At 70.0% G+C, this 114,527-nt stretch carries 98 protein-coding genes and 1 pseudogene (2 of these 99 cut by a window edge); 47 read left to right on the plus strand and 52 right to left on the minus strand.

Features of this window, described 5'->3' with window-relative positions; all coding sequences use genetic code 11:
- Positions 1–49, plus strand: partial view of a helix-turn-helix domain-containing protein gene (locus BM430_RS04230; RefSeq protein ID WP_093565723.1) — the end only. It extends 251 nt beyond the left edge of the window; 49 of the gene's 300 nt are visible here — the last part of the coding sequence; the start codon falls outside the window, past its left edge; it ends in the stop codon at positions 47–49.
- Between the two features lie 307 nt (positions 50–356).
- On the opposite strand, the gene BM430_RS04235 is transcribed toward BM430_RS04230, so the two are convergent.
- The 13 genes from BM430_RS04235 to BM430_RS04295 all read right to left on the minus strand — a co-directional run bounded on the left by BM430_RS04235 (position 357) and on the right by BM430_RS04295 (position 17,282).
- Positions 357–2,039 (minus strand): dipeptide ABC transporter ATP-binding protein, encoded by a 1,683-nt coding sequence (locus BM430_RS04235; RefSeq protein WP_093565725.1) that lies wholly within the window; start codon positions 2,037–2,039, stop codon positions 357–359.
- Entirely contained in the window at positions 2,012–2,851 is an 840-nt protein-coding gene (locus tag BM430_RS04240; RefSeq protein WP_093565727.1) for an ABC transporter permease, read from the minus strand. Before BM430_RS04240 ends, BM430_RS04235 begins: the two co-directional genes overlap by 28 nt.
- On the minus strand, positions 2,848–3,855 hold the full coding sequence (locus BM430_RS04245) for an ABC transporter permease (RefSeq protein ID WP_093565729.1): 1,008 nt from the start codon (positions 3,853–3,855) through the stop codon (positions 2,848–2,850). Before BM430_RS04245 ends, BM430_RS04240 begins: the two co-directional genes overlap by 4 nt.
- A 291-nt stretch (positions 3,856–4,146) precedes the next feature.
- Positions 4,147–5,772 (minus strand): ABC transporter substrate-binding protein, encoded by a 1,626-nt coding sequence (locus BM430_RS04250; RefSeq protein ID WP_093565731.1) that lies wholly within the window; start codon positions 5,770–5,772, stop codon positions 4,147–4,149.
- A gap of 295 nt (positions 5,773–6,067) precedes the next feature.
- Entirely contained in the window at positions 6,068–7,237 is a 1,170-nt protein-coding gene (locus BM430_RS04255) for an acyl-CoA dehydrogenase family protein (protein ID WP_093565733.1), read from the minus strand.
- Complete coding sequence (locus BM430_RS04260) at positions 7,230–8,354, minus strand: LLM class flavin-dependent oxidoreductase (RefSeq protein WP_093565735.1); 1,125 nt, start codon at positions 8,352–8,354, stop codon at positions 7,230–7,232. Before BM430_RS04260 ends, BM430_RS04255 begins: the two co-directional genes overlap by 8 nt.
- A gap of 161 nt (positions 8,355–8,515) precedes the next feature.
- Positions 8,516–10,231, minus strand: coding sequence for a thiamine pyrophosphate-requiring protein (locus tag BM430_RS04265; RefSeq protein WP_093565737.1), 1,716 nt, complete (start codon positions 10,229–10,231; stop codon positions 8,516–8,518).
- Positions 10,232–10,487: 256 nt separating this feature from the next.
- Positions 10,488–11,042 (minus strand): MarR family winged helix-turn-helix transcriptional regulator, encoded by a 555-nt coding sequence (locus BM430_RS04270; RefSeq protein ID WP_093565740.1) that lies wholly within the window; start codon positions 11,040–11,042, stop codon positions 10,488–10,490.
- Between the two features lie 19 nt (positions 11,043–11,061).
- A complete protein-coding gene (locus BM430_RS04275; RefSeq protein WP_093565742.1) occupies positions 11,062–12,447 on the minus strand; it encodes an MFS transporter in 1,386 nt (461 codons plus the stop codon).
- 475 nt (positions 12,448–12,922) lie between these two features.
- Positions 12,923–14,143 carry an IS4 family transposase gene (locus BM430_RS04280; protein WP_244539311.1) on the minus strand — a complete coding sequence of 407 codons (1,221 nt, stop codon included), beginning with the start codon at positions 14,141–14,143 and terminating at the stop codon, positions 12,923–12,925.
- A 306-nt stretch (positions 14,144–14,449) separates the two neighbouring features.
- Complete coding sequence (locus tag BM430_RS04285; protein WP_093565744.1) at positions 14,450–15,664, minus strand: ABC transporter substrate-binding protein; 1,215 nt, start codon at positions 15,662–15,664, stop codon at positions 14,450–14,452.
- 39 nt (positions 15,665–15,703) lie between these two features.
- On the minus strand, positions 15,704–16,027 hold the full coding sequence (locus BM430_RS04290; RefSeq protein ID WP_093565746.1) for a 2Fe-2S iron-sulfur cluster-binding protein: 324 nt from the start codon (positions 16,025–16,027) through the stop codon (positions 15,704–15,706).
- A 13-nt stretch (positions 16,028–16,040) separates the two neighbouring features.
- Entirely contained in the window at positions 16,041–17,282 is a 1,242-nt protein-coding gene (locus BM430_RS04295; RefSeq protein WP_093565748.1) for a cytochrome P450, read from the minus strand.
- 135 nt (positions 17,283–17,417) lie between these two features.
- Between BM430_RS04295 and BM430_RS04300 the strand changes: the two genes are divergently transcribed.
- Positions 17,418–17,945: a MarR family winged helix-turn-helix transcriptional regulator gene (locus BM430_RS04300; RefSeq protein ID WP_093565749.1), complete on the plus strand. Its 528-nt coding sequence runs from the start codon at positions 17,418–17,420 to the stop codon at positions 17,943–17,945.
- A 27-nt stretch (positions 17,946–17,972) separates the two neighbouring features.
- Here BM430_RS04300 and BM430_RS04305 read toward each other — a convergent pair whose 3' ends face one another.
- Complete coding sequence (locus BM430_RS04305; RefSeq protein ID WP_093565997.1) at positions 17,973–19,214, minus strand: NAD(P)/FAD-dependent oxidoreductase; 1,242 nt, start codon at positions 19,212–19,214, stop codon at positions 17,973–17,975.
- Positions 19,215–19,459: 245 nt separating this feature from the next.
- Here BM430_RS04305 and BM430_RS04310 point away from each other — a divergent pair, with 245 nt between their 5' ends.
- The 7 genes from BM430_RS04310 (at position 19,460) to BM430_RS04340 (ending at position 27,138) form a co-directional block, all read left to right on the plus strand.
- On the plus strand, positions 19,460–20,644 hold the full coding sequence (locus tag BM430_RS04310) for a transporter substrate-binding domain-containing protein (protein WP_093565751.1): 1,185 nt from the start codon (positions 19,460–19,462) through the stop codon (positions 20,642–20,644).
- The gene (locus tag BM430_RS04315; RefSeq protein WP_093565753.1) at positions 20,641–21,267 is read left to right on the plus strand and encodes an ANTAR domain-containing response regulator; all 627 of its coding nucleotides are present in this window, start codon (positions 20,641–20,643) and stop codon (positions 21,265–21,267) included. Before BM430_RS04310 ends, BM430_RS04315 begins: the two co-directional genes overlap by 4 nt.
- Before the next feature lie 173 nt (positions 21,268–21,440).
- Complete coding sequence (locus tag BM430_RS04320; RefSeq protein WP_093565755.1) at positions 21,441–22,286, plus strand: nitrilase family protein; 846 nt, start codon at positions 21,441–21,443, stop codon at positions 22,284–22,286.
- A 71-nt stretch (positions 22,287–22,357) separates the two neighbouring features.
- Positions 22,358–23,473, plus strand: coding sequence for a substrate-binding protein (locus tag BM430_RS04325; RefSeq protein ID WP_244539327.1), 1,116 nt, complete (start codon positions 22,358–22,360; stop codon positions 23,471–23,473).
- A gap of 294 nt (positions 23,474–23,767) precedes the next feature.
- Complete coding sequence (locus BM430_RS04330; RefSeq protein ID WP_093565761.1) at positions 23,768–24,601, plus strand: branched-chain amino acid ABC transporter permease; 834 nt, start codon at positions 23,768–23,770, stop codon at positions 24,599–24,601.
- A gap of 70 nt (positions 24,602–24,671) precedes the next feature.
- Positions 24,672–26,393, plus strand: a complete 1,722-nt coding sequence (locus tag BM430_RS04335; RefSeq protein WP_280142262.1) for a branched-chain amino acid ABC transporter ATP-binding protein/permease — start codon at positions 24,672–24,674, stop codon at positions 26,391–26,393.
- Positions 26,386–27,138: an ABC transporter ATP-binding protein gene (locus BM430_RS04340; RefSeq protein WP_244539312.1), complete on the plus strand. Its 753-nt coding sequence runs from the start codon at positions 26,386–26,388 to the stop codon at positions 27,136–27,138. The genes BM430_RS04335 and BM430_RS04340 overlap by 8 nt, the downstream gene beginning before the upstream one ends.
- A 237-nt stretch (positions 27,139–27,375) precedes the next feature.
- Here the strand turns inward: BM430_RS04340 and BM430_RS04345 are convergent, their stop codons facing one another.
- The 10 genes from BM430_RS04345 to BM430_RS04390 form a co-directional block, all read right to left on the minus strand.
- Positions 27,376–28,164 carry a crotonase/enoyl-CoA hydratase family protein gene (locus BM430_RS04345; protein ID WP_093565767.1) on the minus strand — a complete coding sequence of 263 codons (789 nt, stop codon included), beginning with the start codon at positions 28,162–28,164 and terminating at the stop codon, positions 27,376–27,378.
- A gap of 14 nt (positions 28,165–28,178) precedes the next feature.
- The gene (locus BM430_RS04350; RefSeq protein ID WP_093565769.1) at positions 28,179–29,324 is read right to left on the minus strand and encodes an acyl-CoA dehydrogenase family protein; all 1,146 of its coding nucleotides are present in this window, start codon (positions 29,322–29,324) and stop codon (positions 28,179–28,181) included.
- Between the two features lie 11 nt (positions 29,325–29,335).
- Positions 29,336–30,388 carry an acyl-CoA dehydrogenase family protein gene (locus tag BM430_RS04355; protein WP_093565771.1) on the minus strand — a complete coding sequence of 351 codons (1,053 nt, stop codon included), beginning with the start codon at positions 30,386–30,388 and terminating at the stop codon, positions 29,336–29,338.
- Between the two features lies 1 nt (position 30,389).
- Entirely contained in the window at positions 30,390–31,160 is a 771-nt protein-coding gene (locus tag BM430_RS04360) for an enoyl-CoA hydratase/isomerase family protein (RefSeq protein WP_093565772.1), read from the minus strand.
- Positions 31,161–31,162: 2 nt separating this feature from the next.
- Positions 31,163–32,032: a MaoC/PaaZ C-terminal domain-containing protein gene (locus tag BM430_RS04365; RefSeq protein WP_093565773.1), complete on the minus strand. Its 870-nt coding sequence runs from the start codon at positions 32,030–32,032 to the stop codon at positions 31,163–31,165.
- A 144-nt stretch (positions 32,033–32,176) separates the two neighbouring features.
- Positions 32,177–33,229: a branched-chain amino acid ABC transporter permease gene (locus BM430_RS04370; protein WP_093565775.1), complete on the minus strand. Its 1,053-nt coding sequence runs from the start codon at positions 33,227–33,229 to the stop codon at positions 32,177–32,179.
- Entirely contained in the window at positions 33,226–34,095 is an 870-nt protein-coding gene (locus BM430_RS04375) for a branched-chain amino acid ABC transporter permease (RefSeq protein WP_093565776.1), read from the minus strand. Before BM430_RS04375 ends, BM430_RS04370 begins: the two co-directional genes overlap by 4 nt.
- Positions 34,092–34,832: an ABC transporter ATP-binding protein gene (locus tag BM430_RS04380; RefSeq protein ID WP_093565779.1), complete on the minus strand. Its 741-nt coding sequence runs from the start codon at positions 34,830–34,832 to the stop codon at positions 34,092–34,094. Before BM430_RS04380 ends, BM430_RS04375 begins: the two co-directional genes overlap by 4 nt.
- A complete protein-coding gene (locus BM430_RS04385; protein WP_244539313.1) occupies positions 34,829–35,611 on the minus strand; it encodes an ABC transporter ATP-binding protein in 783 nt (260 codons plus the stop codon). The genes BM430_RS04380 and BM430_RS04385 overlap by 4 nt, the downstream gene beginning before the upstream one ends.
- A complete protein-coding gene (locus BM430_RS04390; protein ID WP_093565783.1) occupies positions 35,595–36,734 on the minus strand; it encodes an ABC transporter substrate-binding protein in 1,140 nt (379 codons plus the stop codon). The genes BM430_RS04385 and BM430_RS04390 overlap by 17 nt, the downstream gene beginning before the upstream one ends.
- 121 nt (positions 36,735–36,855) lie before the next feature.
- On the opposite strand from BM430_RS04390, the gene BM430_RS04395 reads away from it, so the two are divergent.
- Entirely contained in the window at positions 36,856–37,941 is a 1,086-nt protein-coding gene (locus tag BM430_RS04395) for an SDR family oxidoreductase (protein ID WP_093565784.1), read from the plus strand.
- A gap of 355 nt (positions 37,942–38,296) precedes the next feature.
- Here BM430_RS04395 and BM430_RS04400 read toward each other — a convergent pair whose 3' ends face one another.
- Positions 38,297–39,565: a CaiB/BaiF CoA transferase family protein gene (locus tag BM430_RS04400; protein ID WP_210188406.1), complete on the minus strand. Its 1,269-nt coding sequence runs from the start codon at positions 39,563–39,565 to the stop codon at positions 38,297–38,299.
- 154 nt (positions 39,566–39,719) lie between these two features.
- Between BM430_RS04400 and BM430_RS04405 the strand changes: the two genes are divergently transcribed.
- A complete protein-coding gene (locus BM430_RS04405) occupies positions 39,720–40,508 on the plus strand; it encodes an IclR family transcriptional regulator domain-containing protein (RefSeq protein ID WP_177302939.1) in 789 nt (262 codons plus the stop codon).
- Between the two features lie 220 nt (positions 40,509–40,728).
- Here the strand turns inward: BM430_RS04405 and BM430_RS04410 are convergent, their stop codons facing one another.
- The 8 genes from BM430_RS04410 to BM430_RS35515 form a co-directional block, all read right to left on the minus strand.
- Positions 40,729–41,649, minus strand: a complete 921-nt coding sequence (locus BM430_RS04410) for an SMP-30/gluconolactonase/LRE family protein (RefSeq protein ID WP_093565787.1) — start codon at positions 41,647–41,649, stop codon at positions 40,729–40,731.
- 267 nt (positions 41,650–41,916) lie between these two features.
- Entirely contained in the window at positions 41,917–42,789 is an 873-nt protein-coding gene (locus BM430_RS04415) for a crotonase/enoyl-CoA hydratase family protein (protein ID WP_093565789.1), read from the minus strand.
- On the minus strand, positions 42,779–43,834 hold the full coding sequence (locus BM430_RS04420; protein ID WP_093565790.1) for a phosphotransferase: 1,056 nt from the start codon (positions 43,832–43,834) through the stop codon (positions 42,779–42,781). The genes BM430_RS04415 and BM430_RS04420 overlap by 11 nt, the downstream gene beginning before the upstream one ends.
- A gap of 30 nt (positions 43,835–43,864) precedes the next feature.
- Positions 43,865–46,021: an acetate--CoA ligase family protein gene (locus BM430_RS04425; protein WP_093565792.1), complete on the minus strand. Its 2,157-nt coding sequence runs from the start codon at positions 46,019–46,021 to the stop codon at positions 43,865–43,867.
- Positions 46,022–46,154: 133 nt separating this feature from the next.
- Positions 46,155–46,364, minus strand: coding sequence for a hypothetical protein (locus tag BM430_RS04430; protein WP_093565794.1), 210 nt, complete (start codon positions 46,362–46,364; stop codon positions 46,155–46,157).
- Positions 46,365–46,743: 379 nt separating this feature from the next.
- Entirely contained in the window at positions 46,744–48,117 is a 1,374-nt protein-coding gene (gene ugpB / locus BM430_RS04435) for a sn-glycerol-3-phosphate ABC transporter substrate-binding protein UgpB (RefSeq protein WP_093565795.1), read from the minus strand.
- A gap of 334 nt (positions 48,118–48,451) precedes the next feature.
- Positions 48,452–50,746, minus strand: coding sequence for a sensor histidine kinase (locus BM430_RS04440; protein ID WP_244539314.1), 2,295 nt, complete (start codon positions 50,744–50,746; stop codon positions 48,452–48,454).
- Between the two features lie 176 nt (positions 50,747–50,922).
- Positions 50,923–51,411, minus strand: coding sequence for a DUF992 domain-containing protein (locus BM430_RS35515; RefSeq protein ID WP_093565797.1), 489 nt, complete (start codon positions 51,409–51,411; stop codon positions 50,923–50,925).
- Between the two features lie 512 nt (positions 51,412–51,923).
- On the opposite strand from BM430_RS35515, the gene BM430_RS04450 reads away from it, so the two are divergent.
- The 13 genes from BM430_RS04450 to BM430_RS04510 all read left to right on the plus strand — a co-directional run bounded on the left by BM430_RS04450 (position 51,924) and on the right by BM430_RS04510 (position 66,173).
- Entirely contained in the window at positions 51,924–53,033 is a 1,110-nt protein-coding gene (locus BM430_RS04450) for a mandelate racemase/muconate lactonizing enzyme family protein (RefSeq protein WP_177302940.1), read from the plus strand.
- Positions 53,034–53,056: 23 nt separating this feature from the next.
- Positions 53,057–54,145 (plus strand): mandelate racemase/muconate lactonizing enzyme family protein, encoded by a 1,089-nt coding sequence (locus BM430_RS04455; protein ID WP_093565800.1) that lies wholly within the window; start codon positions 53,057–53,059, stop codon positions 54,143–54,145.
- Between the two features lie 41 nt (positions 54,146–54,186).
- On the plus strand, positions 54,187–55,383 hold the full coding sequence (locus tag BM430_RS04460; protein WP_244539315.1) for an ABC transporter substrate-binding protein: 1,197 nt from the start codon (positions 54,187–54,189) through the stop codon (positions 55,381–55,383).
- 24 nt (positions 55,384–55,407) lie between these two features.
- The gene (locus BM430_RS04465) at positions 55,408–56,283 is read left to right on the plus strand and encodes a branched-chain amino acid ABC transporter permease (protein ID WP_093565802.1); all 876 of its coding nucleotides are present in this window, start codon (positions 55,408–55,410) and stop codon (positions 56,281–56,283) included.
- On the plus strand, positions 56,280–58,085 hold the full coding sequence (locus BM430_RS04470) for a branched-chain amino acid ABC transporter ATP-binding protein/permease (protein WP_093565804.1): 1,806 nt from the start codon (positions 56,280–56,282) through the stop codon (positions 58,083–58,085). The genes BM430_RS04465 and BM430_RS04470 overlap by 4 nt, the downstream gene beginning before the upstream one ends.
- A 13-nt stretch (positions 58,086–58,098) precedes the next feature.
- The gene (locus BM430_RS04475) at positions 58,099–58,809 is read left to right on the plus strand and encodes an ABC transporter ATP-binding protein (protein ID WP_244539329.1); all 711 of its coding nucleotides are present in this window, start codon (positions 58,099–58,101) and stop codon (positions 58,807–58,809) included.
- 612 nt (positions 58,810–59,421) lie between these two features.
- Positions 59,422–62,247, plus strand: coding sequence for an RICIN domain-containing protein (locus tag BM430_RS04480; RefSeq protein ID WP_244539316.1), 2,826 nt, complete (start codon positions 59,422–59,424; stop codon positions 62,245–62,247).
- Between the two features lie 103 nt (positions 62,248–62,350).
- Positions 62,351–62,629: a hypothetical protein gene (locus tag BM430_RS04485; RefSeq protein WP_093565811.1), complete on the plus strand. Its 279-nt coding sequence runs from the start codon at positions 62,351–62,353 to the stop codon at positions 62,627–62,629.
- 597 nt (positions 62,630–63,226) lie between these two features.
- Entirely contained in the window at positions 63,227–63,844 is a 618-nt protein-coding gene (locus BM430_RS04490) for an SCO family protein (RefSeq protein ID WP_093565813.1), read from the plus strand.
- Positions 63,841–64,311, plus strand: coding sequence for a GspH/FimT family pseudopilin (locus BM430_RS04495; protein ID WP_244539317.1), 471 nt, complete (start codon positions 63,841–63,843; stop codon positions 64,309–64,311). The genes BM430_RS04490 and BM430_RS04495 overlap by 4 nt, the downstream gene beginning before the upstream one ends.
- Positions 64,308–64,709: a PulJ/GspJ family protein gene (locus BM430_RS35020; RefSeq protein WP_093565814.1), complete on the plus strand. Its 402-nt coding sequence runs from the start codon at positions 64,308–64,310 to the stop codon at positions 64,707–64,709. Before BM430_RS04495 ends, BM430_RS35020 begins: the two co-directional genes overlap by 4 nt.
- A complete protein-coding gene (locus BM430_RS04505) occupies positions 64,699–65,289 on the plus strand; it encodes a prepilin-type N-terminal cleavage/methylation domain-containing protein (protein WP_093565816.1) in 591 nt (196 codons plus the stop codon). Before BM430_RS35020 ends, BM430_RS04505 begins: the two co-directional genes overlap by 11 nt.
- Positions 65,286–66,173, plus strand: a complete 888-nt coding sequence (locus BM430_RS04510; protein WP_093565818.1) for a type II secretion system minor pseudopilin — start codon at positions 65,286–65,288, stop codon at positions 66,171–66,173. Before BM430_RS04505 ends, BM430_RS04510 begins: the two co-directional genes overlap by 4 nt.
- On the opposite strand, the gene BM430_RS04515 is transcribed toward BM430_RS04510, so the two are convergent.
- Together BM430_RS04515 and BM430_RS04520 are read right to left on the minus strand one after the other, a co-directional pair.
- Positions 66,145–67,578: a sensor histidine kinase gene (locus BM430_RS04515; RefSeq protein ID WP_143131960.1), complete on the minus strand. Its 1,434-nt coding sequence runs from the start codon at positions 67,576–67,578 to the stop codon at positions 66,145–66,147. The genes BM430_RS04510 and BM430_RS04515 overlap by 29 nt on opposite strands.
- Positions 67,575–68,258, minus strand: a complete 684-nt coding sequence (locus BM430_RS04520) for a response regulator (protein ID WP_093565821.1) — start codon at positions 68,256–68,258, stop codon at positions 67,575–67,577. Before BM430_RS04520 ends, BM430_RS04515 begins: the two co-directional genes overlap by 4 nt.
- A 182-nt stretch (positions 68,259–68,440) precedes the next feature.
- On the opposite strand from BM430_RS04520, the gene BM430_RS04525 reads away from it, so the two are divergent.
- From BM430_RS04525 to BM430_RS04545, 5 genes are all read left to right on the plus strand, one after another.
- Positions 68,441–69,532 carry an ABC transporter substrate-binding protein gene (locus tag BM430_RS04525; protein ID WP_093565822.1) on the plus strand — a complete coding sequence of 364 codons (1,092 nt, stop codon included), beginning with the start codon at positions 68,441–68,443 and terminating at the stop codon, positions 69,530–69,532.
- Positions 69,533–69,564: 32 nt separating this feature from the next.
- Entirely contained in the window at positions 69,565–71,235 is a 1,671-nt protein-coding gene (locus BM430_RS04530) for an ABC transporter permease (RefSeq protein ID WP_093565825.1), read from the plus strand.
- Entirely contained in the window at positions 71,228–72,292 is a 1,065-nt protein-coding gene (locus BM430_RS04535; RefSeq protein WP_093565827.1) for an ABC transporter ATP-binding protein, read from the plus strand. Before BM430_RS04530 ends, BM430_RS04535 begins: the two co-directional genes overlap by 8 nt.
- A gap of 655 nt (positions 72,293–72,947) precedes the next feature.
- Positions 72,948–74,558 (plus strand): porin, encoded by a 1,611-nt coding sequence (locus tag BM430_RS04540; protein ID WP_093565829.1) that lies wholly within the window; start codon positions 72,948–72,950, stop codon positions 74,556–74,558.
- Between the two features lie 129 nt (positions 74,559–74,687).
- The gene (locus BM430_RS04545; RefSeq protein WP_093565831.1) at positions 74,688–75,554 is read left to right on the plus strand and encodes an isocitrate lyase/PEP mutase family protein; all 867 of its coding nucleotides are present in this window, start codon (positions 74,688–74,690) and stop codon (positions 75,552–75,554) included.
- Positions 75,555–75,796: 242 nt separating this feature from the next.
- Here the strand turns inward: BM430_RS04545 and BM430_RS04550 are convergent, their stop codons facing one another.
- The 8 genes from BM430_RS04550 to BM430_RS04580 form a co-directional block, all read right to left on the minus strand.
- Positions 75,797–76,567 (minus strand): ABC transporter permease, encoded by a 771-nt coding sequence (locus tag BM430_RS04550; RefSeq protein ID WP_093565833.1) that lies wholly within the window; start codon positions 76,565–76,567, stop codon positions 75,797–75,799.
- Entirely contained in the window at positions 76,564–77,325 is a 762-nt protein-coding gene (locus BM430_RS04555) for an ABC transporter permease (protein ID WP_093565835.1), read from the minus strand. Before BM430_RS04555 ends, BM430_RS04550 begins: the two co-directional genes overlap by 4 nt.
- A gap of 8 nt (positions 77,326–77,333) precedes the next feature.
- Complete coding sequence (locus BM430_RS04560) at positions 77,334–78,203, minus strand: ABC transporter ATP-binding protein (RefSeq protein ID WP_244539318.1); 870 nt, start codon at positions 78,201–78,203, stop codon at positions 77,334–77,336.
- Positions 78,204–78,213: 10 nt separating this feature from the next.
- The gene (locus tag BM430_RS04565) at positions 78,214–79,197 is read right to left on the minus strand and encodes an ABC transporter substrate-binding protein (protein WP_093565837.1); all 984 of its coding nucleotides are present in this window, start codon (positions 79,195–79,197) and stop codon (positions 78,214–78,216) included.
- Positions 79,198–79,243: 46 nt separating this feature from the next.
- Positions 79,244–79,855 carry a 3-isopropylmalate dehydratase small subunit gene (leuD, locus tag BM430_RS34560; RefSeq protein WP_177302941.1) on the minus strand — a complete coding sequence of 204 codons (612 nt, stop codon included), beginning with the start codon at positions 79,853–79,855 and terminating at the stop codon, positions 79,244–79,246.
- On the minus strand, positions 79,856–81,253 hold the full coding sequence (gene leuC, locus BM430_RS04570) for a 3-isopropylmalate dehydratase large subunit (RefSeq protein WP_177302942.1): 1,398 nt from the start codon (positions 81,251–81,253) through the stop codon (positions 79,856–79,858).
- A 5-nt stretch (positions 81,254–81,258) separates the two neighbouring features.
- Complete coding sequence (locus tag BM430_RS04575) at positions 81,259–82,143, minus strand: isocitrate lyase/PEP mutase family protein (protein WP_093565839.1); 885 nt, start codon at positions 82,141–82,143, stop codon at positions 81,259–81,261.
- Between the two features lie 399 nt (positions 82,144–82,542).
- On the minus strand, positions 82,543–83,325 hold the full coding sequence (locus BM430_RS04580; RefSeq protein ID WP_093565841.1) for a GntR family transcriptional regulator: 783 nt from the start codon (positions 83,323–83,325) through the stop codon (positions 82,543–82,545).
- Between the two features lie 80 nt (positions 83,326–83,405).
- On the opposite strand from BM430_RS04580, the gene BM430_RS04585 reads away from it, so the two are divergent.
- The 4 genes from BM430_RS04585 to BM430_RS04600 all read left to right on the plus strand — a co-directional run bounded on the left by BM430_RS04585 (position 83,406) and on the right by BM430_RS04600 (position 88,655).
- On the plus strand, positions 83,406–84,647 hold the full coding sequence (locus BM430_RS04585; RefSeq protein WP_093565843.1) for a CaiB/BaiF CoA transferase family protein: 1,242 nt from the start codon (positions 83,406–83,408) through the stop codon (positions 84,645–84,647).
- A 271-nt stretch (positions 84,648–84,918) separates the two neighbouring features.
- Positions 84,919–85,839 carry a hydroxymethylglutaryl-CoA lyase gene (locus BM430_RS04590; RefSeq protein WP_093565845.1) on the plus strand — a complete coding sequence of 307 codons (921 nt, stop codon included), beginning with the start codon at positions 84,919–84,921 and terminating at the stop codon, positions 85,837–85,839.
- Between the two features lie 70 nt (positions 85,840–85,909).
- Positions 85,910–87,286, plus strand: a complete 1,377-nt coding sequence (locus tag BM430_RS04595; RefSeq protein WP_093565846.1) for an MFS transporter — start codon at positions 85,910–85,912, stop codon at positions 87,284–87,286.
- A gap of 151 nt (positions 87,287–87,437) precedes the next feature.
- Positions 87,438–88,655, plus strand: coding sequence for a CaiB/BaiF CoA transferase family protein (locus BM430_RS04600; RefSeq protein ID WP_093565847.1), 1,218 nt, complete (start codon positions 87,438–87,440; stop codon positions 88,653–88,655).
- Between the two features lie 220 nt (positions 88,656–88,875).
- Here the strand turns inward: BM430_RS04600 and BM430_RS04605 are convergent, their stop codons facing one another.
- The 3 genes from BM430_RS04605 to BM430_RS04615 all read right to left on the minus strand — a co-directional run bounded on the left by BM430_RS04605 (position 88,876) and on the right by BM430_RS04615 (position 91,080).
- Positions 88,876–89,214 (minus strand): helix-turn-helix domain-containing protein, encoded by a 339-nt coding sequence (locus BM430_RS04605; RefSeq protein WP_093565850.1) that lies wholly within the window; start codon positions 89,212–89,214, stop codon positions 88,876–88,878.
- Between the two features lie 2 nt (positions 89,215–89,216).
- A complete protein-coding gene (locus tag BM430_RS04610; RefSeq protein WP_244539319.1) occupies positions 89,217–89,513 on the minus strand; it encodes a type II toxin-antitoxin system RelE/ParE family toxin in 297 nt (98 codons plus the stop codon).
- A 178-nt stretch (positions 89,514–89,691) separates the two neighbouring features.
- Positions 89,692–91,080 carry an aminotransferase-like domain-containing protein gene (locus tag BM430_RS04615; protein WP_093565851.1) on the minus strand — a complete coding sequence of 463 codons (1,389 nt, stop codon included), beginning with the start codon at positions 91,078–91,080 and terminating at the stop codon, positions 89,692–89,694.
- 239 nt (positions 91,081–91,319) lie between these two features.
- On the opposite strand from BM430_RS04615, the gene BM430_RS04620 reads away from it, so the two are divergent.
- Positions 91,320–92,594: a hydroxymethylglutaryl-CoA reductase, degradative gene (locus BM430_RS04620; protein ID WP_093566009.1), complete on the plus strand. Its 1,275-nt coding sequence runs from the start codon at positions 91,320–91,322 to the stop codon at positions 92,592–92,594.
- 274 nt (positions 92,595–92,868) lie between these two features.
- A complete protein-coding gene (locus BM430_RS04625; protein WP_093565853.1) occupies positions 92,869–94,089 on the plus strand; it encodes an ABC transporter substrate-binding protein in 1,221 nt (406 codons plus the stop codon).
- Positions 94,090–94,562: 473 nt separating this feature from the next.
- Here the strand turns inward: BM430_RS04625 and BM430_RS04630 are convergent.
- Positions 94,563–94,847: pseudogene (locus BM430_RS04630) on the minus strand (ABC transporter ATP-binding protein); the annotation flags it as partial.
- Between the two features lie 434 nt (positions 94,848–95,281).
- Between BM430_RS04630 and BM430_RS04635 the strand changes: the two are divergent.
- From BM430_RS04635 to BM430_RS04645, 3 genes are read left to right on the plus strand one after another with little or no spacing between them, the layout of a single operon-like run.
- The gene (locus BM430_RS04635) at positions 95,282–97,405 is read left to right on the plus strand and encodes a pilus assembly protein TadG-related protein (RefSeq protein WP_093565855.1); all 2,124 of its coding nucleotides are present in this window, start codon (positions 95,282–95,284) and stop codon (positions 97,403–97,405) included.
- A 10-nt stretch (positions 97,406–97,415) separates the two neighbouring features.
- Entirely contained in the window at positions 97,416–97,958 is a 543-nt protein-coding gene (locus BM430_RS04640; protein ID WP_093565856.1) for a TadE/TadG family type IV pilus assembly protein, read from the plus strand.
- On the plus strand, positions 97,955–98,416 hold the full coding sequence (locus tag BM430_RS04645; RefSeq protein WP_143131961.1) for a TadE/TadG family type IV pilus assembly protein: 462 nt from the start codon (positions 97,955–97,957) through the stop codon (positions 98,414–98,416). Before BM430_RS04640 ends, BM430_RS04645 begins: the two co-directional genes overlap by 4 nt.
- A 180-nt stretch (positions 98,417–98,596) precedes the next feature.
- Here BM430_RS04645 and BM430_RS04650 read toward each other — a convergent pair whose 3' ends face one another.
- The 3 genes from BM430_RS04650 to BM430_RS04660 are packed head-to-tail and all read right to left on the minus strand — an operon-like array spanning position 98,597 to position 103,295.
- Positions 98,597–100,222 carry an amidase gene (locus tag BM430_RS04650; RefSeq protein ID WP_093565859.1) on the minus strand — a complete coding sequence of 542 codons (1,626 nt, stop codon included), beginning with the start codon at positions 100,220–100,222 and terminating at the stop codon, positions 98,597–98,599.
- Positions 100,223–100,246: 24 nt separating this feature from the next.
- Positions 100,247–101,656, minus strand: a complete 1,410-nt coding sequence (locus tag BM430_RS04655; RefSeq protein WP_093565861.1) for an amidase — start codon at positions 101,654–101,656, stop codon at positions 100,247–100,249.
- A gap of 31 nt (positions 101,657–101,687) precedes the next feature.
- The gene (locus BM430_RS04660) at positions 101,688–103,295 is read right to left on the minus strand and encodes an ABC transporter substrate-binding protein (protein ID WP_093565864.1); all 1,608 of its coding nucleotides are present in this window, start codon (positions 103,293–103,295) and stop codon (positions 101,688–101,690) included.
- Between the two features lie 855 nt (positions 103,296–104,150).
- Here BM430_RS04660 and BM430_RS33810 point away from each other — a divergent pair.
- Together BM430_RS33810 and BM430_RS33815 are read left to right on the plus strand one after the other, a co-directional pair.
- The gene (locus BM430_RS33810) at positions 104,151–105,368 is read left to right on the plus strand and encodes a hypothetical protein (RefSeq protein ID WP_143131962.1); all 1,218 of its coding nucleotides are present in this window, start codon (positions 104,151–104,153) and stop codon (positions 105,366–105,368) included.
- Between the two features lie 64 nt (positions 105,369–105,432).
- Positions 105,433–106,743 (plus strand): glycoside hydrolase family 99 protein, encoded by a 1,311-nt coding sequence (locus BM430_RS33815; protein ID WP_143131963.1) that lies wholly within the window; start codon positions 105,433–105,435, stop codon positions 106,741–106,743.
- Between the two features lie 507 nt (positions 106,744–107,250).
- Here the strand turns inward: BM430_RS33815 and BM430_RS04665 are convergent.
- The gene (locus BM430_RS04665; RefSeq protein WP_093565866.1) at positions 107,251–107,724 is read right to left on the minus strand and encodes a hypothetical protein; all 474 of its coding nucleotides are present in this window, start codon (positions 107,722–107,724) and stop codon (positions 107,251–107,253) included.
- A 128-nt stretch (positions 107,725–107,852) separates the two neighbouring features.
- Between BM430_RS04665 and BM430_RS04670 the strand changes: the two genes are divergently transcribed.
- From BM430_RS04670 to BM430_RS04680, 3 genes are all read left to right on the plus strand, one after another.
- Positions 107,853–108,719, plus strand: coding sequence for a TylF/MycF/NovP-related O-methyltransferase (locus BM430_RS04670; RefSeq protein WP_143131964.1), 867 nt, complete (start codon positions 107,853–107,855; stop codon positions 108,717–108,719).
- 340 nt (positions 108,720–109,059) lie between these two features.
- Positions 109,060–109,905 (plus strand): glycosyltransferase family protein, encoded by an 846-nt coding sequence (locus BM430_RS04675; protein ID WP_093565869.1) that lies wholly within the window; start codon positions 109,060–109,062, stop codon positions 109,903–109,905.
- A 184-nt stretch (positions 109,906–110,089) separates the two neighbouring features.
- Complete coding sequence (locus BM430_RS04680; protein ID WP_093565871.1) at positions 110,090–111,067, plus strand: NAD(P)-dependent oxidoreductase; 978 nt, start codon at positions 110,090–110,092, stop codon at positions 111,065–111,067.
- A gap of 102 nt (positions 111,068–111,169) precedes the next feature.
- On the opposite strand, the gene BM430_RS04685 is transcribed toward BM430_RS04680, so the two are convergent.
- A complete protein-coding gene (locus tag BM430_RS04685; RefSeq protein ID WP_093565873.1) occupies positions 111,170–111,946 on the minus strand; it encodes a GntR family transcriptional regulator in 777 nt (258 codons plus the stop codon).
- Between the two features lie 168 nt (positions 111,947–112,114).
- Between BM430_RS04685 and BM430_RS04690 the strand changes: the two genes are divergently transcribed.
- The 4 genes from BM430_RS04690 to BM430_RS04705 form a co-directional block, all read left to right on the plus strand.
- Positions 112,115–112,783, plus strand: coding sequence for an amino acid ABC transporter permease (locus BM430_RS04690; RefSeq protein WP_093566010.1), 669 nt, complete (start codon positions 112,115–112,117; stop codon positions 112,781–112,783).
- A gap of 10 nt (positions 112,784–112,793) precedes the next feature.
- Positions 112,794–113,435, plus strand: a complete 642-nt coding sequence (locus BM430_RS04695; protein ID WP_093565874.1) for an amino acid ABC transporter permease — start codon at positions 112,794–112,796, stop codon at positions 113,433–113,435.
- A 133-nt stretch (positions 113,436–113,568) separates the two neighbouring features.
- Positions 113,569–114,402, plus strand: a complete 834-nt coding sequence (locus tag BM430_RS04700; RefSeq protein ID WP_093565875.1) for a transporter substrate-binding domain-containing protein — start codon at positions 113,569–113,571, stop codon at positions 114,400–114,402.
- Positions 114,403–114,412: 10 nt separating this feature from the next.
- Positions 114,413–114,527: the 5' portion of an amino acid ABC transporter ATP-binding protein gene (locus BM430_RS04705; RefSeq protein WP_093565876.1), read on the plus strand. It continues 650 nt past the right edge of the window; the window shows 115 of its 765 coding nt (coding positions 1–115); its start codon is at positions 114,413–114,415; its stop codon lies off the right edge, out of view.

Here is a 114,527-nt window from a genome sequence, read left to right on the forward strand (position 1 = left end):
GGAGAAGAACCCGCGGCTCGTCGAAGAGACGCTCGGAGCGCAGGAGTGACCACGCCGATATCGTCTGGTCCGACGCTCTCATGAAGGAGTGGCTTGAACCCTCGCGTCGTCCTGGGAGAAGTCGTCGCCCGAAACATCGCTGACGTGCAGATCGGCGTCCTTCGGCGTATCCGGTGGACACGTTACCGCTCCCCGATGTCTCTGCCGGTTAGGATGGCGGCGAGGCGCTTCAAAGAACGACGGTGGGTTGAGTGGGTGCTCGCCGTGACGACGGGCGGCAGTGACGCGGGCCGTTGCACCGCCGACGCTCGACCCGCAACGGGTCGGAAGGCGACGGCGCAACGGCCCGTGCGGCCTCACGCCACGAGCGGCTCCCCCATTCCGCTCCGAACCCCGCGCCCGGCGAGTCCCCCCGGCACCGCCTCCAGCAGCGCCGCGGTATAGGCATGGCGCGGGCGGCCGAAGACGTCCGGAACGGCGCCGTCCTCGACGATGCGCCCGCGATGCATCACCGAGACGGTGTGGGCGAGCTGCCGCACCAGCGCGAGGTCGTGGGAGACGAAGACGTAGGTCAACCCGAGATCCGCCTGCAGGCCGAGCAGCACCTCGACGATGTCGGCCTGGACGCCGACGTCGAGGGCCGAGGTCGGCTCGTCGAGCACGATCACCTCGGGCGCGAGCACCAGCGCCCGGGCGATCGCCACCCGCTGGCGCTGGCCGCCCGACAGGGCGTCCGGCCGGCGCGCGAGCAGGTGGGGTTTCAACCCGACATCGGCCATCACCGCGCGGGTCCGTTCCGCCCGCTCGGCCCAGGTGCCGAGGCCGTAGCGGTCGAGGGGCTCGCGCACCAAAGCCTCGACGCTCCAGGTCGGATCGAGGGAGGTGTACGGGTTCTGGTAGACGAGCTGGAGCTGGCGGCGCACGCCCCGCAATGCCGCGGGCGAGCGGCCGGTCACCTCCTGGTCGGTGATGTCCTGGCTGGCGACCCGGATCGAGCCGGCATCCGGCGTCTCGAGGCCGAGCAGCAGCCGGATCGTCGTCGTCTTGCCCGAGCCGGATTCGCCGACCAGCGCGTGGGTGGTCCCGGCCGGCACGCGGAACGAGACGCCGTCGACGGCCGTCGTGACCCGGCCGCCGGTGCGGAAGGTCTTGGTCACGGCGCTGACGGCGACTTTCGGGACGGCCTCGCGCCGCCGGAACCCGGCCTCGCGCAAGGTCCCGTAGCGGTCGGGGTTGAGGCTCGGCACGTCGGCGTGGAGCTTCCGCGCATAGGCCGAGGCGGGGGCGGCGAACACCGTCGCGGTGCGGCCCGCCTCCTGCACCGCGCCGTCCTTGAGCACCACCAGGGTGTCGGCGCGCTCGGCCGCGATGGCGAGGTCGTGGGTGATGAGGAGAAGCCCGATGCCGCGCTCCTCCCGCAGCCGCGACAGGAGATCGAGGATCCGCCTCTGCACCGTGACGTCGAGGGCCGAGGTGGGCTCGTCGGCCACCAGCAGGGCAGGGCGCGGCAGGATCGCGAGGCCGATCAGCACCCGCTGGAGCATGCCGCCGGAGAGCTGGTGCGGATACGACTCGTAGACCCGCCGCGGCTCGTCGAGCCCGACCGCCGCGAAGGTCTCGAGGATCAGGGCCGTGCGGCGGGCCCGGTTCCGTTCGTCGAGGAGCGCGGCCGCCTCCTCTCCTTGCGCACCGATGGTGCGGACCGGGTTCAGCGCGTTGCCGGGATCCTGCGGCACGAAGCCGATCGCCCGGCCCCGCAGCGGCCGGAACCGGCGCTCGGAGAGCCCCAGCACCTCGCGGCCCTCGATCGCGACCCGGCCGGTGGCGCGCCCGCTGCCGGGGAGGAGCCGCAGCACCGCCCGGGCGATGGTCGACTTGCCCGAGCCGGATTCGCCGATCAGCGCGAGGCTGCCGGCCCGCTCGATCGCGAACCCGACGCCCGCCACGACCGGCTGGCGGCCATAGGCGACCGACAGGTCCTCGACGCGGAGCAGGGGCGTGTGGGGAGCGATCACGGTCGATCCGTCCGGCGGAGCCATCGGCTGATCCTGTTGAGCGAGAGGACGGCGGCGACCGTGACGAGGGCCGGCGCGTAGACCAGCCACGGCCATTTGAGGTAGTCCTTGCCGGTGGCGATCAGCAGGCCCCAGTCGGAGGCCGGCGGCGGGTCGCCGTAGCCCAGGAAGGCGAGGCCGGCGATCACCAGGATCGACAGGCCGACCTGCAGCACCGCGAGCGCCAGCACCGAGCGCGAGGCGTTCGGCAGCACGTGGCGCCACAGGACGTGCCAGCGCGAGCCGCCCTGCAGGAACGCCGCCTCGACGAAGGTCGCCTGCCGGGTCTTGATGACCTCCGCCCGCATCACCCGGGCGAAGACCGCCACCGCCGAGATGCCCGTCGCGATGGCAGTGTTGACGGTATCGAAGCCGAGCGCCGTGACGACGATGATCGCGAGCAGGAAGCGCGGGATCGCCAGCAGGACGTCGACGAGGCGGGCGAGCAGCGCGTCGACGAGGCCGCCGAAGAAGCCCGCGACGAGCCCGATCAGCCCGCCGGCCAAGACACCGATGCCGACCGCGACGAGCGCGCTCGTCACCGAGGAGGCGGTGCCGTGGACGATGCGGGCGTAGAGGTCGCGGCCGAGATGGTCGGTGCCGAACCAGTGCGCGGCGCTCGGGCCCGTGAGCTTGTGGGCCGGGATGCCGCGGGCCGGGTCGTAGGCGGTGAACAGGCCCGGGGCGAGCGACCAGGCGAGCACTAGCGCGAGGACCGCCAGCGCCAGGATCACGCTCGGCGGCGGCCGCCGCAGGGCCGCGAGGCGCGGGATGGCGGGGAGCGAGGCGGCGCTCATCCGGTCACCGTGCGCAGGGCAGGGGAGGGGGCCTCAGCGGCCGCCGCGGGCCCGCGGGCCGTGGCGCCGGCGAGCGTCAGCCGCGGGTCGAGCAGCGGGGTGACGAGATCGGCCGCGAGGTTGACGAGAACGAAGACCAGGGCGGCCAGCGCCACCACGGCTTGCAGCACCGGCAGGTCCTGCGCCGCCGCCGAGCGCTGCACCAGGCTGCCGATCCCGTTGCGCCCGAACACCGCCTCGGTGACGAGGGAGCCGCCGAGCAGCTCGCCGACCGTGAGCGCGATGACGGTGACGACCGGCAGCGCGGACGGCTTGAGGAGATGGTGCCCAAACAGCCGCGCCGGCGAGAGGCCGCGGCTCCTCGCGACCGCGGCGTAGTCCTGGGACGCCTCGTGGTCGAGATTGGCGATCAGCACCGCGGCGATCTGGGCCGAGACCGGGATGCCGAGGGCGATGGCGGCGAACAGGGTCGCCCAGGCGCTGTCGGGCTCGATCACCCGGAACAGGCCGAGCTGGAAGCCGAAGGCGTGGATCAGCGCGAGGCCGATGACGAAGTTCGGCACCGACAGGCACAGCGACGGCACGGCCCGCAAGGCGTCCCCGATCCGCCCCGGGACGAACTGCGTGCCGAAAGCCACCGCGAAGGCAAGCCCGAGCGCCACGGCGAGGCCCGAGGAGGCGAGGACCAGCGTCGAGGGCAGCGCCTCGGCGATCAGGACCGCCACCGGCCGGCTGGAGCGCATCGACAGCCCGAAATCCCCGGTGAGGAAGTGGGTCAGCGAGGTCCAGAGCTGGACGGCGAGCGGCCGGTCGAGCCCCTGCGCGGCGATGATCGCCCGGATCTGCTCCTCGCTGAAGCCGTTCTGGGGATCGCGCAGGACGTTGGTGACCGGATCGCCCGGCAGGATGCTGACGACCACGAAGGTGAACAGGTAGGCGAGCAGGATCACCGCGGCGGCCTGCGCGAGGCGCTTGCCGGCGTAGATCAGGTAGGGGTGAGTCATGGGGTATCGTCTCGCGCTCGAAAGACGTCGATCGTATTCGGAGGGGTGCGCCGGTCGAGCCACCGGACGCGTTGACGATTCTCCATGTCATCCCGGGGCTCGCCGGAGGCGAGAACCCGGGATCCATAACCGCCGACGCGGGAGAATGAGGCGAAGCGCGTTCCGCTTCGTCCTGGACCGTCGGCGGTTATGGATCCCGGGTTCCGCTGCGCGGCCCCAGGATGACGATGGAGGGATTCATGTCTGCCGGTTAGGACTGAATTGACCGGCTCATCCCGTGCCGGCGGCCGCCTACTCGCCCTTCGTCGCCGTATAGTAGCTGGCATATGCGATGCCGTTATACGTCGTGCCCTTCAGCTTCGGCGACTGCACGTAGATGCGCTGGACGATCTGGGTGCGCGGGATGAAGTAGCCCTGGTCGAGGACGTAACGCTGCAACTCGTCGAGCAGCGGATCGCGCTCCGCGATCGTCCTCGCGCCGGCGATCCGGTCGCGCAGGTCGTTGATCCGGGGATCGCTGTCGCCGAGCGCGAACCAGTTCTCGCCGCGATCGGCGTCGGTGAGGATGCTCGCCACCGTGCCGGCGTCGATGAAGCTGCGCGTCACCTCGTAGGCCGGCACCGCCGGGCCGCCGAACTGCACCTTCTGGCCGAAGGTCACGACGTCGTAGGTGCGCAGATCGACCTTCCAGCCGAGTCGGCCGAGCTGCTGGGCGATCAGCTCGTCGACCGCCTTCGCGGTCGCCAGATAGGGGTTGGAATAGAGCGTCAGCGTCAGCGGCTTGCCGCCCTTGAGGCGGATCCCGCCGCGGCCCTTGATCCAGCCCGCCTCGTCGAGGAGTCGCGCGGCCTTGTCCGGATCGTAGGCGAGGCGCGCGCTCTGGTCGGTCGCGCCGGGCACGTTGCCCTGGATGAAGGAGGTCGCGAGCTTCCAGTCCGGGGTGTAGACGGTGTCGATGATCTCCTGGCGGTCGATCGCCGCCTGGAGCGCCCGGCGCACCCGCACGTCGTCGAAAGGAGCGAGCTTGGTGTTGATCGCCCAGCCGTTGACGAAGCCGAGATAGCGCGGCGTCGCGACCGTCAGGCCGGCCTGCTTGAGCGCCTGCAGCTCCTGCGGCGAGGCGTTGTAGGCGACGTCGGCCTGGCCCGACTGGACGGCGGCGACCCGCAGCGAGGGCTCGGTCACCACCTTGTAGGTGATCGAGTTGACGCTCGCCGGTCCGGTCCGGCCGACCGCCGCGGGGCCCCAGGCGTAGTCCTCGCGCCGGACCAGCCGGACGAAGTCGCCCTCCTTCCAGTCGGCGACGACGAAGGGACCGCTGCCGGCGGTCCGGGCGAGATCCGACTGCTCGGTCGCGGGCCGCGCCAGGGTCTTGGGCGAGATCAGGATCGAGCCGTGATAGCCGAGCGTCGGGATGAAGCCGAGGGTCGGGGCCTTGAAGACCACCTTCACGGTGCGCGCGTCGAGCGCCTCGGCGCGCGCGTAGGCCTTCGGGAACAGGCCGATCGGGTTGATGCCCTCCTTGATCCGGCCGGCGTGCCAGATGTCGAGGTTGGCGACGACGGCGCCTGCGTCGACCGGCGTGCCGTCGGAGAAGGTCGCCCCCTCGCGCAGATGCAGGATGAACTCGGTCGCGTCCGCGTTCTGCTCCCAGCCCTTGGCGAGCCAGGGGCTGATCCTGCCCTCGGCGTCGACGTAGACGAGCTTGTCGGCGACGTGGCCCCAGACATGGCCCTGGAAGCTCGAGATCGACGAGTTGTTCGGGATCCAGGTCGGCCCGAGCGAATCGATCAGGAAGACGACGTCGCCGCCCCGGCGCGGCTCGCCGACCGCGAGGGCGGGGAGGGCACCGGCAAGGGTGAGCGCGGCGGCAGCCGCCAGCAGCGCGCGGCGCGGCGGGAGACGATGGTCGGTCATCGTGAGATCCTGGAATTCTGATCGATGTCGTTGATAGTATTCATGGGGCGAACGCGGGTCGTATCCGACCCGCGGCATCGACCGATCTGGACCGCGGATCGACATATCTCTCCGTCATCCCGGGGCTCGACGAAGTCGAGAACCCGGGATTCATAACCGCTGGCGCTGCCGACCATGCCGATCGGCCTTCCGCTCGGTCCTGAAACGTCAGCGGTTATGGATCCCGGGTTCCGCTTTCGCGGCCCCGGGATGACGCGGAGGGTTCGACCCCGCGCAGCCAGGGCGTCGTCGCCGGCTACGCCGCCGGCCGCCGGTCCGGCCGCGCGGCCTCGGCGACGGCCGCGAAGGCGCCCCGGCCGAGGAGCGCGATCACCGTGTCCTCCTGCGGCGCGTGGACCAGTACCGACTGGACATCGCGAAAATGCCGCTCCAGGCCGGTGTCCCGGCTCAGGCCCGGATTGCCGAGCGCGCCGACGGCGAGCTGCACCGCCTGTTTGATCTGCCGGCCGGCGAGGAGCCGGGCGCGCAGGAGCGTGCCGGGTGCGTCCGACGCGTGGTCGAGGGCGCTCAGGATGATCTGGCGCGCGCCGCCGACCAGGAGGTCGATCTCGCCGGCGAGCGCGACGAACCGCTCGGTGCGGGCCACCGGATAGCCGAGATTGGCCGGGACCCTTTCCTCGGCGAAGGCCAGGAAGGCGTCCCGGGCCGCCTCGGCGACGCCGAGATAGAGGGCGGTGACCACGAGGGCGAGGGCCGCCTGGGCGCGGTTGTCCTGGCCGGCGATGTCGGCGGGGGCGAGCCCGAACACGTCCTCGGCGCCGACCTCGACCTCGTCGAGGACGACGTCGTGCGAGCCGCTCGCCCGCAGGCCCAGGCTCGCCCAGCTCTCGACGATGCGCAGGCCCGGGGCGCCGCCCGGCACCACGAAGGTGCCGACCCGCTGCGGAATCTCGTCGGTGCCCGCCCAGACGAGGATGTAGGACAGGCCCTCGCAGCCGGTGACGAAGCGCTTGGTGCCGCTGATCGCCCAGCCGCGCGCGGTCCGGCGGGCGCGGGTCCGCGGCAGGCCGCCCCGCGCCGGGGAGCCGAGCTCGGGCTCGCCCCGCGCGGCGTTGAGGAGCACCGGGCCGCGCCCTGCCTCCGCCAGGACGCGCCGGTAGAGCGCCTCCGGCCACAGGCCCCCGATCGCCTGCTGGCGATGGGTCAGCAGCGTCATCAGGCTGATGAGGGCGACGGAGGGGTCGCCACGCCCGAGGGCGGCGGCGAGCCGGGCGAGGTCGCCGAGGGGGAGGTCGCGGCCGCCGTAGCGCGCCGCCACGCTCGCTTCGAGGAGGCCGGCCTCGTGGACCGCCCGGATGCCCTCGCGCGGGAAGGTCCCGGCGGCGTCGGCGCTAGGCGCCGCGGCGGCGAGCCGGGCGACGGTGCCCGACAGGTCGAGGCCGGCGACGAGGAGGTCGTCACGCATAGGCGCGGATTTCTTCGCGGTTCTCGCCGAGGGTCTCGGCGGCACGCTGCCTGAGCCCGTCGCGGACGAGGGGGAGCACGGAGCGGCCGTAATCGATCGCGTCGTTGAGGTTGTCGTAGCCGCGGATCGAGATCAGCTCGGCGCCGAGATCGACGTAGTCGAGGATCGCGTCGGCGACCGTCCGCGGCGAGCCGACGAGGGCGGTCGAGGCGCCGGCGGCATTGGTCGCCGTGACCGTCGGGTACCACAGGGCGCGGTCGTGGACGTCGCCGCGGGCCGCGATGGCGAGCAGGCGCTGCGAGCCGACATTGGCCGGACGCCCCGCCGTCACCGGCACGCGGCCGAGACCCTTGGCCCGGTTGGCGGTGAGCGCGTCGAGGATGCGGTGCGCCTTCGCCCAGGCGAGTTCGTCGGTCTCGGCGACGATCGGCCGGAAGGTGACCCAGATGCGCGGCCGGTCGGTGCGGCCGGCCCGGGCCGCCTCGGCGTGGATGCGCGCGATCTGCTCCCGTGTCTCGGCGAGGGGCTCACCCCAGAGCCCGAAGATGTCGGCCTGCGCGCCGCCGATGCGGTAGGCCGCGTCGGACGAGCCGCCGACCGAGACCGGAATGGTGCCGGCGACCGGCCGGACCGCGCTGCGGAACTGCGTGAAGCGGTAATACGCGCCGTCGAAATCGAACGGCTCGGCGGAGGTCCAGGCCCGGCGCAGGATGCGGATGTATTCGTCGAGCCGGGCGTAGCGCTCCTCCTTGCCGAGGAAATCGCCCTCGCTCGCCTGCTCGGCGTCGCTGCCGCCGGCGATGAAATGCACGACGACCCGCCCGCCGCTCAGCTGGTCGAGGGTGGCGAGCGCCTTCGCGGCCACCGTCGGGTAGAGCGTGTTCGGCCGCAGCGCGACGATGATCTTGAGGCGCCGGGTCTGCGCCGCGATCGTCGCGCCGATCGTGAACGGATCGAAGGACGAGGACGCGTAGGGGACGAGAGTGTAGTCGAACCCGTAATCGTCGAGCGTACGGGCGTAGCGCGCAAGGTAAGCGGGATCGATCGCTGGATCCCGCATTGGATCGATCTCGGTCGACGGATTCGGGAACGTCATGCTGATGAATTCGGTCGCCACGTCCGCCCCATGATCCTGCTGGCCGTCTTCAGGATAGTACGGTGGGGCGGGTCCAGGCGTAAGACATGGTCTTTCCTTTTGCGATCCACGCAAGGAAAGCTTTTCCAAATTTCATGAGGCTGGGGGATGGAAGCGGGGCCGGTGCCCCGCGCCCACCGGATTCAGTGATGCGGCAACCACACGTCGAGGACGGCGCAGCGCCGCTCCTCGCGGACCACCCGCAACGCCTCGGCGAGGGCCTCGTCCACCTCCGCCGCTCGCCCGACCTGGCGCCCCCAGGCGCCGCCCGCCGCGGCGGCGATGCCGACATAGTCGGGCGCCGGCTCGAACGAGGTGTCGAGCTGGTTCGCCCGCGCGGCGTAGCCGTCGGGATGGACGGCCAGGGTCGAGAGCTTCGGCGATTTCCAGCCGCGGTTGTTGAAGACGATCTGGAGGAACGGCGTCTCGTAGCGGCGCGCCATCCAGTGCACGGAGGAAGGGACGGTGAAGAGGTAGGAGCCGTCGCCGGTGAGCGCGACGACAGTGCTGTCCGGCCGCGCCAGCTTGATTCCGATCGCCGCGCCGCCGTTCCAGCCGAGGGACCCGCCGCCGCTGGTGACGATCGATCCGGGCCGGTCGAGCGCCAGGTGATCGAAGACGGTGTGGTAGTGCGAGATGCCCTCGTTGACGAACACGGCGTCGTCGCCCGCGAGCGCCCTGAGTCGGGCGACGAGGTATTCCGAGGTCACGGCCCCGGTCTCCGACGGCTGCTCCAGGGCGCGGAGCGCCTGCCCGCGCGCGGCGTGCAGAGCGGCGTAATGCTGCGTGCGCGTGGCGACGGCGTCGGCATCCGGGGGATTCGCGTCGAACCACGCGTTGAGCTGGTCGAGGGCGGTCTCGGCGTCGGCGCCGAACACCCCCTCGGCGCGGATGTGCCAGAGCGGCATCTGCTGTTTCAGCGGGTCGACGTCGATGTGGAAGATGCGGGCGTCGTCGGCGGGCCGCGACACGGTCGGGATCCACGGCACGTCGCTGTCGACGACCAGGATCACGTCGGCGTCGGCCAGCACCGGGTTCTGGCGCGGATGGTTCCACTGGTTGCCCTGGTAGAGCGGGTCGGTGTGGGGGAAGTTCATCGCGTTCGGCACCGACTCGAGCACGCCGATCCCGAGCCGCCGGCACAGGGCGACGAGCGGGGCGACGGCCCGCGGGTTGCGCCCGACGAAGGACGTGACGAGGAGCGGCCGGCGCGCGCCCGCGAGCGCCGTCGCGATGTCGCGCAACCCGCGCCCGCCGAGCGCCGCCGGCTCGATCGGCCGCCACGCGGCGGCGTCGTCGCGGGTTGGCGCGACCTCCTCCTCCATGACCTCGCGGGCGCCCATCAGGTAGACGGGGCCCTTCGGGTCGGATCGGGCGAATTGCAGCGCCCGGTGGACCAGGTCCTTGACGTTCTTCCCCGTGCGGATCTCGTTGTCGTAGCGCATGTAGCCGCGCACCAGCCCGCGCTGGTCGTGGACGTCCTGGATCCACTGGATGAACTCGTTGCGGCTCCCCCGCAGCTCGCCTTCCTGCGTGAAGGGGGAGGCGCCCGCGAAGACGAGCATCGGCGCACGGCCCTTGGCGGCGTTGTGCACCGCGCCCGCCAGCGCCTGGGTGCCGCACTCGACATGGACCACCACCGCCTGAGGTTCGCCGCTCGCCTGCCAGTAGCCGTGGGCTGCGCTCATCCCGACCATCTCGTTGGGGCAGGTGACGATCTGCGGGATCGCCCGCCCGGCGGCCCGCGCCTCGGCGACCGCCTCGATCAGGGCCGGGTGATCGCTCCCGACATTGGCGAAGATGAACGAGACGTTGGCCTCGACCAGGGCGTCGAGGAAGGCGCTGCTCGTCGTGTACATGCGGTCGATCCTTGAATCAGAGGTGTCTGACTATCTGTGTCAATGATTCCGGCGCTCTCACCGACAACTCTCGACGTCATCCCGGGGCTCGACGAAGTCGAGAACCCGGGATCCATAACCGCCGACGGTTCGGGACAAGACGACCGGCGTTCCGCTTCATCCGGAAGCGTCAGCGGTTATGGATCCCGGGTTCCGCTCCGCGGCCCCGGGATGACGATGGAGGGTTGAAGCGAGGTCCCCCCGATCAAACGGGTTGTCAGTGCTCCGGCGGGCCGGATTCCGGTGGCGGCGTCTCGATGGTCAGGGCCTCGGTCAGGGTCTTGAGCAGGGCGACGAACTGCTGCTGCTGCTCCGGCGCGAAAAGGGCGTTGAGCCGAGCGTCGTGGCGCGCCGCGCATTCCGCCAGCAGCGCGAGCTTCGCCCGCCCGGCCTCGGTCAGGCTGATCCGGCGCCCGCGCCGATCGAGGGGGTCGGGCTCGCGCCGGATCAGCCCGCGCCGCTCGAGGTCGCCGAGCAGCGGGGTCAGGGTGCTCTTGTCGCGGCTGGTCGCGAGGCTCAAGTTCGTCTGGCTGACGCCCGGATTGTCGCCGATGAGCTGCAGCAGCGCGTACCAGCCCGGGCGCAGGCCGAGATCCCCGGTCAGCGCGCTGAACGCCTGGAACGACGCGGTCTGGGCGAGACGCAGGTTGTAGGCGATGGTCTCCCCGAGCCATCCGAGCTGGACCGGCGCCTGGGCGGCGCCCGGACCCGCCGGGTCGGCGGGCGGGGCGGTCGTCGCCCGGCCGGACCGGGTCGCGGTGCGCTTGCGCATCGTGAGCGCCCCGCCGGGGTCAGCGCTCGGCCGCGACACTCGCCGCCCCGAGGCCGGCGGCCGGCCGCATCGCCGGGATGTGCCGGCCGACGAGCGCGAGGGCGACCGCGACCCCGGCCATGGCGAGGCCGAGCAGCACGAGGTAGCCGCTCGATCCGCCGGAGGTGATGACGGCCGCCCCCGCGAAGGCGCTGAGGATCGCCCCGAGGCGGCCGAAGGCGAGGGCGGAGGCGGTGCCCGTCGCCCGCACGGTGGTCGGGTAGACGTGGGCGCAGACCGCGTACATCGTCGACTGGGTGGCGTTGGCGAAGAAGCCCTGGAGGCCCAGCCCGGCGATCAGGAGGCCGGTCGAGGTCTTGATGTCGACGCCGGTGAGGGCGAGCGCCGTGACGGCGCCGCCGGCCGAGCACACGAGCAGCGGCCCGCGCGACCCGAAGCGGGTGATCGCGACGGCGCAGAGCAGGGCGCCGAACACGCCGCCGAAATTGTAGGCGGTGAGGCCCGATCCGGCCACCGCGACGTCGAGTCCGGCGGCGTTCAGCATCGTCGGCAGCCAGCTGAAGGCGCTGTAGACCGCCAGCAGGTTGAGGAAGAACGCGCACCAGAGCGCGATCGTGTCCCGCGCCCGGCCCGCCTCGAACAGGGCCGGCACGCCCCCACGCTGCTCCAGCCGCTGCTCGCCGGCATCGGTGAAGGCCGCACCGGCGGGGACCGGGCGGGCCATGCGCGCCAGGAGCCGCGCCAGCTCGGGCCAGCGGGCCGGCCGGCGGGCGAGGAAGCGGGGCGATTCCGGTAAGGCGACGATCAGGACGAGGCCGTAGGCCACCGGGAGGAGGCCGCCCAGCAGGAAGAGCGCCCGCCAGCCGAGGGTCGGCAGCACGAAGCCGGCGAAGACGCCGGCGAGCATCCCGCCCAGGGGCACGCAGACGATGGTCGCGGTGATCGCCAGCGTCCGGCGCCGGGCCGGGGTGAATTCGGCCGTGACGGTGGTGGAGCTCGGCAGGGCTCCGCCGATGCCGAGGCCGGCGATGAACCGCAGGATCCCGATGCCCCACAGGCCGTCGGCGAGGCTGATGGCGCAGGTGGCGAGCCCGAAGACGAGCACGCTGCCGATGACCGCCCAGCGCCGGCCGAAGCGGTCGGCGAACAGGCCGGCGCAGGCGCTGCCGATCCCCATCCCGACGAGGCCCGCCGCGAGGGCCGGGGCGAAATCGCCCCGGGAGACGCCCCATTCCTTGATCAGCACCGGCACCGCGAAGCCGATCAGCTGGCCGTCGAACCCGTCCATGACGATCGACAGGGCGGCGAGGGCGACGACCGTCTTCTGAAGGCTCGTCCAGTGGCCGGCATCGAGCACCTCGCCGATGTCGGTGGCGCTCCGCGCCGGGGCGGCGGGGGCGGTCATGCCGGCCTCCGCACCGTGGGGAGCCGGTCCTGTCCGTCGCGTCGGTCCGTGACCGGCCCATGAGGATCGGCGACGCGCGGTTCTCCCGCCGAAGCTGCCATGGCGTTTCTCCCGGGACGGCCCGTTTTGGTACGGGCTCGTTGTCCCAGCTTGAGACGGTGTTCGACATTCATCAAGTTGGTTTGCCTACCAACTATTGCGGTGGCGCGACGACGTCTTCGACTTCACCGGCCTACTCGCTCCAAGCAGCGCCGTTCATGGCAGGACGAGGCGCGGGCTTTCTCCTCTCCCCGTGGGCGGGGAGAGGGCCGAGCTGCCGTATAGGTGGCTCGGCAAGCCCGTAGGGCGAGGGTGAGGGGGAGGTGCCGACTGAGGCTCTTCCGGAAACACCCCCTCACCCTCGCTTCGGCTTGCGCCTCCGCTTGCCGTGTCTCCTGAACGTCGACACGGCCCTCTCCCCGCCCGCCTAGCGGATTCACACATCGCTGATGGAGAGCCTGAGGTTGGCGCCTCGCTTTCTGGCCTGGAACTCCTTCCAGCCCTCCAGCATCACGATTGGACCCGGCTTGCCGTAGTAGCCGGTCCAGCCGCCCAGGCGCGCGCACACCCAAGCCCCATATCCGAGCGAACCGCGAGGGTGTGGGTTCTTCTGACGGGCGGTCTTGCCCTCCAGTTGAGCACTGCAGGCCTCCAGCAAGGCCTGATCCTCCGCCGCAAACGCGTCCGTCACAGGCCGCACCCCAGCCCCATGGCCGTCACGGGCATGAACCAGTTGCTGCACGATCACCGCCGCGATCAGCGCCGCTGCGGTCAGACGCTGCCGCGCGCGCTCATCTGCGATCAGGATGTTCTCCACGTCGAAGCCCTGCGTCTTCAGCGTCCGGAACAGCTGCTCGATCGCCCAGCGACGCCGATACTGCTCAACGACCGCGAGCGCGTCGGCTGCGTCGCGCACAGGCTGCGTCGTCAGAAGACGCCAGTGCAGCGCATCCTGGCCTGCCGGCGGCTCCTCTTCCACCACCTCGATCGCGTTCACCGTGATCTGAGCCGGCAGACCGGCCCGCTGCCCGTGCCGCGGGCGCACCAGCGACAGCGAGGCGTGTCGCAGCGCCAGGCAGGCCGTGCGCGCCCGCCGTCCTGGCCGGGCCGGCAAGTCGATCTCCGCCCAGCCCGCCACGGGCTGCCTCGACAGCGTCGTCCAGAGGCGCTCGCCCTCGTCCAGCGCGCGGTCATGCGCGGCCCGTACCAGCAGCTCGCTGTGCTCAGGCCGCAGGGCGAACGCTTCGTAGATGTCGCCTTCCCGATCCGCGATGACCGTCAGGCTGCGGGCGCGGGCGCAGACCGTGGCGGCCTGGTCGGCGCCCTCCAGCCAGCGAAAGCTCTCCTTCTCCTCGATCGGCTTGGCCCGGCGCTGCGCACGCCGACCCACGTCGCGATGCACGAAGCTCGCGTCGATCAGGCCCAGGATCGCCCCACTCTCGGCATCCAGGGCGAGCACGCAGCGCAGGTAGGTGCCACCCCCGCCCGTGGAGCGCAGCACGGTGGTGTCCTGCAGCGCCAGGACGGCGCGCCCCCGGCAGCGCTCGGCTGTGTGCGCGATGGCCTCGGCCAGCATGATATCAGGCTGCACAGCCGGATGACGCAGGAAGCGCGTCAGGCGGATCTCGCCGGCCCGGTCGCCGCCCAGCCGCCGCACGCGCAGAGCACGCGGGCCGTCATCGACCAAGCGTGACAGAAGGAAGGCCCCCCTTTGGCGAGCCGGCGATCACCAAACTCACCCAGACTGAGGTTCATCATCCGCCGCCTCCCATCGCATCAGCCAGCCGCAGCGAATCACACAACGCTGACCGCGCAAACCACGTTGTGTGAATACGCTAGCCCCGCCCGCGGGGAGAGGAGGGACTCGCGCCTCGTCCTGGCCCCGTTGCAATCCCGGCACCGGAGATAGTGGCGCGTGCAACCATTTCCCCGGTGACGCCGCCGGAATCACGGGGGATCGGCCTCACTTCACCATCGGGCAGCCGCCCTCCGCCATGGGCCGGAACGCCTGGTCGGCGGGAATCGTGTCGACGAGCGTGTAGTAGTCGTAGGCGCCCTTCGACTCGGCCGGCTTCTTCACCTCGAACAGGTAGATCGGGTGGATCGCCCGCCCGTCCGGGCGCACGGTGAGGTCGCCGAACAGCCGGTCGCGCGGGCCTTTGCGCTTCATCTCGGCCACCACGGTTCGGGCGTCGTCGCTGCCGGTGCGCGCCACCGCGTCGAGATAGGCGAGCGTCGCCGAGTAGACGCCGGCCTGGTTGCCGCTCGGAACCTTGCCGGCCTGGCCCGGCCGGGCGGCGAAGCGCCTCGCGAAGGCCCGGGTCTCGTCGCTCATGTCCCAGTAGAACGACTCGGTCAGGAGCAGCCCTTGCGCGTCCTTCAGGCCCATCGCGTGCACGTCGTTGATGAAGACCAGGAACGCCACCAGGGACTGGCCGCCCTGCGTCAGCCCGAACTCGTTGGCCTGCTTGACGACGTTGATCGCGTCCGCGCCCGCATTGGCGAGGCCGACGACCTTCGCGCCCGAGCCCTGCGCCTGCAGCAGCAGGGAGGAGAAATCGGCCGTGCCGAGCGGGTGGCGGCTCGCGCCCTTCACGGTGCCGCCATGGCGGGCGACGTAGGCGCTCGCCTCCGCCTCGATGCCCTGGCCGAGCGCGTAGTTCACGGTGAGGAAGTACCAGGAGGTGCCGCCGCGCTTCATCATCGCGGCGGCGGTGGTGTTGCCGGTCGCCCAGGCGTCGTTGACCCATTGCACGGTGTTGGGCGAGCAGGCCTTGCCGGTGAGGTCCGAGGTGGCGGTGGCCGAGGCGAGCAGCGCCATCCGGGTGTCGCGCAGGAGCGCGTTGACCGCGAGGCCGACGGAGGAGTTCGGCACGTCGACCACCGCGTCGACCTTCTCGACGTCGAGCCACTTGCGGGCGATCGACGAGCCGACATCCGCCTTGTTCTGGTGGTCGGCGCCGATGATCTCGACCCGGATGCCTTTGCCGCCGCCGGCGAAATCCTCCGCCGCCATGCGGGCGGCCTCGACCGAGCCCTGGCCGTTGGTGTCCTGGAACGGCCCGGACATGTCGGTCAGCACGCCGATCCGCACCACGCCGTCGGAAATCTCCGCCCGCGCCGCGCCGGCCCCGAGCAGCCCCGTCGCGAGCACCAAGGCCCGCATCATCCCGCGCATCGTCTTCCTCCCCTCGATGTTATCGTCTTTTGTCGCTGCTCAGACCTGACGGTCGGGCAGGTGCACCACGAGCCCGTCGAGCGCACCCGTGGCGATGATCTGGCAGGACAGCCGGCTCGTCGGCCGGCGCTCGGCGGCGGCGCCGTCGAGGAGCGCGTCCTCGTCCTCCGACAGGGGCGGCAGGCGCCCCGCCCAGGCCTCGTCGACGTAGACGTGGCAGGTGGCGCACATCGCGTTGCCGCCGCACTCGGCGACGATGCCGTCGAGGCCTTGCGCGGTCGCGCCCTGCATCAGGCTCGCGCCCGCCGCGACCGCGAGGTCCCGGCGCGCGCCGTCGGGGCGGATGACGATGATCGTGGGCATGGCGTGTCGTCCCTCAGGCGGCGGTCAGGGTGACGGGCAGGCGCTCGAGCCCGCGCAGGGTGTTGTTGTAGCGGCGCACGGCCGGTCCGGTGATCGTGATCGCCTCCACCCTGGCGGCCAGCGCCGAGAGGATCACCTCGCCTTCGAGGCGGCCGAGCAGCTGGCCGACGCACATGTGGATGCCCGAGCCGAACCCGACATGGCCGACCGTGGACCGGGTCGGGACGTAGCGATCCGGTGCCTCCCAGCGGCGCGGGTCGCGGTTCGCGGCGCCGAGGAACATCAGCACCTTGGAGCCCTCGTCGAGGGTGGCCCCGCCGATCTCGACGATCCGGGTGGTGGTGCGGAAGAAGGTCTGGACCGGGCTCTCGAAGCGCACTGCCTCCTCGAACGCCGCGCGGGCGAGGCCCGGGTCCGCCCGGAGCGCCGCCCAGGCCTCGGGGAAGCGGGCGAGGCAGTAGATCGCGGCCCCGATGCTGTTCACCGTGGTGTCCAGGCCCGCCGTCAGGAGCGAGCGCACCAGGAGCGGCGCCTCGTCGTGGGTGATGGCGCCGGCATCGGCCGCCGCGTGGATCGCCGCGCCGAAGCCGCCGGCCTTGAGGTTCTCGCGCCGGCACTGCTCCATGACCCAGGCGACGTGGGGCGCCGCCGTCTCGAAGGCGCGCGCGCGCAGCGCGTTGGGCGGCCCGAAAGCGTTGAAGGCGAGGCCCGCATAGGGCAGCAGGTGCTCGCGCCCGTCCTCGCGCAGGCCGACCGCATCGGGGAAGACCGCGAGGGGAAACGCCTCGGCGAGGTCGGCGACCGCGTCGATCTCGCGGCGGGCGAGGAGTTCGTCCACCAGCCGGTGCGCCGCCGCCTGGAAGCGCTCGCGCAGGGTCTTCATCACCGCCGGCGACAGGACCCGGTTCAGGACCGCGCGGGTGCGCCCGTGTGCCGGCGGGTCGGCCTCCAGGATCAGGCTCTGCGGCCGCCAGGGCGTCTCCTTGGCGAAGTCGCTCAAGCCGACGCCGCGGCCGGAGCAGAAGGTCGCCGGGTCGTGCAGCACGGCCCGCACCTCCTCGTAGCGCGCGACCGCGTGGACGCCCCAGCGCGGCAGCCACACCACCGGCCCGGCCTCGCGCAGGGCCTCGTGGATGCGGTGCGGGTCCTCGAAGAACTCGGTCGAGAACGGATCGACGTCGACGATCGCGGCGCCCGACCCGTGGGCGGCGGCCGGCGGCGCGGACGAGGCCGAGCTTCGCACTATCTCGATCATGCCGGATCCTCCTCATGCTCCGTTGCGGGTCTGCGTGTCGGGGGGCGCCCCTCCCCACCGAATTCCGGCGCGCGCCTCGACGCGGTGCGACGGCCGGGACATAAGGTCGGGCACGGACGGCGCGCCGGAGCGGAGATGACGACGGGTCGAGCAGGACGGGCGGGCGACCAGGCGGCGGGCACGGCGCCCGGATCGCGGCTCGACCTCGACCGCTACGTGCCGGCACTCCTCACCTTCGTCGCCAACAAGCTGTCGCACTCGGCGAGCGCCACCTATCAGCGGCGTTTCGGCGTCAACGTCACCGAGTGGCGGATCATGTCGCTGCTCGCCATCGAGCCCGGCATCCCGGCGGCGCGCATCTGCCAGGTGATCGGGTTCGACAAGGGGCCGGTGAGCCGGACCCTGGCCTCGATGGAGACGCGCGATCTCGTCGCCACGGCCGAGGACCCGGACGACGCCCGCCGGCGCCTGATCCGCCTGACGCCGCGGGGCGAGGCGCTGCACGACGAGATCATCGTCGTGGCGCTGGAGCGGGAGCAGCGCCTGCTCGGCTGCCTGACGCCGGAGCAGCGCGACACCCTGATCGATCTTCTGAACCGCCTGCACGCGAACCTGCCTGCCGTAACGACGTCCGGACCCTCGAAGCGGAAGGGCCGGGGGTGAGCGGGATGGGGGGAACGACGCCGGACGTCAGGCCGCCGCCGGCCTGACCAGCGCCCGCAGGTCGAAGGCGGGGTCGGCGGCCCGGTCGGGCGCCAGCGGCCGGCCCTCGGCGATCAGCCGCCGGGCGATCATGTGGTCAGCCGGCCGGTTCACCGATTCGACGGCGACGAGCCGGTCCTGCCGGTAGCGGAAGACCGAGAACGCGCCGGTCGCCGGATCACCGCGCGTCAGCGCCCGGTCGTCCGGCGCGGCGAGGCCGGCGATCTGCAGCTTCCAGCGGCCCTGGTCGCTCCAGAACCAGGGCAGGGCCCCGTAGGGCACCGCCCGTCCGGTGAGGCGGGCCGCGACGCAGCGGGCCTGGTCGACGGCGTTCTGGACCGATTCGATCCGCGTCGGCGCGTCGCCGGCGAAGGAACTCGGGAAGACGGCGCAGTCGCCGATCGCCGAGATCGAGGGATCGGCGGTGAGCAGCGCGCGGTCGACCACGACGCCGTCGGCGACCGGCAGGCCTGCCGCGGCCGCGAGGTCGACGTTCGGCACGATGCCGATGCCGACGAGGACCAGATCCGCCGGGAGCGAGCGGCCGTCGGCCGTCTCGACCGCGGTGACCCGACTCTCCGCCCCCACGAGGCGCGTCACGCCCGTGCCGAACACGAACCGGATCCCCGCCGCCTCGTGCGCCGCCCGGAAGAACGCCGAGATGGCCGGGGACACCGCCCGCGCCATCACCCGGTCGCCGGCCTCGACCACCGTGACGCCGATCCCGCGCGCCGCCGCCGCGGCGGCGAATTCGAGGCCGATGAAGCCCGCGCCGACCACGACGATGCGGGCGACGCCGTCGAGGCGCTGCCGCAGGGCGTCCGCCTCCGCCAGGGTGCGGAGCTGGTGGAGTCCCGTGAGGTCCGCTCCCGGCAGCGGCAGCGGCCGGTTGCGGGCCCCCGTGGCGAGGATCAGGTGGTCGTAGGGGAGGCGCTCGCCCGTCGCGAGCGCGACCTGCCGGGCGGCCGGGTCCAGGGCGGCGGCCCGGGCGCCGAGCCGCAGCGCGATGCGGTGGTCGGCATAGAACTGCGCGGGCCGCAACGCCAGGGTCTCGGGCGTCGCCTTGCCGGAGAGGTAGGCCTTGGAGAGGGGAGGGCGCTGGTAGGGCGCGGCCGGCTCGTCGCCGACGATCGTCAGCGATCCGTCGAAGCCCGCCTCGCGCAGCGACGCGGCGGCCTGGAAGCCGGCCTGGCCGGCCCCGACGACGACGATGGGTCCGCCCGCGCTCATGCTTCGCGCCTCGCGCATCGTTTCCTCCGTTCCGGGCGATGGTTCGCTCTCTGATCGGAGACTCGCATAGCTGCGTTGCCTAAGCAACGATTTAGTTGCTTAGGCAACGTAAATTCCAGTCGTCGGCGGCAGGGAGACCGGCCACGCGTCGTCGAGGTCTCTCGCCGCACCGGGACGGCGCTCGCTTCCCAGCCGCCCCGTCCCTCGGCTAGGACGTCGGTCCGGCACGGGGCGGCGGGCGACGGATGGTGGGCACGGGCAAGGCGAACACGGACAAGGCGAGCACCGGCAAGGCGACCTGGCGCGTCGGGGTGCTGTTTTCCCGCAGCGGGGTGAGCGGCATCACCGAGACCGAGCACTTCCTCGGCACCGCGCTGGCGATCGAGGAGATCAACCGGGCCGGCGGCGTGCTCGGGCGCGCGATCGAGCCGGTCTGCTACGATCCAGCCGGCGACCGGGACGCCTACCGCGACCTCGCCCGGCGGATGCTCGCCGAGGACGGGGTCGAGGTGGTGTTCGGTTGCTCGCTCTCGGCCAGCCGCAAGGCCGTACTCTCCACCATGGAGCGCCATAACGGCTTGCTCTGGTACCCGTCGATCTACGAGGGGTTCGAGTATTCCGAGAACGTCGTCTATACCGGCGCCACCCTGAACCAGAACGTCTTCGCTCTGGCCGACTTCCTGATGCAGGAATACGGGCCGCGGATCTTCATGGTCGGCTCGGACTACATCTATCCGCGCGAGTCGAACCGGGTGATGCGCGACCTGATCGAGAGCAAGGGCGGCACGATCCTGGGCGAGGTCTACGCCCCCCTCGACGCCGACGAGGCGGCGCATGAACGCATGGTCGCGGAGATCCGCAGCGTCTCGCCGGACGCGGTGTTCTCCACCGTGGTCGGCCGGGGCGCGGAGCGGCTCTACCGCGCCTATGCGGCGGCCGGGATCGACCGCGCCCGCTGCCCGATCGCGAGCCTCACCCTGGCGGAAGGGCAGATCCAGGCGATCGGCCCCGAGGCCTGCACCGGCCACGTGCTGGCCTCGTCCTATTTCGGCAGCCTCGACGGCGAGGAGAACCGCCGCTTCGTGTCCGCCTTCCAGGCGCGGTTCGGGCCGGACCGGCCGACCAGCATGTGGTCGGAGACGGCCTACGCGCAGGTCCACCTCTTCGCTCGCGCCCTCGCGGAGGCCGGCAGCCTCGACGCCGAGCGCCTGAGCGCGGCGGCCCTGCGCAGCCGCTACCTGGCGCCGGAGGGCGAGCTCGCCTTCGACGGCGAGACCCGCCACATCTGGCTCACCCCCGGCATCGGAATCGCGCGCGCCGACGGCCAGTTCGACGTGGTCTGGCGCGCCCGCCGGCCGGTGCGGCCCGACCCCTACCTCGCCTGGACGCGCTTCGAGCTGAACGCCCTCGAGGAAGGGTCCGCCGCATGAGCGCGCCGGCCCGCAAGCTCCTCGACGACCTGCGCCGCGCCCGGGCGCTGGTGGTCCATCCGCGCGACGAGGAGGGCGCCTCGCTGGTCGACCAGCTCCGCCGCCTCGGCTGCGAGGTCGCGCTCGCCTGGCCGCCGCCGGCGGCCCTGCCGCCGGACATCGACACGCTGTTCATCCAGCTCGACGACGGCGAGTTCCGCCACCTGCTTCCGGCCATCGAGGAGGCGCAGCCGGCGGTCGTCGCCATCGTGGCCTACGAGAGCCCGACCTCGCTCAAGGCCATCGTCGACGTCAACGCCCACGGCGTGCTGACGAAGCCGCTGCGGCCGCGCGGAGTGCTGACCCAGTTCGTCCTCGCCCGCTACCGGCGCGGCTACGAGGGCCGGCTCGCGAGCAAGATCGTCCGCCTCGAGGAGACCATGAAGGGGCGCCGCAGCGTCGAGCGGGCGGTGCGCCTGCTCGTCGACCTCAACCGCATCGACGAGGACGCGGCCTATCGCCTGCTGCGCGACCGCGCCACCGCCGCGCGGGTGCCGATGGCGAGCGTCGCCGAGAGCGTGGTGGCGGCGCACGAGGCGATGAGCGGGCTCGGCCTGCGCATCGCCTTGGCGGAGAAGACCTGATCCGGGCAGCGCCTGCCCCATTTATGGTCTTGCGGCCGCCTCTTCCGTGAGTATCGTAGGGGTACGGGCAAGGTTGCCCAGCAGCTCCGTGCTGCATCACATCCCGGCTTCGAAGCCTCTGGTCTGCGGAAAGTCTTTCCGCGTCCAGGGGCTTTTTGCGTTTTGGAGCGACCATGATCCAAGCGAACGATCCCGCTCGCCCACCACTCAGGGTCTCCTGCATCCAGTTCGAGCCCAAATTCGGCGCGGTGGCGGAGAACATCGCCCGCGCCTCGGACCTCGTCCGCACCGCCGCCCGCGAGGGCAGCCGGCTCGTGGTGCTGCCGGAGCTCGCCAGCACCGGCTACGTGTTCGAGACCGCCGACGAGGCCTCCGCCCTCGCGGAAGCCGTGCCGGACGGCCCGACCACCCGCGCCTGGGGGGCGTTGGCCGCCGAGCTCGGCATCCACATCGTGGCGGGAATCGCCGAGAGGGCAGGGGATGCGCTCTACAACTCGGCGCTGATCACCGGGCCCGACGGCTATATCGGCACCTACCGCAAGGCGCATCTCTGGCACCGGGAGAACCTGTTCTTCCGCAAAGGAGATCTCGGATTCCCAGTCTTCGAGACGGCCCTCGGCAAGGTCGGCATCGCGATCTGCTACGACGGCTGGTTTCCCGAGACCTTCCGGCAGCTGGCGCTCGCCGGCGCCGAGATCGTCTGCATCCCGACCAACTGGGTGCCGATGCCGAACCAGCCCGCGGGCGAGGCCGCGATGGCCAACACCCTGCACCGGGCCGCCGCCCACTCGAACGGAATCTTCATCGCCTGCGCCGACCGGGTCGGGGTCGAGCGCGGCCAGCCCTTCGAGGGCCAGAGCCTGATCATCGGCCCGAAGGGCTGGACCCTCGCCGGCCCGGCGAGCCGCGAGGCCCCCGAGACGGTCTCGGCGGTGATCGACCTCGCCGAGGCGGGCCACAAGGACCTCAACGAGTTCAACTCCGTCCTCGGCGACCGCCGCACCGACCTCTACGCCTGACGCCAGAATTCCCGTCCAGAGGAGCCCGCACCATGCAGACCCGTTCGTTCACCGGCGCGCTCGCCGCGCTCATGCTCACCGCCGCGCCGGTCCTCGCGGCCGAGAAGCCTATCGTCATCGGCGTGCCGGTCGGCCTGTCGGGGGCCAACAGCGTCGTCGCGCCCTCCGTCGTGCAGGCGGCGGAGCTGGCGGTGGAGGAGATCAACGCCGCCGGCGGCGTGCTCGGCCGCAAGCTCGCCCTCGAGGTCGCGGACGACGCCTCGGGCGCCGCCGGCGCCCAGAAGGCGTTCGATTCGCTGATCTACCAGAAGAAGGTCGATGTCATCATCGCGATGGAGACGAGCGCGGCCCGCAACGCCGGCCTGCCCGCCGTCACCAAGGGCCGCGTGCCCTACATCTACACCTCGTTCTACGAGGGCCGGTCCTGCAACAAGAACCTGTTCGTCAACGGCTGGGTGCCCGAGCAGCAGGTGCCGCCGGTGATCGACGCCTTCAAGGACAAGGGCGCCAAGACCTATTTCCTGGTCGGCAGCGACTACGCCTTCGGCCGCGGCATGCTCGCCTTCACCCGCGCATACATCGAGAAGACCGGTGGCAAGGTCGTCGGCGAGGAATACCTGCCGATGGACGGCAGCGACTGGACCGCGATCATCTCCAAGCTGAAGGAGGCCAAGCCCGACGCGCTCGTCACCTCGACGGCCGGCGGCGCCCCGAACGTGACGCTGACGAAGCAGCTGCGCGGCGCGGGCGTGACGCTGCCCTACGCCAACCTCGCGGTCGACGAGGGCACGGCGAAGAGCATGGGGGCGGACGCGGAGGGAATCTACCTCTCGGCCTCCTACGTCACCGGTATCGACAGCCCGCAGAACAAGGCGTTCCTCGCGGCGATGGAGAAGAAGTTCGGCTCGTCCCTGCGCACGCCCAACGACCTGTCCGTGCCCGAGTACGAGGCGATCTACCTCTACAAGGCCGCGGTCGAGAAGGCCGGCGGCACCGAGACCGCCAAGGTTCTGGCGGCCCTGCCGACCGTCACCGTCACCGGCCCGCGCGGCACGATCGGCATGAGCAAGCAGCACCACGCGCCGCTGACGATGTATCTCGGCCAGGTCCAGAAGGACGGCGGCGTCAAGGTCGTCGGGACCTTCAAGGACGTCGATCCGGGCGAGCAATGCCCGAAGCTGGATTGAGATCCAGATTTTTCGGCTGCGCGGATTGATCCCGCGCCGACTTCAATAGCTCTCCGCGTCATCCCGGGGCTCGCCGGAGGCGAGAACTCGGGATCCATAACCGCTGGCGTTTGAGAACGAAGCGGATCGCGTTCCGCTTCATCCTGGAACCTTAGCGGCTATGGATCCCGGGTTCCGCTGCGCGGCCCCGGGATGACGACGGAGGGTATGAATCCGGGCGGCCGCCCCAGACCGATACAGCCGGCGCGACCAGTGCCCGGCCGATCGCCGTTCGCCTCCATTCGGACAAGCACGATGCTGCTCCTCCTCGACATCCTGACCACCGCCGCGATCCTGTTCGTGGTCGCGATCGGGCTCCTCGCGGTCTTCGGCGTCTTGAAGATCATCAACTTCGCCCATGGCGCCTGGCTCACCATCGGCGCCTACTGCGCCGTTGTGGCGGGCAAGCTCGGGCTGAACCCGTGGGCCGCGCTGCCGCTCGCCTTCGCGGTCGGCGCCGCCCTCGGGGGCCTGGCCGAGCTGTTCATCATCCGCCCGCTCTACCGCCGGCCCCTCGACGCGATCCTGGCGACCTGGGGCCTCGGCATCGTCGTCGGCCAGCTGATCACCCTCGCCTTCGGGCGCGACGTCCAGCTCACCCCGAACCTCGTGTCGGGCACCGTCGACGTGCTGGGCACCGGCTACTCCGCCTACCGCCTCGTCGCGCTGCTGGCCGCCCTCGTCATCGGGACGGGGTTCGCGCTCGTGATCGAGCGCACGCGGCTCGGGCTCTCGGCTCGCGCCGTCATCATGAACGAGGCGCTGGCGCGGAGCCTGGGCCTCGACACCACCCGGGTGCGCCTCGTCGTCTTCATGATCGGGGCCGGCCTCGCGGCGCTCGCGGGCGTGCTCCTCACGCCGCTGACCAGCGTCGATCCCACCATGGGTGTCAGCTGGCTGATCGGCGCCTTCATGCTGGTGATGGTCGCCGACGCCTCGTTCCTCGCGCTCGCCGCCGCCTGCCTCGTCTTCGGGGCGGCGCAGGTGCTGGTCAGCACCTTCGTCAGCCCGGTGCTCGGCAGCATCGCGGTCGCGGTGCTGGCCGCCCTCGTGCTGCGCATCAGCCCGAAAGGATTCTCGCGTGCCTGAGACCGTCACGGCCGCCACGCCCGCCCTTACCCGCGAGCGCCCCCGCCTCGCCCGGGCCGCCCCGCTCGTCGTGGCGATCCTCGCCGCAACCGCGCTCTGGCTCGCCCCGCTCGTCCTCGACACCTTCGCGGTCAACGTGCTGACCCGCTCGATGATCTACGCGGTGCTCGCCGTCACGGTCGATTTGCTGTGGGGCTTCGCCGGCATCCTGACCTTCGGCCAGGCCGCGTTCTTCGGCATCGGCGCCTACGCGACCGCGATGCTGCTCTCGGCTCACGGAGCGGCGCCGCACTGGATGGCGCTCGCGGTCCTGATCGCGGTCGCCGCACCGATGCTGCTCGGCCTCGCGGTCGGCTGGCTGTCCTTCTACCACCGCTCGACGGCGCTCTACGCCTCGGTGATCTCCCTCGTCGTGCCGATCGTGGTGGTGCAGGCGATCTATTCCGGCGGCGAGCGGACCGGCTCCAGCAGCGGGCTCGTCGGCTTCGACGTGCTGCCGCTCGAGATCGAGGGGTACTTCCGGTTGGCCGCCCTCCTCCTCGTCGCCGTCACCCTGGCGGCCTGGATCCTGGTGCGCTCGGATGCCGGGCGCATGCTGGTGGCCCTGCGGGACAACGAGGCGCGCTGCGCCTATCTCGGCCTCCATCCCCGGCGGTGGCAGATCGGCCTCACCGCTGTGCTGGCGGGCGTCGCGGGCCTCGCCGGCTTCGCCTTCGCCAACGCCTCGGGCGTCGTGGCGCCGGAGAATGCCGGCTTCCTGTTCGGCACCGAGCTGGTGATCTGGGTGGCTCTCGGCGGACGCGGCACGCTGATCGGGCCGGTGCTCGGCACCATCGCGATCGACTACCTCGCCGCCAACCTCTCGGGCGACCTGCCCTTCCTGTGGCAGCTCCTCCTCGGCACGGCCTTCGTCGCGATCATCATCCTGCTCCCCGGGGGCCTCGCGGAGCTCGCCCGCCGCGCCTGGGGCGCGCTGCCCGCCGGGCGGCGGCGGGCCGTCGCGCCGCGCCTGCGCGCGGAGCTCTCGCGCGCCGCGCCGCGCAGCGACGCGCCGCTCCTCACCGTCCAGGGCCTCGCCAAATCCTACGGCAGCCTGACGGTGCTGGAGAGCATCGACCTCGCCATCCGGGCGGGCGAGCTCGTCAGCCTCGTCGGGCCGAACGGCGCCGGCAAGACGACGCTGATGCGCTGCCTGAGCGACGGCACCGAGCCGTTCCGCGGCGCCATCGCGGTCGGCGGCGTCCCGACCACGGGACTGACCCCGAACCGCATCGTCGCCCTCGGCGTCGGGCGCAAGTTCCAGGTCGCGAGCGTGTTCGAGAGCCTGTCCGTCGCGGATTGCCTGCGGCTCGCCCGCGCCTCCCGCGCGTCCCTGAGCCCGCTCGCCCGGGCCGAGACCCTGGCCCTGCCGCAGGCGGTGCTCGACATCCTACGGATGACCGGGCTCGACGCGCACCTCGCCGAGCCCGCCCGCCTGCTCTCGCACGGCCAGAAGCAGGCGCTCGAACTCGCGATGGTGGTGGCCCTGGAGCCGCGCCTCGTCCTCCTCGACGAGCCGACCGCCGGCCTGACCAAGGCCGAGCGCACCACCATCGGCACGGTGCTCAAGGGTCTCGCCCATGATCTCGGCATCGCCGTGGTGCTGGTCGAGCACGACCTCGACTTCGTGCGCGAGATCTCCTCGCGCATCGTGGTGCTGCACCAGGGCCGGCTGGTGCTCGACGGCACGGTGGACGAAGTCGTCGGTTCGGCGCTGGTGCGGACCATCTACGCGGGAGGCGGCCATGCATAACGTCATGAGCGACGCAGGCACGACCGGGGCCGCGTCCGCGGTCAGGGGCGCGAGCCTCGTCCTCGATCGCGTGTCGAGCGGCTACGGCGCCGTCGCGATCGTGAAGGGCGTCTCGCTCGCGATCCAGCCGGGCGAGAGCGTCGCGCTGCTCGGCAAGAACGGCATGGGCAAGACGACGCTCCTGAAGACGATCCTGGGGCTGGTCTCGCTCCGGTCGGGCTCGGTCGCGATCGACGGGCGCGCGATCGCCGGGCTCAGTCCCGGAAAGCTCGTGTCTCTCGGCGTCGGCTACGCCCCCCAGGAGCAGCCGCTGTTCCAGGACCTCTCGATCCGCGACAACCTGCGCCTGGCGCTGGCCTCGGACCGGCTCCTGCCGGAAGCCCTGGAGTGCGTCTTCGGCCACTTCCCGTTCCTGAAGGAGCGGCTGTCGCAGCGCGCCGGCACCCTGTCGGGCGGCGAGCAGAAGATGCTCATCCTCGCCCGCGCCCTGATGCTGCGCCCGCGCCTGCTCCTCATCGACGAGATTTCCGAGGGCCTCCAGCCCTCGGTCGTCGACCGCATCGCCGCCGCCCTCGCGGCCGAGCGGATCGCCTACGGCACCACGATGCTGATCGTCGAGCAGAACCTCGATTTCGCACTCCGGGTCGCCAATCGCTGGGCCGCGCTCAAGCTCGGCGAGATCGAAGACGAGGGGAACGTCGACGGGGAGGCGCGGGCGCGGATCCTGCGGCACCTGAGCGTGTGACGGGGGCTGTCGGGGCGTATGATACAGTTTTTGCTTGATCCAGTCAGACAAAGACTGAGCGCGGGAACAGATCAAGCGGGGATGGCATGAGAGCTTGTTCGACTTGACGGACAGTGTTGCCACCCTCCTCGTCATCCCGGGGCTCGGCGAAGCCGAGAGCCCGGGATGACACGGAGGATTTGAGAGCTGTAACGAACAGGCTCGGAGGCCTTCGCGCCTCGGGACCCCCCGCGCGCTTCAGCCCTTCGACGTCCGCGCCAGCGCGCGGGCGAGCGCCTCGCGGTGCTCCTCGCTGGTGTGCGCGATCGCCTGCGCCGTGGCCGAGAGCTGCAGCAGCGAGGGCAGGGTCGCGAAGCGCCCTTCGCGCAACAGGCGCTTCGTCGCCCGGACCGCCTGGGGCGGGTTGACGGCGATGCGCTCGGCGAGCCGCCGGCTCGCCGCCATCAGCTCGGGTCCCGGCACCACCTGCGAGACGAGCCCGCAGGCGAGCGCCTCCGCGGCCGAGATCGCGTCGCCGGTGAGCGCCATCTCGCAGGCCTTCGACCAGCCGACGACCCGCGGCAGCAGCCAGGCGCCGCCGTCGCCCGGGATGATGCCGATCTTGACGAAGCTCTCGGCGAAGCGCGCCGTGTCGGCGGCGATGCGCAGGTCGCACATGCAGGCGAGGTCGGTGCCCGCGCCGATCGCCGGGCCGTTGACGGCGGCGATCACCGGCACGTCGAGGGCCTCGAAGGCGAGCGGGATGCGCTGGATGCCTTGCGTGTAGTAGGCCATCGTGGCGTGGGGGTCCCGGGCGCGCTCCTCCAGCGCGGTCTGCATCGCCCGCAGGTCGCCGCCGGACGAGAACGCACTGCCTGCCCCCGTCAGGATCGCCACCCGCACCGACGGGTCGGCGCCGATCCGTCCGAGCGCCCCGACGAGCCCGTCGACCACGTCGCGTTCCGAGATCGGGTTGCGCGTCTCCGGCCGGTTGAGCGTCAGCGTGACGATCCCGCCCTCCTGCTCGTAGAGCACCGCGTCGGTCATGGTTGGTCTCCCGATCATCTGAGTCCAAGTCCGCGGGCGATGATGCCGCGCAGGATCTCGCGCGTGCCGCCGCGCAGCGAGAAGGACGGTGCGTGCAAGCTGGTATAGGCCAGCACCTCCGCGAAAGCGCAGGCTTCCGGCGTCGGCGGCCCCTCGGCGACGAGGTCGCGGGCGATCTCGGGGATCTCCTGCTCGACGAGCGCCCCGAGATCCTTGACCATCGCGGCCTCCAACGCCGGATCGGCCCCGGCCTGGAGCAGGCCCGCCACCGAGCGCGACATGCGCCGCAACGTGATCAGCTGCGCGCCGAGCCGCCCGAGGGCGATCTCGGCCCGCGCATCGGACGCCGGCTGGAGCGCCCGCACCAATTCGACGAGGAGCCAGAACGAGGACAGGAAGCGCTCCGGCCCGCTGCGCTCATAGGCGAGTTCGCCGGTCACCTGCGCCCAGCCCTCGCCCTCGCGCCCGAGCAGCGCATCCTCGGGGAGGAGGACGTCCTCGAATACCACTTCATTGAAATGATGCTCGCCGACGAGGTTGCGCACCGGCCGGATCGTGATGCCCGGCAGGGTCAGGTCGACGACGAACTGGCTCGTGCCGGCGTGGCGGTGCTCGCGGTCGAGCGGCCCGGTGCGGCAGAACAGGATCATGAGGTGGCAATGGGTGGCGTTGGTGGTCCACAGCTTGGTGCCGTTGACCCGCCAGCCACCGCCCTCCCGCACCGCCTTGGTGCGGACCGAGGCGAGGTCGGAGCCGGAATCGGGCTCGCTCATGCCGATGCAGAAGAAGCACTCGCCGGCGGCGATCCGGGGCAGGATCGCGGCCTTCTGGGCCTCGGTGCCGTAGCGGAGCAGGCTCGGGCCGCTCTGGCGCTCGGCGATCCAGTGCGCGCCGACCGGCGCGCCGGCGGCGAGCAGCTCCTCGAGCAGCACGTAGCGTTCGAGCGCCGAGCGCTCCTGCCCGCCATACTGCTTCGGCCAGGTCAGCCCGAGCCAGCCCTGCTCCCCGAGCCTGCGCGAGAAGGCGGGGTCGAGGCCGTTCCAGCTCTGGGCCCGGTCGATCGGGGCGCGGTCCTTCAGCGCGCTCGCCAGGAAGGCCCGGACCTCGGCGCGGAACGCCTCCGCCGCGGGGGAGGGCGGCGGGAAGGTGAATTGCGACATGGGACGAGTCCTCAGGCGGCCGTGATCGCGGGCCACAGCCCGTCCGGGCCGGCGGCGATCAGGTGGCGGCCGAGCCTCTGCGCCCACTCGGCCTCGCGTCCGAACGCGTCGCGCCAGGCCCGCAGGCGGCCGGTGAAGTGGTGCAGCCGGTGCTCCGCCGTGAAGCCGATCGCGCCGTGGATCTGGTGGGCGATGGCGGCGCCCTGGCCCGCCGCCTCGCCGGTACGGATCTTGGCGGCCGCGACCGCCGGCAATAGCCCCGATCCCCAGGCCGCCACCGCCTCCGCCGCGAGATCGGCCGCCGCCGCCGCCGAGGCCGCCTGGCCGGCGAGCACGGCGAGGTTCTGCTGCACGGCCTGGAACTGGCCGATGGCGCGGCCGAACTGCCGGCGCTCGCAAGCATATGCCACGGTCATGGCGCTGACGGCGCTGAGCGCCCCGGCGATCATCAGGGCGCGGGTCGCGGCGCCCGCCGCCCGCAACTCGGCCGCACCGAAGGGAGCCGGGGCGCCGTCCGCGGCGACCGATTCGACGCGCAGGGCGTCGCTCGGATCGCCGGCGATGTCGGTGCCCGGCTCGACCGTGAGCTGATCCCGCGGCAGCGCGACGAGGACCGGCCCGCCCGGGCCCTCGGCCAGGACCACGACCGCCCGGGCGTGGCGGCCGAACGCGACGCCCCAGGCGTGCCCGCTCACCCGGCCGGCCGCGTCGAGCCTGACCTCCGATCCTTGCGCGACCGCGAGCGGCCCGGCCGGGATTTCCATGCCGGCGCGGGACAGGAGGAGGCCGGCCAGCATCGTGTCGGCGAGCGGCAGCGGCAGGGCGTGCGCGCCGGCCACCGTCAGGAGCGACAGGGCGTCGGCGACCGGCACCCCGAACCCGCCGGCCGCCTCGGGCAGGATCGCGGCCGGCAGGCCGTTCTCGTGAAGGAGCGTCCACAGGTCCTCGGGCCACTGGCCCGCGGCCACCGCTGCGCGGGCCTGCGGGGTGAGGCGGTCGGCGAGCAGGCGGTCGGCGGTCTCGCGCAAGCTCGCGCCGGCATCGTCCGTGTGAGAATCCGTCATGTCAGCGTCCCTGGAAGGCGGGCCGGCGCTTCTCGAGGAAGGCGGTCTTGCCCTCGTGGTGGTCGGCGGTCTGGAACAGGGCGGCCTGGGCGCTGCGCTCCCAGTCGAGCACCTCGTCGATCCCGCGCGCCAGCCACTCCTTGGCCATCGCGGTCGAGAGCGGCGCCAGCCCCTCGTAGGTGCGGGCGAGCGCCAGCGCCCGGTCGAGGGCGGCGCCATCCGGCACGACCTCGTCGACGAGGCCCATGGCGAGGCCGTCGCGGGCGCCGACAGGATTGGCCTGGAGCAGGATCTGGCGCGCGCGGCCCTGGCCGACCCGGGCCGGCAGGGTGTGGAGCAGGCCGGCATCGGCCACGAGCCCGACCTTCGGGAACGAGGCGACGAAGCGCGCGCCCTCGGCGGCCACGATCGTGTCGCAGAGGAGGGCGAAGCTGAAGCCGGCGCCGGCGGCCCAGCCCTCGACCGCCGCGATATAGGGTTTTCCCGATTTCACGATCGCCCGGACGATGGCGTGGAGCAGCCGGAACCGGTCGCGCCCGCCGGCGAGCCCGTCGGCCTGCATCGCCGTGAGGTCGCCGCCGGCGCTGAACACCTGCGTCCCGCCGGTGAGCACGACCGCCCGGATCGCCGAATCGCGCTCGATGCGCTCGATCGCCTCGGCGAGCGCCACCCGGATCGCCGGGGTGAGCGCGTTGCGCTTGGCCAACTCGTTGAGCGTCAGGATCGCGACCGCGCCGTCGCGGCGCTCCAGCAGCACGGGGTGATCTGTCATGCTCACGCCTCCACCCGGTCCGCGCCCGCGAACACCGCGCGCCCGTTGTTGATCACCACGACGTCGCGCTCCGCCACGCGCGCTCGGAACGAGCCGTCGCGCCAGATCTCCACCTGGACGGTCTCGCCCGGGTAGACCGGCGCGGAGAAGCGCAGGGCGAACTCGCGGAAGCGGCCGGGCTCGTAGTCGCCGAGCACCCGCAGCAGGGCGTGGCCGACGATCCCGAGCGTGCACAACCCGTGCAGGATCGGGCGCGGGAAGCCGGCCCGCGCCGCCACGTCGGGATCGGCGTGGAGCGGGTTGTCGTCGCCGTTGAGCCGGTAATAGAGCGCCTGCTCGGGCCGGGTCGGCATCTCGACGACCGTGTCGGGCGGGTTCTGGGGCAGGGCGTGCGGCTCCGCCACCGGGCCGGAGGGGCCGCCGAAGCCGCCGTCGCCGCGCAGGAAGGTGGTGCTGCGCGTCGTCGCGAGCAGCGTGCCCTCGCCGTCGCGCACCTCCTTCTCCGAGTAGACCAGCGCGCCCCGCCCTTCGCCCTTGTCGACGAGCCCGGTGATGCGGGTGGTGCCGACGATCTCGCCCTCGACCGGGAGCGGCCGGTGCATGGCGATGCGCTGCTCGCCGTGGACGACCCGGACCACGTCGATGCCGGTCGCCGGATCGGCCATCCAGAAGCCGGGGTGACCCAGCACCACCGACATCGTCGGCACCGCCTTGAGCGGCCGGTGGCCGTCGACGAAGTCGAGCTGGTGGGTATCGAGCGGGTCCTGCCCGAACCCGATCGAGAGCGCGTAGAGCACGCTGTCGCGCCGCGTGAGGCGCTGGCGCACCTCCGGGATGTGGTGGCGCATCAGGGAATCGTAGGTGAAGGGCATGGGTTGAGACGTGTCCGCTAGATCTGTTCCAATACGGATGAAGCGCGGGATCCCCTCTCCCGAGTGGGAGAGGGGTAGGGGTGAGGGTGACACGCTTCCGCAGAAGGCTAAGACCGTTGAGCCGCGCAGCTCGACGGTTCCGGATCATTGCGGAACCCGAGCCACCCTCACCCCTGACCCCTCTCCCACACGGGAGAGGGGAACCGCGCTCGACTTTGAATTGTCGGAGACATTCGATTCGTCGAAAGAATCTGCCGCCCGCCGCCGCGGCCACAGGCTCGCCAGGCCTTTCGGGCACAGGCACAACACCGCGACCAGCACCACCCCGAGCACCAGCTTGTCGCCGTAGGCGCCGAGCGAGGCAAAACTCTTCTGGGACAGGAGCAACGCCACGCCGAGGAGCGGCCCGAGCAGGATGCGCCGCCCGGCGAGGATCACCCCGGTCAGCATCAGCACGAGGAAGTAGGTGTCGAACAGGTCGGTGCCGACATAGGCGCGCTGGAACGCGTAGAGCCAGCCGGCCGCGGCGCTGATCACCGCCGAGAGCAAAAAAACCTGCAACCGGATGCGGTTGCCGTCGAGGCCGCACATCGTGGCGAGCCGCGGGTTCATGTGCACCATCAGCGCCGCTTGGCCGAGGCGCGAGCGCCGGAAGCGGTGGACGACGTAGAGGGTGAGGAGCAGCAGGGCGTAGGCGAAGGGCCAGAACTCGACGCTGCGCCCGGCCGTCAGCTCGACCGGACCGATCGACAGGTCAAGGGGCGGGATGCCCACGATGCCGTCCGAGCCGCCGAGAAAGTCCCAGTTGGATGCGATGTTCATGCACACCACCGCCGCCGCGTAGGTGACGAGCGAGAACGCGAATTCCCGGGTGCGCAGGGTGATCACCCCGAGCACCAGGGCGAGGCACAAGGCCGCCAGCACCGCCCCGGCGAGCGCCGTCCAGGCGCCGAACCCGTAGGTGACGGTGAGGATCGCCGCCGCGTAGGCGCCGGTGGCGAAGAAGGCGGTGTGGACGAGGCTGATCTCGCCGAGATCCGACAGGATCACGTCGAGCCCGTAGGACATCGCGGCGAAGATCGCGATCGCCACCAGCGTGTCGTAGACCAGCGTCGAGGCGCCGAGCAGCCCCGGGAGCAGGAAGCCCGCGACGGCGAGCAGGGCCGCGAGGGCGAGGCGCAGGATGGGGTGGGTCATCGGGCGAAGCTCCCCGAGGCCGAGAGCGCGCCCGGCCGCAGCACCATCGCGGCGATGAGGAGCGCGAAGACCGCCGCCGTGGTGTAGGCCGGCGAGACGAGGGCGCCGAACAGCGCGGTGAACAGGCCGATGCCGAGCCCGGCGACGTAGCTGCCGAGCACGCTGCCGATGCCGCCGAGCACCACCACCACGAAGGTCATCACCACCTGGTCGAAGCCCATCGAGGTCAGGATCGGCGTGCGCGGCGCGACGAGCGCCGCCGCGAAGGCGACCGCCGCGCCCTCGAAGGCGAAGATGCCCATGTAGATGCGCGAGACCCGCAGGCCCCCGAGTGCCGTCAGCCGCGGGTCCTCCGCCACCATCCGGACCGCGGCGCCGAGCCAGGAGCGGTGGAGCGCCAGGTAGAGGACGGCGAAGACCAGGATCGTGGCTCCCACCAGGATCGCGTCCTGCACCGTGAACCAGACCGGTCCGAGATGGACGCTCATCTCCTGGAACGGGCTCGCCAGGGTCTGGGGCTTCGGACCGAAGGCGAGGCCGGCCGCCCCTTCGAGCGCCTGGCCGAAGCCGAGAGTGACGATCATCAGGCTGACGAGGTCCTGCGAGAGGGTGAGCCGCAGGAACAGGCGCTGCATCACCGCGCCGAGGACGGCTCCGAGCATCACCGCGGCCAGGACCGCGGCCGGATAGGGCAGGCCGGTCGCCGCCATGACCCACCAGGCCACGAAGGCGCCGATCATGTACATCTGGCCGTGGCCGAAATTCACCAGCCGCGCGGCGCCGAGGAGCAGCGTCCAGCCGACCGCGACGAGCGCGTAGGCGTGGCCGATGATGACGCCGTTGACGAGTTGCTGGGCGACGTTCATCCGTGGCTCGCTCCGAGATAGGCCTCGACGATGCGCGGGTCGTTCCGCATCTCCGCCACCGGGCCGGCGGCGACCACGCGGCCGCGCTCCAGGAGGTGCAGCACGTCGGTGACCTCGGCCGCCGCGTGCACGTTCTGCTCGACGAGCAGCACCGTCAGCCCGCCCTCGACCAGCTCGCGGATGGTGGCGAGCAGCGTCGCGACGAGGCGCGGCGCGAGCCCGATCGAGGGCTCGTCGAGGAGGAGGAGTTTTGGGGCCATGCGGAGCGCCCGGCCGACCGCCAGCATCTGGCGCTCGCCGCCCGACAGCGAGCCGGCGAGGTTCGCCCGGCGCTCGCGCAGGCGCGGGAAGAGGGCGTAGACGTCCTCGACGGCGTAGGAGCGCCCGCCTTTGCCGCCCTGGGCCCCGCCCGGCCGCGCCACCGCCTTCAGGTTCTCCTCGACGGAGAGGCCGAGGAACACGCCGCGCCCCTCCGGCACGAGCTGGAGGCCGCGGCGCACGCGCGCTTCCGCCGAGAGCCCGGCCAGCTCCTCGCCGTCGAGCCGGACGGAGCCGGCGATCCGCGGCTCGGCCCGCGACCAGTTCGCGACCGCGTTGATCAGCGTCGACTTGCCGGCGCCGTTGGCGCCGATCACCCCGGCGAGCGTGCCGGGCTCGACGACCAGGCGCTCGACCGCGACCGCCTCGGCCTGGCCGTAGGCGACGTGCAGGCCGGCGATCTCGAGCCGCGCGCTCACGCCGCCCTCCCGAGATAGGCCGCGAGCACGCGCGGATCGGCCTGGATCTCGGCCGGCCGGCCGTTTGCGATCGGCTGCCCGAGTTCGAGGACGACGACCTCGTCGGCGATGGCCATCACGAGATCCATGTGATGCTCGATCAGCACCACCGCGAGACGATCGTCGCGCATGCGCTCCAGCACGCCCCGCAGCGCGATCATGTCCGGACCACCGAGGCCCGCCGCCGGCTCGTCGAGCAGCACGACCCGGGCGCCGGGGGCGGCGGCCAGCGCGATCGAGAGCATGCGCTGCGTGCCGTAGGAGAGCTCGCCCGGCAGCCGCCCGTGGACGCCCTCGGGCACGTGGTAGGCCAGCAGATGGGCCCGCGCCTGCGCGTCGATCGCACGGCGCCGCCGTGCCTCGATCCAGGGCAGGAACACCGATTGGGCGAGCGGGCTCGGACGGCTCTCGATCAGGGCCGCCGCCATGTTCTCCAGGACGGTCATCCCGCCGAAGAACGCGTTCTGCTGGAAGGTGCGGCGCAGGCCCGCCCGGGGCAGCGCGTGGGCCGGCCTGTCCGTCACGTCCGCCCCGTCGAGCCGGATGCGCCCGCCATGCGACACCATGTTGGTGGCCGCCATGAAGCAGGTGCTCTTGCCGGCCCCGTTCGGTCCGATGATGCCGAGGATCCGCCCGGCGGCGACGGACCACGACATCGCCTTCAGGGCCTGGAACCCGCCGAAGCGGACCGACAGGTCCTCGACGGCCAGCACCGGCGGCGTGTCAGCTCTCGACGACAATCTTGCCATCCTTGACCGTGAACACGAAGTGCCGGTGCTGCATCTGGCCGTTGGGCTCGAAGCGCACGGTGCCGAAGATCGTGCCGGGGATCTCCTGGCCGCGGATCGCGCCCGCGACCGCCTTGCGGTCGAGGGTGCCGGCCTTCGTCGCCGCCTTGGCCCAGACCTCGAGCGAGGCGGCACCGAGCGCCATGAACTTGTCCGGCTCGGTCTTGAACTGCTTCTGCATCTGCGCGACGAAGCGCTTGTTCTCCGGGTTGCTGGCGAAGGGCTCGGTCTCGGGAAAGTAGATGTCGGCGCTGTGGAGCCCGTTCGCCGCCTTGCCGGTGGTCTCGATCACGCTCGGGCCCACCGTGCCGACGGTGCAGATCACCGGCGCGCCGACCTGCCCTTGCGCGTATTGCTGCAGGAAGGCCGGCAGCCCGGCGCCCTCGTTGGCGTTGATGCTGATGACGTAATCCGGCTTGGCATCCCGGATGCTGGTGATCTCGACCCGGAAATCGGTCTGCGGGAACGGAAACTTGAGCGTCTGGACGATGGTGTAATCGAGGGCGGCCTTCTTGAACTCGGCCTCGATCCCCTGCTGGGCACCGTTGCCGTAGGCGTCGTTCTCGGTGACGAAGACGATGCGGGCCTTTTTGGTCTTATTGCCGAGATACTGCGCGATGATCGCCGCATCCTGCACGTTGGCGCTGTTGAGGCGGATCGCCAGCGGGTTCGAGGCGCTGGCCAGGATCGCGTCGGCCTTCGAGATCATCGTGATGTCGAGGATGCCGGCCCGCGCGAGCACCGACTGCATCGCCAGCGTCACCGGGCTGTTCCAGCCCTCCAGCACCACCGCGACGCCGGCCGCCGCCAGTTCGTTGGCCTTGGCGACGCCGATCGCCGGCGTGCTCTCGTCGTCGCGCACCAGGATCTCGACCGGCCGGCCGAGCACCCCGCCGCCCTCGTTGATCAGCGCCGCCATGGCCTGGACCGCATGGGTGACGTCCTGCCCCTGCCGTCCGGCGCCGCCGCTCAGCGGGATGATGAGCCCGACCTTGATCGGGTCCGCCGCCCGGGCGAGGGCCGGCACGAGCGGGGCCGCGGCGAGCCCGGCGAGAACGCTGCGTCTCGAAAGCACGTTCGTTCCTCCCAGATTTGAGTAAGTATTTTTGGCGTTGCTTGCTCATTTTCCAAGTTATAACATTGTTTTTTGGTGCCGTCTATCTGTATATAATCACATTCGCAGCGCGGAGGACGTTATGGGACAAACAGGAACGGTGCTGGTTGCGGGCGCCGGCGGGCTGGTCGGGCGGGCCGTGATCGACCATTACTTGAGCGCGGGGTGGGAGGTGATCGCCCTGTCGCGACGCCCGTCCGAGCCGGCGACGGGGGCGGCGCATGTCGCGGTCGATCTTTCGGATGCCGCGCAAAGCCGGGCGCGGCTGTCCGAGATCCGCACCCTCACCCACGTGGTCTATGCGGCGCTCTACGAGAAGCCGGACCTCACCGGCGGCTGGCTCGACGACGACCAGATCGCCACCAACCTGGCGATGCTGGTCAACCTCCTCGATGCGGTCGAGCCGCAGAATCCGGGCCTGCGCCACGTCGCCCTGCTCCAGGGCGCCAAGGCCTACGGGGTCCATCTCGGCCAGGCTCCGGTCCCGGCCCGGGAGAGCGCGCCGCGCCACATCCATCCGAACTTCTACTGGGCGCAGGAGGATTTTCTGGCCGACCGGCAGGCCGGGAAGGGGTGGAGCTTCACGATCCTCCGGCCGCAGGTGGTGTTCGGCTTCGCGGAGGGCAGCGCCATGAACATGGTCGCGGCCGTGGGCGCCTACGCGGCGATCAGCCGGGAACTCGGGCTTCCGCTGGTCTATCCGGGGACCGGCACCCGGGTCACCGAGGCGACGGATGCCCGCCTGCTCGCTCGCGCCATCGCCTGGGCCGGTCGCACGCAAGCCGCCGAGAACCAGACCTTCAACGTGACGAACGGCGACGTCTTCACCTGGGAGAATCTCTGGCCGGTGATCGCCCGGGCTTTCGGCATGGAGGTCGGGCTGCCGCATCCGATGCCGTTGTCCCGCATCATGCCGGGCCGGGCCGCTACCTGGCAGGGCATCGTCGCGCGCCACGGCCTGCGGCCCCTGTCCCTCGACCGGCTGGTCGGCGCCTCGTGGCAATTCGCCGATTTCGCCGTCTCCCGAACCCACTCGACCGCGTCGCTGCTCAGCACGATCAAGATCCGGCAGGCGGGGTTCGGGGAGTGCATCGACACCGAGGCGTCGCTGGCCTGGTGGCTGGCGGACCTCCAGGAGCGGCGGGTGTTGCCGGGGGTGCCGGGCTGACATCGACAGACGGCCCGGTCGCCCTTCCCAAAGGGAACGACCGGGTCGTCTCGCTAAAGGAAGGGGCGCGGGATCCCCCCTCTCCAGGCGATACCAGGCTTGCCTGGTATCACTGCAAGGTGTGGGAGAGGGGCCGGGGGTGAGGGTGACACGCTTCAGTGTGAAACACTGAGCGTCGTGCTGGCAGCTCAACGTCCAGTGCTTGATCCTGAAACGTGTCACCCTCACCCCTACCCCTCTCCCACACCTTGCAGCGATACTGGGCAAGCCCGGTATCGCCTGGAGAGGGGATCCCGCGCTACACTCGTCTTGAGGAGTGCTGCGAACAGGCTCGCGGAGCCGAGACGGGAGGACATCACCCACGAATGACCCCCTTCTCCCGCAATCGCGCCCGCTCCGCCTCATCCACCCCGAGCGACGCCAGCACCTCCCCGGTGGCCTCGCCGAGGGTCTGCGGGGCGATCCGGTAGGTGGCGGGCGTGCGCGACAGCCGGCTCGGATAGCCGATCACCGTGACGGGCGTGCCGTCCGAGCGCTCCATGCGCTTGAGCAGGCCGCGGGCCGCCACCTGCGGGTCGGCGAGGATCTGGTCGATGCGGTTGATCGGCCCACCCGGCACGCCCCCCGCCTCCATGGCGGCGAAGAACGCGGCCGAGGTCCATTGCCGGATCGCGGCACCCAACGTCGCCTCCAGCTCCTTGCGGTCGCGCAGGCGCCCGACATTGTCGCGAAAGCGCGGGTCGGCGGCGAGCTCAGGAAGGTTGAGAAGACCGCACAGGCTGCGGAACTGCCCGTCATTGCCGCAGGCGACGAGCACGTAGCCGTCCGCGGTCTGGAACTCGCGGTAGGGCACCACGTTCGGGTGCGAGTTGCCGAGCCGGCCGGGGGTGAGCCCGCCGACGATGTGGTTCATGCCCTGGTTGACCAGGACCGCGACCTGGCTGTCGAGGAGGGCGCAGTCGATGTGCTGGCCCTCGCCGGTCGCCGTGCGGTGGTGGAGCGCGGCGAGGATCGCGGTCGCGGCGTAGAGGCCGGTGAAGAGGTCGCTCACCGGCAGCCCGACCTTGATCGGGCCGGCGCCCGGCTCGTCGTCGGGCCGGCCGGTGACGCTCATCAGGCCGCTCATGCCCTGGATCAGGAAGTCGTAGCCGCCCCGCGACGCGTAGGGGCCGGTCTGGCCGAACCCCGTCACCGAACAGTAGATCAGGCCCGGATTGGTGCCTGAGAGCGAGGCGTAGTCGAGGCCGTAGCGGGCGAGCGCTCCAGTCTTGAAGTTCTCGACCACGATGTCCGCCCGCTCGGCCAGCCGCCGCACCAGGGCGGCGCCCTCCGGGTCGCCGAAATCGATCGCGACGCTGCGCTTGTTGCGGTTGGCACAGAGGTAGTAGGCAGCATCCGACGGCCCGTCCGGCCCCTGGACGAAGGGCGGGCCCCACAGCCGCGTGTCGTCGCCCGTCTCCGGCCGCTCGATCTTCCAGACCTCGGCCCCGAGATCGCCGAGGATCTGCGACGCCCAGGGGCCGGCGAGCACGCGGGAGAGATCGAGGACCGTCAGCCCGTGGAGCGGGCCTCGGGGCGTGTCAGCCGCCTCGCCTGAAGCCGCCCGTGTTGGATCCGCGCCCACCACGCCTGCGCTCCTCCCGTTCGCTCTCTTCCGCGTTTCATGTGTTGAAACGTGTGTTCAAAACAGTGTAGACCGATCGGCGGCGGATGCAACGCCGACTTCGATGCCTCGGCGCGTCGCGTGGGAGATCCTTTGGCGAGAAGGTGTTTTTGGCATGCCGTCCTTCGAGCCCGTCACGGCGGCCCTGCGGGTGCTGGAGGTCCTGCGCGCCCTCAACCGTCTGCGCGAGGCGAGCGTCGGCGATCTCTTCCGCGAGACCGGCCTCAACCGGCCGACGATCGTCCGGATGCTGGAGACGCTGATCCATGCCGGGCTGGTGGCGCGCCACCCGACGAAGGCGGTCTACGTCACCACCGGGCGCACGCTCGAACTCAGCAGCGGCTACCAGACCCACGAGGAGATGGCGCTCGCCGCCGCCCCGATCCTGGCGCAGCTGCACGCGGCGCTGCAATGGCCCTCCGACGTCTCGGTCTTCGACGGCGACGCGATGGTGGTGGCGCGCACCAGCCGCAGCGAGGGCGTGCTGCACTTCAACCGCCGGCCCGGCTACCGGGCGCCGCTGCTGGGCACCTCCCTCGGCCTGGCGTTCCTGGCCTTCTGCGACCCGAAGACCCGCGCGCGGGCGCTCGCGGCGCTCACCGGATCGGACGACCCGTGGAACGCCGTCATCCAGGATCCCGCGTCGCTCGACCGGCGGCTCGCGCGGGTGCGGGAGCAGGGCTATGCCAGCATGAACGAGGATTACTCGCGCACCGCCTACAACGGCGTCGCCTCGGCGATCGGCGTGCCGGTGCTGATCGGCGGGGTCGCGGTCGGAAGCCTCAACCTGATGTACCTGCGCAACTCCCTCGACGAGGCCGACGTGGTCGCCCGCTTCGTCGCGCCGCTCCGCGAGGCCGCGGCGGAGATCTCGGGGGCGCTGGCGGGGATGCGCGGGGGGTGACGCTCGGTTCTCACAACTGAATTGCCACCCTCCACGTCATCCCGGGGCCGCGAAGCGGAACCCGGGATCCATAACCGCTGACGGTGCAGACCGAGGCGGAACGCATTCCGCCCTTTTCTGAGCGCTCGGCGGTTATGGATCCCGGGTTCTCGCCTTCGGCGAGCCCCGGGATGACGCGGAGGGTATGACGTCTTTGGATGTCACGGAATAATCTTAGACATCACGGCGCGAAATTCAGCTTCAGCCCCGGCCGCTGCCACGGCATCCGCACCAATTGCCCGGTTCCCGACAGCGTGACGTAGGCGGTCTTTCGATCAGGTCCGCCGAAGCAGATGTTGGTGGTGTAGACGTCCGGCATCGGCACGCTCTCCACCAACTCGCCCTCCGGCGAGATCACGGTGATCGCCCCCGTCATCAGGGTCGCGACGCAGATGTTGCCGGAGGCCTCGACCGCGAGGCTGTCGTAGCGTTCGTAGCCGGCCTGGTTGAACAGGAAGCGGCCGCCATGCGGCGACGGGAACGGGTGGCGCCGGATCCGGCCGGGCTCCGTGAGGTCGAACGCCCAGAGCCGCCCGCCCTCGGTCTCGGCGACGTAGAGCATCGTCTCGTCGGGCGAGAGTCCGATGCCGTTCGGGGTCAGGATCGGGTGCACCACCTCGGTGATGAACGAGCCGTCGGCCTTGGCGTAGTAGACGCTGCCCTGGTCGCGGTCGCGGTGGCGCGCCTTGCCGAGGTCGGTGAAGTAGAAGCCGCCGGCGCGGTCGAAGACGATGTCGTTGGGGCCCTTGAGCCGCGTGTCGCCGCAGCGATCATAGAGGACCGTGCAGGCGCCAGTGCGCAGGTCGACCCGCTCGATCCGGCCGCCGGAATAGTCGTCCGGCGTGCCGATCGGCCGGATCATGCCGGGCTCCTCGTGCCAGGCGAAGCCGCCGTTGTTGCAGACGTAGAGCATCCCGTCCGGCCCGAGCGCCAAGCCGTTCGGCCCGCCGCCCGGTTCGGCGATGACCGAGACCGTGCCGTCCGGTGCCACCCGCGAGACCGTCCCGCGGGCGATCTCGACGAGGGCGATCGTCCCGTCCTCCAGGACGACCGGGCCTTCGGGGAAGCGCAGGCCCGTCGCCATCACGGTGATGTCCGTCATTGGGGTCCTCCGGTTTTTCTTCGATCAGGCGATCTATTCGAGCCTGCTTGATGGGATGCCACTGAATTGACACCCTCCGCGTCATTCCGGGGCCGCGCAGCGGAGCCCGGAGTGCCGCAGGCACGCCCAGAACCGCGGATGGTTCAAGATGGAGCGGAACCGGTCCGCTTTGTTCGTAAACACGTGAGTGTCTGGCTTCCGGGCTCCGCTTCGCGGCCCCGGAATGACATGGAGGGGATGAAGAGGGTCGGGCCAGTCGGAAGGCTCTCACTCCTCACCGTACGGACGATCCCTCCACCACGGATAGCCCTCCGGCATGTCGGCCGAGACGCGCCCCGAAAAATCCGGCGCCCTTTTCTCGAAGAACGAGGTCACGCCCTCCTTGACGTCCGGGCTGCGGCCGCGCTCGGCCAAGAGCCGGCTCTCGATCCGGTGCGCTTCCATCGGGTGTTCGGCCCCGAGCATCCGCCACAGCATCTGCCGGGCGAGCGCCACGGAGACCGGCGCGGCGGCGTCCGCGATCTCGCGGGCCAGCGCCCGGGCCGCCGGCAGGAGGTCGTCGGGGGCGTGCAGGCTGCGCACGAGACCGCTCGCCAGCGCCTCCTCGGCCGGGATCATCCTGCCGGTCGCGACCCATTCCATCGCCCGCTGCATGCCGACGGCCCGGGGCAGGAACCAGGACGAGCACGCCTCCGGCACCAGCCCGCGCCGGGTGAACGGGAAGGCGAAGCGGGCATTCGTTGCGGCGAGCCGGATGTCCATCGGCAGCAGCATGGTGGCGCCGACCCCGACCGCCGCCCCGTTCACCGCCGCGATGACGGGTTTTTTGGACTCGAAGAGGCGCAGAGCCAGGCGCCCGCCGGAATCGCGCAGGGCCTCGCCGTCGGCACCGGCCCGGCCGGCGACGTCGAAGCGGGCGGCGCCGGCCGACATGTCGGCGCCGGCGCAGAAGCCGCGGCCGCGGCCGGTCACGATCACCGCCCGCACGGCATCGTCCCGGTCGGCCCGGCCGAGGCAAGCGACCATCACCTCGCGCATGGTGGCCGTGAAGGCGTTCAGCTTGTCCGGCCGGTTGAGCGTGATCGTCAGGACTCCGTCCTCGAGGTCCGACAGGACCTCGGTGCTCGCATCAGTGGCCATAGGCGATCTCCTCCCCGCGGCGGGCGAGCCGGCGGAATTTCTCGCCCGCGACGTCGACGGCCCGGGCGTCCGAGGCGTTGCCGTCGAGGGCGCGCCGGTACACGCCGGCGACGATCGCCGCCCAGCGAAACAGCGAGAACACCACGAAGACGTCGAGATCGGCCGGCACCGGGCGTCCGGCCGCGGCAGCGTAGGCGGCGACGAACTCCGCCTCGTCCGGCAGGCCCGGCACGTCGCGCCCGACGAGCCCCTGCTCGGCCGGCGTGGTGCGCCAGGGCAGCAGGCAATAGGCGAGGTCGGCGAGCGGATGGCCCAGCGTCGAGAGCTCCCAGTCGAGGACCGCGATCACCCGCGGCTCCTCCGGGTGGAGCATCAGGTTGCCGAGGCGGTAATCGCCGTGGGCGAGGGCGGTCTCGTCGGGGACGTCCCCCTGCGCCGCGAGCCAGGCGATCAGCCGGTCCATCGCCGGTTCCGGCGCGAGGTCGGCGGCCCGGTACTGCTTCGTCCAGCGCGCGACCTGCCGCCCGATATAATTGCCGGCGCGGCCGTAATCGCCAAGGCCGATCGCGGCGGGATCGAGCCGGTGCAGGCGCCCGAGCACCCGCGCCGCGTCGAGGAAGGCCGCCCGGCGGTGGCCGGGATCGACCCCCGGCATGTCGCGCTCGGCAAAGACCCGGCCATCGAGATAGTCCATCACGTAGAACGGCGTGCCGATGACGCTCGCGTCGTCGCAATAGAGCCGGACCCGCGGGACCGGCACGTCGGTCCCGGCGAGGGCGCCCATCACCCGGTACTCGCGGTCGACCGCATGGGCGGAGGGCAGGAGCGCGCCGCCCGGCTTCTTGCGCAGCACGTGGGCTCCGCCGGGCGTGGCGAGGTGGAAGGTCGGGTTGGACTGCCCGCCCTGGAACTGGCGCACCACGAGCCCGTCCGCGGCGCCGGGCAGGAGCGGGGCGAGGTAGCGCCGGAGCGCCGCCTCGTCGAAACGGTGGTTCGGCAGCACCGGGACCAGGGCCGGTCTCCCCGTCGCCTGCGCCTCAGCCATCGGGTGTCCTCGCGGGGTCGGGGAGGCGGCTCATCGGCCGGACCCGCCCTTCACGATCAGGGCGTCGGCGGCGACGATCCGGTCCCTCGCGCAGATGAGCGGGTTGATCTCCATCTCGGCGACCGCCCCGCCGGCATCGGCGGCGAGTTCGGAGAAGCGGCTCACGATCTCGGCGAGACGCGGGACTTCGACCGCGGGCGCGCCGCGAAACCCGTCGAGCAGGGCCGCGCCTTTCAGGCCGCGCAGCATCGCCTCGGCTTCCTCACGCCCGACCGGCGCGAGGGAGAGCGCGGTGTCGCGCAGGATCTCGACCAGGACCCCGCCGAGGCCGACGACGACGAGCGGGCCGAATTGCGGATCGTGCCGGGCGCCGACCATGACCTCGACGCCGCGCGGGATCATCGGCTGGACGACCACGCCCCGGAAATCCGGCTTCGGCGCGATCGCCTCGGCGGCCGCCAGGATCTCCGCGTAGGCGCGCTCGACCTCAGCGTCGCTCCCGAGACCGAGCTTGACCAGCCCGGCCTCGGTCTTGTGCAGGATGTCCGGACTCTCGCCCTTGAGCACCACCGGGAAGCCGAGGGCTCGCGCGGCCCGTCGCGCCTCCGCCGCGGACGCGACCGGCCGGTCCTCCACCACCGGGATGCCGTAGAGCGCCATCACGGCCTTCGCCTCCCGCTCGGTCAGCGAGGATCCGGCCGTCTCCCCGAGCAGGGCCTCCATCCGCGCCTTCGCGGCCGGGTCTGCGATGCGGCCCTCGCCGGTCCGGCCGGCTTGCCGCAGGGCGTCGCGCCGGTGCCAGGCCTTGATCGTCGCAAAGCAGCGGTCCATCGAGTGGAACAGCGCGAGGTGCGGGTCGCTCTCGGTCTCCCGCGCGCCGGGACCGCCGAGCCATTCCGGCGCCCAGACGTTGCAGACGAGCTTGTCGTGGGCCGCGGCCGCCCGGCTGAACACCGGCAGCCGGACCGTCGCCGATTCGTAGGCGTAGGCGTGCGAGGTCACCATGACGCCGTAGAGCGGGTCGGCGAGCAACGCCCCGGCGCAGGCCGCGAGGCTGTCCGCCGAGCCGATGACCTGGGCGGTCACGTCGCACGGGTTGCGGGTCGAGCCGTATTCCGGCACCTGCGCCGCGAGCACGGAGGCCGCCTCCGGGCCCGGCTGCGGCAGGGCGATGCCATACGCCTCCGCCTTGTCGGCGGCGATGATGGTGGCCCCGCCCGAGGTCGCGATCACCGCGACGCCGCGGGCCCGCGGGCGGCCCGCCTTGGCGAAGAAGGCCGCCGCCTCGACCAGCGCCTCGAGCCGGTCGACCTGGATCACGCCGGCGCGCGAGAAGCCCGCCGCGTAGGCCTGATCCGACCCGGCGAGCGAGCCGGTATGCGACAGGGCCGCCCGGGCGCCCTCCTGGCCGGTCGCGATCTTGTAGAGGACGAGCGGCTTGTCGGCCTCCCAGGCGAGGGCTGCGGCCCGCAGCATCCGGCCCGGATCGGCCATGCCCTCGAACAGGCAGGCGATCGCCCGGCAATGCGGATCCTGCGCCAGGTAGCCGACGTGGTCCGCCACGTCGACGTCGCAGGAATTGCCGGCGGTGAGGACGTGGCTGACCGAGACGCCGCGCTCGATCCCTTGGCCTAACGAGAAGCCCAGCGAGCCCGACTGGCTCACGATCCCGATCGCGTGCGGGGCAAGCGGCCGGCGTTCGGGCATCGCCGAGAAGGTGAGGCCGGCGCCGGTGGCGTAGTTGACGAGGCCGATCGTGTTCGGCCCGACGAGGCGCATGTCCGCGTCCCGCGCGATGCCGACGAGGCGCTGCTGGAGCGCGACGTTCTCGGGCTTGCCCGTCTCCGCGAACCCGGCCGCCAGCACCAGGACGGCACCGACGCCCATCGAAGCGCATTCGCGCACGACCGGCTCGACCGCCTCCCGCGGCGTCGCGATCACGACGCAGTCCGGGGTCTCGGGCAGGGCCGCGACGCTCGGGTAGCAGGGCCGGCCGGCGAGTTCGGTGTGCCGGGCGCTGATCTGGTAGAGGCGGCCGTCGAAGGCCTTCAGGTTGGCGACCGTACGGCTGCCGAAGGCGTTCGGCCGCTCGGACACGCCGACGACGGCGACGCTCCGAGGCGCCACGAGCCGCGCCATCGCCTCGGGCGCGTAAGGATCGCGCCGCGCGCTCTCCCCCGCCGTCATCGGAAGGCCGCCGGGCGGCGGGCGGACGCGGGCGTTTTCCTCATGATCGATTTCATTCTATGAAATGCTCTTTCATTGATTGTCGAGCATGTCAGAGCCTCTGTAAAGCCGCGAATCCGCGGGCCCGGAGGGGTCAGGAGGCGAGGCCGACCAGGAGCCCGGTCACGACGATCAGGCCCAGGATCGCGCCGCCGAGGCCCAGCGCCCGGACGGTCGCGGCCCCGCCATTGTCGTTCGCCGAGCCGGGCAACTCGCGGGGCCAGCGCCGCCACTTGCGGCAGCTCGACGGCGCCTCTTCGAGAGGTCCGGCGGGAGCGGCGTCAGGCTGGTGACGACAGGACATGGCGCGACTATCGCCCGAGCGCTTCACGTTCGGCAAGATCGATCGGGACGAGGCGGGCGATCACGGCGCGGAAGGCTGGTTACCCCAAGCTCCGCCGCGCCGTCTCGGGCGAGCTTTCGTGCGGGCGAGCACGCCGCCTCTGACCTCGGAGCGCACCCGATCGATCTCGACGTGCTCCCTGTCATCCCGCTCCCTGTCATCCAGGGCCGCGACAGCGGAACCCGTGATCCATCACCGCCGAAGCGTCGGGAAGAGGCGGACGTCGTCCCCCCCGCTCGGTCTTGCATCGTCAGCGGGTATGGAGCCCGGGTTCCTGCCTTCGGCGAGCCCCGGCATGACAGGGAGTGGTGTCGGCCTGCGCGCGCCAGCCGCGCGCCGATCACCGCACCGTCCGGCGCTGGAACAGGCGCAAAACCGCGTTCCCGCGCGCCACCGCGTCGTCGAGGGCATGGCGCGGCGTCTTGGTGCCGGCGAGCGCCGCCTCGATCTCCTCCGCCCAGAGATCGCGGATCTGCAGCATGTTGCCGAGCCGCAGGCCCGCGGTGTCGCGGGTCGGCGGGCGGTGCGTGATCGCGTCGACGGCCACCTCCAGCATCGGGTGGCGGGTGTAGAAGCCGGCCGCCTCGGCGTCGGCGCGGGCCGCCCGGGTCACCGGCACGTAGCCGGTGTTGCGGTAGAGGAGCGCCTGCACGGGGAAGCTCAGCACGAAGTCCAGGAAGGCGGCGACGCCCGCGTACTCGTCCTCCGTCTTGCCCTGCATGACGTAGAGCGAGCCGCCGCCCAGGATCGCGTTCTGGGGCGTGTCGACCACGTCGGGATAGTACGGCATTGGGCGGATCGCCCACCGGAAGCGGTCCTGCGACGCGATCGTACCGTACAGGCTCGACGAGGTGAGGAAGATCGCGCACTCGCCCGAGACGAACTGCGCCTCGCCGCGGTTGGTCCGGCCCGCATAGGTGAACGCGCCCTCCCGATGCAGGTCGACGATGTTCTGCAGGTGGCGGACCTGGAACGCCGTGTTGAAGACGAGCTCGACGTCGAAGCCGTCGAGACCGTTCGACCGGGTGGCGACCGGCTTGCCGTGCCAGGCCGACAATTGCTCGATATGCGCCCAGGTCGGCCAGGCGGTGGAGAGCGCGCAGCGGGACGGCTCCGCCCGCTTCAAGGCCCGGGCGGCCTCGAACACCTGCGGCCAGGTCTCGGGCAGGTGGTCGGGGTCGAGGCCGGCGCGGGCGAACCGGTCGAGGTTGATCCACATCACCATGGCGGAGATGTTGAAGGGCAGGGACAGCATGCCGCCGTCGCGGGCGAGGTAGTTGGTGGCAATCACCGGCAGGAAGGCGTCGGGCGCGATCCCGCGCCCGGCCGCGCGCATCACCTCAGCGACCGGCCGTACCGCCCCGATCGCCGCCGCCATCGTGCCGTTGCCGACCTCGAAGACCTGCAGGATGTGCGGCGCGGCCCCCGCCCGGTAGGCCGCGATGCCGCCGTTGATCGTCTCGGCGTAGGGGCCCTTGTAGATCGTGACCAGGCGATAGGCGCTCTGCGAGGCGTTGAATTCCTCGGCGATCCGGGCGACGAGCGCCCCGTTCGCCCCGTCGAGGGAGTGCCAGAGCTGAAGCTCGGTCGCGGCGCGGGCCGCGATCGTCGACAGGGCAGCGGTCGCGCCGATCAGAAGGCCGGCGAGTGCGCGGAGGAGGGGTTTTGCCGGGAGGCCGGCCCTCCTGCCGCGCCAGGGTGATGATTTGCCCATCAGGTCGCCCTTGGTCTTCGGTGGCTTCGGCTTGATGACAGCTGAGAGTTCGTTCGATTGTGCCTGGCGGGATTGAAGTCCTCCTCGTCATCCCGGGGCCGCGCAGCGGAACCCGGGATCCATAACCGCCGACGCTCGAGGACGAAGCGGAGCACGTGCCGCTTCATCCTGGAGACTCAGCGTTTATGGATCCCGGGTTCTCGCCTGCGTCGAGCCCCGGGATGACGTGGAGAGTTGTTCGTATTCGTGCCGGATCGTCCAACGCAGCCGATCAAACAGGCGCTGAGAATTGATAGGCAAGTCGAACAAGTTTTCACATCGACCATGACCCCGCTCACCCGACCTGCCGCGGCAGCTGAACGCTCACGCAGGTTCCCTGTCCGACGGTACTCTGGATCTCGACGCTGCCGGCGAGCCGGTGGGTGACCAGGTTGTGGATGATGTGCAGCCCCAGGCCCGTCCCGCCCCGGGCGCGGGCGGTGGTGAAGAACGGGTCGAAGACGCGGTCGAGGTGCTGCGGCGCGATGCCGGCGCCGTCGTCGCCGATCGTGATGACGACCCGCATCGGCTCGGGCCGCGCCGTGATGACGACCCGCAGGAGGTGACCCTCGCGCGTCCCGTGGTCGATCGCGTTCTTGACCGCGTTGGTCAGCACCTGGGCGAGGATGCCCGGATAGGTGTCGAGGGACAGGCCGTCCGGGCACTCCGCCAGGATCTCGTGCCGCCCCGGCCGCGCCAGCGCCCGCAGGCTCGTCAGCAGCTCGTCGATCCAGGACCGGAGGTCGAGGACGCGGCGCTCCTCGAACACCTGGTCGGAGGCGACCTGCTTGAAGCTGTAGAGCAGGTCCGAGGCGCGCATCAGGTTCGTGGTCATGATCCGCGCGCCGTCGCGCATCCGCGCGGCGTGCTGCACCAGGCGCGAGCGCGTCAGCCGGTTCTCGGCCACCAGCGTCTCGAAGGCGCTCGCCTCGCCCTGGACCTGGGTCGAGGTGGTCAGCGCGATCCCGAGCGGGGTGCTAATCTCGTGCGAGACGCCCGCCACGAGCTGCCCCAGCGAGGCGAGCTTCTCCGATCGCACGAGGTCGTCCTGCGTCTGCCGCAGGGTGACGAGGGCCGCGTCGGCCCGGCGCGCGGCCTCGCGCCAGCCCGCCTCGCGCCGCCGCAGCTCGGCGAGGAAGGTGTCGGAGGCCCGTGCGATGTCGCCGAGCTCGTCGCGCCGGCTCACCAGGCCGACGCTGGCGACGCCCGGATCCGTCGTCGCCCGCAGGACGTTGCCGGTGAGGAGGCGCAAGGGGCGGGTGATCGAGCGGGCGACGGCGACGACGGCCGCCGTGCCGAGCAGCAGCGCGCCGGCCGCGCCGGCGAGGAGCAGCCGGCGGATCGAGGTGCCGACGCGGTCGGCATCGTCGATGAAGGTGCGGTTGAGGCCTTGCGCGTTCGCGCCGATCACCGCGTCGCGGCGGTTCATCTCGGCGACCAGGGTTTCCTGCTCGCGGATCCTGTCGACGGTGGCGGCGAGCTGCGCGCGCCAGCCGCCGATCGCCGTCGTCAGCTCGCCCTGGACGCCGGAGGGCAGCACCAGGCCCTGCGCGCGGGCGGCGAGGTCGGCGCCCTCCGTCACGACCGCTTCCGCCGCCGCAGCCTTGCCCCGGTCGAGGGCGGAGGCCGATTGCTGCGCGAGCCGCAACGCCGCGAGCGCGATGCCCTGGGTCGTCAGCTCCGCCTCGTTCGACGACACCGAGTGCCGGATCAGCCCGGCGACCTCGGCCTGGAGGCTTTGCTGCGCCTCGACGCTCTCGCGGATCAGCCGGTCGCACCAGACGATCAGGGCGTGGCCCGACTGGGTGGCGCGGGTGAGCTCGAACCCCTCCGCGATGACCCGGCTCAACCCGGCATCGCCGCTCTGGCTCCGGTTCCGGTACGACCGCAGCAACGTCGCGAACTGGCCGGCCTCGACGCGGCGCGCCGCCCCGGCGAGCACCGCGTGCAGCTGCGTGCCCGTCCGGTCGAGGAGCTCGATGTCGGAGGCCAGCTCGTCGAACTCGACCTGGAACACCGGGCGGCCGATGCGGGTCTTGTTGAGCTCGACCGCCGAGATCGCCTCGCGGACGTCGCGCAGCGCGCTGACGACCCGCTGGTTCACCTCGAGGGCGGCGTCCCGGGCGGTGAGATCGGCGACGAGGCGCGCATTCTCGTCCTGCTGGCGCCGGCGCTCGGCATCGGTCTGGGCGACGAGCAGGTCGGCCCGCCGCGCCATCCCGGCCGCGGCGATCCCGAGATCGCCCGCCAGCCGCGCCAGGCGGTGCATCTGCTCGATCTGCGCGGCGAGGTCGTGCTGCACGGTTGCGACCCGCGCCGCCTGCTCCTCCGTGCGGGCCACCCGCCCGAGCTGCGCGAGCTGGAAAGCGGCCTTGTCCGCCAGGGCGGCGAAAAGCCGGCGCGCATCGCCCTGGGTTTCGTCGCGTCGGCCGACCTCGTCGCGCGCCTTGTCGAGGAGCGTGAAGGTGTGGACCATCTCGCTGGACAGCACGGCCCCGTCGCGGGCCCGCTCGGCTTCGATCAGCAGCGCCCAGGCCGCCACGGCGATGGACATCGCGACGACGACCGGAATCGCGCCGACGATGAACACGCGGCGAGCGACGCCGGATGATCGGAGAAAGCGCACCCTGGACCAAAGCTCATCGCGGGACGGGACGGACTAGAAGTCTTGCAAAACTGTCGATCCGCTGTCCAGCACGCGCGCGAAGCGGGCGGTGGCAGGATGTCGGTTCATGCAAGGGGCCTCGTACGGGGCCGCGGCCCGTCTCACCGCACCAGGGCCTCGGTCGCGGCCGCGAAGGCGATGCGCGGGGTCGCGAGGGCGAAATGCGCGATCCGCTGCCCGGAATGGCCGACGAGCCTCAGGGTGACGGGCACGCCCCGGACGGACGCCCCCGCCGCTTGGCTGATCTCGGGCTGGTCGGCGAGGGCCTGGAACGACCCGCTGACCATGCCCGGCCGGCTGAAGCCGTCCCGGGTCATGACCTCCCACCGGACCGTCTCCGCCGCGGCGGCATCGCGCGGGCGCCGGAGCGGCGAGAACAGGGCGACGTAGGATTGCTTGAGACCGCCGCGGCTCGACACGAAGGTGCAATCGGCGACCGGCGTGTGGCCGAAGACCAGGCCGGCCGTCGACCGGGTGGTGCAGGTCAGGGTGCCGGCCGGCTGCAGCGGGTCGGACGGCCGGGTGCCGTGCGCGTAGGTGGCGGTCGCGGCGAGGATCGCGGCGGTGGAGGCGACGACGATGGCGTTCATGGCCTAAAAAATCCCTGTCGGGTTGTGCTCTCGACGCGGGCCTTCTCGGCCGGGCGTGACGGATCGTGGGGATCCGTGACGCCGCTCGTCTCTGCTCGGAGCGTGGCGTTAACTACGTCGGCCCAGTTGCATGACTATTCCGTCGATTGTTGCTTGTTCGCCTACGAACGATAATCAGGTGTCAGATCGGAGGGGGGACGCAACAGTCGAGGGCGGGCACGACACGTGACGGCAGGTCGGCAGACCTCGGCCCCGCGCCCGTGTCGTATCCCGTCGCTCCCGTGCCGCGCGGGGCTGTCCGAGGAAAATCTCTTTCAGAATCAAGCGCGGGATCCCCTCTCCAGGCGATGCCGGGCAAGCCCGGCATCGCCTGGAGAGGGGAGACGCGCCATTTCTTTTCCCCGGACAGCCCTGCGTTCCGCGGGCGTCGCGGTCCATTCGACAAGAAACTCAGTTTCGGCGGCCAGGCATCGTGTAAGACCATAGGCCAAGGCCGATTCGAGGAGGCACGATTGCAGATCGTCGACATCCAGTCCCAGATCGTCTCGCTGCCCTTCGACATGGGCGGTCCGCCCGCCACCTTCGCCGGCAAGGCCTGGACCCATCTCGACATCCTCCTGGTGCGGGTCGAGACCGATGAGGGGCTGGTCGGCTGGGGCGAGGCCTTCGGGCATGCCGGGATCCAGGCCACCCGCGCTGCCCTCGACGGGATCGTGGCGCCGCTCGTCCTGGGGAAGTCGTCCGGCGACGTCGCGGCGCTGACCCGCTCGGTGCTCCACGCCACGCATCTCCTCGGCCGCAACGGCCCGTTCGTCTTCGCCTTCTCGGGCATCGAGACGGCATTGTGGGACCTCGCCGGCAAGCGGGCAGGCCAGCCGGTCGCCCGCCTCCTCGGCGGGATGCGTGAGCGGCTGCCGGCCTACGCTTCCCTGCTCGCCTATCACGACCCCGCGCTCGTGCGCCGCAACGTCGAGGCGGCCTGCGCCGCCGGCTACCGCCACATCAAGCTGCACGAGGTCACCGAGGAGGCGGTCGCGGCCGGCGCCGAGGTGGCGCGGGCGCACGGGGCCGCCCTGATGGCCGACGTCAACTGCGCCTGGAGCGTCCAGGCGGCTCTGAGGATGGCCGACGCCTTCGCGCCCCACGACCTGTACTGGTTCGAGGAGCCGGTCTGGCCGCCGGAGGACGTGCACGGCCTGGCGCAAGTGCGGGCCCGCGGCATCCCGATCGCCGCCGGCGAGAACACCGCCGGGCTGTTCGGCTTCAAGGCGCTGATCGAGGCCGGCGCGATCGACGTCGCCCAGCCGAGCGTGACCAAGATCGGTGGCATCGGTGAGATGCTGCGGGTGATCACGCTCTGCGAGGCGCACGGCGTCCGGGCGGCGCCCCACAGCCCGTATTTCGGCCCCGGCCTCATCGCGACGATGCACGTCGTCGCGGCGCGGGTCGAAGATCCGCTCGTCGAGGTGCTGTGGCTCGACATGGAGTCCAACCCGTTCGATCCTTGGGTGCGGGCCGAGAACGGCCACGTGCGGCTGCCCCCCGGCCCCGGCCTCGGCTGCGACCCGGATCCGGGCGTGCTCGATCGCTACCGGGTCGGGCCGGTCGTCCGCACGGCATAAAACGACAGAGGGAAGGACACGCCATGAAGGTCGACCGCGTCGAGACGCGTCCCATCATCTTGCGCCCGGAGCGGCCGATCGGCTCGGCGCTCGGGCAGCTGCACACCTTCGGCTGCATCCTGATCACGGTGCGGGCCGACGGGCTTACCGGCGAGAACATCGTGTTCACGCTGAACGACCGGCGCACCAAGGTGTTGCGCGCGCTCATCGACGAGATGGCCGACCTCGTCGTCGGCCAGGATCCCGGCCACATCGCTGGCTTCTGGTCGCGGGCCTGGCGCGACGTGAACTTCATGGGCCACAAGGGGATGCCGGTCATGGGCATCTCGGCCCTCGACGGGGCGCTGTGGGACCTCGCGGCCAAGCGCGCCGGGCTGCCGCTCTACCGCATGCTCGGCGGCGCCAGCGCCCGGGTGCCGGCCTACCAGTCCGGCGGGCTGTGGCTCGACCGCTCGACCGACGAACTCGTCGCGGAAGCCGAGCGCTTCAAGGCGGCGGGCTTCACGGCGATGAAGATGCGCCTCTCGGCCGGGGACCCGGACTGGAACATCGCCCGGGTGCGGGCCGTGCGCGAGGCGATCGGCCCGCACATTCGCCTGATGGCCGATGCCAACCAGGGGCTCACCGAGAACGACGCCATCCGGCTCGGCCGGCGGCTGGAGGAGTTCGACCTCACCTGGTTCGAGGAGCCGCTGCCGGCCTGGGACGTCGAGGGCCTCGCCCGCGTCGCCGCCGCCCTCGACACGCCGATCGCCAGCGGCGAGACCGACTACACCCGCTACGGCTTCCGCCGGATGATCGAGCTGCGCTCGGCCGACATCCTGATGCCGGACCTTCAGCGGGTCGGCGGCGTCACCGAGTTCATGCGCGTCGGCCACCTCGCCGAGGCGCACGACGTCCCGGTCTCGAGCCACCTGTTTCCGGAGCAGAGCCTGAGCGTGCTCGGCGCCCTGGCGAACGCCCACTCGCTCGAAGTCATGCCGTGGTTCTCCGAGTTGTATCGCGAGAGGCTGGACTTCGCCGACGGATACGCCATCGTACCGGAGCGGCCAGGCTTCGGCTTCACCTTCGACGAGGACCGGATCCGGCACGCGGAGCGGCAAGGCGCTTAAGTAAAATCGCGCCGGCCGGGAGCATGAGGGAGGAGGACGCCATGGTGACGACGAACCGTCGTGCGCTCGTGATGAATGCTGCCGGCCTCGCGGGGGCCGCGGCCCTCGGGTTTCCCCGGCCGGCGCTGGCGCAGGGCGAGCCCCTGCGCATCGGCTGGCTCGCGGCGATGACCGGGCCGAGCTCGGCCCCGACGGTCGGGTTCAACCGCGGCGTGGTCTTCGCCGTCGAGGCGATCAACGGCGCCGGCGGGGTCAAGGGCCGCAAGATCGAGCTCGTCACCCGCGACACGCAAGGGGACCCGACCAAGGCGGTCAACGCCACCCAGGAGATGATCAGCCAGGCGAAGGTCCTGGCGATCTGGGGGCCGACCAATTCGGGCGAATCGCTCGCCGTCACGCCGATCATGGCGCGGGCGAAGATGCCGAACATCCACCCCTGCGTCGTCGACAGCTTGATCGATCCGGCGAAGTACCCCAACGCCTTCCGCATCGCCCCCTCGAACACCCAGTGGGACGACGCGGTGCGGGGCTACTGCCTGAAGGTCCTGAAGGTGAAGCGGGTCGCGGTGATCGGCGACACGACCGGCTACGGCGTCACCGCCGCCAAGGCCTCGGCCGCGGCGTTCAAGCAGGACGGGGCCGAGGTGGTCTATCTCGGCAACATCGATTCGACCCAGCCCGACATGACCCCCGACCTGCTGCGCGCCCGCAATGCCGGCGCCGAGGCCCTGGTGGTGTGGAGCGTGTCGACCGGCATGGATGCCCGGCTGTTCAACACCCGCGCCCGGATGGGCTGGGACGTGCCCTTCGTCGGCCATCCCTCGATGGCCTCGGGCGAGATCGGCGGGCTCTTGGAGAAGCCGGCGAACTGGGAGAAGGTCTACGCGATCGGCTACCGCAGCTGCTCCTACGACGAGGCCGGCAAGCTCCCGCCCCGCAGCGAGGATTTCGTCGCCCGGCTGAAGGGCAAGGTCGCGCTCTCCGACACACTTTTATGGTGGGTGGCGGCCGGCTACGATGCGGTCAGCCTGATCGCCAAGGCGGTGGAGGAGTCGGGGTCGAGCGCGCCCGACGCGATCGTCAAGCACTGGAACGGCCTGACGAAATATCCGGGCATCTTCGGCGACTACACCTATACGCCGAAGGAACATAACGGCTACCCGACCGAGGAGGTGGTGATGTCGGCGGCCAATTCCGGCCGCGACGGCAGCTTCCGGCTCGCCCCGGGCTATTCCTGACGAGAGGGGAGGGGGAGCGCCACCATGCTCGCCTCGACCATGTTCGCCTCGATCCTGGCCTCGGGCCTCGCCGTCGGCGCGATCTACGCGCTGATCGGCATCACCTACAACACGATGTTCTCGACCTCGCGGGTGATGAGCTTCACCGCCGGCCAGCTCGGGATGCTCGGCGGCGTGCTCGGCTCGCTGTTCACGTTGCGCCTCGGGATTCCCTGGCCGCTCGGGCTTCTCCTGACGCTCGCCTGCGGGGCGCTGATCGGCGTGGTCACCGAGTTCGTGGCGGTGCGCCCGGTCCTGAAGAGCCTCGACCAGCACCTCTACGTGCTCTCGACGCTGGCCCTCGCCCTGATGATCCAGCAGGTCACGGCGATCGGCTGGAGCACCGAGCCGCAGCCCTTCCCGCGCCTCCTCGGCGGCTTCGGGGAAAACGTCCTCGACGAGAAGTTCTGGCTGCCGGTCGCCGCCTGCCTGATCGTGGTGCTCGGGCTCGAACTCCTCTACCGGCGCACGCTGCTGGGCCACGCCTTCCTGGCGGTGGCGGAGGACAACTTCGCCGCCCGCGCGCTCGGCCTGCCCGAGCGGCGCCTGCGGGTGATGAGCTACGCGCTCGCCGGCGGCATCGGGGCGCTCGCGGGCTATGCCGGCGGCGAGCTGCTGCTCGCCTTCTTCGCCAACGGGCCGCACCTCAACTTCTACGGCTTCATCCCGGTGGCGCTGGGCGGCCTCGGCAACAACCGCGGCGCGCTGGTCGGCGGCCTCGTCCTCGGACTCTTTCAGCAGACCGCGAACTTCGTCGTCGGCGGCATCTTCGCCTCAGTCGCGGTCTTCACCCTGTTCATCGTCGTGCTGCTGGCCGCACCCCAGGGGCTGCTCGGCTCCGCCCAGGCGAGGCGCGTATGAGTGCCCATTCCACCCTCGCGGCCTCGCAGAGCCCCGCCCGCGCCAGCTTCAGCGGGCGCCTCGCGGCGGCCGCGCCCTTCCTCGCCATCCTCGTCCTCGCGCTCGTGGTGCCGCTCGTCGGCAACGATTACTGGACGCTGATCGCCACCCGGGCGGCGATCTACTGGATCCTGGTCTCGGGCCTCAACCTCGTCGTCGGCTTCGCCGGGCAGCTCGCCATCGGCTACGTCGCGCTCCTGCTCGTCGGCGCCTACACCACCAGCGTGCTCGCCGCCGGCACCGTCCTGCCGGCGTTCCCGGTCGTCGCGGCGCTCGCCTGTGCGGGAATCGTCGGAGCCGTGGTCGGGGTGATCGTCGGCCTGCCGGCGTTGCGGCTGCGCACCTTCTACTTCGCCATGACGACGCTCGGCTTCGCCACCATCGTCACGCAGATCGCGCTCGCCTGGCAGGACGTGACCGGCGGCGGCATCGGCATCACCGGTCCGGAGATGCCGGCGCCCTTCGAGTCCCGCCTCGGCTTCTATGGCCTGTGCCTTGCCGGCGCTGCTTTGTGCACCTGGATGACGCTCAACGTCGCGGGCAGCCGCTACGGCCGGGCGCTCGTGGCGGTCCGCGACGCCGAGGTCGCGGCCGAGGCCGTCGGCATCTCGAAGCCCCGGCTCCTCGTCGCGGTGTTCCTGTTCGCCGGCTGCGTCTCAGGCGTAGCCGGCGGGCTGTTCGCCTCGCTCCAGACCTACATCACGCCGGAGGCCTTCACCTTCGACCTGTCGCTCCTGTTCTTCATCGCGGTGCTGATCGGCGGGCGCGGCTCGGTGCTGGGGCCGCTCATCGGCACGATCCTCCTCACCATCCTGCCGGAGGTGGCGGCCCCGCTCGCGGCCTGGTCGACCTTCCTCTACGCCTTCCTCCTCCTCGTCATCGTGGTGGCGCTGCCGGGCGGCATCGCCGACCTCCTCGACCGGGGCAAGCGCCGGCCGCTGCCGGCCGAGCGCAGCATCGCCCCGCGCGCGGCGGCGCTCCGGGAGCTCGCAGGCCGCGCCGCGACGCCCGAACCGATCACGCTTACGGGCGTGCGCCTGAGCTTCGGCGCCGTGAAGGCGATCGACGGGCTCGACCTCACCCTGCGGCCCGGCGGCGTCCACGGCCTGATCGGCCCGAACGGGTCCGGCAAGACCACGACGCTGAACGTCATCTCCGGCTACTACCGGCCGCAAGGTGGGCAGGTGAGCTTAGGGACCCGCTCGCTCCTCGCCGAGGCGCGGGAGGCGCGGGCCTTGCTTCGCATCGCCCGCACCTTCCAGACCCCGCGGATCGTCGGTGAGGCGACCGTCATCGAGAACGTCATGCTCGGCGGCAGCGTCGACGGGCGCGCCACCCTGGCGGAGGCGCTGCTCGCGCTGAAGCGCCACCGCGAGGACGAGCGCGCTTTGCGCGACTCGGCCCGTCTCGCGCTGCGGGCGGTGGGGCTCGACGGCCTCGATGAGGTCCGGGCCGGACGGCTCCAGCACAGCGAGCTGCGCTTCCTCGAGATCGCCCGCGCCCTGATGCTGCGCCCGGCCTTCCTGCTCCTCGACGAGCCGGCGGCGGGCCTGTCGTCGCTCGAGATCCAGCGCCTCGGCGGGCTGATCCGGGCGGTGGCGGATGCGGGAATCGGCGTGCTCCTCGTCGAGCACCACGCCGACCTGATCTTCGCGATCTGCGACGAGGTCACGGTGCTCAATCTCGGCCGGGTGCTCGCCGCCGGAACGCCGGCGGAGATCCGCAGCCACAGGGAGGTGGTCAGTGCCTATCTCGGCGGGTGAACCCTTGCTCCAGGTGCAGGGGCTGGAGGCGGGCTACGGCAAGATCCGGGTGCTGCACGGCGTCGACCTCGTGGTGAGGGCCGGCGAGGTCGTGACGCTGCTCGGCCCCAACGGCGCCGGCAAGTCGACGCTCCTGCGTGCCCTCTCGGGGTTGCTGCCGGTCCAGGCCGGCACCGTCCGCCTCGCGGGAAAAGTGCTCTCCGGCGCCGGGCCGCGGAGCGCCGTGCGGGCCGGGCTGTCCCACGTCATCGAGGGTCACCGCGTCTTCACCGCCCAGACGGTACGCGAGAACCTGCTGCTCGCGGCCTACGACCTGCCCCGGGCCGAGCGCGAGGTGCGCATCGAGGAAGCCCTGTCGCACTTCCCCGAGATCGCCGCGAAGAGCCACGACAAGGGCGCCTCGCTCTCCGGCGGCCAGCAGCAGATGCTGGCGGTGGCGCAGGGCCTGGTGCAGCGCCCCCGCCTCCTGATGCTCGACGAGCCCTCCGCCGGCCTCTCGCCGGTGCTGGTCGACCGGGTGCTCGAAGTGGTCACCCGCCTGCGCCGCCAGGGCACCGCGGTGCTGCTGGTCGAGCAGCTGGTCGAGAAGGCCCGCGCCGTCTCCGACCGGATCTACGCGCTCGCGCAGGGGCAGATCGTGCTCGCCGCCGAGGCCGGCGCGCCCGACCTCCACGAGCGGCTGGAGCGGGCGTATTTCGGCGAGGGCGGCCCGGTGCACGCCTGACGGGCGTGGGTGCGGGGCCGGGGCGTTCTCCCGGGGCTCGCTCGACCTGCGAGGATGTCGCCACGAGACGTCCGTCCGTCCCACCCGCGACCTCATCCTGAGGTGCTGCTGCTTGCAGCAGCCTCGAAGGAGGGCTCCAGCAATCGCCCCGATCCCTGGAGGCCTCCTTCGAGGTCAGTCGATCTACGATCGATTGACACCTCAGGATGAGGGGGTGGGTTGGATGGAGCGATCCCGTTCGAACGGGTATGTTTACCAGCATCGTCCCGCGACACCCCGTTCTATTTTTTTGGTCCATGATGACGCGATGATTTGTATGTCGTGAACCATCTAAATTTGGCACTTATCGCCTGTTTATCTGTAAATTTCCGAAATATAAGCTCGATATGCAAATAATTATTCAGGAGTTGTATACAATATTATTGATCAATAGGTATTAAATTATGTTTATACACTAGATTTAACACTTGTGCAGTGCGGCAGGCGAGATCGGATATTTTAATCTCCCATTCACGTCTCGCTCTTACCCTGCGGTCGCAGGGGATCGTGGGGAGTTGTGGATTCATGCAATCGGCCCGGGCACGTCGGATAGACTCTCCGAGATCATTGCTGGTGCTGATCGCCGCAGCGACGGGGGCGGCCGGTCCCGCCTTCGCGGATGTCGATTTCGCCGCCCGGACGGGATCGGGGCCGATCAAGGCGGCGCATTCCGGCCTGTGCCTGACCGTGCCGGGGGGGACCACGACGAACGGCGCGCAGATCGAGCAGCAGACCTGCACCGGCAGCGCGGCGCAGACCTGGCAGGCCAAGCCGTTCGGCAACGGCCTCATCCTCGTCAACCAGGCGACGGGGCAGTGCCTGGATTCGATGCTGTCGTACAACCAGGGCAATCCGGTCATTCAGTGGACCTGCAACGCTTCCGCGCAGCAGACCTGGGCCGCCAGCCCGCAAGGGGGCGGCTACGGCCTCAAGACCGCCTATTCCGGACAATGCGCCGACGTGTTCGGCGCCCAGACCACGAGCGGCGCGAAGCTGATCCAGTGGAACTGCTCGGGTAGCGCGAACCAGACCTTCGTGCCGGTCGCCTCCGCCTCCACCACCGGCGGAGGTGTCGCGGCCGGCACGGCCACCGGCACGACCCTCACGGCGACCCCGACCGCCGCCAACGGGTGGTACGCCAAGGAGATGTTCTTCTTCACGCGCGCCGCCGGCGGCACCATCGCCAGCCAGACGACGTTCCTGTCCTACAATTTCGGCACGACGCCGGCCGGGATGAACACCCCGTCCGGGCCGTTCGCGGTCCCCGCGGGCGCGACCTGGGGCATCGGCATGCGCGTGTGGCCCAACGCGGACAAGTCGCGCAACGGCACGCCGAGCCTCGTCTACAGCGACACGAACGGCCAGGGCGTGCTGACGACCTCCGGCGACTGCGCCGCCGGCACCCGCACGGATTCCTGGGGGGATGCGGGGACCAAGGGCAGCAACATCGTCTACACCCTGACCTGCTCCGCCGCCGCCGGCACCACGGCCGGCATCGGCACGTCGCCGGGCACCGGCGGCGGGACGGGTACCACCGCCGGCACCACCGCGCCCGGCGAGCCGGCGCCGACCACCGCCTCGATCCTGATCAACCGCCGCTCCGGCAACTGCCTCGACGCCGGCAACGGCGCGCTCACCCAGCAGATCTGCCGCGACCTCGCGAGCCAGAACTGGACCTTCGTGCCGACCGCGAGCGGCTACCAGATCAAGAGCGCCACGACGGGCAACTGCCTCGCGGTCCAGAACGCCGACACGGCCAACGGCGCGGCCCTCGTGCAGCAGGGCTGCTCGACCGCCGCCAACGCCCTCTTCCGGCTGCGCAAGCTCGACAAGTGGCTCGAGATCGTCGCGACGCATTCCGGCAGGTGCCTCAGCCCGAGCGGCGGCGGCGACGGCCGCGATTCGGGCCGCACCCTCGTGCAATGGGATTGCGACACGGCCGATCCGCAGCGCTGGACGGTCCTGGGGGCCGAGGGCCGCGCCCCGTCGAGTTGGACCGGCGTGCGCACGATCGGCATCGTGCCGGTCGCCGGCACGGTCCTGCCCAACGGCAAGCTGATGTTCTGGGCCGCCGAGCAGCGCGACAACTTCAGCAGCGGCGTCAACACCTGGACGACGCTCTACGACCCGGCCACCGACCAGGCGAGCGAGCGCAACGTCACCCAGACCGGCAGCGACATGTTCTGCCCCGGCACCAACGTGCTGCCGGACGGCCGCGTCCTCGTCACCGGCGGCATCACCGCCGGCTTCGCCACGGTCTACAACCCCGCCACCGACACCTGGTCGCGGGTGGCCAACATGAACATCACCCGCGGCTACAACGCCAGCACCACCCTGTCGAACGGCGATTCCTTCACCTATGGCGGCTCGTGGTCGGGCGGCGCCGGCGGCAAGGACGCGGAAGTGTGGTCCTCGGCGAGCAATGCCTGGCGCGTCCTGCGCAACGTCAAGGGCAACGACGCGGCCGATCCGAGCGTGCCGATCTATCCGGGCGACACCCACTATTGGCTGTTTGCCGGCCCGAACGGCTCGGTCTTCCATGCCGGCCCGAGCGCGCGGATGAACTGGATCACCACGAGCGGCGACGGCTCCTTGCGGTCCGTCGGCACCCGCGGCAGCGACCGCTTCGCCGTCAACGGCACCGCGACGATGTACGACGTCGGCAAGATCTACAAGGCGGGCGGCGCACCGGCCTATACCGGCGTGCCGGCCTTCGACACGACCTACACGATCGACATCACCGCGGGCCCCAACGGCACGCCGACCGTCGCGGAGGCCGCCCCGATGCTGTTCGCCCGCACCTACATGAACAGCGTCCTCCTGCCGGACGGCGACATCGTGACGGCGGGCGGCCAGAACGTCGCCGCCCAGTTCACCGACAACCTGCCGGTGATGATGCCGGAGATCTGGTCGCCGCGGACCGGCAAGGTCCGCCGTCTCGCCCCGATGGCGGTGCCGCGCAACTACCACAGCATCGGCATGCTGCTCGCCGACGGGCGCGTGCTGTTCGGCGGCGGCGGGTTGTGCGGCGGTTGCGGCGGCGCCAACCACCCCAACTTCGAGATCCTGTCGCCGCCCTACCTCTTTGACGCCAGCGGCAACCCCGCGAGCCGCCCGAGCATCACCCAGATGGGGTCGAACGTCACGCTCGGTGGCACCTTCGCGGTGACGACCGACCGCACCGTCACGTCCTTTTCCGCGGTGCGGCTGAGCAGCGTCACCCACTCGACCAACAACGACCAGCGCCGGGTGCCGCTCGCCATCGCGAGCACCAGCGGCACCACCTACCAGCTGGCGATCCCGGGCGAGCGCGGCACCATGCTGCCGGGCACCTGGATGCTGTTCGCGATGGACGCCAACGGGGTGCCGAGCGTCGCGAAGACCATCCGGATCCAGTGACCCGCCTCGACGCCCGGGCGGAGCCGTGCTCCGCCCGGGCGCCCCGTTCGGCTTCGCCGAACCGATACCCGCCGCGTCGGACGAAGCTCCAGGAGACCGCATCATGGCGAACCGAACCCGCACCCTCCGCCTCGCCGCGCCGGCGCTGGCCGTCCTCGGCGCGCTCGCCGCGCCGGCCCTCGCCCAGACCCAGACCCAGACCCAGACACGGCCGAGCGGCACGGCCGCGACCGCGACCACCCAGCCGGCCACCCGCGCCTGCCGCGTGAAGGACCATGCCGGCGGCACCTCCTGCACCGCGAACGTGCCGGAGGGCGCCTGCGCCGCCATCGCCCGCGAGGGCAGCGGGACCTACACCTGGACCACGGCGGAATGCCCGTGAGGGGCGGAGCCGACGACCCTGCCGGCATCGTCGCCGGGCGAGCCGTCGGGTGAGGGCCTGTTTGAACGACTCGACAGTCTTGACACCCTCAGTGTCATTCCGGGGCCGCGCAGCGGAGCCCGGAGTGCCGCAGGCACGCCCAGAACCGCGGATGGTGCAGGATCAGTCGGAATGCTATCCGCTTCGTTCTGCACGACCTGAGCGTCTGGATTCCGGGCTCCGCTGCGCGGCCCCGGAATGACGCGGAGAGTGAGGAAGTCGTCAGAGGCTGTTCAAGCAGGCTCTGTGATTTCAGGATAACGACATGAGTAGTATTTATCTTAGTAATCAATAAATTATGTTTTGTATTATTACATTAAATATATTTATATATCTATCTTTGCTCAGATGAATCAAGCAGAGATCGCATGAGATCTCTCTGATGCACATCGTCGTCCGCCACACGCGTCAACCGCCTTAGCCGTCCGTTAACTATCTTCCGCTAAGTCAGGACGGCAGGGCGTTCATCCCGTGCGAGCCGCCGTCGCGCGGACCGTCAGCGTCCCGCCGGCCAGCGCCGTGGCCCTGCCGACCCGTCGATCGAACACCAGGCCGCTCATGGTTTCGCTCCGTCCCGTCCTCGCCGCCCTTCTCGTCGGCCTCGGTCTCGCCGGATCGGGGCAGGCCGCCGAGAGCGATCCCGCCCCGCCGCCCTCCGTTCATGGCGGACTCGTCGCCGGCCATTTCCGCCTGATCGCCCCGGACGGCGCGACGGTCGATACCGACGAGCGCGCCGGCAAGCCCTACGTGGTGGTCTTCGGCTTCACCCACTGCCCGGACGTCTGCCCGACCACCCTCGCCGAATTGTCGCTGGCGATCCCGAAGCTGCCGGCTTCCGCCAAGGACCTGGCCTTCTACTTCGTCACGGTCGATCCCGAGCGCGACACCCCGGAGGTGCTCGGGCGCTACATGCAGAGCTTCGATCCCCGCATCACCGGCCTCTCCGGCGCCCGGCCGGCGATCGAGGAGGCGACGCGCGGCTTCGGCGTCGTGGCGCAGCGGACCGACCTGACGGACGGGGCCTACGTGTACGGCCACACCGCCGCGCTCGTCCTCGTCGACGGCGACGGTCTGGTCGTCGACCGGCTCCCCCCCGGCCTCGGGCCGGACGCGCTCGCCGCCCGGCTCGCGGCGCTCGCCGCCGGCACGAGCCCGGCCGCCGCGCTCACCCGGTGACCGCGCGGCGCCGCGACGCGGCCGCCGGGCCGGCCGCCGGCTTCTCGCTCGTCGAGATGCTGGTGGTGCTGGCCCTGCTCGGGCTCGCGGCGGCGCTCGGCGGTCCCTCGCTGCTCACGCTCCTGCCCGGCCGCCAGCTCGACGCCGCCGCGGCGTCGCTGGCCGACGAGCTCGCGCTGCTGCGGGCCGAAGCCCTGCGGACCGGGCAGCGCACCAGCCTCGCCTACGATCAGGCGACGGCCCGCTTCGTGTCCTCGCGTCCGAGCGCCCGCCCCCTGGCGATGGCGCCCCTGAGCGTCGGCGTCTCGGTCCCGGCGGAGAGCTGGGCCGGCCCGGGCGAGATCCGCTTCCTGCCGGGCGGGGCCTCCACCGGCGGGCGGATCGTGCTCGCCGGCCGCGCCGGGCAGCGGGTCCTGACGGTCAGCCGGGTTACCGGCGCCGTCCGGCGCGGGGAGACCGGACCGTGAGGCGCCGCCGCGGCGCCGGACGGGGCGGGGGGGAGGCCGGCTTCACGCTGGTCGAGGTGCTGGTCGCCTTCGCGATCGCCTCGCTGGCGAGCCTGATGGTGCTGCGCCTGACCGGCGACCTGACCGTGAACGGCCGCCGGATCGACGCGGCGGCGATCCGCCTCGACGAGGCCGAGGGCCTGATCCTGGTCCGGGTCGCGGCCGGCACCCTGCGGGCGGGCTTCGAGCAGGGGCGCTTCGGCGACGGGCAGCCCTGGACCCTGAGCGTCGTCGATGCGGGCCCGGTCCTCGGCTGGCGCGACCTGCCGCCGCTCTGGCGCGTACGCCTCACCCTCGGCGGGCCCGAGGGCCGCGTCGTCTACGCCACCCTCGTCGCGGGAGGGCTCGGTGGCGGCTGAGGCGCGGGCCGGGGAGGCCGGGTTCACGCTGGTCGAGGTGCTGGTCTCGCTGGCGCTCTGCGGCCTCGTCGCCCTGCTGACGCTCCAGACCTTCCGGGCGACCGGGCTGATCAACCGCACCGCGCGCCGGCTGGAGGCGCAGGGCGAGGTCCAGCTCGTGCGCGAGCATCTGCGGCGGGCGCTGGCCGACCGCGCCGGCCGCCGGCCGAACGGGCGCCACGCGCCGTTTCAGGGCGAGCCCGGCCGCCTCGTCGCCACCGTGCAGGCGAACCGCGACCTCGCCCGCGGCGCCGAGGTGCTGCTCGTCCTCGAGGCCCGGCCGGCCGGGGACGGCCTGACCCTGGTCGAGACGAGCGGGCCGCCCGAGGCGCCGGGCCCGCCCGAGCCGCTGCTCGATGGGGTGGCGGGCCTGCGGCTGCGCTATTTCGGGCCGCAGGGCGCCGATCCGACCCCGCGCTGGGCGCCCGCCTGGACCCGCCGCGACCGCCCGCCGGCCCTCGTCGAGGTGATCGTGGCGTTTCCCCCGGACGATCCCCGGTTCTGGCCGCCGCTCGTGCTGGCCCTGGGGAGCGGGTCGTGAGCCGCGCGTCCCCTCATTGCGCCGCCGAGGCCGGCTTCGTCCTGCCGGCGGTTCTGGCGCTCCTCCTCGTCGTCGCGGCGGCGGCGGCCACCGCCGTCCAGGCGCTCCAGAGCCGCAGCGCCACCACCACCGGCCGCTCGGCGAGCCTGCGGCTCCAGGGCCTCGCCGACGGGACGGTCCGCCTCGCGGCGATGGCCCTCGTGGTGCAGCACGTGCGCAAGCAGCCCGGCCTCGGCCTGCCGGAGAACGGCGCGCCGGTCGCCTGCCCGCTCGCGGACGGTGGCGTCCTCGCCCTCGCGGTGCAGGACCAGGCCGGTCTCGTCGACCTCAACGCCTCGCCCCGCCCGCTGATGGAGGACGCGTTTCGCGCGCTCGGCGTGCCCGACCGCGCGGCGGCGGCCCTGGCAGCCGAGATCGTCGACGCCCGTGACCCCGACGACGTGCCGGAGCCGAACGGCGCCGAGGAGCCGCAATACCGCGCCCGCGGGCTGCCCGGCCCGCGCAACGCCCCCCTGCCGACAATCGACGAGATCGACGGGCTGCCCTCGATGACCGAGGCGCTGGCCGCGCGCCTGCGCCCGGCCGTCACCGTGCACAACCCGGGCGGGGGGATCGACCTCGCGGCGGCGCCTTTGGGCGCCCTTACAGGCACCGCCCTCACCGAGGGGCTGACCCGCTACGCCGTGCGCTCGCCGCACCAGGCCTTCGCGATCACCGCGGTCGCCTCCGGCCCGGGCGGCGCGCGGGCCGGCCGCAGCGCAATCCTCTCCGTCGGCGCTCCCGGCGGCACCGGCCTCGTCGCCTGGCGCTTCACCACCGCGATGGCGCCGGCGGCGGCGCACCCGGCCTGCGGCCTCATCCTGGCGGCGCTCGATCCGCCGTGAGCGCATCGCGGGTTTCCGATCGGACCGGCAGGCCGATCCTCGCCCGCAACCCCCGGCCGCCGGCGCCCTCGTGAAGCGTCACGGTCCCGCCCAGGCGCGCGACGAAGGCCTGCACGATCGACAGGCCGAGGCCGCTGCCGGCGGGATCGCCGGACCGTTCGAGCCGGTGGAAGCGCTCGAACACCCGCCCGCGCTGGTCCTCCGGGATACCCGGCCCGTCATCCTCCACGTCGATGGTGCAGGCGGCGTCCGGGCCCGAGACCACGACCCGGACCGTCCCGCCCGGGCGGTTGTAGCGGATCGCGTTGTCGATCAGGTTGCGCAGCACCTCCTCGACGAGGAACGGCTCGGCGAGAACCGTGACCGGCGCCTCCGGCCCGTCGAAGGACAGGGCGACGCGCGCCCGCCGGGCGACCGGAACGAGGCCGAGGGCGGTGTCGCGGGCGAGCGCCACGATGTCCGTCTCCGCCGCCCCGCCCCGGCGCGCGCCGCCCTCCTCCAGCACCAGCAGGGTGAGGAGCTGGGCGATCAGCCGGTCGAGGCGGTCGACCGCCCCGTCGATGTCGGCGCGCGAGGAGCGCCAGCCCTCGCTCTCCGGCGGCTGCCGGTCGAGGAGGCGCAGGTGGGTCTTGAGGATCGCGACCGGGGTGCGCAGCTGGTGCGAGGCGTCCGCGGTGAAGCGGCGCAGCACCGTCATCGCGTGGTTGAGCTGCGACAACAGCTCGTTCAGCGCCTCGACCAGCGGCAGGGCCTCCCGCGGCACCCCGGCGACGGGCACCGCCGGCACCGCGCCGGCGCCGTGGAAGCGGTGCTCGATCTCCCGGCGCAGGTCGTCGAGGGGGGAGAGGCCCATCCGCACGGCGAACCAGATCAGCAGGCTGCCGATGCCTGCGAGCGTCGCGCCGAGCGCGGTGAGCGCCAGCAGCATCCGCCGCGCCAGCCGGTCGCGGTCGTGCGTCGTCTCGGCGACCTGCACGAGCGCGGCGTGCCGGGAGATGTAGACGGGCTTCAGCATCGCGCCGATGCGCACGCGCTGCCCGCGGAAGACCGCATCGCGGAAAACCAGCGTCTCGGGCGGCGGCATCCGCTCCGGCGGCGGCAGGTCGGGATAGCCGGTCACGAAGGTCCGGCCGTCGGTGACGCTGTAGTAGATGTTGTCGCGCTGGGTGTTCGACAGGAGCCCGAAGGCCGCCGACGGCATGTCGAGCACGACTTGGTCCTCCTGCACCGACAGGCGCTCGGCGATGATCAGGACCGCGCCGGCCAGACCCCGGTCGTAGGCGCTGGTGGCGAAGGCGCCGACGAACCAGGTGCCGCCGATCCCGAGCAAGACGGCGAGCGCCGCCATCGGCACCATCAGGAAGGCGGCGACGCGGACGCGCAGCGAACGGCCTCTTCGCCTCACCGTCCCTCCTCGGGGGTGTTCGGCTCCATCAGGTAGCCGAGGCCGCGCATCGTGACGATCCGGGGCCCCGCGGGCCCGAGCTGGCGGCGCAGGCGCGCCACGTAGACCTCGATGGCGTTGGGCGAGATCTCCTCGTCGAGGCCGAACACTTCGGACACCAGGCGCTCCTTCGACACCGCGCGGCCGGCCCGGGTGATCAGCGATTCGAGGATCGCGAGCTCGCGCTTGCGCAAGGGGAGGGCGCGGCCGGCGAGGATCGCCACCCGGCCAGCGCGGTCGAGCGCGAGGTCGCCGCAGGTCACGACCGGATCGGGCTGGCCGCGGCCGCGCCGCACCAGGGCCCGCACCCGCGCCTCCAGCTCCGCCGGGTCGAAGGGTTTTGTCAGGTAGTCGTCGGCCCCGAGGTCCAGGCCTGCGACCCGGTCGTCGATGCTCGCCCGCGCCGTCAGGATCATCACCGGCACGGTGTGGCCCTCGCGCCGGATCTCGCGCAGGATCGCGAGGCCCGACCCGTCCGGCAGGCCGAGATCGAGCACGACGAGGGCGTAGGCCTCCGCCCGCAGGAGCGGCAGCACCCCGGCCGCCTCCGCCTCGTGGTCGACCGCGAAGCCGCCGAGCCGCAGCGAGGCGACGAGGCCGCGGGCCAGAGCCTCGTCGTCCTCGACGATCAGGATCCGCATCGCTCGACCGCCCCCCTTCTCACCGGTCCACCGGCCCATCTCTACGGCAGCGCGGCCCACGACCGAAGCCCCCGGATTTCCGTGCGGTGTCCCGACCTTGTCAGGATGATGAAAGCTCGGACGGTTAACGTCCTCCTCGACGGGCGCGCAAGCAGACGCGCCGTTCCAACTGGGAGGATCGCATGAAGACGCGGCTCGCCGCTACGTTCGCCCTCATGATCGCGGGCGTCTCGGTCTCTTACGCACAGGGCGTGCCCCAGGGATACCCGGCCTCCTACAGCGAGGTCATCGAGGCCGCCCACAAGGAGGGCGCGCTCTCGATCTACGCCACCGCCGACGCCTCCGAGGTGTCCGACCTCCTCACCCAGTTCCGCGCGCTCTACCCGAAGCTGAAGGTCGAGTACGCCGACCAGAACTCGACCGAGCTCTACAGCCGCTACGTCGCCGAAGCCGCGGCCGGCGCCACCGCCGACTTCATCTGGTCCTCGGCGATGGACCTCCAGATCAAGCTCGTCAACGACGGCTACGCGCTGACCTACGCCTCGCCGGAGAAGGGCGCGCTGCCCGACTGGGCGAAGTGGAAGGACCAGGCCTACGGCACCACCGCCGAGCCGATCGTCTTCGCCTATAACAGCCGCCTCGTGCCCGAGGCCGACGTGCCGCGCGACCACGCCGCCTTCGCCAAGCTGCTGACCCAGAAGAAGGACGCCTACAAGGGCAAGGTCACGTCCTACGATCCCGAGCGCTCCGGCGTCGGCTTTCTCTACGTGACGCAGGACGTGCAGGTCAGCGCCCCGGCGACCTGGGAGACGGTCAAGGCGATGGGCCAGGCCGGCGCCAAGTTCTACACCTCGACCGGCGCGATGATGGAGCGCGTGGTCTCGGGCGAGCACACGCTGGCCTACAACATGATCGGCTCCTACGTCCTCCAGCGCAACCGCAAGGACCCGACCCTCGCCTACGTCCTGCCCAAGGACTACACGCTGGTGATGTCGCGCATCGCCTTCGTCTCGGCCAAGGCCAAGAACCCGAACGCGGCTAAGCTCTTCCTCGACTTCATGCTGTCGAAGGGCGCGCAGATGGAACTCGCCAAGAAGGCGATGACCTCGGTGCGCACCGACCTCCAGGACACGCACGGCATCACCAGCCTGCCGGGCGCCCGCGACGTCACCCTGCGGCCGATCCGCGTCGGGCCCGAACTCCTGACCCAGCTCGACCAGATCACCCGGCTGCGCTTCATCAAGCAGTGGCAGAAGACGCTCGCCGCGAACTGACGATCTGACGCCTCCCCCGAGCCGAGACTTCGATGTCCAAGCCGTTCCGCATCGCGATCATCCTCGCGACCACATTGATGATCCTCGGCCCCGTGGGGCTGGTGGTCTATCAGAGCTTCCTCAGCGGCCCGTTCTTCCAGCCGTCGAGCCACCTCACCCTGCAGGCCTACGAATTCGTCCTCTTCGAGGAGGAGGATTTTCGCGATGCCTTCGTCAACTCGGCGATCATCGCGACGGGCATGACCCTGATCGCGGTGCCGCTGGGCTGCATCATGGCGTTCCTCCTGGTCCGCACCGACCTGCCGGGGCGCCGCTTCATCGAGCCGCTCGTGCTCGTGCCGATGTTCGTCTCCTCGGTGGTGCTGGCCTTCGGCTTCGTCGTGGCGCTCGGCCCCGTCGGCATCGTCAGCGTCTGGGTGAAGGGCCTGATCGGCACCATCCCCTGGTACCTGTACTCGAAGACCGCGCTCATCGTGATCGCCGGTCTCACCCACGTGCCGCACGTCTTCCTCTACGCGTCCTCGGCCCTGCGCTCGCTCGGCTCGGATGTGGAGGAGGCGGCGCGCACCTCGGGCGCCGGCCCGTTGCGGGTGGCGCTCACCGTCAGCCTGCCGATGATCATGCCGAGCATCCTCTACGCGACGGTGCTGGTGTTCTTCCTCGGCTTCGAGCTGTTCGGCCTGCCCTTGGTGCTCGGCGATCCCGAGCGGATCCTGGTGCTCGCCACCTACCTCTACAAGCTCACGAACAAGCTCGGCGTCCCCTCCTACGACCTGATGGCGGTGGTGGTGGTGGCGATCATCTTCGTGACGCTGCCGCTGGTCTACACGCAGCGCAAGCTGCTCGCCGCCGCCAACCGCTACGTCGCGGTCAAGGGCAAGGCGAGCGCCCAGAAGCCGCTCGCCATCGGCCCCTGGCGCTGGCCGGCCGCCGCGCTCATCGTCGTGTGGCTCGGCTTCACGGTGGTGATCCCGGTCTCGGCGCTGGTGCTGCGCTCGTTCCTCTCGACCTGGGGCGAGGGCGTGGCGATCTGGCCGAACCTGACGCTCAACCACTTCCGCGAGCTGATGCACTACCCGAACCTGGTGCGGGGCATCGTCAACACCCTGCTCATCGCCTCGGTCGGCGGCGCGCTCTCGGTCTGCTTCTACGCCCTCGTCAACCTGGCGCTCCACCGCTGGCGCTCGCGCTGGACCAGCCTGATGGACTACCTGGTGCTGGTGCCGCGCGCCATGCCGGGCCTGATCGCCGGCCTCGCGATGTTCTGGGTGTTCCTGTTCACCCCGGCGCTCCAGCCCCTGCGCCAGACCCTGTTCAGCCTCTGGCTCGCCTACACCCTGGTGTGGCTCGCCTACGGGATGCGGCTGGTCAGCGCCTCGCTGCTCCAGATCGGCCCGGAACTCGAGGAGGCCGGCCGGGTCGTCGGGGCCCGCCCGGCGCAGGTCAGCCGCGACGTCACCCTGCCGCTGATCAAGGCCGGCCTGATCGGCTCCTGGGTGCTGATCTTCGTGACCTTCATCCGCGAGTACTCCACCGGCGTCTACCTGCTCAGCCCCGGCACCGAGGTCATCGGCTCGCTCCTGGTCTCGCTCTGGGGCACCGGCGCCGTCGATCTCGTCACTGCCCTCTCCACCGTCAACCTCGCCCTCATCCTCCTCGGTCTCGGGCTGATGTACGCCCTCGGGAACAAGCGTCATGCCTAAGCTCACCATCGACGACCTGCACCTGCGCTACGGCTCGGTCGAGATCCTCAAGGGCATCGACGCGAAGTTCGAGGAAGGCTCCGTGGTCTGCCTCCTCGGGCGCTCGGGCAGCGGCAAGACCACGCTCCTGCGCTCGATCGCCGGCCTGGAGGAGCCCTATCGCGGCGCCATCCGCATCGACGGGCGCCCGGTCTTCGACGCCGGCGCCGGCGTCAACCTGCCGCCCGAGAAGCGCGACCTCGGCTTCGTGTTCCAGTCCTACGCGCTCTGGCCGCACAAGACGGTGTTCGAGAACGTCGCCTACGGCCTGCGCCTGCGCGGCCAGTCGAAGGCGGAGTTGCAGCCGCGGGTCCAGGCGGCCCTCGACGGCGTCGGCCTCGGGGCGCTCGGCGAGCGCTACCCCTCGCAGCTCTCGGGCGGCCAGCAGCAGCGCGTCGCCATCGCCCGCGCCCTCGTCTACGAGCCGCCGGTGATCCTCCTCGACGAGCCGCTGTCGAACCTCGACGCCAAGCTGCGCGAGGAGGCGCGGATCTGGATCCGGGCCCTGATCAAGCGGCGCGGCATCACCGCGGTCTTCGTCACCCACGACCAGGCCGAGGCCCTCGCCATCGCCGACCAGGTCGTGCTCCTCGACGGCGGCCGCCTCGTCCAGTCCGGCACGCCGGAGGACCTCTACGAGCGGCCCGAGACCCTGTTCGCCTCCGAGTTCATGGGCACCAACAACACCCTGGCGGTGTCCCTGCGCGAGCGGCGCGGCGGCCGAGCGCTCGTCGAGCTCGGCGGCCAGCCGCTCTGGGGCGTCGATCGCGCCGGCGGCGCCGGGGCGAAGGCGGGCGAGGCGGCCAAGGGCGTGATCCGGATCGAGGCGGTGCGCATCGCCGACGGCCCGGGCGAGAACCGGGTGCCGGCGGAGTACGAGACCTCGATCTATCTCGGCAACCAGTTCGAGCACCTCTTCCGCTGCGGCGACCAGACCATCCGCCTCGTCTCCGACCGGCGGACCGGCCCGGGCAAGCACTGGCTCGAATGCCCGGCGGAGCGGCTGTGGGTGTTCTGAGGCGGGGTTCAGCTTCGACGTAATCGCGAAAATAGTGTGGCGCGGGATCCACTCCCCCTTGTGGGAAGGACCGTCCGGGAAAAAGAAGTGGCGCGGGCTTCTTCCCTCCCCCCTCTGCGGGGGAGGGTGCCCGGCAGAGCCGGGCGGGAGAGGGGCGGCGCGACGCAGTTCCAGTCGGCGCCCTTCAAGACGGCTCCGCCATATTCGGAAGCGGCGTCCCCTCTCCCGGCTCGCTCCGCTCGCCACCCTCCCCCGCAGAGGGGGGAGGGGTAAACTCGCGCCATTCCTTTTCCCGGACAGTCCTGCCGTGTGGAAGAGGGGAGAACCCGCTCCTATTCTCGCCACCAAGCACTTTCGCCGGCGGGGAGCGATCCCGGTGCCGGCCTTTGCTGTTTGTGTGTCTCGTTGCTGCAACACACGCGTGGCGGTTTTGCCGGAAACGTAGCGGAAAAGGATTGCGTAAACGCTACGCTTGCCCTACTCCCCTTGCGTCGCCTTCAGTCAAGACTGGCGATCTTCTCCGATCATGTCGCTCCCTGACGCAACTCCGGCCCGCCGCGCGGCGGGGCGAAAGCCGTGCGCCCGGGACATGTCGGTCGGACCGAGACAAGCGCAAGCGCCGGACGACCGGCCGATTTCCCAAACGGGGGGCATCATGAAGACCGTCACCAGGATCCTGCTCGCCTCGGCCGCCGGGCTCGCCGTCGTGCCGGTGGCGCACGCCGCCGACCTGCCGGCGCGGAAGGCCGCGCCGGTCGAGTACGTCCGAGTGTGTTCGGCCTTCGGCGCCGGCTTCTTCTACATCCCCGGCACCGATACCTGCCTGCGGGTCTCCGGCCGCGCTCGGTTCGAGTACGGCTACCAGGGCTCCTACAGCCGCTCGGGCACCGCCGGCGATTACAGCGGCTACCGCAGCATCGGCCGCCTCAACCTCGACGCCCGCACGCAGACCGCCTACGGCACGCTGCGGGCCTTCGTGCGGTTCGAGATGTCCTCGCGCACCGGCATCCCGACACTGCATTCCGGCACGCAGAACCGCATCGCCAACGCCTTCCCGGCCTTCGGCGTCGACACGTTCGGCCGCGCCCAGACCGTCGTCAACGCCGACAAGGCGTTCATCCAGTTCGCCGGCTTCACCGCGGGCCGGGCCGCCTCGTTCTACGACTTCTACGCCCACGACTTCGAGTTCATCGCCTCGACGATGAGCTCCGACGTCGCCTCGACGAACCTCGCGGCCTACACGGCGACCCTCGGCCAGGGCTTCTCGGCGACGCTCTCGGTCGAGGATTCGATCGCCCGCAAGACCCCGATCTACGCCCCCACGAGCACCGCCGGCTTCCCGGGATCGGTCGCGCTGTCGCCGATCTTCCTCGGCTACAACGCCGCCGGCCTGCCGACCGGCATCGGCACCGTCGACGTGATCCAGCGCAGCCGGATGCCGGATTTCGTCGGCGCGCTGCGCTACGACGGCGGCTGGGGCTCGGCCCAGGTCTCGGCGGCCGTGCACGAGCTCAACACCGGCAACCCCGTCCTCGGCAGCTTCACCGGCACCAATCTCGGGGCCGCCCTCAGCGACGCCAACAAGCGCACCTTGAGCCGCACCGCGACGGAATACGGCTGGGCGGTCCAGGGCGGCGTGAAGATCAACCTGCCGTTCATCGCCGCCGGCGACACCCTGTACCTCCAGGGCGCCTACGGCGAGGGCGCCAGCATGTATACCGGCGTGACCTCCTACATGGGGTCCTACAGCGCCAGCGCTTCGTCGATCCAGGGCTCGGCCTTCAGCCAGTTCTTCAGCGACGCGACGCTCAACCCCTTTACCAACCGGCTCGAGCTCTCGACCAGCTTCTCGGCGGTGGCCTCGCTGCTGCACTACTGGACGCCGGAACTGCGCTCGGCCGTGTTCGGCTCCTACGGCGAGGTCAGCTTCGCGCGCGGCGCCCGCGCCGCGCAGGGCGCCTATTTCGGCCTGACTGGCACCGGCCCGGGCACCCCCGGCACGCGGTTCTTCACCCTGAGCCAGACCCTGCGCGACAGCTACCGCTTCGTCGTCGGCGGCAGCCTGATCTGGTCGCCGGTCAAGGAGCTCGATATCGGCGCCGAGGCCATCTACACCCGCTACGGCGTGCAGAGCGGCCGCGTGCTCGACCTCAGCCGCTACCCGGGCCAGAACGCGGCTTTCGTGAACAACCTCGCGAACCCGGTCGCCACCACCTCCAGCGTCGACGCCTTCCAGGTGCGGGCGCGGGTGCAGCGCGACTTCTAGCGCATTCCACGAGCGCCGCTTCCGGCGGGCGTTGACACTCCGCCGGAGCCGTCAGACCTTGAGGCACGGATCGGGCCCCTGCGCCCGGGACCGTGCCCCCGCGGGGGCACGCGACGCCGCCGAGTGACGATGCGAGCCACCGAGACCTTGAGAGCGATCCTGGCGCGCCGCGAGGCGGTCAGCGTGCCGGGCGCCGCCAACGCCCTGTTCGCCCGCGTGATCGAGGATCTCGGCTTCGAGGCGGTCTACGTGACCGGGGCCGGGGTCGCGAACATGCATCTCGGCGCGCCCGATATCGGGCTCACCACCGTCACCGAGGTCGCGAGCGCGGTGGCGGCGATCGCCGACGCCGTCAGCCTGCCGATCATCGTCGACGCCGATACCGGCTTCGGCAACGCCGTCAACGTGGTGCGAACGGTGCGCCTGCTCGAGCGGGCGGGTGCCGCCGGCATCCAGCTCGAGGACCAGGTCTTTCCGAAGAAGTGCGGCCACTTCACCGGCAAGGACGTCATCCCGGCCGGCGAGATGGTGCAGAAGGTCAAGGCCGCGGTCGATGCGCGCCGCGACGGCGCGCTCCAGATCATCGCCCGCACCGACGCCCGCGCGGTGGAGGACCTCGACCGGGCGATCGAGCGCGCGCACGCCTATATCGAGGCCGGGGCCGACGCGACCTTCGTCGAGGCGCCGGTCTCGGCCGAGGAACTGGCGCGCATCGCCCGCGACCTGCCGGTGCCGCAGGTCGCCAACATCGTGTTCGGCGGGCGCACCCCCGATCCGGGGCGCGAGCGGCTGGCCGGGATGGGCTTCTCGATCGTGCTCTACGCCAACGCGGCGCTGCAGGCCGCCCTCAAGGCCTCGTTCGACGTGCTCGGCGCGCTGAAGCGCGACGGCTCGCTCGGCAACGTCGCCGACCGCCTCGCCTCGTTCGAGGAGCGCCAGCGGGCGGTCGACAAGGAGGCGTGGGACGCCCGCGAGGTGCGATACCGGGGTGGGTGAGGGCATATTGGATCAGCCCTGCGGTTCCTCACACCCTCCGCGTCAGTCCGGGGCCGCGAAAGCGGAGCCCGGAGTGCCGTAGGCACGCCCAGACACTCAGTTGATGCAGAACGGAGCTGTGGCCGTTCCGCTTCGTCCTGAAAGCCCCGCGGTTCTGGATTCCGGGCTCCGCTGCGCGGCCCCGGAATGACGCGGAGAGTGTTCGTACTGCCGGAGCAACTCGAACAAGCGTGAAGGATGCATCACGCCCGATGAAAGAACCGCCGGTCGAGCCACAGCAGCAGGCCGTTGGCCGACACCGCCACGATCACCAGCATCAGGATCACGGCGGTCGTCTGCTTCACGTTGTGCAGGCTGATCCCGTTCACGATCAGGAAGCCGAGCCCCTTCTGCGAGGCGAACATCTCGCCGACGAGGACACCGAGCAGGGTGAGCGAGAAGCCGACCCGCAGGCCCGTGACGATCTCGGGCAGCACCGCCGGGGCCAGCACCGTGCGGATGGTCTCGGCCTGGCTCAATCGTAGGGCGCGGGCGGTGCGGATCAGCACCGGGTTGATGCCCTTGACCGCCGTCAGGGTGAACAGGATGATCGGGATCACGCCGTGAATCACCCCGAACGCCACCTTGGCGCCGAGCCCGAGGCCGAAGACCAGCAGGATCACCGGGTAGAGCGTGACCTTCGGGATCGAGTACAGCCCGGCCAGGATCGGCTCGGCGACCTCGCCGGCGAAGCGGCGTAACCCTAAGATCAGCCCGAGCCCGATGCCGAGGGCGGCCGAGATCACGAGCGCCGCCGCGAAGGCGGTGAGCGTCGCCGAGGCGTGCGACCAGAACCCCGCGGTGGCGGCGAGCCCCGAGAGGTGCCGCAGGGCGGCGAGGGGCGAGGCGATCGCCGCGTCGCCGGCGTAGGCGTGCAGCGCCTGCCAGAGGCCGACGAGGACCACGATCGTCACGGCCCCGTCGAGGAATCCGGAGCGGCGCGGGCCGGCGGCGAGGGGAGCGGCGGCGCTCATGAGCGGATGCGCCGGCGCATCAGGCGGCCCTCCCAGGCGTGCAGGGTCATGTTGAGGCCCGTCACCACGACGAGCACGAACAGCATCAGCGCGTACATCGTGCGGTTCTCGAAGCCGTCATAGGCGTAGGCGATGGCGTGGCCGAGTCCGGCATCGGCCAGGATGAACTCGCCCGCGATGATGCCGATGAAGGCGTAGGCGAGCGCCAGCTTCACGCCGGTGAGCAGGTAGGGCAGGGCGCTCGGCATCGTCACGTGGGCGAGGGTCGCGAGCCGTCCGAGCCGGTGGGCCCGGGCGGTGCGCATCAGGACCCGCGGCACCCGGTCGAGCCCGTTGAGGGTCGAGAGGATCATCGCCGGCACCCCGAACGCCATGCCGAGCACGATCAGCGGCACGCTGTTGAGGCCGAAGATGGCGACGAAGAGCGGATAGAAGACGAAGGTCGGGATCGAGTAGTAGGAGGCGAGCAGCGGGTCGAGGCCGCGCCGCAGCCGCGGCAGGGCGTGGATCGCGACGCCAAGCGAGAACCCGATCGCCACGGAGAGCAGGAGCGCGATTCCCACCGTCGAGAAGGTGCGGGCGATATCGCCGAAGATCTCGCCCGAGGCGAGCATGGTTCCGAGCGTCGCGATCATCTCGCTCGGCGGGATCAGGGTCAGCGGGTTGACGAGGTGCAGGCGGCAGACCGCCTCGAGCAGCAGCACGAAGCCGGCGATCCAGCCGATCCGGGTCAGGGTGATCGCGCGCTCCCGCGTCATCGCCCACCTCATGGCGCGCCCTGCTTCGTGGCGGAGGACTTGCCGATCGCCTTCAGCGATTCCTCGCGCAGGTGCGACCACAGCCGGGCGGTGACGTGGCCGAAGCGCTCGTCGGCGACGATGCGGCTGTCGCGCTCGCGCGGCCAGCCGGTCTCGACGATCTCGATGAAGCGGCCCGGCCGCGACGACATCACGCCGATGCGGTCCGACAGCATCGCCGCCTCGTCGAGGGCGTGGGTGATGAGGAGCACCGTGGCGCCGGTCTCGCGCCACAGCCGCAGGAGCTCGTCGCCCATCAGGAGGCGGGTCTGCTGGTCGAGCGCGCCGAACGGCTCGTCGAGCAGGATCAGCCGCGGCTGCGTCACCAGCGTGCGGGCGATGCAGACCCGCTGGCGCATGCCGCCGGAGAGCTGCGCCGGATAGGCCCCGGCGAAGTCGGAGAGTCCCATGAAGCCGAGCGCATAATCGACCCGGCGGGCGATCTCGGCCGCGTCGGTGCCGGCCCGGCGCAGGCCGAAGGCGACGTTGTCGGCAACGGTCAGCCAGGGGAACGAGGCGTCCTCCTGGAACACGATGCCGACGCCGTCGGGCACGCCCGCGACCGGCGCGCCCTCGAACGACACCGTGCCGGCATTCGGTCGCCCGAGGCCGGACAGGACGTCGAGCAGGGTGGACTTGCCGCAGCCGGACGGGCCGACGACCGAGAAGAACTCGCCCTTGACGAGGTCGAGGTCGAGGGGCCCGAGCGCGGCGAGCCGGCCGTAGACCCGGGTGACGCCCCGCAATTCGGCATGGATCTCGCGATGAGTCTCGCGCGCGGTCGCGGGCATCGCGCCGCCCGGGTCGGCGAAGGCCATGGCGGCCATGGTGGCACCCATCTCGGCTCCCTTACTGCGTGGCCTGGAGGTCTTTCGGCAGGAAGGAGGTGTCGACGACCTGCTTCCAGTCGACCGGACCCTTGAGGCGGCCGACGAGCTTCATGCCGTCGAGCATGCGGTTCATGTTGTCGTAGTGCAGGCGGCCGTCGCCGAAATACGTGAAGCCGACGAAGTGCTTGAACACCTCGCGAAAGGTCTTCGGGTCGCCGCTATAGGCCTTGGCGACGATGTCGGCGGCCTCGTCCGGATGCGCCTTGATGTACTCGACGCCCTCGCGCCGCGCCTCGATCAGCGCGCGCAGCTTGTCGCCGCCGGTCTTGGCGAACTCGGTGGTGGTGATGCCGACGGTCTGGGTCAGCGCCGGGTTCATGCAGTCCTTGGCCCAGAACGCCGCCTTGACCTTGCCCTGGTTGCCCGACCACAGCGGCTCGCCCGACATCGCCGCGTCGACCGCGCGGTTGAGCACCGCCGACAGGTTGGCGCCGAGATCGCCCGCCGCCACCAGCTGCAGGTCCTTTTGCTCCAGCCCGGCCTTCTGCAGGCAGTTGAGGATGATCATGTTGGTGACGGAGCCGGGCGCCGTGTAGGCGATCTTCTTGCCCTTCATGTCGGCGAGCGAGCCGACCTTGCCGTCGGGCTGCGTGATCCAGAGGATGTCCTCGACGCTCTCGACGCCGCCGCTGATGATCTTGATCGGCTGGCCGGACTGGATCGCCAGGATGGCGGCCGGCAGCGCGACCTCGCCGTAGGGCACCTCGCCGGCCAGCGTGTTGCGCACCGAGGTGCCGCCGCCGGCCGAGGTGAGGAAGCCGGTGATGTCGAGCCCGCGCTTCTTGAAGAAGCCCTTCTCCAGGGCCACCGCGTAGGGCGCGCCGTAGAAGGCCGAGCCCCAGTGGGTGACCGTGATGGTCTCGGCGCGGGCCGCATTCCCGGCGAGGGCCGCGCCCGCCAGAAAGACTCCCAGGGTTCCGGCGCGCAACGCTCGTCTGATCATCGGTTCTCTCCCTGTCTCGCCGGCTCGGTTCTCGTTCGGTGGGTGCCTACCCGGTGGCCCAGATCCATGGCCGCGCGGCGCGGTCGCGCGCCTGCCACGCGGCGATCTCGGGGTCGCGCCGGAGCGTGGCGCCGATCTCGTCCAGCCCCTCCAGCAGCGCCTGCCGGCGCTGCGGATCGACGGCGAAGGGGATGGCCTCGCCGGACGGCGCCCGTACCTCGCGGGCGACGAGGTCGACCGCGACCGGAGCACCGGTCCCGGCTTCCGCGGCAAGCCGGTCGACGGCCTCCTTCGGCAGCACGACTGGCAGCAGGCCGTTCTGGAAGCAGTTGTTGAAGAAGATGTCGCCGAAGCTCTCGGCGATCACCGCGCGCAGGCCCAAGCCCATTAACGCCCAGACCGCGCCCTCGCGGGACGAGCCACAGCCGAAGTTGCGGCCGGCGATCAGGATCGGTGCGCCGCGGAAGGGCGGCCGGTCGAGGATGAAGCCCGGGTCCGGCCGGCCGTCGGACGGGGTACGCAGGGCCTCGAAGGCGTAGGCGCCGAGATCGTCCCGGGGCACGCCCGTCAGCCGCTCGATGCGGATGATGACGTCGGTGTTGACGTTCGGCTCGAGGAACGGCGCGGCCGGGCCGGAGATCTGGCGGAAGGGCTGCATTCAGATCCGCCTCACGTCGGTAATGGCGCCGGTGACCGCCGCCGCGACCGCCATGGCGGGGCTGGCGAGGTGGGTGCGTGCCCCCGGACCCTGGCGCCCGACGAAGTTGCGATTCGAGGTCGAGACGGCGCGGGCGCCGGGCGGCACGCGCTCGCCGTTCGCCGCGACGCAGAGGCTGCAGCCCGGCTCGCGCCAGGCGAAGCCCGCCTCGCGGAACACCCGGTCGAGCCCCTCGGCCTCGGCGTCGCGCTTGACCCGTTCGGAGCCCGGCACCACCCAGGCGGTGACGCCCGGCGCGACGTGGCGCCCGCGGGCCAGCGCAGCGGCCTCGCGCAGGTCCGAGAGCCGCGAGTTGGTGCAGGAGCCGATGAACACCCAGTCGACCGGCGTGCCGGCGAGCGGCCGGCCGGGTTCGAGGCCCATATAGGCGAGCGCCGCCCGCCAGGCCTCGCGCCGCTCGGGGTCGGGCGCCGCGCGCGGATCGGGGATCGCCGCGTCGATCGCGATCGCGTGCTCGGGGCTGGTGCCCCAGGTGACGGTGGGCTTGACCTCGGCGACCTCGATCACCTCCTCGCGGTCGAACACCGCGTCGGAGTCGCTGGCGAGGCTCCGCCACTCCGCGACCGCCCGCTCGTATAGCGCGCCTTTCGGGGCGAACCGGCGATTCTCGACATAGGCGAAGGTGGTGTCGTCGGGCGCCACCATGCCGATCTTGGCGCCGAGCTCGATCGACAGGTTGCAGATCGTCATCCGGCCCTCGATGCCGAGCGCCCGGATCGCCGAGCCGGCATATTCGACCGCAAAGCCGGTGCCGGCGGCGGCGCCGAGCCGGCCGATGAGGTGCAGGATCAGGTCCTTCGGGGCGATGCCCTGGCTTAAGCGCCCCTCGAACCGCACCCGCAGGCGCTTCGGCTTCTGCTGGCGCAGGGTCTGGGTCGCCAGCGCGTGGGTCAGCTCCGAGGAGCCGACGCCGAAGGCGAGCGCGCCGAGGCCGCCATGGGTGCAGGTGTGGCTGTCGCCGCAGATCAGGCTGACGCCCGGCAGGGTGATGCCCAGTTCCGGCCCCATCACGTGGACGATGCCCTGGCCGACCTCGCCGAGCTCGAAATAGTGCAGGCCGGCCTCGGTCGCCCGCGCCTTCAGTCCCGACCAGAGCGGCGCGCCGGGCGCGTAGCTCGCGCCGGTCCTACCGGGCGCGCTCGAGACGGCGTGGTCGGCGGTCGCGAAGGCGAGTTCCGGGTTGCGGACGGGGAGGCCGCGGGCGGCGAGAGCCTCGAGCCCGGCGGTGCCGGAGAGATCGTGCAGCAGGTGACGGTCGATGTGGAGCAGCGACCAGCCGTCCCCGAGATCGGCGACGACGTGCGCGTCCCACAGCTTGTCGAGGAGGGTGCGGCCCATGGTGGCTACTCGGCCGCGGCGGCGCGGGCGGGCTCGTCGCGGAACTGCGTCCGCAGGCCGTCCCAACGGTCGGCGCCGAGGCGGCGGAAGCGCTCGCGGATCGCCGGCGCGCCGGCCGAGCTCGGCGGCGCGTTCGTCTCCTTCAAGGTGGCGAGCGCCGCGTCGAAGGCCTCCATGGCCGCGCCGAACAGGAGGCTCGGCAGGATCGCGAGCCGGTAGCCCATGCTCTGCGCCGCCGGCATGTCGATGTCGGGCGTCTTGCCGCCGCGCACCACGTTGAGCAGGCACGGCCCCGTCACCAGGCGCGGCACCGCCTGCATCTCGTCGAGGCTCTGCGTCGCCTCGACGAAGGCCATGTCGGCGCCGGCGGCGAGCGCGAGGTTGGCGCGCGCCACCGCCTCGTCGAAGCCGGCCACGGCCCGCGAATCGGTGCGGGCGATGATAACGAAGTCCGGGTCGCGCCGGGCTGCGACCGCGGCGCGGATCTTCGCCACGAACTCCTCGCGCGGCACGATCTCCTTGCCGTCGAGGTGGCCGCAGCGCTTCGGGCTGACCTGATCCTCGATGTGCAGGCCGGCGACGCCGCGCATCTCGTATTCGTGCACCGTGCGGGTGACGTTGAGCTCGTTGCCGTAGCCGGTATCGGCGTCGGCGATGACCGGGATCTCGACGGCGCGGGCGAGGGTGCCGGCATTGGCCGCCATCTCGCTCATCGTCACGAGACCGAAATCCGGGTAGCCGAGGGCGGCCGCGGTGCCGGCGCCGGTCATGTAGATCGCCGGAAAGCCCGCCTGCTCGATGAACTTGGCGGTGATGCCGTCATAGGCGCCGGGCGCGACGATCATCTCCGGGCGCGCGAGGAGCGCGCGCATCTGGCGGGCCTGACCCATCCGTTCCTCCCTGACCGGGCATCGTCGCCCGCTGCCCCGTCGTGGGGGCGCACGGCGTGGCCGTGCTCTGCTTGAATGCAGTTGTCCGGACAGGCTACTCCGTGTTTCGGGTCTGTCAATGGCGATTCGGTGCGGTGTTAGGGCATGGAGCTGCCCGTGGCACGGCCTGGGTCGGCTTGGCGGATCCCGCAAAAACCACCCTCCGCGTCATTCCGGGGCCGCGAAAGCGGAACCCGGGATCCATAACCACCGAGTGTTCAGGATGAGGCGGAGCGCGGTCCGCTTCGTTCTCTGAACGTCAGCGGTTATGGATCCCGGGTTCTCGGCTTCGCCGAGCCCCGGGATGACCCGGAGGGTGCCAGATCCGGTGCTTGCGCACCGTCTTCGTGGAGGGCGAAGCTACGCCCGCCACTCGCCCCGCCGGATCCGCGTCGTGTACCGGCACTGCTCGCCCGGGTGCCAGTTCACCGAGGCCAGCATGATGCCGCCGCTGACATCGTAGTAGCGGCGCACGAAGCGCATCGCCGGGGCGCCGCGGGGGCGCTTGAGGGCGCGGGCGACCGGGGGCGGCATCGGCTGGGCCGAGATCTCCTGCAAGGCCTCGGCGATCAGCTCGCCGGAGCGAGCCTCGACGAGGCCGTAGACCGCGCCGCCGACCTCGCGCAGGTCGGTCAGCAGCGGCGCGAACCGGGCATGCACGTAGACGCTGACGAAGCAGATCATCGCGTCGCGCTCGGCGGTCCAGCGCACGCCCTCCGCCCGGAGCCAGGACGACCCGGCCGGAGCCTGCACGAAGCCAGCGACCTCCGGGTCGATCTGGATCATCCCGAGCGACGCCACATCGAGATGGGTGTCGCGGGCGTATTCGAACATGTCGGCGAGGTCGTCGAACACTTGCGCGAAGCCCGGCTGGGCCGTCGTGGCGATGACCGTCGAGCCCGCGCCCTGGCGCCGCTCGACCAGCCCCTTCTCGACCAGCTTGCGCAGGGCCTCGCGGATCGTGAAGCGGCTCGCGCCGAAGCGCGCGCACAGGGCCGTCTCGGTCGGCAGGGTCGATCCCACCGGGTGCAGGCCGGTGCGGATCTCCTCCTGCAGCGCCCGCGCAATCCGCTCGTTGAGCGGTCCCGCCTCAGCGTTGCGATCCTGGCCGCGCTCCCGCGCCCCCACCGTCCTGCCGGACAAGATTCCCTCCGAGTTTGCGATCGGCCACTTGTCCAGACAAATTTGCCCGATTAGGCTCTGACGAACAAGAGGAACGCCCGATGATCCAGACCATAGACCCTGCCGTTGCGCCAGCCCTGTCGGACCTGCGCGTCCTCGAGATGGGCCAGCTGCTCGCCGGCCCGTTCTGCGGCCAGCTGCTCGCCGATTTCGGCGCCGAGGTGATCAAGATCGAGCAGCCGGGCGCCGGCGACCCGATGCGCGAATGGGGCCGCGAGAAGCCTCACGGCCAGTCGCTGTGGTGGCCGGTCATCGCCCGCAACAAGAAGTCGATCGAGATCAATGCCCGCGAGGCGGCCGGCCAGGACCTGATCAGGAAGCTCGTCGCGCAATCCGACATCCTGATCGAGAATTTCCGGCCCGGCACGATGGAGAAGTGGGGCCTCGGCTACGACGCGTTGTCGGCGATCAACCCGCGGCTGATCATGATCCGCGTCTCCGGCTACGGCCAGACCGGGCCCTATTCCCAGAAGGCCGGCTACGGCGCGATCGGCGAGGCGATGGGGGGCATGCGCTACGTCGCGGGCGACCCGTCCCACCCGCCGTCCCGCGCCGGCATCTCGATCGGCGACACGCTGGCGGCCACCTTCGCCTGCGTCGGCGGGCTGATGGCGCTGCACGCCCGCACCCGCACCGGGCGCGGCCAGGTCGTCGACAGCGCGATCTACGAGGCGGTGCTCGCCGTGATGGAGAACCTCGTCACCGAGTACGACAAGACCGGCTACATCCGCGAGCGCACCGGCGCGATCCTGCCCAACATCGCGCCCTCGAACGTCTATCCGACGAAGAGCGGCGTCTACGTGCTGATCGCCGCCAACCAGGACAGCGTCTTCCGGCGGCTGGCCGCCGCGATGGGCCGGCCGGAACTCGCCACCGACCCGCGCTACGCCACCCACACCGAGCGCGGCCAGCGCCAGGCCGAGCTCGACGCCCTGATCGCCGCCTGGACGGCCGGCTTCGAGCGCGAGGAGCTCGGCCGCATCCTCGACGAGGCCGGCGTGCCCCGCGGCGACATCTACCGCGCCCCCGAGATGCTGGAGGACGCGCATTTCAAGGCGCGCAAGACCATCGTCGACGTGGCCCATCCGCTGTTCGGCAACCTGAAGATGCAGAACGTGGCGCCGCGCCTCTCGGCCAATCCGGGGCGGGTGGTCAGTGCCGGGCCGGAGCTCGGCCAGCACAATGCCGAGGTGTTTCGCGGGCTCCTGGCCTTGAGCGAGGCCGAGCTGGCGCGGCTGGTCGAGGGGCGGGTGATCGGGGAGTCGGCGCGGGACGCGGCGTGAGCCGAGGGAACGGTTTGTCGATCGAACCGTCAGGCCATCGTAAGCCACCGCCCTTTCCGGGCCCGGAACGGGCCTGCACGACTGGAACGAAGTGGAAGGAGATCCGGGATCCAGCGCAAGGACTTGCCGCGAAGCGGCTCTGTCTGTTGCACCGTTGCAGACAGACAGACGGACGCTTCGCGACTTCTTGTTGCTGGATCCCGGATCTCCTTCCGCTGACGCTTCAGTCGTCCGGGAAAGGGAGCGCCTTGTGAAAAGTGGGAGGACTGACATGACCGCACACCGCCCGACATCCGTCGACATCGTCGAGGTCGGCCCCCGCGACGGCCTGCAGAACGACAGCCGCCACCTCTCCACCGACGCCAAGGTCGAGATGATCCGCCGTCTCGCCGGCGCCGGCCTGCGGCGGATCGAGGCCGCGAGCTTCGTCAACCCGAAGCGCGTGCCGCAGATGGCCGATGCCGAGGCGGTGCTGGCCCGCGTCGTCGACCTGCCGGGGGTCAGCGTCTCCGGCCTCGTGCTCAACGCCCGCGGCTTCGAGCGGGCGCTCGCGGCGTCCTTGCGCGAGATCAGCTTCGTCGCTTCCGCCACGGACACGATGGCGGCGCGCAACCAGGGCACGACCGCGCGCGGGCTGATCGAGACCTGGGCCGGGATCGCGAAGCCCGCGAAGGAGGCCGGTCTGTTCCGGTCGGTCACGATCGCGGTCGCCTTCGGCTGCCCGTTCGAGGGCGAGGTGCCGCTCGACCGCGTGATCGCGACCGCCCGGGCGCTCGCCGACAGCGGCATCGACGAGATCTCGCTCGCCGACACGATCGGGGTCGCGACGCCCCGCCTCGTCGAGGAGCGCTTCGCGGCGCTCGCCGAGGCCCTGCCCGGCCTGCCGATGCGGGCGCATTTCCACAACACCCGCAACACCGGCTTCGCCAATGCCGACGCGGCGCTCCGCTCCGGCGTCACGGTGCTGGATTCGAGCCTGGGGGGGCTGGGCGGCTGTCCGTTCGCGCCGGGCGCCACCGGCAACATCGCCACGGAAGACCTCGTCTCGATGCTGGAGCGCGACCGCGTCGCGACCGGCATCTCGCTCGATACCTTGCGCGACGCGACCCTGTGGCTCGAGGGCGAGATGGGCCGGCGCCTGCCGGGCCACGGCGCGCACGTCACGCCCTGGCCGGCGGTGCTGGCGGCCTGACACCTCTACGAAACCCCCCCCGACGCCGCCGGGACGAGAGCGGCCGGGGGGAGGGAAGGGAACCTTGACGATGGTGCCAGCATATTCGGCCGGGGCCCGCCTCGACCGCCTGCCGATCTCCGGCTTCCACCGCCGGATCCTGTGGCTGATCGGCGCCGGGATGTTCTTCGACAGCTTCGACATCTATCTCGCGGGCGGCATCCTCGGCGCCCTCGTCAAGGACGGCTGGTCGGACCTGAACCTCAACGCCGCCTTCATCTCGGCGACCTTCGTCGGGATGGTGATCGGCAGCTTCTCGGCCGGGATCCTCGGCGACCGGTTCGGGCGCCGGTTCACCTACCAGGCGAACCTGATGATCTTCGGGCTCGCCTCGCTCGCCGCCGTCCTCGCCCCCGACATGTGGACTCTCATCGTCCTGCGCTTCTTCATGGGCGTGGGCTTGGGGGCCGAGATCGTGATCGGCTACGCGACGATCGGCGAGTTCATCCCGCCGGCGCAGCGCGGGCGCTGGGCGGCCTACCTGTCGATCATCACCAACACCGCGCTCTTCGCCGCGACGCTGGTCGGCTACCTGGTGATCCCGACCTTCGGCTGGCGGGCGATGTTCGCCATCGCCGGCCTCGGGGCGCTCGCCGTCTGGTACGCCCGCAAGAGCATGCCGGAGAGCCCGCGCTGGCTCGAATCCGTCGGCCGCACCGAGGATGCCGACCGGGTGCTGACGGGGATCGAGGCGACCTATGGCGGTAGCCTGCCGGTGCCGCGCCGCGACCCCGTGGTGGCCCGCAACGACCCCGGCCTCAAGGTGCTGTTCGGACGGCCTGTGATCCGCCGCACGCTGCTCGCCACGATCATCAACGTGATGATCAACGTCTCGATCTACGGCTTCGTCGCCTGGGTGCCGACCTTCCTGGTCAAGCAGGGGCTCAGCGTCGGCTCGTCGCTCGGCTACACCACCTTCATGTCCCTCGGCGGGCCGGTCGGCGCCTGCCTCGGTGCGGTGATCGCCGAGCGCCTCGGCCGGCGCAACGGCCTGACCGTCACCTCGCTCGTCGCGGCTCTGCTCGGCGTCGCCTACACCCTGGCGCCCTCGATCGAGATCGCGACCGCCGTCGGCTTCGGGCTGTTCACCTGCATCTACCTGATGGTGGCGCTCGGCATCGCGGCCTACATCCCGGAGCTGTTTCCGACTGAATACCGCCTGCGCGGCACCGGCGTGGCGAGCACCGCGGGGCGGGTCGCCGGCATCTTCATCCCGCAAGTCGTCGTCTGGCTCTACGCCTCCGGCGGGGTCGTGCCGGTCCTGGTGATGCTGGTGGGGGCGCTGCTGCTGCAAGCGGTCTGCGTCGGCCTGTTCGGCATCGAGACCCGCAACCGCAGTTTGGAGGAGCTGCGCCCGGCCGGGGACGGGCCGGGCTCCGACCTCGCTCCCGCGCCGGCCGAGCGCTGACGCTCCGCCCCGGGCGCGGGGGATCCACCGCGCCCGTCGGCGGCCGATTGCCAGGGAAGCCGGCGGTGCGATACCGTCTCGAGGTCAAGAGGCCGCCCGGCAGAAGGCGGTTTTGTCGACCGGGAGCGCGGGCGGCCGCGGAGTGAGAGCCATGACGCAGACGCGCTCGGGTCCCCTCGCCGGACTGAAGGTCGTCGAGCTCGCCCACATCATGGCGGGCCCGGTCTGCGGGATGATGCTCGGCGACATGGGCGCCGAGGTGATCAAGGTCGAGAAGAGCGAGGGCGGCGACGACACCCGCCGCATGGTGCCGCCCGCGATCGCCGGCGAGAGCGCCGCCTACATGATGATGAACCGCGGCAAGAGCGGGCTCGCTCTCGACCTCAAGGCGCCCGAGGGCCGGGCGGTGCTGCGCCGGCTCCTCGCGGGAGCCGACGTGCTGATCGAGAATTACCGCGCCGGCACGATGGAGAAGCTCGGCTTCGGCTACGAGGCGTTGCGGGCCGAGCATCCGGGGCTGATCTACTGCTCGCTCTCCGGCTTCGGCCGCACCGGGCCCTACGCCGACCGCGCCGGGTTCGACCTCGTGGCGCAGGGGATGAGCGGGCTGATGAGCATCACCGGCGAGGGTCCGGGCCGTCCGCCGGTGAAGAGCGGCGCCCCCGTCACCGACATCACCGCCGGCATCCTGGCGGCGATGGGCGTGCTCGCGGCCTATACCCACCGCCTGCGCACCGGCGAGGGGCAGCGGGTCGACACCTCGCTGTTCGAGGCCGGCATCGTCCAGACCTACTGGCAATCGGCCATCGCGCTGGCGACCGGGGTCGCGCCGGGCCCGATGGGCTCGGCCCACCCGCTCAACGCGCCCTACGAGGCGTTTGAGACCGCGGACGGCTGGATCACCGTCGGGGCGGCCAACCAGACCAACTGGCTGCGGCTCCTCGGCGTTCTCGGCGCCGAGGCCCTGGCCGACGACCCGCGCTTCTCGCAGAATCGCGGCCGGATGGAGCACCGCGCCGCGCTCGGCGCCGCGCTCACCGGGTATTTTCGCCGGGCGACCTCGGCCGAGTGGCTGGTCCGGCTCGAGGCTGGCGGCGTGCCCGCCGGCCCCGTCCTCGACGTGGCGCAGATGCACGCCGATCCGCAGACGCTCGCCCGCGACATGGTGGTCGAGGTCGAGCACGGTCGGGCCGGCCGCATCCGGACGCTCGGCACCCCGGTGAAGTTCTCGGGTACGCCCGGGCGCGTGCACGGGCCGGCGCCACTCCTGGGCGAGCACAGCCGCGCGATCCTGGCCGCGCACGGCTACGCACCGGCGGAGATCGACGACCTGATCGCCCGGGGCGTGGTGCGGGAGACGGTGGCGTGAGCGGGTGGGGTTAGACGATCCCTCTCCCCTTTCCCGGACGACTGAAGCGTCAGCGGAAGGAGATCCGGGATCCAGCACAAAATGTCGCGAAGCGTGTGCTTGTCTGCGCCGTTGCAACGGACAGAGTCGCTTCGCGGCACGTCTCTCCTGGATCCCGGATCTCCTTCCACTTCGTTCCAGTCGTGCAGGGCCGTTCCGGGCCCGAAAAGGGAGATGCAGATCATGCCGTCGCCGGCGTGAAGGTGATTGTGCCGGCTTCGCCTGCTTTGGAATGCGGACGCACGATGATCTCCACATCCTGGTCGAATGCGGTCAGGAAGCTCATTAGTCGCTCGACGGAGTATTCCCGGAACCGGCCTTTGAACAGGCGCGACACCTCCGGCTGGGAGATGCCCATCACCTCCCCGGCCTTGGTCTGGGTAATGCCGCGCTGCGTGAACAGCCGGTAAAGTTCTGCGACGATACGAGCCTTGAGTAGATGGGTTTCTGGATCAGGAAAATCTAGATCGGCAAAGATATTATTACCGCTCCGATGGATGTCGCCGCTTTCGGTGGTCATGATCATATCTCCTGCTGCTTGCTGGTGGCATAATCGGCTTCAGCATCCCGCAGACGCCGTTTGATCAGATCTATATCGGTCTGGGGCGTCTTGGTGCCCTGCTTCGATTTTTTCATGAAGGCGTGCAGGACGTAGACCGCAGTTTCGAAGCGAACCGTATAGACGGTGCGGTATGTGTCGCCGTCGAAATTCTCGACAAGCTCAACGATGCCGCTCCCCATTCCCTTCAGGGGCTTGGCGGACAAAGGGTGGTGACCGGTTTGCGCGAGATACAGCGCGAAGCCAAACTCGCCCTGCACGTCCGCTGGAACGCGCGGAAGTCCTTGTAGCTGGATTTGATCCAGAGCAGTGGTCGTTCGCGCGGAGCAGAGCGATTCATGCGATGAATTATGAGTGTTTACTCATGAACGTCAACCGAGCGTTCGACAGCGCCGGCTATGCCGCCGCAGCGCGAGTCGAGCGTGCGCCCAGCCGCACCTACGAACCCCCCATCTCCTCCCGCATGAACCGCGCGAAGCGCGGATCGCCGAGATGCGCGACGTTGACCCGCATCATCGGCGGGCCGGCCGCGCCGTCCGGCAGGAACAGGCCGCCCGGCGCGATCAGGATGCTGCGCGCCGCCGCCCGGCGCGACAGGGCGTCGAGATCGCAAGCGTCCGGCAGGCCGCACCAGAGGTAGTAGCCGCCCCGAGGCTCGCCGAAGACCGGAAGCCCGAGGCCGTGCAGGACCGCCCGGCCCTGGAGAATCGCCGCCTCGATCCGGCCGCCGAGGCGGCGCAGGTGGCGGCGGTAGCGGCCGCTCTCGATCAGCTCGTGGACGACCCGCTCGACGAAGCCCGAGCTGTTGACGCTCGTCACCATCTTGAGGTCGCGAAGAGATTCCCGGACGTCGCGCCGCGCCGCGACGTAGCCGCAGCGCAGGCTGGCCGAGAGGGTCTTGGCGAAGGTGCCGACGTAGATCACCCGGTCGAGCTGGTCGAGGGCGGCGAGCCGGGCCTGCGCCGCCGGCAGCACGTCGGCGAAGGGGTCGCTCTCGACGATCCGCAGGTCGAGGGCGCCGGCGCGCTGGAGCAGCCGGTGGGCGACCGGCAGGGTGAGCGAGCACCCGGTCGGGTTGTGGGCGAGCGAGTGGGTGAAGAACAGCCGCGCGCCGCTCCCCCGCGCCATCGCCTCCAGGTGGGCGACGTCCGGCCCGTCCGGGTTGCGCCGCACCCCGACGATCCGGGCCTTGGCGAGCCGCAGCTTGCCGAAGAGCGGGTAGTAGCCCGGCGAATCGACCAGCACCGGGTCGCCGGGTGCCACGAACTGGCGGATGATCAGGTCGAGGGCGTGGTTGGCGCCCGCCGTCAGCAGCACGTCCTCCGGCTCGGCGTGGATCGCGCGTTCGGCCAGACGCAGCGCCAGACTCCGGCGCAGCGGCAGGTAGCCGTCGGGGCTGCCGTAGCTCTCGCTCGCCGCGGCGAGGGAGGGCCGCAGGGAGCGGCCGACCTCCGCGCTGTCCATCCAGGCCGGCGGCGGGCGCCCGTCGCCGACGCGCACGTCGTAGTGCCGGTCCAGCTGCTCGCGCAGCAGCCAGACGCTGTCGACCGCCCGGAGCGGGGCCGGGGCCGGCGCCGCGATCGGCGCCGGGCGGCGGCCCGAGACGTAGAAGCCCGAGCCCGGCCGGCTCTCGACCCGCCCCGAGGCGACGAGGCGCTCGTAGGCGTGGACGGCCGTGTTCTTCGACACCGCGAAGGCCGTGGCCGCCGCCCGGATCGAGGGCAGGCGCTCGCCCGGGCGCAGGAGCCCGTTTTCGATCCGCTCGGTCAGCCCGGCGACGACCTGCTCGACCCGGGTCCGGGGCTCGTGTGCCGCGATCGTATCCATGCTGTGAAGGGTACGGTCACTCCGGATAAGGTGCAAAGCGTTCCTTGCCGACAGGAGACGGATGGGTACGGTGACTGCAACGGGTAGGTTCTAACAGGCCTGGACGAGGGAGAGCGACGTCCCGGCCACGGCCTCGACGGGCCGTCGCGCGAAGGGCCGACGGTCTCGCGCTCGCCCTCGTCCGGCGCGGACGGACCGCCCGATCGCGGCGCTGATCGACGAGATACCCCATGACGAACATGACTGGTGCCAACCGCACCTCGCGCATCGCCGGCTTCCACAAGAAGACCCCGCGCGAGCGCCTCGACCTCGTCGCCGCCTTCGCCGACCTATCGGAGACCGAGGTCGCGCATCTCGCCGAGTTCGGCAACCTCAGCCCCGACCTCGCCGACCGGCTGATCGAGAACGTCGTCGGCACGATGAATGTCCCGGTCGGCATCGCCACCAACATGCGGATCGACGGCGAGGACGTGCTGATCCCGATGGCGACCGAGGAATCCTCGGTGGTGGCGGCGGTCTGCAATGCCGCGCGCCAGGTCTACGAGGACGGCTTCACCACCTCGGTCTCCGGCAACCTGATGATCGCGCAGGTGCAGGTCGTCGGCGTCAGCGACCCCTACGCGGCGCGCCTGCGCATCCTGGAGCAGCGCGAGGCGCTGCGTACGCTCTGCGACGCCTGCGATCCGGTGCTGGTGCGCCTCGGCGGCGGCTTGCGCGACGTCGAGGTGCGGGTGCTCGACACGTTGGGCGGCCCGATGGTGGTGACGCACCTGATCGTCGACACCCGGGACGCGATGGGGGCGAACGCCGTCAACACCATGGCGGAGGCCGTCGCCCCCCATATCGCCGGCTGGAGCGGGGGTCGGGTCTACCTGCGCATCCTGTCGAACCTCGCCGACCGGCGGCTCGCCCGCGCCCATGCCGTCTGGCGCACCGACGCGATCGGCGGCCCGGAGGTGCGCGACGGCATCGTCAGCGCCTATCACCTCGCCGAGGCCGATCCCTACCGCGCCGCGACCCACAACAAGGGCATCATGAACGGGATCGACGCGGTGGTGCTCGCCACCGGCAACGACACGCGGGCGATCGAGGCCGGCGCCCACGCCTACGCCGCGCGCTCGGGCCGCTACACCAGCCTCACCCGCTACGAGGTCACGGCGTCGGGCGACCTCAGCGCTTCGATCGAATTGCCGCTGGCGGTCGGCCTCGTCGGCGGGGCGACGAAGCTCCACCCGACCGCCCAGGCCTGCCTCAAGATCCTCGGCGCGACGACCGCCGAGCGCCTGGCGCGGATCATCGCGGCGGTCGGGCTCGCCCAGAACTTCTCGGCCCTCAAGGCGCTCGCCACCACCGGCATCCAGAAGGGTCACATGGCGCTGCACGCCCAGAACATCGCCATGATGGCCGGCGCGGTCGGCGACGAGATCGAGGCGGTGGCCCGCGTCCTGGTCGAGGGGCACCGCGTGCGCCTCGACGTGGCCCAGGAGGTGCTCGCCGGGATCCGGCGGGGGTGAGGGGTGGGCGGGCCGCGGCCCTCCGCCTCGTTCCGTCCCATTCGCCATCCCATCCGCGACCTCATCCTGAGGTGCGAGCGTCAGCAAGCCTCGAAGGAGGCCTCCAGACGTCAGTGCGATCCCTGGAGCCCTCCTTCGAGGTCAGTCGATCGTCGATCGATTGACACCTCAGGATGAGGTCGCGGGCGGGAAGAGCAGAGCTGCTCAGTCCTACGACAAGATCCGGACGACTATCACGCTTGCTGTCGATAATGACAAAAACGGGAGGACAACCATGCCCAAGATCACACGCCTCGCCGCCCGCCTGCTCGCCGGCGCCGCCTTCCTCCTCGCCGCCGGCGCCGCCCGCGCCGAGGTGAGCGTGGTGAAGCTCGGGGTGCTCACCGATCTCAGCGGCTTCGCTGCCGATTCCACCGGCGAGGGCTCGGTGGTCGCCGCCCGCCTCGCGGTCGAGGATTTTCGCAAGGAACAGCCGAAGATCAGGGTCGAGGTGATCCAGTCCGACCATCAGAACAAGCCCGATATCGGCTCGGCCACCGCTCGCCGCTGGATCGCGGAAGGTCAGGTCGACGCTATCCTCGACGTCCCGTTCTCCTCGGTGGCGCTCGCCGTGCAGGAGGTGGTGCGCGATTCGAAGGCCGCCTTCATCGCCTCGGGCCCCGGCACCTCGGACCTGACCGGCCCGAAATGCTCCGCCAACACCGTGCATTGGACCTACGACACCTGGGCGCTCGCCCACGGCACCGCGCTCGCCCTGGTGCGCGCCGGCAAGACCAAGTGGTTCTTCCTCACCGCCGACTACGCCTTCGGCCACGCGCTCGAGGCGGATGCCGCGCGCGTGGTCAAGCAGGAGGGCGGCACCGTGGTCGGCGGCGTGCGCCATCCGACCGCGGCGGCGGACTTTTCCTCGTTCCTGCTCCAGGCGCAGGCGAGCCGCGCCCAGGTGATCGCGCTCGCCAACGCCGTCGGCGACACGGTCAACTCGGTCAAGCAGGCGGCCGAGTTCGGCATCACCGGCGGCGGCCAGGATCTCGCGGCGCTGCTGATGCAGCTCTCCGACGTGCACGCGATCGGCCTCAAGGACGCGCAGGGGCTCTACCTGACGGAAGGGTTCTATTGGGACACCGACGACGGCACCCGCGCCTTCGCCGACCGCTTCGCCCAAGCGATGAAGGGCCGCCGGCCGACCGCCAACCAGGCCGGCGTCTATGCCGGCGCGCTCGCCTATCTGCGCGCCGCGGCCGCCGCCGACAGCACCGACGGGCGCATTGTCGTCGCCAAGATGAAGGCGCAGCCGACGAACGACCCGCTCTTCGGCGAGGGCCGGGTGCGCGAGGACGGCCGCCACATCCACCCGATGTACCTGTTCCAGGTGAAGACCCCGGCCGAGTCGAAGGGTCCGTTCGACTACTACAAGCGCGTGCAGACGATCCCCGCCGCCGAGGCGTTCCGGCCGCTGGCCGAGGGGCGCTGCCCGCTGGTCAAGGCGCCGTGACCCTCGCCGCCCGCGGGTGGCGAGAGGAAGTCTGACAGACGCTTGCCCCGCGACCTTTTAAAGAATGAGGATGATGGTTGGTCGCGAGTCGGAAGTTTATCCGACGCGCGCAGGTCGTACTGCGAGACACTCTTTTATCCCACCCTGAACCTCATCCTGAGGTGCGACCGAAGGGAGCCTCGAAGGTGGCCTCCAGCGATCTTAGCAGGATCTGGAGGCCTCCTTCGAAGTTAGATGATTGACAATCGGCTGACGCCTCAGGATGAGGTCGTGGCTGGGACAGAATGTATTGACCGGTCAGGCCGGCTCTTGAGCAAGCAGGTTTCGGGATCAATCTGACAGCGTCTCATACGATTTCCGATTGATCGCTCGGCGATTGCTGCGCAATCGCTGTCGCGATGCGGAAATCGGCCTCGCTCATGCGCCGCGCGGGCTGACGATACGATTTCCGAACTGATCGTTCGGAACTCGTATCAGTGATGCCCGGCCATGTGCCGGCCGATCACCGCGGTCTCGGCCTCCTGCCGGGGTCTCGTAGACGAGGCGGCCCTCCGACATCACCAGGATGCGGTCGGACGGTTCGAGGATCTCGTCGAGATCCTCGCTGATCAGCAGTCCCGCGGCGCCGCCACGATGCGCGAGCGGATGTCCGACACCGCCGCGAAGTCGAGGCCGAAGCACGGATTGACCACGATCGGGAGATCGACCGGGTCGGTCAGCTCGCGGGCGAGCACCGCGCGTTGCACGTTGCCGCCCGACCCGGGTGGAGGGGATGCTCACGCAGGGGCCGTGCAGGAGGATTGACAGCGCCGGCCTGTCAGAATGGATCCCCGCCATTCGTGCGGTCGACGACACTCCGGGTGATGACGAGAGCGACGGTCTTCTCGGTCGCTGCCCGATCACGCCGCAATCGGCAGCGTTCCTGGCCTTCGGCTCCAAGTCAGTGATTTCGATGTATTTTTTTGTGGGAGGCCGGTGTCCACTTGATCGGCCAATGTCATGCCGTATTGAGGACTTTAGTCCCATCTTAATTCTCTGCGGCAAGCACGTTCACAACTTCTGTTTGACTGTCGATATAGCGCATTCCGTTTTTAGTTGACTTGATATTTCAGGATATATTAAATATTTTGTTCATAAGTTGGCTACATAGATCGACAGAGTTATTTATACTGATCTGCGGAATATATTCTTTATGCATGACCTGCGCAAACTTGGTTTTGTCGGCGACCGGTCGGGCAGCATGTCGGTGGTCGGGGCCGTGATCTTGCTGGTGGTCGGCGTGGTGGGTCTCGTCGTCGTCGAGTTGTCGCATCTCTACCTCGTGCGCGTCCGATTGCAGCGGACAGCGGATCTCGCCGGCTTGGCGGCGATCGCCACGCCGGGCGCGATCGTGAACGGTGCGCTCACCGACGCGGCGACCGCGACCGGCCGCAACGTCGCAGCGCTGAACGGCGTGCGCGCGACCGAGATCGTGTTCACGGTGGAGCCCTCGCCCAGCCGGGACGGCAGCATGTCCCTGCGCACGACCGTGTCGCGCGACATCAGCCTCTTCAGCGGGCGATCGTTCTCGTCCAACGGTTCGAAGCGCGTCGATGCCGGGTCCTGGGTGGGGGTGAACGACGGCAGCACGCCGGGCGGCCGCCCGGCCTGCGTGGCGGCCGTCTGGGGGTCCGTGCGCCTCAGCGATCAGGCCGTGCTCACCGGATCCGGCTGCTACGTCGGTGCCAAGACCTACATGGAGGTCTGTGGCGTCTATCCGGGCTTCCCGGTCCTGGACGTGACCGGCGTGACGATGGGCTACCGGCGCCTCAAAGTCGTCGAGCAGCTCTGCGCGGGCGCCAGCTCGTCCCCGCCCTACGCGCGCTACACCTTCTCGGGCAGCGTCACCGACAGCCTCGCGACGAATGCCTCGGTGACCGCCCTCAAGGGCACGCTGTCGGCCCTGGCCGCCAGGGGCTGGCCTCACGGGCGGGCGCAGCCGGTGGCCCCGCGCGTCCTGCCGCCGGCCCCGCCCGCCCTGCCGCTGTCGATCGCCGGGACGGCGACGCTCGTATCGACCGCGGTGTACGGCGCCCTGACCATCGCCAACGGCCTCGTGACCTTCCCCGGAAGCGGCAGCCCGGACGAGGCCTGCGCGGCGCCGACCATCGTCAATGGCGGCCTCACGCTCTCCGGGGCGACGCGGCTCCTGTTCGCGCCGGGCTGCTACGTGGTCATGGGCGACATCGCGCTGGACCGCGCTGCGACGGCCTCGTTCGAGACCGTCCCGGGGGTGACCTTCATGGTCATGGGGGCGCTCAGCAACGGGTCCGGGTCCCTGGTCCTCGGCGCCGCCCGCTACATCCTCCAGGGCGAGGTTCGGAACATCCAGGGCGGGTCGCTGACCCTCGGCGACGGGCCCATCCAGAGCACGAGCCGCCTCGTCAACGGCTCGGGCACGCTCACGGTCGGCGCCGGCGACCACGCCTTCAACCTCGGGATCGAGAACCGTGGCGGGACGATCGCGATCGGCGACGGGGCGTGGCTGTCCCTGGGCGGGCTCTCCAACGCCGCCTCGGGGACGATCGGCTTCGGCAGCGGGCCGTTCACCTTCTATCTCTGCCCGATCAGCAATTCCGGAACGATCACCTTCGGCAACGGCCCCTTCAGGTTCGATCACAGCGCGATCTCGAACCTGGGCACGCTCCGGCTCGGCGCCGGTCCGTTCGCCTTCGACGCCGCCGGGATCTGGGCCGGAACCAACGCGATCACGAGTCTCGGCGTCGGCGACGTCACCCTGTACGGCAACGGCTTCCTCGACTTCAACGGCGGGCAGGCGACGTTCGGTGCCGGCGGTTCTCCGGAAGCGGGGGCCGGCCTGGTGGCGCTGCTCGGCGGCGATCTCCGGATCATGGGCGGCACCGCCTTCGTCGCCGACGGCGTCACGTTCGGTCTGCGGGGCGGCAGCGTCTTCATGGTGCTCACCGATCCGGGCAAGTCCAGGCTGATCGCTCCGGGCGGCACGCGGCCGAGCCGCGGGTTCAAGGACCTGCTGATCGGCTCGTTCTCGATCCTGGACGCGTGGGACCCGGCCGGTGCGAGCGGCAGCGTGTCGATCCGCGGCGAGCCCGGCACGCTGACGATGGCCGGCACCGTCTACGTCCCCCACGGATACGTCGACCTGTATGGCGGGGTGACGGTCCAGCCGCCCTCGGGCCGGTGCCTCGGCGCGATAGCCGGCCTCGTGTCCATTCGCGAGCAGGTGCGGGTCACCGCCCGACCCTGCTTCGGCCTCACCGCCGCCGTCACCAGCTCCGCTCCCGCGCTCATCCAGTGAGGCTTAGCGCATGCATCCGGCTCCCTCGCCCGTCTCGCGCCTCGGCCTGCGTCGCCTCCTGCTGGATCGCCGCGGCGTCGCGGCGGTCGAGTTCGCGCTGCTGACGCCGATCCTGCTCGCCCTGCTGCTGAGCCTCTTCGACGCCTGCCTGGCCTTCCGGCAGATGCTGCGGGTCGTGAACGCCAACGCCGCCGCGGCGAACTACGCCATCTCGGCCGGCGCGGGGCTCGGAAAGGCCGGTCTCGCCGCCTTCGCCGCCGACGTCGCGGCGATCGTGCGGGGGAGCGCCGACGGGTTCTCGACCGCCGAGGTCACCGTGCTGATCAACAACGCCGCGGACGGCTCCTCCATCGAGACCTTCTACTGCGTCTCGGGCAGCCCGCCCCGCTGGACCGCGACCGGCTCGTCCAGCACCGCGTGCGGCGATTCCGCGACGTCCGGCAAGTTCGTCACCATCACGGTCTCGCTGCCCTATCAGCCCCTCATCCGGACCAGCGGAGCGTTCACGCGGTTCGCGGCGATCGCCGACACCGTCACCGCGAGGATTCAGTGAGATTGCCGTCGTCCTGCGTCGCCGCGGCGGGCCGGTCGCCCGGGGCCTGGCGCCGGTTCGCGCGAGGCCGGTCCGGCAGCTTCGCGGTGGAGTTCGCGCTGGTGCTGCCGGTCATCGCGGCCGTCCTGTCGGGTGCCACCGCCTTGGCCCTTGGCTTCTGGCGCCAGAACCTCCTGGAGCAGGTCACCGGCGAGGTGGCGCGCTGCATCGCGATCGGCGCCCCGATCTGCACGGGCGACGACGGCGATTGCGGCAGCGCCGATCGCGGCGTCTGCTACGTCATCCAGGTCGCGGCTATCCGCGGCCTCCCGGACCTCGTGCCGCCGCGGGTGACGATCGACCGCGCGATGAAGCGCGGGACCGCCAGCGTCACCGCGGTGACGGTGTCCTACCCGTTCTCGATGTTCTGGGTGAGCGTGTCGTTGTCCGCGTCCGGGAGCTTCCCGAACCAGAGCTGAGGAACGCGCCTCCCGCGCGCCGTTGAGCGCGGCGCAGGGGGCGAGGGTTGCAGCCAGGCCTTCGCGGCGGGATCGCGGGCCTCGATCCGCTCCACGCAGGAGCGGACCAGGGCCTCGCTGGTCAGCCGTCCGTGGCGATGGCGCGCGAGGTCGCGGCGGCGGTGAGGCAGCAGGGCTCGCTCACCGCAGGGGCACCCGGAAGACGTGGGCCGGCTCGTCCTCCTTGGAGGATTGGCGCGGGATCGCGAGGCCGGCCGCCGCCGTCTTGTCGAGGAGGAGGGCGAGCTCCGCCACCTCCGCGGGCGCGAGACCGTCGAGGCCGTAGCGGGTCGCGTAACGCTCCGCCTCGGCGAGGTGCTCCGGCGAGACGGATGGTGGGGTCGTGTCGGGCATGATCGGCTCCGGAGCGTGCGGGGCAGGGTCGGGTTTGCGGGCGCGCCAGGGCGTGGCCGCCTCGTAGGCCTGCGCCACCCGCAGCACCGTCGCCTCGTCGAAGGTGCGGCCGACGATCTGGGCGTTGAGCGGCAGGCCGCCGGCGTCGAAGCCGGTGCAGAGCGACAGGGCCGGGTGGCCGCTGAGGTTGAACGCCGCGCAGGCGGTGTCGCGGGTGAAGGCCGGCACGGTGTCCGGCTCGCGCAGGCTCGGGGCGACGTGGAAGGCGCCGGGGATGAGCAGGGCATCGACCGAGCGCACCAGCGCGTCGGTGGCGAGCGCGAGCCGCCGCCGCTCGCGCAGCGCCGCCAGGTAATCGACCGCCCGGACGCAGAAGCCGGCCCCCATCTTGGTCCTCAACGCCCGGCCCATCTGCCCGCGCCGGGCGAGGAAATCCTGCTCGTGGATCGAGAACGACTCGGCCCAGTTGATGGTCCAGGCGACCGCCTGGTAGGTCGAAAGCGGCGCCGGCAGCGACACTTCGCGCAGGATCGCGCCCGCTTCCGCGAGCCGCTTTCCCGCATCCTCGATTCCCGCCCGGATCGCCGGATCGACCCCGTCGAGGTCGCGCACGATCCCGATCACCAGGCCGCGCACGCCCTCGTGCAGGCCTCTGCGGTAGTCGGGGACGGGGGCGGTCGCGCTCGACGGATCGCGGGGGTCGAACCCGGCGGTGGCGCCGAGCACGATCGCCTGGTCCTCCACGGTCCAGGTCAGGGCGCCGGTATGATCCAGCGACCAGCAATTAGGCAGGCAGGCGGCGCGGCTGTTGCGCCCGAAGGTGGGTTTGAGCCCCTGCAACCCGCAGGCGGCGGCCGGCAGGCGGATCGACCCGCCGGTGTCGGAGCCGAGCGCGAAGAGCGCGGTGCCGCCGGCGACCGCCGCCCCCGCCCCGGTCGAGGAGCCGCCGGTGAAGCGGGCGAGGTCCCAGGGGTTGCGCGCCACCGGGTAGGGCAGGTCGTGATAGACCTGCCCGTCGCCGGTGCCGTACTCCCAGGTGTTGAGCTTGCCCATCAGGATCGCGCCGGCCCGCTCGAGCCGCGCCACGATGGTCGCGGTCTCAGGCTGGGGCGGGCTGTCCTGCATCAGGCGCGAGCCGCCGGTCGTGGGCAGCCCGGCGACGTGGTAATTGTCCTTGATGCCGAACGGGATGCCGTGCAGCGGCCCGCGCCAGCCGCCGGCCATGATCTCGGCCTCGGCTGTCCGCGCCGTGCTGAGCGCCCGCTCGGCCAGCACCAGGAGGTAGCTGTTGAGGCGATCGTCGACGGCTGCGATCCGGGCGAGCATCGCCTCGACGAGCTCGACCGGGGACACTTTGCGGGATCCGATCAGCCGGCCGGCCTCGGCGACGGAGAGGGTGTGGAGCTCGCTCATCGGGACTCTCTCATCGGGACTCTCTCATCGGACTTGGGCCCTCTCCTTGCGCCATGGCGTGGCCGCCTCGTAGGCGGCGGCGACCCGCAGGATCGTCGCCTCGTCGAACCGGTGGCCGACCACCTGCCAGGACAGGGGCAGCCCTTCGGGCGTGAAGCCGGTGCACTGGACGAGGGCCGGGTGACCCGACAGGTTGAAGGGCGTCATCGCGGTCTCGACCGTGAAGGCGACCATCTCGTCCTGCCGGTCGAGCCGCGGCGCGACCCGGAAGGTGCCGAAGGTCACGAGCGCGTCGAAGCCGGAGAGGAGCCCGTCGATCCCGTCGGCCACCACCCGGCGCTGGCGCTGGGCGGCGATGTAGTCGGCCGCCCGCTGCAGCGTGCCGCCATGCATCTTGTCGCGCAGGGCCGTGCCCATGAGGGCGGCATCCGAGCGATACTCCGCCTCGTGGATCGAGGCCGATTCCGGCGGGCCGATGAAGCGCGAGAGCCGGAAGCACTCCTCCGCCGGCACCGGCAGCCGGGTCTCGACGATCGTCGCGCCCAAGCCCCGCAGCACGTCGAGGCCGGCGTGAAGGGCCGCGGCCATCGCGGCGTCGGGGGGCGGGAAGCCGGGGCCCGGATCGGTCACGGCGGCGATGCGAAGCCCCTTCACGCCGCCGCCCAGCAACCGGGGATAATCCGGCACCGGCACCTCCTCGGTCACCGGGTCGGCCGGGTCGTGGCCGGCGATGGCGGCGAGCACGAGGGCCGCATCCTCCACCGTCCAGGTGAAGGGGCCCGGGATGTCGAGCGACCAGCAATTCGGCAGGAGGCCGTGGCGGCTGACCCGCCCCGGCGTCGCCTTCACGCCGACGACCCCGCAGGCGGCGGCCGGCAGGCGTACCGAGCCGGTCGTGTCCGAGCCCAGCGCGAACAGCGCCGTCCCGGCCGCCACCGCCGCCCCCGCCCCGATCGAGGAGCCGCCGGCGAAGCGCGCGAGGTCCCAGGGGTTGCGGGTGGTGGGAAAGACCGTGTCGCCGTACTCGCCGCCGTTGCCGGTGCCGTATTCCCAGGTCGAGAGCTTGCCGAGGCAGATCGCGCCGGCCGCCTTCAGCCGCGCCACCGGGCCGGCGTCGCGGGTCGCGACGTGGCCGAGGCGCAGGCGGGAATTCGCCACCGTCGGCAGGCCGGCGACGTCGTAATTGTCCTTCACCGCGAAGGGCAGGCCGTGCAGCGGCCCGCGTCGTCGCCCGGCCGCCAGCTCCGCGGCGGCGACCTGGGCCGCCGCGCGGGCGCCCTCGGCATCGACGTGGACGTAGCTCGGCATGCGGGCATCGACCGCGGCGATCCGGTCGAGGAAGGCCTCGACGAGGTCGACGGGCAAGAGCGCGCCGGCCGCGATGCGCCGCGAGGCCTCGGCGACGGTCAGGCTCCAGAGGGGGTGGTCGGTCATGAAATGGCCTGCCGGGAGGAGGGGAGGGCGGTCACGCGACCACCACCGGGGTGAGGTCCTGCAGCCAGCTCTGCGCCTGGACGAAGCCCTTCACGTTCGGCGCGAGCGCCCGTGGGTTGAGGTCGTGGACGACGAAGATCCACATCGCATCCTCCACCACCACCTCGTGGAGTTGCCCCAGGAGCGCGTTCTGCGCCGCCGGATCGAATTCCTGCTTGGCGGCCCTTGCCAGTTCTTCCGCCTTCGGGTTGTAGTAGTTGCCCCAGTTGAAGCCCGAATCCTTCATGAACCGGCTCGCCGGGCCGATCAGGCCGATATCCGGGTCCCAGTAGGCGAAGGAGTTGTTGATGCCGTGGCGCCCCTTGTTCTCGGGCGCGGCGGCGCCGAGGCGGCGGCGGGTGCGCAGGGTCTCCCAGTCCATCACCTCGAACTCGACCGCGATGCCGACGTCCTGCAGGTTTTCCTTGATGAACTCGTTCATCGGCAGCGGCTGCATCTGCCCGGAGCCGGCCGGCGAGATGATGATCCGGGCCTTGACCGGCTTGTCCCGGCTGAACCCCGCCTCGGCGAGCAGCGCCCGGGCACGGTCGGGGTCGTAGCTCAGGTCGAGGCTCGGCTTGCCGAACCAGGGATGGCCCGGATCGATCATGCCTTTGGCCGGGGCCGCGAGCCCGCCGAGCAGGCTCACCAGCCCCTCGCGGTCGATCGCCATGTTGGCCGCACGACGCACCCGCACGTCGAGGAAGGGCGAGCCCTCCTCGAAGCTGAGCATGTAGGGCCAGATATGCGGGTAGACGTTGGTGACGATGTGCATCTTCGACTGGCGCAGGCGCGGGATCGCGTCCGGCGGCGGCGCCTCGACGAAGTCGACCTGGCCCGACAGGAGCGCGGCGACCCGCGCATTGACGTCCGGCATCGGGATCAGCACCAGGCGCTCGGATTTCGGGATCCGCGTCCTGTCCCAGTGGTCGGGGTTGCGCACGAGCTCGGCCCGCTCCCGCGCCCGCACGCTGTCGAGCCGCCACGGCCCGGTGCCGGAAGGTTTCTGGGCCACCTTGTTCCAGTCCCGGCCCATCTCCTCCCAGCGCGCCGGGCTCGACATGAAGACGCTCGCCAGCGAGTAGGGCAGGACCGCGTCGATCACCTTGGTGGTGATCTCGACGGTCGCGTCGTCGATCTTGCGCCAGCGCGCGATGCCGCCGGTATAGAGGCTGCCCTGCGTCGCCTGCGGCAGGTCGAATTGCGGCGACGACCGGTCGAGCAGCTTGTCGAGGTTCCACACCACCGCGTCGGCAGTGAAGGCCGATCCGTCATGGAAGCGCACACCGGGGCGCAGCCTGAAGGTCCAGACCCGCTTGTCCTGCGGATCGACCGTCCAGCTCTCGGCGAGTCCCGGCACGATGGTGGCGGCGCGGTCGCTGCGGGAGAGGTCCCAGCGGGTCAGGCCGTCATAGAGCGTGATGCCCATGAAGCGCACGCCTTCGGCGCCCTGGCTCGGCTGGCCGGTGGTGAGCGGGATGTCGCCCGCCGTCATCGCGACCCGCAGCACCCCGGGCCGCGACTGGGCGCGGGCCTCTGCGCCAAAGCCCAGCGACAGGCCGGCGGCGGCGCCGAGCTTGAGAAATTCGCGCTTGTGCATCCCGTGTCCTTGCCCGGCGCCACGATGAGTCCCGCCTGGACGTGTCCTCCGTCCGGCAGGGCGGGCCCGCCGGCTTGTCGTCTCTTGGGAGGTGGTCAGAGCAACCTACGTGCCAGGCGGGATGCGGGGGCGGAATAGACTCCGGGCGTGCGCCCTCGTGTCGTTACCCGGCGTGCGCCCGCCGAGAAGGGGGGCGCATTGCAAGCTCTTGGAGCCCACTCCATGAGGGGCGTGCGAACTGCCTGACGAGAACCATGGCGGCGGGGACCAGGAAGGCGACCGCGTAGACTACAGTTGCCGCGTAGGCGCGGTAGTCGCGCGAGCCAGCGGCAGCGGCCGATTCTGCCGAGCGCGTGCTCACTCACCCACGGTGTGGGCTGCGCGGCAACGCCTGTACCACCCAGGATCGACGTTCTTGAGCATGACGGTCATGGCCTCATCGACCTCTCTCCTCCCCGATGGCCGTGATCGTCAACCATTGCTCGTTAGGTAGATATGGTAATCCACAGTCGCGCAGAAGTCGCGTCTCTGCTTTGGATCTTGTCCATGACGTATTTTACGATGAGCCGGCATCGACATAATTAGTCAGTTTTTTATACAAATATCTGATATGTTTGCCAAGTTCTCGCTGGAGCTTTCCGATCATCCCTTGATTATCTCAGTGCCAACTCATAAGGATTATGCGGCTATCACGTAGGCGGGATCGAAACGTTGGGGGGCGCCAGGACCACTCAGCTGGAGGTTGGCCAAGTCGCAGCACGCTCCAATGATTTTAGGGAAGTCCGATAGTAAATGGGGTTTACTGGTTTTAATGGCGAATCTAATATCTGCAGGAGGTTATAGCGGAACGAGAAAATGCCCGAATCGCATCTGCCGAAGAGTACAGAAAATTCACAAGATGAATACTGCAAAAATATTTTAAAGAATATTAGAAATTTGCGCATCGAGAACCGGACGAGAGAAGCGATAACAATCAGTATCAAATCATTTATCGAACATCCACATTATGTAGATGAGAGTCACGAGCCTGCCTTTCTGAAGCAATATATTATATCTTTAATCGAAACCGGAAATTCAACGAGGGCAAAAGAGTTCCTCGAGGATATGTTTTGCGATAAAATTCCTTTGTGGTGTCACATCACGATTGGTCGAGCGGCAATAAAAAATGGAGATGTTGATACGGCGATTGAATCGTATCTATGCGTGCATAAAATTACACCTAACAGCACTGAGGTTATTGATGCGTTGATATCTATAACAAAAAACCATCGATCACGGCTGGCAGCAATCGAACTCATTCGATTGTACAGCACTGAAGACAATACGCATAAAGGAATGATGGCCGATTTAGCGCGCATTTTTACGAGGAATAATGATCAAGAATTGGCTTCGGGGTTTTTTAGATTGGCTCACGGACATAAATGTCGCATAGTCCAAACCAGTGACCCGGTTAATTATTTCCCAATGATCATGGAGACGTTGCGCGTCAATCAACATTACGCCAGTCTAGTCGGCGCCAGTTACGAATGTTTTTTAGGGCTGCACGTTGGATATCACCCTTGGCATGCTACATTCAACCGTATTCCAATGCTCAAAAATATGATTGAGCAGGGATATTACGGATGGGTTTTGTATATCGATGCGGATGCGTATATCTACGATTACACTTTCGATCTTTGGGGCTATCTCGATGCGCATAAGCACGAAGCTCTTATAGCAGCCCCTGGATCAGGAAAAGCTCCTTGGGATATTAATATCGGAATATTTTTTATTAATCTTGGAAGTTCCATAGGGCGAGAAATCGTCAACAGATGGCACGCAGAGTTTGAATCGACGCTCACCGAAAGTACAATGCTGAACGCTTCTGAGCCATGGGTAAATATCGCAAATGATCAGAGTATCATTCAAGGTATCTTGCGAGATAATCCTGAATATTTAGAGCATTTGTATATTGAGTCAAATAAGATAATAAACTCTTCGAAAGCGAGTTTCATAAGGCAAAAACTACGCAGGCAGGGAGTAAGTTTCGCCGAACGTCTGGACGAAATTCGTATGGAGCTCAAAGATTTATAGTAAAATAAAATGCCCATATAATATTTTTGGGCAGCTTACCATACAATTACGGGAGATGATAAACATGCTGACTTGTATTATCCGTGACAAGCTGTGTTATAAAAAATTATCTGCATACAATATTCTGAGTTTATTGAAGAATGCCATAGTTATTTTTTTCGTCTTTGGGATGTCGCCCGTACTTTCCAGCGAGCGGGGACTTTTGAATAGTCATATTGTCGGATATCAAGGATGGTTTCAATGCCCATCAGATGAATTAGGAGCAGGTTGGAGCCACTGGTTCCGCGCAAATCAGCCAGATATTCAATCAGTTACAGTAGATTTGTTGCCGGACATGCATGATTACGACGAAGATGAGAAGTGTAAAACAAAAATAAAACTTCCTTCGGGGAAGACACTGGAACTGTTTTCCTCGCAAAATAAGAAGACAGTAGATCGTCACATTTCATGGATCGCAAAATATAATATTGAGGGCATTGCGCTTCAAAGATTTGTTGTAGCGCTTGAAAATGAATCCGGGCGAAAAAAATACAATAGAGTCATGCAGCTGATGAAACAATCAACGGAAAAATTTCGAAAAAGCTGGTATGTAATGTATGATATTTCGAGTGCAAATGCAAAAACTTGGGCCGATACAATTTATAATGATTGGAAAAACTTAGTTGAAAGTGGTATAGTGGGTAGTAGCAGTTATATGATGCATAAAGGTCGTCCTGTTATTTCTATCTGGGGTCTGGGATTCAAAAGTAGGCCCGGGAATCCGGAAGAAGTGCTTGAACTAATGCGCAAGCTTCGTGCTCTTGGAGTAGGTGTAACTATTATAGGTGGTACACCAACGGGATGGCGCCTGTTAACCGGAGACTCAAAGGAAGACGCCGCATGGCGGGACGTCTACAACGCCCTTGATGTCATAAGTCCATGGTCTGTCGGGCGATACAGAGATGTCGTCTCTTTCAACAGGCATCTCGAGATCGTCAAAGCAGATATCAATTACGTATATTCACAAGGAAAGGATTATCTTCCAGTTGTTTTTCCAGGGTACTCATTTGCTAATACATCAAACAACCCAACGTTATTTAACTTGATAAAGAGAAATTGCGGTTTATTTTACTCGAATCAGCTAAAAGGGCTACTTTCATTCGAAAGAATAAAAATGATTTATACGGCAATGTTCGATGAAATGGACGAAGGAACCGCTTTGATACCAGCCGTCTCGGAAGACTATTCTGAAACGATGGCTGGAAAATTTGTTCAAGATGATACAAAAAATTGTAACCGCGATCCGTTCGCATATCTGAAGCTCGCTGGAGCCGCGGCAATCGTGCTGAAGAAACAACAAAGAAACGACGCGATTCGGCAGTATTTTAGAGAGTGATGCTCTTTGCTGCGTCTAACCGTTGCCTTAAACGATCTGTATTAGATTCGACACAGTACGAAAATGGGATGTGATCGGACTAGGCAGGAGCGGAGGCGAGGTTGCGGGGAGGCCTGTCGTAGCGAGTGGCGACGCTACGGATGTCCTTAAGACAGCGAACGCCGCCGTGACCCGTCCCCGCCGGGTCTCGGGGCGACTTGGCGTGACGGATCGGCTCGGGCGGGTTGGACCGCGCCGGGTTTACCGGAGGCTCTGCCTTCCGATACGATGGAGCCATGACGAAGCGAGCGACGTGGTTTCCCGTTGAGGAGCGCGAGCGTTCCGTGCGGATGGTGCGTGACTAGAAGGGCGAGCATGGATCGTGATGGGCGGCGATGCAGTCGCACCGTTCGACAAAGCCAAGTCGTTGGAACTCTTCACGGATGCGGTGCAATCGCGAAGCTCTCCGGTCTATGACTTTGCTGTATCGTCTTCGACGAACCGGTATCCACTCCGTCGCAGAACGCTCTAGCAACCGGAGCAGATCGAGCTCGTGATGCGCCGGACGCGCTTTTCGTTCTGCTGGTCGCGTTGGCGCGCCTGCTCCGTGTTCCGCTGGTGGATGGCCTGGACCGCCGCGACTCTGGCCAGGACGCTCGGTCCCTCGGCGAGAGCTGTCGGGAGCGCCATGGGCAGGGCGGCGGGAACGGCGATATGAGCGGAGCCCTCCGGCGCGATCGCCGCGAGTTTCTGACGAGGTGTGCGGGTCGCCTCCGGCCTTGGCGTGGCGATACCGGTGCCGGCGAGCACGCGCGACGGTTCGACGAATCGTTGCTTGGCGGTGGTCGCCTGAGGGATCGGATCCGGTTCAGGATCGAAGGTGTCTTCATAAGCGACGGCGGCCGGCGCGACACTCAGCGGCGCCGCATGCTGACCGAGGCCGAGGCAACCGCCCAGACCGATCGTCAGACCAACCGACACCATCTTCGCGTAGATCGTCACCTGAAGCCTCCTCGCCCAAGCCAGATCCTTGCTGGAGCTTCAGGACGAAATTGCGACCTTCCGCTTAACGGCGGGTTCAGCCCGAGGTCGCGGCACCGCGCGCGCCGCGTTCGACCCGATCGCGGGCAGTGTCCAGGGCGATAAAACTCGCCAAGGGCTCGGCGAACCGGCTACAGCAAGGCCCGGGAGGTCGCACCCATGCCTTCCAAGCAGCCGTACGGGCATTGCAGCAGGACCGTTCGCGAAGGGGAAAAGCGATGTTTTACGGTGATTTCAAATCTGAAGATTTCTCGTTCCTACAAGCGTGCCTGATCAGATTCAAATCCATATTTGGTACCGTTGCTTACGGCGATAATAATATCATCATCGGAAAGACTTGCTCGTTCCTGCAAGACTCGAAGCTGAAGGCGGCAATTGAGCGCCATGCTACGAACGACCAAGAGCGATCGCTCATATTTCGCCTCAATACCCTGCTTTGGGCGATGGAAAATGCATTGAAGATCGAAGGCGATATCGTCGAGTGCGGCGTATGGAAGGGTTTTTTGTTTCGTGTCCTCGCAGATTATTTCGATTTCGCGAAGATCGATAAAACGATGTGGCTCTATGATACCTTCGCCGGGATACCGGCAAAGTACGATACCGAGAAGCACGACAATCCTGTCTTGCACGAAGAAAATTTGTTCGAAAAGGTGGTTCTGAAGTTTCGAGCATATGACAATATCAGGGTGATCAAAGGGCAGCTGCCTGACGTTCTGAAGCAGAGGGCGCCGCAGTCGATTTCGTTGTTGCATCTCGATCTCAACTCGTCGCGAGCGGAAATCGAGACGCTCGATGTCCTCTTCGATCGGGTGTCGCTCGGTGGAATGATCGTGTTCGACGATTACGGTTGGTCCGCGTACAAGCCTCAGCACGATGCCGAGAAGGACTGGGCCGACAAACGCGGGTACCGCATTCTGGAGATGTCGACGGGACAGGGCCTCCTTGTGAAGCGGTGACGGGTTGTCGTTCGAGACTTCCGCGCCTTGTGATCGGGTGGTTCGTTCCGGCGTGTTCGAATCGTCAGCGCTTGAGTTCCGTCGTCACGACCCCGCTCCTGCTTGCATGACGCTCTCGAAGGCGCTTTTTTCTCCGAATCAGGTCAGGGCCGTCCTATCCCATGCGCGATACGAACAGGCGCGAGCAAGCGCGAACGACGCCGCACGCTTTGCCATGGGCGATGAGATCGATGGTCCTTCGGTGAGGACGCGCGATTCCAGGCGCCGGCTCGGTTGTTGGCGACCCGTGCCGGCTGCTGCGTGAGATGAGTTCATCGTCTCAGCGTTCGATCACGAGCAGATGGATGCCGCGATGAAATGGTATACGTGCTGCAACGAGGCGGCACTCGAGGCGGGCGGCGAGACTCTGATCGCAGCGGTCGAGTCCTGCCTGCGCTCGACGTCCCTGAAGCCTCACCTCGTCTACGATGGCCCAGACAACGCGCTACTTTCCTATTTTCGCGATCGGGGCGTCGTCGTCATCCTGCATCGCTTGAGCTTCTCAGCCGAGTTGGATCGTCATCGGGGCATTGCGGCGATCAATTACAACTGGCTGATCGGTAATGCGTTGCGATTCGATATACCGAAAATCGAAAAAGACGATCAATTTATTCTATACACTGACACGGATGTCGTTTTTCATCAAGACATCGAGTTGGGTGGTCTGTCCGCGCCGCTCGCAGCCGTTAAGGAAATCATCATTCAGGGCGACGTGATGCATGAGGCCGATCGCGCGTTCAATGCCGGTGTCATGGTCATGAACGTGGTGTTCATGCGCAGCCTCTACGACATTTTTCGCCAATCACTGATCGACATCGCGTCCGGAAAGCTCGTCAATCCCTGGTACGATCAAGGAGTCTTGAACTCGATCTGTCAGGGATTGTGGCTGCCGCTGCCGCAAAACCTGAATTGTCGCCCATTCTACGGTTGTGAGGGCTCACCCACGATCTCGCATTTTCAGTTCCTCAAGCCGCATATGATCACCGGCCGATCGGAGCTGGTGGACCCGAGGCCGCGGGACGAGGCGCTGTTGCGGCGTGGTGCCCCGGCCTATGCCACCCTTCGGCAGGAAGTCATCGACCTCGTGACCCCGCAGGCGCGCGCGGCGCTTCTCTCTGCCTGTCCAACGGCACGATTGTCGGCCTGATGATCGACCATCGGAAGGCTTGCGCCAAGCGTGAATCGGCGGATCCCGCATGCGTGAGAAGCTCCGCGTGATTCTTGCCGCTTGATCGACGCTGAGCGAGCAACAACCGCCGATCAGCGGCGTGGCTGGGACGAGCGGATCCTGCGGACCGCCCTAGATCAGTCCGGCCACGGGAGGTGACGACATGAAGCTGCTGCTGACGCACACGCCGCGCATGCGCGAGCAGTATTACGGCCCCCGGGCGCTCGCCGCGTTGCGCGACCTCGCCGAGGTGCGGCTCCACGAGGGCGACGACCCGCTCGACGCGGCTGCCCTGACCGCGGCCGCCGCGGAGGTCGACCTCGTGGTCTCCGACCGGCTCACCCCCGGCCAAGCTGAGATCTTCGCCCGGCTGCCGCGCTTGCGGGCGTTCCTGCGCTGCGCCGTCGACATCCGCACCATCGACGTTCCGGCGGCGAGCCGGGCGGGCGTGCTGGTGACCCATGCCGCGCCCGGCTTCGTCGCCTCGGTCACGGAACTCGCCCTCGGCTTCATGGTCGACCTGTCGCGCGGCATCTCGCGGGCGACGCGAGACTACCAGGCCGGCCGTGCCCCGCAGGTAAGGATGGGGCGCCAGCTCGCCGGCAGCCGCCTCGGCATCATCGGCTACGGGGCGATCGGCCGGAACCTCGGGGCGATCGCCAGCCATCTCGGCATGGAGGTGCTCGTCTCGGATCCCCACGTCGCGGTCCCGGCGGGCCAGGGCCGGCTGGTCGCGTTCGAGACGCTGATGGCGGAGGCCGACATCGTCGTGTGCCTGGCAGTCGCCACCGAGGCGACCGAGAACCTGATCGATGCCCGCGCCCTGGCGCGGATGCGGCCCGACGCGGTGTTCATCAACCTCTCGCGCGGCAACCTCGTCGACGAGGCGGCCCTGGCCGCGGCGCTCGACGAGGGCCGGATCGCCGGGGCGGCCATGGATGTCGGCCGCGCGCCCGACCAGATGCCCTCGCCCGGCCTCGCGCGCCTGGGCGGCGTGATCGCCACCCCGCATATCGGCGGCCTCACGCCGCCGGCGATCGAGGCGCAGGCCTTCGACACGGTGGCGCAGGTGCGCGCCATCCTGGCGGGGGAGGTGCCCGCGGGGGCGGTCAACGCGGAACACTGGTCGCGCCGGCCGTGACGAGAGCATTCTCCGACGAAGTGGATACCGGTTCGTCGGAGAAAATGCGGCAAAACCAAAGGCCTGGATAAGCTTCGCGATTGCGGGGCGCTCCCGTCCCGGTCAGCGCCGCCGCGTCGTCCGGGCGGGTTTCGGGCGCGCGGGGACGTCCCGGGCCGGCGATGCGGGATCGGCCGCGTCGAACCCGGACGCCCAGGCCGGCGGCCCGTCGGCGAGGGCGTAGTCCAGGCAGCTGTCGATGTGGACCTTCAGGATCCGGGCCGCCCGCTCGGCGTCGCGCGCGAGCGCGCAGGCGAGCAGGTCGGCGTGCTCCCGGATCGACCGGTCGCCGCGGAAGATGGCCGCGAGCGACAGGTAGCGCAGGTAGCGGTCGTGGATGGAGCCGAGGGTCTCCATCAGCACGCGCGAGCCGCAGGCCGAGGTCAGCGCCTGGTGGAAGGCGCGGTCGCATTGCCGGACCAGGGTCGGATCGGCGTCGGTCGCCGTCAGCATGCGGTTTTCGGTGACCGCGAGCTTGTGGTGGGCCGCCACGACCCGCGCCTCCCAGTCGAGGTCGCCCGCCGCGAAGGAGAGGGTGAGCGCGTGCCCCTCGAGAAGCAGGCGCAGGGCCGCGATCTCCCGGAACTCGGTCGCCGAGGCCGGCGCGACCTCGAAGCCGCGCTGCGCCTCCGCCACGACGAGCCCCTCGGAGGCGAGGCGGTTCAGGAGCTCGCGCATCGTGCCGATGCTGACGCCGTAGCGCCGGCTCGCCTCGTCAAGCCGCAGCCGCTCGCCCGGGGCGAGCTGGCCGAACAGGATGTCGGACCGGATCCGGGCATGAACGACGTCGCCGACCGTCTCGCCGGCGGCCCCGGCCGCGATGTCTGAGGGAGCACCCATGGCGCCCTCTTTGGCACCACGGGGCGCGCGGCGCAACGTATGAGGGATTGCTTATCGTTGGATGATCGCATAATCCTTCGATCATAGGAGCACCTGCCGGAAGCGGCGAGGATGCTCCGGGACGCGGCGAGGCTCGATCGGGCGCGCCGCACCGGGGGAAGCGACCAGGTGAACTACACGCTCGATTTCGGGCCGGTCGTCGCGGGCCTGCCCGACCTCCTGAAGGGCTGCGCCGGCACGCTGCTCCTCGCGGTCGCCGGGATGGCGATCGCCCTGGTGATCGGCGTCGTCGGCGTCGTGCTGCGCGAATCGCCCCTGCGCCCGCTGCGCTGGGCGGTGATCGCCTTCGTCGAGCTGATCCGGAATACGCCGTTCCTGGTCCAGATCTACTTCGTGTTCTTCGCCCTGCCGCTGATCGGCATCCGCCTCGCGCCGACGCCGACGGCGATCATCGCCCTCGGGTTGAACGGCGGCGCCTACGCGATCGAGATCATCCGCGGCGGCGTGCAGTCGATCCACAAGGGCCAGGTCGAGGCCGGCTACGCCCTCGGGCTGCACAAGCGCGACGTCTTCCGCTTCATCGTCCTGCGCCCGGCGCTCCGGGCGGTCTACCCCTCGTTGACCGGCCAATTCGTCATGCTGACGCTGACCACCAGCATCGCCTCGGCGATCGCCGCCTACGAGCTGACCTCGGTCGCCAAGCTGATCGAGAACGAGAGCTTTCGCAGCTTCGAGGTCTACGGCACGATCACGGTCCTGTACTTCCTGATCTCCTGGCTGATGATGCGCGCCTTCGGGCTCGTCTCGCGCCGGTATTTCAGCTATCCCGTCAAGTAGGGGCGCGACGATGGGCTGGCCCGAATTCCTGTTCCTGCTCGAGGGCATGAAGTGGACGATCGCGCTCTCGGCGATCGGCTTCATCGGTGGCGGCATCGCGGGCCTCGCGGTCGCGCTCGCCCGCACCTCCGGCAAGCCGATGCTGGAGCGCGCGACGGCGGCCTATGTCAGCGTGTTCCAGGGCACGCCGCTCCTGATGCAACTCTTCGTGGTCTATTTCGGCCTCGCCCTGGTCGGGCTCGACCTCGCCCCCTGGGAGGCGGTTGCCCTGGGCTTCACGCTGCATGCCAGCGCCTATCTCGGCGACATCTGGCGCGGCGGGATCGAGGCCGTGCCGCGCGGCCAGTCGGAGGCGGCCCGGGCGCTCAGCCTCGGCTACGTCTCGCGCATGCGGGACGTGATCCTGCCCCAGGCCTTCCGCGTCTCGCTGCCGGCGACGATCGGGTTCCTGGTCCAGCTCATCAAGGGCACGTCGCTCGCCTCGATCGTCGGCTTCACCGAGCTCGCGCGGGCCGGCAACATGGTCTCGAACCAGATCTTCAAGCCGCTGCTCGTCTTCGGCATCGTCGGGGCGATGTACTTCGCGCTCTGCTGGCCCTTGTCGCTCTACGGCTCCTGGATGGAGCGGCGCCTCGCCGCGCCGACGCGCTAGAGCATTTTCCGACGAAGTGGACACCGGTTCGTCGAAGAAAATGCGACCAAACAAAGATTTGGAGAGCTTCGCGATCGCAACGCGATCGTGAAGCGCCCCAGCCGGATCTCGGAATCAAGAAGGGGAGGACACCATGGAACGCCACAGCATCAGCCGCCGCAGCCTCGTCGCGGGAGCGGGCGCCGCCCTGGCCCTGCCGGCCCTGATGACCGGCCGGGCGCTCGCCGTCACGCCCGACCAGATCAAGAAGCGGGGCCGCGTCATCATCGGCATCCAGGGCGACAACCCGCCCTGGGGCTACGTCAGCAGCGCGGGCAAGCAGGAGGGCATCGACGCCGATATCGGCGAGCTCTTCGGCAAGGAACTCGGCGTGCCGGTCCAGTTCATGCCGCTCGAAGTGGCGAACCGCATCCCGGCCCTGACCTCGGGCCGCTGCGACGTGCTGTTCGCCACGATGGCGATGTTTCCCGACCGGGCCAAGGCGGTGCAGTTCTCCAAGCCCTACGTCGCCAACCAGATCGTGCTGCTCGCGCCCAAGACCGTCGCGGTGAAGACGAACGCCGACATGGGCAAGCTCACCATCGCGGTGGCCCGCGGCGCGGCCCAGGACACCGAGGTGACCCGCAACGCGCCGCCCGGCACCAACATCCTGCGGCTCGACGGCGACGCCGCCTCGATCCAGGCCGTGGTCTCCGGCCAGGCGCAGGCGGTCGGCGGCAACATCTTCTACATCCGCCGCCTCGACGAGGCGAAGCCCGGCGTGTTCGAGCAGAAGCTCACCTTCACGAGCATCTACAACGGCGCCTGCACCCGGCTCGGCGAGAAGGAGATGAACGCGTTCATCAACACCTTCATCGACAAGATCAAGGCGAACGGCGAGCTGAAGACGATCACCGACAAGTGGATGAAGGCCGAGCAGCCGCCGATGCCCGAGCGCATCGAGGGCGTTCCCTTCACCGCCGCTTGAGCGCGAGGACATGAGCGTGTCACCGAACCCGGCGACCGGCCCCCTCATCGCGATGCACGGCGTGGACAAGTGGTACGGTGACTTCCACGCCCTCAAGGGCGTGACCCTGGAGGTCCGCCGGGGCG

Origin of the sequence: Methylobacterium sp. 174MFSha1.1 (assembly GCF_900116815.1) — a bacterium.
Taxonomy (GTDB): domain Bacteria; phylum Pseudomonadota; class Alphaproteobacteria; order Rhizobiales; family Beijerinckiaceae; genus Methylobacterium.

Excerpts from the sequence above, each read along its gene's own strand:
- BM430_RS04235 (WP_093565725.1), bottom strand. The coding sequence starts at position 2,039 with ATGGCTCCGCCGGACGGATCGACCGTGATCGCTCCCCACACGCCCCTG.
- BM430_RS04240 (WP_093565727.1), bottom strand. The coding sequence starts at position 2,851 with ATGAGCGCCGCCTCGCTCCCCGCCATCCCGCGCCTCGCGGCCCTGCGG.
- BM430_RS04245 (WP_093565729.1), bottom strand. The coding sequence starts at position 3,855 with ATGACTCACCCCTACCTGATCTACGCCGGCAAGCGCCTCGCGCAGGCC.
- BM430_RS04250 (WP_093565731.1), bottom strand. The coding sequence starts at position 5,772 with ATGACCGACCATCGTCTCCCGCCGCGCCGCGCGCTGCTGGCGGCTGCC.
- BM430_RS04255 (WP_093565733.1), bottom strand. The coding sequence starts at position 7,237 with ATGCGTGACGACCTCCTCGTCGCCGGCCTCGACCTGTCGGGCACCGTC.
- BM430_RS04265 (WP_093565737.1), bottom strand. The coding sequence starts at position 10,231 with ATGTACACGACGAGCAGCGCCTTCCTCGACGCCCTGGTCGAGGCCAAC.
- BM430_RS04270 (WP_093565740.1), bottom strand. The coding sequence starts at position 11,042 with ATGCGCAAGCGCACCGCGACCCGGTCCGGCCGGGCGACGACCGCCCCG.
- BM430_RS04275 (WP_093565742.1), bottom strand. The coding sequence starts at position 12,447 with ATGACCGCCCCCGCCGCCCCGGCGCGGAGCGCCACCGACATCGGCGAG.
- BM430_RS04285 (WP_093565744.1), bottom strand. The coding sequence starts at position 15,664 with ATGCGCGGGATGATGCGGGCCTTGGTGCTCGCGACGGGGCTGCTCGGG.
- BM430_RS04290 (WP_093565746.1), bottom strand. The coding sequence starts at position 16,027 with ATGCCCACGATCATCGTCATCCGCCCCGACGGCGCGCGCCGGGACCTC.
- BM430_RS04295 (WP_093565748.1), bottom strand. The coding sequence starts at position 17,282 with ATGATCGAGATAGTGCGAAGCTCGGCCTCGTCCGCGCCGCCGGCCGCC.
- BM430_RS04300 (WP_093565749.1), top strand. The coding sequence starts at position 17,418 with ATGACGACGGGTCGAGCAGGACGGGCGGGCGACCAGGCGGCGGGCACG.
- BM430_RS04305 (WP_093565997.1), bottom strand. The coding sequence starts at position 19,214 with ATGAGCGCGGGCGGACCCATCGTCGTCGTCGGGGCCGGCCAGGCCGGC.
- BM430_RS04310 (WP_093565751.1), top strand. The coding sequence starts at position 19,460 with ATGGTGGGCACGGGCAAGGCGAACACGGACAAGGCGAGCACCGGCAAG.
- BM430_RS04315 (WP_093565753.1), top strand. The coding sequence starts at position 20,641 with ATGAGCGCGCCGGCCCGCAAGCTCCTCGACGACCTGCGCCGCGCCCGG.
- BM430_RS04320 (WP_093565755.1), top strand. The coding sequence starts at position 21,441 with ATGATCCAAGCGAACGATCCCGCTCGCCCACCACTCAGGGTCTCCTGC.
- BM430_RS04325 (WP_244539327.1), top strand. The coding sequence starts at position 22,358 with ATGCTCACCGCCGCGCCGGTCCTCGCGGCCGAGAAGCCTATCGTCATC.
- BM430_RS04330 (WP_093565761.1), top strand. The coding sequence starts at position 23,768 with ATGCTGCTCCTCCTCGACATCCTGACCACCGCCGCGATCCTGTTCGTG.
- BM430_RS04340 (WP_244539312.1), top strand. The coding sequence starts at position 26,386 with ATGCATAACGTCATGAGCGACGCAGGCACGACCGGGGCCGCGTCCGCG.
- BM430_RS04345 (WP_093565767.1), bottom strand. The coding sequence starts at position 28,164 with ATGACCGACGCGGTGCTCTACGAGCAGGAGGGCGGGATCGTCACGCTG.
- BM430_RS04350 (WP_093565769.1), bottom strand. The coding sequence starts at position 29,324 with ATGTCGCAATTCACCTTCCCGCCGCCCTCCCCCGCGGCGGAGGCGTTC.
- BM430_RS04355 (WP_093565771.1), bottom strand. The coding sequence starts at position 30,388 with ATGACGGATTCTCACACGGACGATGCCGGCGCGAGCTTGCGCGAGACC.
- BM430_RS04360 (WP_093565772.1), bottom strand. The coding sequence starts at position 31,160 with ATGACAGATCACCCCGTGCTGCTGGAGCGCCGCGACGGCGCGGTCGCG.
- BM430_RS04365 (WP_093565773.1), bottom strand. The coding sequence starts at position 32,032 with ATGCCCTTCACCTACGATTCCCTGATGCGCCACCACATCCCGGAGGTG.
- BM430_RS04370 (WP_093565775.1), bottom strand. The coding sequence starts at position 33,229 with ATGACCCACCCCATCCTGCGCCTCGCCCTCGCGGCCCTGCTCGCCGTC.
- BM430_RS04375 (WP_093565776.1), bottom strand. The coding sequence starts at position 34,095 with ATGAACGTCGCCCAGCAACTCGTCAACGGCGTCATCATCGGCCACGCC.
- BM430_RS04395 (WP_093565784.1), top strand. The coding sequence starts at position 36,856 with ATGGGACAAACAGGAACGGTGCTGGTTGCGGGCGCCGGCGGGCTGGTC.
- BM430_RS04405 (WP_177302939.1), top strand. The coding sequence starts at position 39,720 with ATGCCGTCCTTCGAGCCCGTCACGGCGGCCCTGCGGGTGCTGGAGGTC.
- BM430_RS04410 (WP_093565787.1), bottom strand. The coding sequence starts at position 41,649 with ATGACGGACATCACCGTGATGGCGACGGGCCTGCGCTTCCCCGAAGGC.
- BM430_RS04415 (WP_093565789.1), bottom strand. The coding sequence starts at position 42,789 with ATGGCCACTGATGCGAGCACCGAGGTCCTGTCGGACCTCGAGGACGGA.
- BM430_RS04420 (WP_093565790.1), bottom strand. The coding sequence starts at position 43,834 with ATGGCTGAGGCGCAGGCGACGGGGAGACCGGCCCTGGTCCCGGTGCTG.
- BM430_RS04425 (WP_093565792.1), bottom strand. The coding sequence starts at position 46,021 with ATGACGGCGGGGGAGAGCGCGCGGCGCGATCCTTACGCGCCCGAGGCG.
- BM430_RS04430 (WP_093565794.1), bottom strand. The coding sequence starts at position 46,364 with ATGTCCTGTCGTCACCAGCCTGACGCCGCTCCCGCCGGACCTCTCGAA.
- ugpB (WP_093565795.1), bottom strand. The coding sequence starts at position 48,117 with ATGGGCAAATCATCACCCTGGCGCGGCAGGAGGGCCGGCCTCCCGGCA.
- BM430_RS35515 (WP_093565797.1), bottom strand. The coding sequence starts at position 51,411 with ATGAACGCCATCGTCGTCGCCTCCACCGCCGCGATCCTCGCCGCGACC.
- BM430_RS04455 (WP_093565800.1), top strand. The coding sequence starts at position 53,057 with ATGAAGGTCGACCGCGTCGAGACGCGTCCCATCATCTTGCGCCCGGAG.
- BM430_RS04460 (WP_244539315.1), top strand. The coding sequence starts at position 54,187 with ATGGTGACGACGAACCGTCGTGCGCTCGTGATGAATGCTGCCGGCCTC.
- BM430_RS04465 (WP_093565802.1), top strand. The coding sequence starts at position 55,408 with ATGCTCGCCTCGACCATGTTCGCCTCGATCCTGGCCTCGGGCCTCGCC.
- BM430_RS04470 (WP_093565804.1), top strand. The coding sequence starts at position 56,280 with ATGAGTGCCCATTCCACCCTCGCGGCCTCGCAGAGCCCCGCCCGCGCC.
- BM430_RS04485 (WP_093565811.1), top strand. The coding sequence starts at position 62,351 with ATGGCGAACCGAACCCGCACCCTCCGCCTCGCCGCGCCGGCGCTGGCC.
- BM430_RS04490 (WP_093565813.1), top strand. The coding sequence starts at position 63,227 with ATGGTTTCGCTCCGTCCCGTCCTCGCCGCCCTTCTCGTCGGCCTCGGT.
- BM430_RS04520 (WP_093565821.1), bottom strand. The coding sequence starts at position 68,258 with ATGCGGATCCTGATCGTCGAGGACGACGAGGCTCTGGCCCGCGGCCTC.
- BM430_RS04525 (WP_093565822.1), top strand. The coding sequence starts at position 68,441 with ATGAAGACGCGGCTCGCCGCTACGTTCGCCCTCATGATCGCGGGCGTC.
- BM430_RS04530 (WP_093565825.1), top strand. The coding sequence starts at position 69,565 with ATGTCCAAGCCGTTCCGCATCGCGATCATCCTCGCGACCACATTGATG.
- BM430_RS04535 (WP_093565827.1), top strand. The coding sequence starts at position 71,228 with ATGCCTAAGCTCACCATCGACGACCTGCACCTGCGCTACGGCTCGGTC.
- BM430_RS04540 (WP_093565829.1), top strand. The coding sequence starts at position 72,948 with ATGAAGACCGTCACCAGGATCCTGCTCGCCTCGGCCGCCGGGCTCGCC.
- BM430_RS04545 (WP_093565831.1), top strand. The coding sequence starts at position 74,688 with ATGCGAGCCACCGAGACCTTGAGAGCGATCCTGGCGCGCCGCGAGGCG.
- BM430_RS04550 (WP_093565833.1), bottom strand. The coding sequence starts at position 76,567 with ATGAGCGCCGCCGCTCCCCTCGCCGCCGGCCCGCGCCGCTCCGGATTC.
- BM430_RS04555 (WP_093565835.1), bottom strand. The coding sequence starts at position 77,325 with ATGACGCGGGAGCGCGCGATCACCCTGACCCGGATCGGCTGGATCGCC.
- BM430_RS04560 (WP_244539318.1), bottom strand. The coding sequence starts at position 78,203 with ATGGGTGCCACCATGGCCGCCATGGCCTTCGCCGACCCGGGCGGCGCG.
- BM430_RS04565 (WP_093565837.1), bottom strand. The coding sequence starts at position 79,197 with ATGATCAGACGAGCGTTGCGCGCCGGAACCCTGGGAGTCTTTCTGGCG.
- leuD (WP_177302941.1), bottom strand. The coding sequence starts at position 79,855 with ATGCAGCCCTTCCGCCAGATCTCCGGCCCGGCCGCGCCGTTCCTCGAG.
- leuC (WP_177302942.1), bottom strand. The coding sequence starts at position 81,253 with ATGGGCCGCACCCTCCTCGACAAGCTGTGGGACGCGCACGTCGTCGCC.
- BM430_RS04575 (WP_093565839.1), bottom strand. The coding sequence starts at position 82,143 with ATGGGTCAGGCCCGCCAGATGCGCGCGCTCCTCGCGCGCCCGGAGATG.
- BM430_RS04585 (WP_093565843.1), top strand. The coding sequence starts at position 83,406 with ATGATCCAGACCATAGACCCTGCCGTTGCGCCAGCCCTGTCGGACCTG.
- BM430_RS04590 (WP_093565845.1), top strand. The coding sequence starts at position 84,919 with ATGACCGCACACCGCCCGACATCCGTCGACATCGTCGAGGTCGGCCCC.
- BM430_RS04595 (WP_093565846.1), top strand. The coding sequence starts at position 85,910 with ATGGTGCCAGCATATTCGGCCGGGGCCCGCCTCGACCGCCTGCCGATC.
- BM430_RS04600 (WP_093565847.1), top strand. The coding sequence starts at position 87,438 with ATGACGCAGACGCGCTCGGGTCCCCTCGCCGGACTGAAGGTCGTCGAG.
- BM430_RS04605 (WP_093565850.1), bottom strand. The coding sequence starts at position 89,214 with ATGACCACCGAAAGCGGCGACATCCATCGGAGCGGTAATAATATCTTT.
- BM430_RS04615 (WP_093565851.1), bottom strand. The coding sequence starts at position 91,080 with ATGGATACGATCGCGGCACACGAGCCCCGGACCCGGGTCGAGCAGGTC.
- BM430_RS04620 (WP_093566009.1), top strand. The coding sequence starts at position 91,320 with ATGACTGGTGCCAACCGCACCTCGCGCATCGCCGGCTTCCACAAGAAG.
- BM430_RS04625 (WP_093565853.1), top strand. The coding sequence starts at position 92,869 with ATGCCCAAGATCACACGCCTCGCCGCCCGCCTGCTCGCCGGCGCCGCC.
- BM430_RS04635 (WP_093565855.1), top strand. The coding sequence starts at position 95,282 with ATGCATGACCTGCGCAAACTTGGTTTTGTCGGCGACCGGTCGGGCAGC.
- BM430_RS04640 (WP_093565856.1), top strand. The coding sequence starts at position 97,416 with ATGCATCCGGCTCCCTCGCCCGTCTCGCGCCTCGGCCTGCGTCGCCTC.
- BM430_RS04650 (WP_093565859.1), bottom strand. The coding sequence starts at position 100,222 with ATGAGCGAGCTCCACACCCTCTCCGTCGCCGAGGCCGGCCGGCTGATC.
- BM430_RS04655 (WP_093565861.1), bottom strand. The coding sequence starts at position 101,656 with ATGACCGACCACCCCCTCTGGAGCCTGACCGTCGCCGAGGCCTCGCGG.
- BM430_RS04660 (WP_093565864.1), bottom strand. The coding sequence starts at position 103,295 with ATGCACAAGCGCGAATTTCTCAAGCTCGGCGCCGCCGCCGGCCTGTCG.
- BM430_RS33810 (WP_143131962.1), top strand. The coding sequence starts at position 104,151 with ATGCCCGAATCGCATCTGCCGAAGAGTACAGAAAATTCACAAGATGAA.
- BM430_RS33815 (WP_143131963.1), top strand. The coding sequence starts at position 105,433 with ATGCTGACTTGTATTATCCGTGACAAGCTGTGTTATAAAAAATTATCT.
- BM430_RS04675 (WP_093565869.1), top strand. The coding sequence starts at position 109,060 with ATGGATGCCGCGATGAAATGGTATACGTGCTGCAACGAGGCGGCACTC.
- BM430_RS04680 (WP_093565871.1), top strand. The coding sequence starts at position 110,090 with ATGAAGCTGCTGCTGACGCACACGCCGCGCATGCGCGAGCAGTATTAC.
- BM430_RS04685 (WP_093565873.1), bottom strand. The coding sequence starts at position 111,946 with ATGGGTGCTCCCTCAGACATCGCGGCCGGGGCCGCCGGCGAGACGGTC.
- BM430_RS04695 (WP_093565874.1), top strand. The coding sequence starts at position 112,794 with ATGGGCTGGCCCGAATTCCTGTTCCTGCTCGAGGGCATGAAGTGGACG.
- BM430_RS04700 (WP_093565875.1), top strand. The coding sequence starts at position 113,569 with ATGGAACGCCACAGCATCAGCCGCCGCAGCCTCGTCGCGGGAGCGGGC.